The sequence below is a fragment of the Terrabacter sp. 2TAF16 genome, assembly GCF_052115065.1.
Lineage (GTDB): Bacteria > Actinomycetota > Actinomycetes > Actinomycetales > Dermatophilaceae > Terrabacter.
Genome location: NZ_JBFRFZ010000003.1, coordinates 168,316 through 280,567, shown reverse-complemented (window position 1 = coordinate 280,567; position 112,252 = coordinate 168,316). Strand labels below are relative to the sequence as shown.

Sequence of the window (112,252 nt, the reverse complement as noted above, 5' to 3'; positions counted from 1 at the left end):
GGTGGCCTCGGTCGTTACGACGTTCCTGCTCGTCGGCCGCTTCCTCGAGGCGCGCGCCAAGGACTCCGGCAAGGACGCCCTCCGCTGGCTGCTCGACCTCGGCGCCAAGGACGTCTCCGTCCTGCGCATCGACCCGCAGTCGCGGATCACGAGCGAGCTGCGCATCCCCGTCGACCAGCTCGTCGTCGGCGACCAGTTCGTCGTCCGGCCCGGTGAGAAGGTCGCGACCGACGGCACCGTGCGCGACGGGTCGAGCGCCGTCGACGCGAGCCTCGTCACGGGCGAGTCGACCCCTGTCGACGTCTCCCCCGGCGACGACGTCACCGGCGGCTCGATCAACACGACCGGACGCATCGTCGTCGAGGCGCGCAAGGTCGGCGCCGACACGATGCTCGCCGGCATCCAGCGTCTCGTCGAGACCGCCCAGACCGGCAAGGCCGACGTCCAGCGCCTCGCCGACCGCGTCTCCGCGATCTTCGTGCCCGTCGTCCTCGTCATCGCGGTCGTGACGTTCGTCGCCTGGCTCCTGACGGGCCACGACCTCGGCACGTCGCTCGCCGTCGCCGTGACGGTGCTCATCATCGCCTGCCCCTGCGCCCTCGGTCTGGCCACGCCGACCGCCCTGCTCGTCGGCACCGGTCGCGGCGCCCAGCTCGGCACCCTCATCAAGGGCCCACAGGTGCTCGAGGACACGCGCCGCGTCGACACCGTCGTGCTCGACAAGACCGGCACCGTGACGACCGGCGAGCTGCGCCTGCGGAGCATCGCCGTACGCGGCAAGCTGTCCAAGAAGGCGGCGCTCACCGCGGCCGCCGCCGTCGAGCAGGGCAGCGAGCACCCCATCGCGCAGGCCGTCGTCGACGGCGCCCGACTGGCCAGGCTCGACCTGCCGCGCATCCGCGACTTCCAGTCGAACCCCGGCGAGGGAGCCACCGCGCGGATCAAGGACACCGAGGTCACCGTCGGCAAGGCCGTCCTCTTCGAGAGCGTCGACCCCGAGCTCGTCGCGCACGCCCGCAGCCACGCCGGCACGACGGTCTACGTCGGCTGGGACGGCGTCGCCCAGGCGGCTCTCACCGTCGAGGACACGGTGCGCGACTCGTCCAAGGCCGCCATCGCCCGGCTCCGGGCGCTCGGCCTGACGCCCTACCTGCTGACCGGCGACAGCGCCTCCAACGCGCGCAGCGTCGCCGAGCAGGTCGGCATCGATGCCTCCAACGTGCGCGCCGACGTGCTGCCGGCGCAGAAGCACGCCGTCGTCACCGAGCTGCAGAAGTCAGGACGGGTCGTCGCCATGGTCGGCGACGGCGTGAACGACGCCGCAGCCCTCGCCCAGGCCGACCTCGGTCTCGCGATGGGCTCGGGCACCGACGTCGCGATGGACTCGGCCGACATCGTCCTCGTGCGCACCGACCTCGACGCCGTCGGTGACGCGATCGGGCTCTCCCGCGAGACCCTGCGCATCATCAAGCAGAACCTCGCCTGGGCCTTCGGCTACAACACCGCCGCGATCCCGCTCGCCGCGTTCGGCCTGCTCAACCCGATGATCGCCGGCGCCACGATGGCCCTCTCGTCCGTGCTCGTCGTCAGCAACTCCCTGCGCCTCAAGCGCTGGCACCGCTGACCGCCGCTGGTCCCCGCGCCCCGGTTTGAGGTGTCCCGACGGCGAGTCGGGTGGCGCGGATACCGCAAAGGGGTGGTGGCGACCGGGGGCGGCTAGGTTCGGTGCATGGTGGCCTTCGTGAAGTCGGTGACGTTCGACTGCGCCGAGCCGTTGCGGCTCGCGAGCTTCTGGGCCGCGGCCCTCGGCTCGAACGTCGACGAGGACAGCACGGACGAGCGGGCCTGGGTCGAGCCCGCGGGCTGGGGCGGCCCGACCCTGTGGTTCCAGCCCGTCCCGGAGGCCAAGACGGCGAAGAACCGGCAGCACTTCGACCTGCGCACCATGGACACGGTCGAGGCCGAGGTCGAGCGCCTCGTCGCCCTCGGCGCGACGGTGACCGGCAGCGACGGCGACGTCGTGGTCATGGCCGACCCTGAAGGCAACGAGTTCTGCGTCGAGTGCTGAGTGACCGCAGCCCGGAGTGACGCTCCGACCACCTCTGGCCTCATGCTTCGGTCGCCCTCGTGCTGACGGCGAACGGGCTTCACACCTCTGTAAGAGATGTCCCTTCACAGGACAGCATGGAAACCGGAGTCCGAGTACCTCAACCGGGTGGTGTGGTTTCCTCACCCGCCGACGGCAGGGCTGCGACCGGCGGCGTCCCCGAGTCACCGGCCGTGAGCTGCGGTGCACCGGAGCCGGTCAGGTAGGCGTGGACGTTGGCGGCCACCTCCCGGAGTGGCCGCGGCGGCAGGTAGGCCGACGCCCCGGCGTCGAGCAGCCGGCTCACGGGCCCCGGTGCGCTGACGCCGAGCTCGTCGTCCTCGATCTCGGTCACGATGATCCGGGCCTGCGGGAACATCCCGCGCAGCGACCCGAGCAGCTGCGGGCTCACCGGGTGGGTCAGCACGACGTCGGCGCTCGTCGGGGCCCTGAGCAGGTCGAGCACGATGTAGCCGTCGCCCAGCTCGTCGGAGAGTCGCTGGCGAGCGGCCTTCGACAGCTTCGTCGCCGTGGCCACGACCAGGACGCCCTCGGGCACGCGCTCCGGACCACGACCCTCGTCGTCCTCGCGACCGGCCCGCTCCGGCTCCGGTCCGCCCACGACGGTGCCCACCAGCACGCTCGGGCGGTGCACGAGCACGCCGATCTCGCGTCCGTCGCGGCGGAGCGACACCTCGTGCCCGGCGACCATCGCCTCCACCGCCGCGCGGACCTCGCGGGGCAGCGTCTCCAGGTCGAGGGAAGGCACGGCCCCTCGATGGTCGCGTCCCGGCACCGGCAGCTCCAGCGGCATTCAGGCACCGTAACCGAACCGCGCGCGACCGCCCGACCCGCGACACGGCATACGCCCTCGGGACGACGAAACGGCGGCCACCCCTCAGGGTGACCGCCGGTCGCGTGCGAGTTGGTGACTCGGTCAGATGGTGACCTTGCCGGCCGGGGTGTCGAAGGTGACCGACAGCAGACCCGGCGTGCCGTGCGGGGCGACGAAGGTGAAGTCGATGCCGCCCTTGTCGAAGGTGTCCTCCGGGCCGAGCCACTCGCGCACGCGCTTGGGGTCACCGGCGATCTGGAGGTTGTCGATGGAGACCGACGTGTCGGCGCCCGCGGAGGGGTGCACCGTCATGTCGTCCCACTCGATGAAGTAGGGGACCTGGGGGTCGGCCATGAGGCCCTTGATGCCGAGCTGGCGCCACTTGAGCTCGGTGCCGTCGGGGCGGTGCCGGTTGCCCGGGACCGACTCGCGGCCCAGGCGCTGCTCGACCACGGCGATGTCGTCGACGGCGACGACCCAGCCGAGCCAGCCACCGCCGGCCTCGGAGGCGGCACGGACGGCCTGCCCGAAGGGCGCCTTGTCGGAGGCCGGGTGGTCCAGCACCTCGACGACCTCGAGGTAGTGGTCCTTGGCCAGGGGGAAGATCACGTTGCGCGTGCCGAACCGGGGATGCACCCCTCCGTCGACCGGCGCGACGCCGATGAGCTCGGACAGTCGGGCGGCTGTGGCCTTGAGGCCACCGGCCTCCGCTGCATAGGAGACGTGGTCAACTCGCATACAGAACATCGTGACACACGCCAAGGGGTGCTCTTGACCACCCCTCCCTGTCTCTTGCGGGGCTCGTCACACGCGTCACATGAATGAAACCTGGGCGTCATCTCGTATGCCGTCCCGCGGGCTCCCACGGCCCGCGCGGTCAGCGGGCGTCGCGCTGACGAACCGCCTCGTAGAGCACGATCGCGGCAGACGCGGCGACGTTGAGGCTGTTCGCCTTGCCGTGCATGGGAATCCGGACGCGATGGGTCGCGGCGTCGAGCAGGGTGCGGTCGGCGCCGTGCTTCTCGCTGCCGACGGCGATGGCGATGCGGCCGGTGTAGTCGACGTCGGTGTGCAGCAGGTCGGTCTCGGGCGTCGTGACGACGAGACGGATCTCGTGCGCCGCGATCCAGTCGAGCGCCTCGGCCGTCGTCGCGCTCGCGGCCGGCACGGCGAAGACCGTGCCCTTGCTGGCGCGCACGACGTTGGGGTTGCCCCAGTCGGTGACGGGGTCGGCGGCCACGACGGCGTCGACCCCCGCGGCGTCGGCGGTGCGGAGCATGGCGCCGAGGTTGCCGGGCTTCTCGACGCCCTGGCTGAGCAGGGTCAGGTGGTCGGGCCCGTCGACGCGCAGGTCGCCGAGGGTGACGCCGATGCGGTCGACGACAGCCATGAGCCCGTCCGGTCCCTCGCGATAGCTGACCTTCTCGAAGGCACTGCGGCTGAGGTGCACGACCTCGACCCGGTCGTGACGCAGTCGCCCGAGCAGGTCGCTCTGGTGGCCGATGTCCTGGCTGCCGGCTCGGCCGGCCGGGCTGAAGAGCTCCTCGCAGACGTAGACGGTGCCGGGCCGCACGCCGGCCGACAGGGCGAGGCCGATCTCCTCGTAGCCCTCGACGAGCGTCTGGCCCGTCTCCTCGCGCGTGCGACGGCGGCGGAGCGCGAGCAGGCCCTTGAGGCGCGGGTTGGACGCGGACGTGATGGTGAGCTCGCGGGCGGCGTGGATCGGGTTCGTCATGGCGGGCCCAGCATCCCATCCCCGGCAACACACCGAGAAGGTCGGAACACCCCGTGATCCGATCCCGGTGCGCTGCGACCTTCTCGGTGTGTTGTCCGGTGGGTGCACTCGGGGGTTTGCTCGCGCCGCACTTCTAGGGTGGAGGTCGATCACGATCGAGGAGGGTCCGTGACCGAGTTCCCCCGCCTGATGCACACCGCGCTCGACACGACCGACGCCCGCGGCCTTGCCGACTTCTACTGCGCGCTGCTCGGCCTGCACTACCGGACCGGCGACGAGCCCCCGGCTGACGGGGCCGAGGACGACGCCGACTGGCTCGTCCTGCTCGACGCCGACGGCGTGCGGCGGCTCGCGGTCCAGCAGGTCGACGGTCCGCTGTCGCGCTCGACGTGGCCGAGCCACGAGGTGCCGATGCAGCTGCACGTCGACTACGCCGTGCCGAGCGTCGCCGAGCTCGAGCGTCATCGGGACCGGGCGCTCTCCCTGGGCGCGCAGGTGCTGCTCGACCGCACCGACGACGACGGCGAGCCGCTCGTCGTGCTCGCCGACCCGGCGGGCCACCCGTTCTGTCTCCTCGTCGCGCCCTGAGAGCCCACGCCGTCGGCGGGCAGGCGTAGCGTCGTCGGAGCGAAGACGCAGACCGAGACCCGGAGGTGCGAGCCACCATGACCACCCTGCAAGGACGCCCCAACACCGCACTGCTCGTCATCGACGTCCAGAACGACGTCGTCTCGGGCGCGCACGACCGCGACGGCGTCATCGCCCGCATCAACGCCCTCGTCGACAAGGCGCGCAACGAGCAGGTCCCCGTCATCTGGGTGCAGCACTCCGACGACAACATGCCGATCGACACCGAGGGCTGGCAGTACGTCCCCGAGCTGGCCCGTGCCGAGTCCGAGCCGCTCGTCCACAAGCGCTACGGCGACTCCTTCGAGGACACCGACCTCGAGTCGGTCCTCGCCGAGCACCAGGTCGGTCGGGTCGTCGTCACCGGCGCCCAGACCGACGCCTGCATCCGCTCGACACTGCACGGCGCTCTCGTCCGTGGCTACGACACGACCCTCGTCGGGGACGCCCACACGACCGAGGACCTTCGACAGTGGGGTGTCCCCGTCGCGCCCGAGCAGGTCATCGCCCACACCAACACCTACTGGTCCTGGTCGGACGCGCCCGGCCGCACGGGCGATGTCGTGCCCGCAGCCGAGGTCGACTTCGGCCCGCGCTGACGGGGCGTGGCCCTCGGCGGGCCGGGCCCGAGCGCCCGCCTAGGCTGAGGCCATGCTCGATACGTTGGCCGCGCTGCCCTTCTGGCAGGCGTTCCTCGCGCTCTTCGCGAGCGCCATGGTGCGGTCCAACGGCACCTACTGGGTCGGGCGCGGCGCCGTGGCCGGCTGGCGTCGCTACCGCGGCACGCACGGCGACCTGACGACCCGCGCCGAGGGTCTGCTGCGACGCTTCGGGCCCTTCGCCGTGACGCTGTCCTACCTCACCGTCGGCATCCAGACGGCGATCCACCTCACCGCGGGCGTGATGCGGATGCCGCTGCGCTGGTACCTGCCGGCCGCCGTCGTCGGGTCGACCCTCTGGGCGGTGCTCTACGCGACGGTCGGGCTCGCCGTGGTCCAAGCCTGGCTCGCCGCCGAGGCCGGGTCGTGGTGGGGCGTGGTGGTCGTCGTGCTCGTCGTGCTCGTCGTGGCCGGGGCCGCCGCGTGGGTCGGGGCCCGCCGCCGTCGCCTGCCCAGTCGAGTGAGCGCCCCGTCCCACCCGAGTGAGCGCCTCGTCCCCTGACACGACCCGAACACGAGCGTGACGTGCGCGCCGCCGGCGCTCACTACGCTGCGATCGTGTCCACCGAGCCCGGCCCCGACCGTCGCGCCGACCCCGACCCCGACCCCGGCCGCGGTCTCGTGCTCGTCGTCGAGGACGAGCCGGCCATCGCCGACGTGCTGCGGATCAACCTCCGGGCCGCCGGCTACGGCGTCGAGGTCGTGGCCGACGGGGCGAGCGCCCTCGACGCGGCGCGCGACCTGCGCCCGAGCGCCATCGTGCTCGACATCGGCCTGCCGGTCCTCGACGGCATCGAGGTGTGTCGCCGCCTCCGGGGGCGCGGCGACTGGACCCCCGTCCTCTTCGTGACGGCCCGCGACGACGAGGTCGACCGCATCGTCGGCCTCGAGCTCGGCGCCGACGACTACATCACGAAGCCCTTCTCCCCGCGGGAGCTCGTGGCACGGCTCGGGGGCGTGCTGCGACGCACCCGCGGGGACTCCCAGGCGCCCGCGGTGCTCAGCGCCGGCGACCTCAGCATCGACCTGACGAGCCACGAGGTGCGGGTCGCCGGGCGCGAGATCGCCCTGACCGCAACGGAGTTCGACCTCCTGACGCACCTCATGCGTCGTCCGGGGGTCGTCTTCACGCGCGAGCAGCTGCTCAGCGACGTCTGGGGGTATGCCGCCACCGCCGGCGGGCGCACCGTCGACGTCCACGTCGCCCAGGTGCGCGCCAAGCTCGGTGGCGCCAGCCCGATCCGCACCGTCCGCTCCGTCGGGTATGCCGCCGCGCGGGCTCCGCACGAGGGCGCCGCCCCTGCCGCGGACGAGGCACGAGAGCACGGGCCGCGACCGTGACGGGCTCGCGGGGGACGCTGTCGCGACGGATCGTCCTGCTCGCCGTGGGGATCGCCGTCCTGACGGCTCTCCTGGCCGGCCTGCTCGCCGTCGGGCTGACCCGCACGTCCGCCGACGACTCGGCCCGGCGCACGCTCTCGCGCATCGCCGACGCTGCCGCCGAGCGCGCCGACTCGGGCGTCGTCGCGCGGGCGGCCCAGAACAAGGCGGTCCGCACGCTGGGCGCCCTGGGTATCGAGTCCGCGAGCGTCGGACGCGGGGGTGCCGTGACCTCGACGAGCGCCCTCGCCCGGGACGCCCTGACCCCGGCCCGGCAGAACGCCCTGCTCGCCGGCCGCACCCTCTCGACCCGCGACGACCTCGGCGGCACGCTCGTCCTCGTCGAGGGCCGGCCGACCGACGCCGGGGGCATCATCCTCGTCCAGCGCAGGTCCGACGCGACGGCCGACTCCGACCGGCTCGTGCGCCGCGTCCTGCTCGCGCTCGCCATCGGCGCGGTCGTCGCCGTCGTCGTCAGCGTCGCCGTCGCGAGGCGCCTGTCCCGGCCGCTGCGACGGACGGCCGACGCGGCACACGCCCTCGCGGCCGGTCAGCGCGACGTCCGGGTGCCGGTCGAGGGTCCCGACGAGGTCGCCGAGGTGGCGAGCGCCCTCAACTCCCTGTCGAGCTCGCTGTCCCGGTCCGAGGGCCGCCAGCGCGACTTCCTCCTCTCGGTGTCGCACGACCTGCGCACGCCCCTCACCGGCATCAGCGGCTACGCCGAGTCGCTCGCGAGCGGCGTCGTCCCTCCCGAGGACACCGCCCGGGTCGGCGGCGTCGTCCTCACCGAGGCGAAGCGTCTCGAGCGGCTCGTCGGCGACCTGCTCGACCTCGCGCGGCTCGGCGCCGACAGCCCGAGCGTCCACCCCGAACGCACCGACCTCGTCGCCCTCGGCCACGAGGTCGAGTCGGTCTGGTCCCGGAGGTGCGCCGCCGTGGGCGTGCCCTTCGCCTTCGTCCCGGCCGTGGGAGACGTGTGGACGGTCACCGACCCGGCTCGGGTGCGCCAGCTCGTCGACGGCCTGCTCGAGAACGCTCTGCGGGTCACGCCCTCCGGCCGCCCGATCGTCGTCGAGGTGCGCCGCGAGCCCAGCTCCCCCACGGACGTGGCCGTCGTCGAGGTGCGCGACGGCGGTCCGGGACTGACCGACGACGACCTCGCCGTCGCCTTCGAGCCGTCGGTGCTGCACGAGCGCTACCGCGGCATCCGCCCTGTCGGCACCGGCCTCGGCCTGGCCATCGTCGGGCGGCTCGCCCAGCTGCTCGGCGGGACCGTCGAGGCCGGGCACGCCGCCGAGGGAGGCGCGCGCTTCACCCTGCGCCTCTCCCACGCCACGACGCACTGACGGTGCTGGCCCACCGCCAGGAGCGGACGGCATACGCCCTCGGTGCCGCGGCGCGGGACGCCCGTCGCATGGACCGGCGGATCGTCCTGCGTCCGGGGGGGTGATGACCCCACCGGACGCCGCACCATCGGCGGGACCACCTGGCCCTCGGAATGGGCCGGGCACTCCGGCGGTTGACGTGGCATGACCACCTGGGGCTTCATCGGCAGCGGCAACATCGGCGCCACCGTCGCCCGGCTCGCGATCGCGGCCGGACACGACGTCGTGCTGAGCAACAGCAGGGGTCCCGAGACCCTCGCGGACCTCGTGGCCGAGCTCGGTCCGCACGCCCGAGCCGCCACGACGCAGGAGGCGGCAGCGGCCGGTGACCTCGTCGTCGTGACGATCCCGCTCAAGGCGTACCGCGACGTGCCGGTCGACGAGCTCGCCGGCACGGTCGTCATCGACACCATGAACTACTACCCCCAGCGCGACGGCCAGATCGAGGCTCTCGACGACGGCTCCACGACGAGCTCCGAGCTGCTCCAGGCGCACCTGCCGCAGTCACACGTCGTCAAGGGCTTCAACAACATCTACTTCCAGCACCTGCGCGACCTCGCCCAGCCGCTGCTGCACGCCGGCGCGGACGGCCGCACCACCCTCGCCATCGCCGGCGACGACGCCGCCGCGAAGGACGCCGTGCGCCGAGCCTTCGACGCCATCGGCTACGACACCCTCGACCTCGGCCCGCTCGCCGAGGGCTGGCGCACCCAGCCCGGCCAACCGGCCTACGGGCTGCAGTACGCCAGGGACGAGGCCGACTGGACCGCCGGGGCTCGCCCGGTCAGCTCCGACGAGCTCGCCGGCCGCGCGGTGCGAGCCACCCGCGAGGCCTGACACCGCAACCCTCGACAGGCCGTTTGGGCGCCGGCCGCGCCGCCCGTAGAATCATCCGCGAGGGGAGTACTTCCTCGCGCGTTCCGGTCAGTACGGTGGTCCGACGACCACCCCGGTCCGTGGCCGACGGCAGTCGGTGAAGGAGACCTCAGACATCACGTTCTGAGGAGACCCATGCTCACTGCCCTGTCCGCCGCCACCCCGGCGCCGCCCGCTGGATCGACCGAGTCGATCGGCTCGCCGATCCTGTGGATCGCGACGATCGCCGGCATCGTCGCGCTCTTCGTCATCGACTTCCTCATCACCCGCCGCCCCCATGACCCGAGCATGCGCGAGGCGATCGGCTGGTCGGCCTTCTACATCGCGATCCCCGTCGTCTTCGGCGGCTGGCTGTGGTGGCAGTACGGCTCCCAGCAGGGCGTCGAGTACTACACCGGCTACATCGTCGAGAAGTCGCTGTCTGTCGACAACCTCTTCGTCTTCATCATCCTGCTCTCGGCGTTCGCCGTGCCGCGCGAGCTGCGCCAGCGGGTGCTGCTCATCGGCGTCGGCGGCGCCCTCGTGCTCCGCGGCATCTTCATCGCGCTCGGCGCGCAGATGATCGCGAGCTTCGCCTGGACCTTCCTGCTCTTCGGCGCGATCCTGCTCGCCACAGCGGTCAAGGTCGGGCGCGACGCCCTGTCGCACACCGACCACAGCATCGACGTCGACCAGCTGCGCAGCGTCAGGTTGATCCGCCGCTTCTACCCCGTCACCGACACCTACGCGGGCACCAGCCTCACGGTCCGCCAGGGTCGCACGCGGGCCCTCACGCCGCTGGCCCTCGTCGCCGTCGCGATCCTCGGCACCGACATCGTCTTCGCCATCGACTCCGTGCCGGCCGTCTACGGCATCACCGGCGACCCCTACCTCGTCTTCGCGACGAACGCCTTCGCCCTCCTCGGTCTCCGGGCGCTCTACTTCGTCCTCGAGGGCGCCCTGGCCAAGCTCGTGCACCTCGGCCACGGCCTGTCGCTCATCCTCGCCTTCATCGGCGTCAAGCTCGTCCTGCACTGGGGCCACGGCGTGTGGCCGGCCGTCCCGGAGATCCCGACGCTGCTCTCGCTCGGCGTCATCATCGGCATCCTCGCGGTCGTCACCGTGACGAGCCTGGCGGCCAACAAGCGGGCCGACGCCGCCCCGGACCCGGTCGCCGAGCCCGAGGACGAGGCGTCCTCGCTGCCGCACGCCTGACGGGACGTGGGCCGTCCGGCCGGCCACACGGCATACCCGGTCGTATGCCGTGCCGACCGTGAATGAGGGAGGCGTCCCGCTGGGTGCGGGGCGCCTCCCTCGACTGTGCACCCCGTCCGGCCCGTCCCCGGACGGGGTGCCGCGTCTCAGCTCGTCGCGCTCGGGGAGGGAGAGCCGCCGGACTGGGACGTCGTGACCTTGAAGACGACGAGACGGGCCGTCGGGTTCGTCGCACCGACGCCGGCGACGAGCGCCTTGGCGCCGACCGTGACGGCCCCGATGGTCGAGTCGGCGCCCTTGCCGTTGGAGCGGACGCGGACTTTGGTGTCGGCTGCGACGGCGAAGGTCTGCGAGAAGCCGTCCTTGGCCTTGACCGTGATCGAGCCCTTCGAGACGGCGGCGACGTCGCCGCGGATCGCCTGGTGGGTGACCGGACCGGACGTGCCTTCGGTGACCCACGTGCCGTGCAGCGCCCGGAGCATCCGGGCGCGCAGACCCTTGCGGTCGCCCTTCGCGGCGGCGGCCGCCACCTGGGTCGAGTCGTCGAGGGCCGGCGTCTCGACGGCCGCGGACACGAGGTCGATGGTGTCGCCGTCGCCGGCTGCCGAGTCCTGCATCGGCGCGGCACCGATGGCGCTGGCGGCGGTGCCGGTCGCGTCGGTCTTCGAGCAGGCGCCGAGCGCGAGGCTGCCGAGGACGAGGACCGCCGCCCCGAGGGCGGTGGAGCGCATGAGGCCGGTCGTCCGGCGGGTGTCGGTGTTCATGGCCCCTACGTTCGCGCACCCAGGTGAAGCCTCGGTCCGGGTCGTGTTCGGGTCATGTTCGGGCGGCGGCCGCTGGGCCCGAGCGCAGCCGCACCCGTCGGGGTCAGCGACACACAGGAGCCGCTGGGCGGCTGGCTCCACGCGGTGCCGCCGCGAGCGGAGGGCGCGCCGAGGCGGGCGTGTGCCGTCAGGCGAAGATCGGGCCCACGGCGGGGTACGCGGCGGTGAGGGCGGTGCGCACGGCGGTCAGTGACGGGACGTCCGTGCCGCCCTGGTAGCCGGTGTCGAGCCGCATCGGCTTGCCCCACGCGGTGAGGTCCTCGATCGTCGTGCCGGCCGCGGCACCGGACAGCTGCCCGAACCAGTCGGCGCGGCCGTACGTGACGTCGCCCCCGATGCAGACGAGGTCGACCCATGAGGGGTCGGCGAGGCACACGTTCTCGTAGGGGTCCGGGTGGTGCCGCTCGAGCACGACGAGGTCGGCCGGACGGCCCTCCGCGACGGCGCCGAGATGGTCGTCGAGCCCGGCGAGCCGCGCGGCGACGGACGTCACCATGGCGACGAGGTCGGCTGGGGCGATCGGGTGACCCTGGCGGGCGAGCTCACGGCGGGCGACCTTCATCTCTGCGAGCAGGCTCGTCGAGCCGGAGGGCAGCCAGTCGGCGCCGAGGGCGACAGGCATCCCGGCCGCGATGGCCTCGCCCGCGAGGGTCGTCTCGCCGTAGAGGCGCAGGTTGGACTGTGGCGACCACACGAGCCGGCAGCCGAGCTCTGCGACGGTGTGGAGGTCGTCGGCGGTCAGGGCGCTGCCGTGGATGATGTTCGTCGCCGACGTCGCCCCGCCGAGCGTCAGGAATCGCTGGAACTCCTTGGCGCTCACGGCATCCCCGCGCTTCCCCTCGCACAGGTGCAGGTAGAAGGCGTTGACGTCGCCGGCCGTGATCCGCGCCATGACGGCCTCGAAGCTCGGCAGCCCGAACGACCCCGAGGGCAGGTCGATCATCGAGCGCGCGCGGTGCGCGCCGAAGGCCCACTGGTCGAGGTTGCGCACGAGCGGCTCGGACGACGCGCTGCTCGCACCCGACGCGCCCTGGATGCCGGTGACGCCGCCCACGAGCGCGCGCACCTCGGCGTAGCGGGTCTGCGTCTTGGGCGGCACCTCTGTCAGCAGGAGGTTCTGCGGGTCGCGGACGAGAGCCTGGTAGGGCTTGGACCGACGCCACGCGTAGCGGTTGTCGTAGAGCTTCGGCGGCTCCCACGCGGCGAAGACGTTGAACTCCGGGTGTCCGTGGAGGTCGAGCAGGCCGGGCAGGATGACCCCGTCGGTCTCGAGCACGGCGACGTCGGTCGGCTTGCTCTTTGAGACTCGGTCGATGACCCCGCCCGAGACCGTGACGTAGCCGCTCGACCACGCCCCGTCGGGGGTGATGACGGCACCGTGCAGCGCGAAGGGGGCCGGGGGCAGCGCCCGGGAGCGGCGCGTCGGCTCGGGCAGCTCCTCGGTGATGCCGCGGGCGTACGCCTTGGCGAACGGGCCCGAGCCACCACCGGACCCGCCCGGATCCCAGTGCTCGCGGGCGGACGTCGTGCCGGCGCTGGGTCGTGCCGGCCGGGTCACAGAGCTGGCCATGTGCGGGCTCCCTTCGGGACGACGACGCTGATCGTCGCGCGCTTCGTCTGCTTGTCGTCACCGGTGCGGGTCGCCCACGCGTCGACGTCGCGCCACCACGCGGGCGCGCCAGGTGGGAGGTCGACCTCCGGGATGGGTGCGAGGTCCGTGGGACCCCACGTGGCGGCATACGGCGTCAGGTCGGTGGGCCCCTCGGGGGTCACGTGCGCGGCGAGGTCGCCGAGGTGGTCGTTCCAGTTCGCAAGCTGCGAAGCGGTCGTCTCGGCGAGCGGCTTGCCCGACGCACGCGCGAATCCCTCTGCGTAGGTGGGGTGCCGGATTGCTGCGAGGTGCAGCGACGCAGCGGTGGCGGGCTGGGTCCGTGCCCACGCGGCATACGCCGTCGCCGCGAGGTCGCCGAGCGCGACGACGGCCGTGACGTCGGTGCCGACGAGAAGGGCGTCGAGCCAGCGGTGCCGGTAGGCCGCGATGGCGGCGTCCTTGGCGTGGCGGCTGCCGGCCGCCTGCCCGAAGACGCTGTAGAGGTAGACGTTGACCATGGCGTATGCCGTGTGGACGCCGATCTTGGCCAGCAGCCCCTGGACGCGCTGGCCGGCCTCACCGACGAGGATGCGGCGCGAGATCGCCTCGTGCGTCGCCGGATCCTGGCCGAGGACGAGCACGCGCGCGCTGCCGTCGAGCCGGCCGCGGTGGAAGACAGGCCCCCACTCGGTGCGGAAGTCGGCCGACGGGTAGACGTCGTCACCGGGGTAGTCGGCGACGAGCGACGCGAAGGGCTCGGCGCCGTAGCCGACACAGCTCTGGTGCACCACGGCCATGGCAGACCTCCACCCGATCGAGAGCCGTTGTCAGTGCAGGGTCTCTCGACGGTAGTCCTGATACATCGACCCCGTCGGCGCTTTCGTGCCGGTGGAGGTCAGTCCTCGCCGGCCGCGCGGCGCAGCAGGAGCGCCCTCTCGGCGTCGTTCTGCGTCATCCCGGCCGCGCGGGCGAACTCGGCGCGGGCCTCCTCGTCGCGGCCGAGGCGGGCGAGCAGGTCGCCACGGACGCTCGGCAGCAGGTGGTAGTCGGCGAGCGCGCCTGACGCCACGAGTCCGTCGACGACCTCGAGTGCGGCGGCCGGCCCGTCGGCGTAGGACAGGGCCACCGCACGGTTGAGGTCGATGACGGGCGACGGGCGGTTGGCTCCGAGCTGGGAGTAGAGCGCGACGATGCGCGCCCAGTCGGTGGCGTCGGCCGTGCGGGCGCGGGCGTGGCAGGCGGCGATGGCGGCCTGCAGCACGTACGGGCCGGTCGCCCCGCGGCCGGGGTCGACGAGAGACACGGCGCGCTCGAGGGCGGCGAGCGCGTGGCGGATGAGGGCCCAGTCCCACTTCGTGCGGTCCTGGTCGAGGAGCAGGACGGGCTCGCCGTCGCGACCGATGCGGGCCCGCGTGCGCGAGGCCTGGATCTCCATGAGGGCGAGCAGGCCGTGCACCTCGGGCTCCCCGGGCGCGAGGGCCGAGAGCACGCGCCCGAGCCGGATGGCCTCCTCCATGAGGTCGCCACGCACCCAGTCGCGACCTGACGTGGCGGCATACCCCTCGTTGAAGATGAGGTAGACGACCTCGAGGACCGACGCGAGACGTGGTGCCAGCTCGGCACCCGACGGCACCTCGATGGTGACGCCGTCCTGGCTCAGGGTCTTCTTCGCCCGCGAGATGCGCTGGGCGATGGTCGGCTCGGTGGTGAGGAAGGCCCGGGCGATCTCGCGCGTCGTCAGGCCACCGATCATCCTCAGCGTCAACGAGATTCGCGCCTGGGCGGTCAGGGCGGGATGGCACGCGGCGAAGACGAGGCCGAGGACGTCGTCGTCGATGTCCTCGAGCGCGGCGTCGAAGTCGCCCTCGGCCAGGTCGGCCATGCGCAGCTCCTCCATGTGTCCCACCTGCTGCAGCTTGCTCGCGAGGTTGACGTCGCGCCGAATGCGGTCGATGGCCCGCCGCCTCGCGGTCGCCGTCAGCCAGGCACCCGGCTTCGTCGGGATGCCGTCGCGGGGCCACTGCTCGAGCGCCTGCACGAACGCGTCCTGCGCGAGGTCCTCGGCGAGGCCGACGTCGCCGACGACGCGGGCCACGACGGCCGTCACCTTGGCGGCCTCCATGCGCCACACCGCCTCGAGCGTGCGCTGGACGTCGTCGTGGGATGCCCGGGTGGCCTGTGACGTGGTCTCGTCGGTCTGGTCGGCGGTGGATGACACCCCGACACTGTGGCACGAACCGGTGTCGGTTCAGCCCTGGGCGGCGTTGCGAGCGGCCTCGGCGCGCATCTGCTCGTCGCGCTCCCGCAGCTCGGGTGAGAAGGCGTCGCCGAAGTCCTCGGCGGCGAACACCTGGCGCAGCTCGAGTGCCTGACCGGGGTCGGGTGCGCACGACACCGGCCACTTCCGGAGCCACTCGAGCGCCTCCTCGCGGGAGCTGACGTCGATGATCGAGAAGCCGGCGACGAGCTCCTTCGCCTCGGCGAACGGCCCGTCGGTGACGACCCAGTCGCCGTCCTCGTACGTGACGCGGGCACCCTTGGCGGTGGGGTGGAGCCCCTGCCCGTCGACGAAGACGCCGGCCTTGAGCATCTCCTCGTTGTAGGCCTGCATGTCGGCGAACTGCTGCTCGGTGCCGGTCGTGCCCTGCTCGGTCTCGGGGGTGCTGTGGACGATGATCATGAAACGCATGGCGGTCTCCTCCTGCGGTCGGTGCACGGTCGTCGGACCCTGCTCACCTCTACGTCGAAGGCGTCGGACGCTTCTCGACACGACACCCGAGAATCCTTCGGCGACGGCTCAGTGACGGTCCGGTCGTCCGATGCTGGCACGGACGCGGCCGGCGAGGGCGCGGTAGAAGTCGGCGTTCGCGAGATAGCGGTAGTGGTCGGTCGCGAGGCTGCCCGTCGCGAAGAACGCCGAGTCGTCGACGCCCTCGACGATGCCCTCCGCGCGGAAGCTCAGCAGGTCGGCGTGGTCCCACACGTTCCACCAGCCACCGAGGTGCTCGCGAGGAGGGTGTGCCGCCGGGCCGGGTCCGCGCTCGGGCGCGCTCTCGAGGAAGAGTCCGAGCTCCTCGAAGAGGCCGACCTGCGACGCGGCCGCGCACCAGTAGTCGATGCGGATCCCCCGGTGCTCCGGCATCTGGGGCAGGAAGTGGGTGACGAGGTCGTAGACGATCTGCCCGCCCATGCTGTGGGTGAGCACGACGAGCGGCTCGTCCCGGCTCTCGGCAGCGAAGGCCGCCGCGTCGAGGCCGGCGAGGACACGTTCGACGATCGGTCCCGGAGCCTCGGCACTGCCTCGCGTCGAGACGTAGGTCAGGACGTCGCCGAGGAAGACCGGTACGAAGTCCTCGAGCGGCCGGCGCAGCGACGTGGCCGCCCCGCGCAGACGACGGATGCGTCGCGGCTCGGGGATGACGTCGTCGACGAGCTCGTCGGCTGCCTCCGCCACGGCGCCTGCAGCGTCCTCCGCCGCCTCCGGCAGGTCGAGCGGGCGCGAGACCAGGGACCGGCCGCCGAACGCGAAGTGGGCGCCGAGGTCGCCCCAGTAGATCCGCATGATCGGCACCCCGGTGGGGTCGTCCGAGACGGCGGGCGCGACGTGCTCACGCAGGTGCGCCTCGATCGTGGGCCACGGGACCTCGCCGAAGGCCCGCGTCGCCCGCGCGAGAGTGGGGTCCTCGTCGCGGACCGCGACGCCGTGGACGAAGACGATCGGCACGCGGGGGCCCGTCGTCCGGGTCTAGAGCTCGAGCCGCGCGGTCGCGGCCGACTCGACGCCCTCGCGGAAGGCGACGCCTGCCCGCGCCGCCTGCGCGACGGCCTCGAGCACCGGGACGAGGCCGTCGTCGTCGACGTGGCCGGTGACCTCGTCGGCGACGGCCTTGACCTGGTCGGGGGCGTTGCCCATGGCGACGCCCCACGCGGCCCAGTGCAGCATCTCGAGGTCGTTGCGCTGGTCGCCGCACGCGACGGTGTGGATCGGCTCGACGCGCAGCTGGCGACGGACGAGCTCGAGCGCACTCGCCTTGGACACGCCCTCCGGGTTGATGTCGAGCCACGCGGACCAGCCGACGGCATACGACACCCCGTGCAGACCGGCTCGCTCGACCATCTCCATGAACTCCTCGGCCGTGGCCTCGGGCTGGCGAAGGGTGACGCGCGTGACGGGGTGCGCGATGAGCTCGTCCCAGTCGACCTCGCGCGACTCACCCATCAGCTCGCCGTCGGGGAAGTGCTTGCTCACCTTGAAGCCGACGCCGGGCTCCTCGACGGCGATGAGCGCGTCGGGGAGGGCGACGCGCATCTTCTCGAGCACCGCCTGGGGGTCGAAGGTCACCATGTCGATGATCGAGTAGCCCTCTGCCGCAGACGGGTCGAGGCGGAGCGTCAGCGCACCGTTGGAGCAGATCGCGTAGCCCTGGCGCAGACCGAGAGCCTCGAGGATCGGCGTCGTCGCGATGATCGACCGGCCCGTCGCGATGACGACGGCGACGTCGTCGGGCAGGGCCTGGACGGCGTCGCGGACGCGGTCGGAGAGCTCGCCCATGTGGTTGAGAGTCGTGCCGTCGAGGTCGAGGGCGAGCAGTCGCTGTGCCATGCGCTCACCGTATCGCCCGGCTCGAGTCGCCCATGCAGGCCCGGACACTCGTCGCCCGCGCGCCGCACAGCCGTCACCGCCCCGTCGCCCGAATGTCGCCAGGTCACTGCTCCACCACACGACGCACCGCCGCAGGCGCGGCCCGCTGCGGTCGGCTCGCCGCGACCTCAGGCGAGGCGACCGAGCGCGTCCTCGATGCCGCGGTGGAGCGTCGGGTAGGCGTAGATCATCGAGCGGAGCCGCTCGATGGGGACCTCGCCGTGCACGGCGACGGCGAGCGCGCCGAGCACCTCTCCCCCGGCCGGACCCATCGTCGTGGCGCCGACGAGGACGCCGCGGTCGGCGTCGGCGACGACCTTGATGAGACCGTCCGCCTTGGCGATCCAGCCGCGGGTCGTCTCGCCGAGCTGGGTCACGCCCACCTGGACGTTCGCGAGCTTCTCGCGAGCCTGGGCCTCCGTCAGCCCGACGGCACCGACCTCGGGATCGGTGAACGTCACGCGCGGGAGGGCGGCATACTCGGCCGGTGGGCCGTCGTCGCCGAGGACGTCACGGATGACGACACCCGCCTGGTACATCGAGACGTGCGTGAAGGCGCCCTTGCCGGTGATGTCGCCGACGGCCCAGACGCCGTGGGCGACGCGGCAGCGGTCGTCGACGGGCGCGGTGCGCGAGCCCTTGGCGACGCCGACCGTGTCGAGCCCGACGGCGGCGGGGTCGGCGCGGCGGCCGGTGGCGACGAGGAGCTTCTCAGCCGCCAGCGTCGAGCCGTCGGCGAGCGTGACCGTGAACGTCGAGCCGTCGTGGGTGACCTTCTCGGCGCCGACACCCACGCGGACGGAGATGCCGTCCGCCTCGAGCGCACTCTCGAGGTGGTCGGAGACCTCCGGCTCCTCGAGCGCGAGGATGCGGTCGGCAGCCTCGACGATCGTCACGTCGACGCCGAATCGGGCCATGACCTGGCTCAGCTCGCAGCCGATGGCGCCGCCGCCGAGCACGACGATCGACCCGGGCAGCTCGGTGGCCTCGACGATGTCGTGGTTGGTCCAGTAGGGCGTGTCCGCGAGGCCGTCGACGGGTGGGATCGCAGCAGTCGTGCCGGTGTTGACGACGATGCCCGTCGTCGCCGTGTAGGCGGTGCCGTCGACGTCGACGCGTCCCGGCCCCGCGATGCGGGCCGTGCCGCGGACGAAGGTCGCGCCCTTGCCGGTGAGTCGCTCGACGGCGACCCTGTCGTCCCAGTCGTCGGTGGCCTCCTCGCGGATGCGCGTGGCGACGACCGACCAGTCGGGCAGGACGTCGCCGACCGACCCGGCCAGCCCGTCGACACGACGGGCCTCGGCGAGCGCGTCAGCGGCGCGGATCATCATCTTCGACGGGATGCAGCCCCAGTAGGGGCACTCGCCCCCCACGAGTCTGCGGTCGACGCCGAGCACGCGCAGGCCGCGCTCGGCGAGGCTCCCGGCGACGTGCTCACCGCCCGGTCCGAGCCCGATGACGATGACGTCGAAGGTGTGGTCGGTGTCGGTGGCCATGCCACAGCCTTACCCGCCGGAGCCCCGCTGGGAAGAGCGGGCGTATGCCCTCGGGTCGACGCGCGCTCGCCGGTCGACGGGGCGCGCCGGGAGAAGCGGGCCCGGACCGGGTCCTGGGCGGCCAGCACGCTGCCGACCACGAGGACCATCGCGACGAGGTGCACCGGACCGAAGCGCTCACCGAGGAGTGCGACGCCGAGCAGGACGCCGACCACCGGGTTGACGAGGCCGATGATCGAGGCGGAGGTCGGGCCGAGGATCGCCAGGCCCCGGAACCACAGGACGTAGGCGACGCCGCTGCCGAGGAGACCGAGGTAGACGAGCGCCCCCACGGCGGGCAGGTCGAGGGGCGGTGGCGCGCCCTCGACGACGAGCCCGATCGGCAGGAGGACGAGGCCACCCGCGACGAGCTGCCACGACGTCATGGTGACGACGTCGTCGGTGGGCGCCCACTTCCTCGTGAGGACGAAGCCGCACGACGACAGCACGACGGCGAGGAGCCCGGCCCCGAGACCGACCGGGTCGAGCGGCTTGTCGAGGCCGTTCTGGAGCACGAGCAGCGCGACCCCGACGAGGCCGACCAGCCCGGCCGCCACCGAGACCCGGGCAGGTCGCTGGCCCAGGAGCAACCACGAGACACCCATCGTCACCATGGGGGCGGTCGCGACGAGCGTGGCGCCGAGGCCGCTCGGGAGGCGGTAGGCCGCGAAGAAGAGGAGCGCGTAGAAGAGCCCGATGTTGAGCGAGCCGACGACGAGCGAGCGCCACCACCAGTCGCCCCGGGGCAGGCGCCGGAGCCACAGGAGCATGAGCAGGCCGACGGGCAGGGCTCGCACGGTGGCGGCGAAGAGCGGACGGCCGGGTGGGAGCCACTGCTGCGTGACGGCATACGTGGATCCCCAGATGGCGGCGGGGAGCGCCGTCAGCGCGATGTTCGTCCAGCTCGCTCGATTGCCTTCCATGGAAGGTAAAATACCTTCCGGAGAAGATATATTCCACCCATGGAGCACCACGAGGACCACGCCCAGCACGTCGTCGACCAGTGGGCCGCCGTCCGCCCCGAGCTCGACGTCACCCCGGTGCTCGTCATCGGCCGCCTGCACCGCGTCGCCCTGGCCCTGACGACCGAGCTCGTCAAGGTCTACAACGCGCACGGTCTCGGCGAGGGCGACTTCGACGTGCTCGCCACCCTGCGCCGCACCGGGGAGCCGCACGAGCTGACCCCGACCGAGCTGATGGACCAGACGATGGTGACCTCGGGCGCGGTGACGAAGCGGCTCGACCGGCTCGAGGGCGCCGGGCTCGTCGAGCGCCGGGTCGCAGGCGGCGACCGCCGCAGCCGCATCGTCGTGCTCACCGAGAAGGGGCGCGAGCTCATCGATCGCGCGGCGCCCGAGCACTTCGCCAACGAGGCGCGCCTGCTCGAGCCACTCAGCACGTCGGAGCGCGCCACCCTCGCTCGCCTGCTCGGCAAGCTCGGCGCCTCGCTCGGGGTCTGACGCGGCGTCTGACCCGAGGCCGGATGCCGTGGACGGACGGACGCCCCCGGCCGCGGCGGCCTACGCTCCAACCCCATGACCGTCACGTCGCTGGTGCTGCTCGGCGTCGCCGCGCTGCTCATCGGCTTCGCCAAGACGGCCATCGGCGGGGTCGCGAGCATCTCCATCGCGATCTTCGCCTTCGTGCTGCCGACGAAGGAGTCGACGGCGGCGATCCTGCTGCTGCTCCTCATCGGTGACGTCGTCGCCGTCTGGCACTATCGCCGCGACGCCGACACCGGCCTGCTCAAGCGGCTCATCCCGGCCGTGCTGCCCGGACTCGCCCTCGGCGCCCTCTTCCTCTCGTGGGTCGACGACACGACGCTGCGTCGCGCGATCGGCGGCCTCCTCCTCGTCCTCGCGGCGCTCCAGCTCGTCCTCACGTGGCGCTCCCCCGACACGGCCCGGGTCGGCTCCTCGCGCGCCGCCGCGCTCGGCACGGGGGCGGCCGCGGGCTTCGCGACGATGACGGCGAACGCTGCCGGCCCGGTCATGACGCTCTACCTCGTCGCGCAGGGCGTCGAGAAGCGCCGCTTCCTCGGCACCGGAGCGCTCTTCTTCTTCGGCGTCAACCTCTGCAAGCTGCCCTTCAGCATCGGACTCGGCCTCTTCAGCGTGGAGACCCTTTGGCGCACGGTGCTGCTCGCTCCGCTCGTGCTCGTCGGCACCTGGCTGGGGCTCCACACCGCACGGCGCCTCAGCCAGACCCGCTTCGACCAGCTCGTGCTCGCCGCGACCATCGTCTCGGCACTCGCGCTCGTCGTCCGCTGAGGCTCATCGACGTTCGCCCCGGTTCGCCGCCTAGGGTGCTCGTCATGAGCCGCGCCGCCGACGACCTCGATCTCATCCGCGCCTCCCGACAGGCCTGGGGAGGTCTCGAGACGCTCCACGTGCTCGGTTACTTCGCCGACGACGTGCGCGACGCCTATGTCGCCCTCGGCCTGCACCCGCGCCTCAGCTACTTCGCCGCGCGGTCGGCCGCCTTCGGTGCGGTCGGGCCCGAGGTCCCGACCGCGACGTTCTACGTCTTCGCACCGTGGCTGCATGCCAAGGCCCTGCCCGCGTCGTGGGCGGCGGCGAGCCCCGAGCAGGTGCAGCAGGCCCGTCGCGACGGCATGGCCGTCGTGCTCGACCGCGTCGTCGGCGACACCGACGTCACCGAGCTGCTCGCCCTTTCCCGTACCGTCTGCGCGGGCCTCACGGCCCCCGGCCGCCCGTTGTATGCCGCTCACGCCGGACTCGCGTGGCCGGACGAGCCGCGCCTCGCGCTCTGGCACGCCGCGACCCTCATCCGTGAGCACCGCGGGGACGGCCACGTGGCAGCGCTGCTCCGCGCCGGGCTCGACCCGGTCGAGTCGATCGTCATCGGCGGCCTCTTCTCCGGCAACACCGGCTTCATGCGGTCGAGCCGCGGCTGGTCGGACGACGAGTGGGCGGCCGGCGTCGAGCGGCTCACCGAGCGGGGGCTCGTCGACGGCGATGCGCTCACGGAGGAGGGGCTCGCGTTCCGCAAGGACCTCGAGCGCGAGACGGACCGGATGGCCCTCGAGGGCTGGGCGCACCTGGGGCTCGAGGGCACGCGCCGGGTCGCCGAGCTGGCCGCGCCGCTGCGGGCGGCCGCACTCGGCAGCGGCATCCTCCCCGACTGGATCAGCTCCCGCGGCTGACCTGCCCCCACCGCGGTTCGAGGTGATCCTGCGACGCACGCTGGTGTCGGGATCACCTCGAACCAGCCGGACCCGGCGGTGCCGGGGGTGCCGCGCCGACCGTCAGGGGGTGAAGGCGTCGCGGAAGCGTTTCAGCGCCACCTCGTCGTCGCCTGACGCGAAGCCCTCGAGACCGACCGGACCGGAGTAGCCCATCTCGACGAGGGCGCGCGCGATGGCCGGATAGGCGATCTCGCCGGTGCCGGGCTCCCGACGGCCGGGCACGTCGGCCACCTGGATCTCGCCGATGTGCGGCAGAGCCCGGCGGCAGAGCTCGATGAGGTTCCCCTCGCCGATCTGGGCGTGGTAGAGGTCGAGCATCAGCTTGAGGTGCGGGCTGTCGACGGCCTCGACGAGGGCCAGGCAGTCGGCGGCGGTCGCGAAGGGCACGCCGGGGTGGTCGACGGCAGTGTTGAGGTTCTCGAGCACGAACGTCACGCCCTCGCGCTCCCCCAGCTCGGCGATGCGCCCGAGCGTGCGCTGGGCCGTCAACCACATCGGGCCGGTCGCGACCGGCTCAGGCCGCACGGGCAGGCCGCGGTCGTCGAGGCCGGTGCCGTGGAGGTTGAGCCGCGGGATGCCGAGCCGCTGCGCCACCGGCACCGACTCGGCGGCGGTCGTGAGCAGCTCGTCCGCCCCCTCCGCGTCGCTGAGCCGGCCGCGGACGTAGCCCGTCATCGACGAGTAGACGACCCCTTCGTCACGCAGGGCGACGAGCTCGTCGACGTCGTGGCGCGTCCAGTCCCAGATCTCGACCTGGAAGCCGAGCGCGTGGATGCAGCGCACCCGCTCCGCGAAAGGCAGGTCGAGGTAGACCATCTCGGCGCTCACCGCGAGCGTGAACGGGCTCGCCATCAGGCACCCGCTCCGGTCGCCACGCGGTCGGCGTCGCGGATCGTCACGGTGCCACCGGTCTCGACGGCCTCGACGCAGGCGAGCGCGATCCGCAGCGCGGCACGGGCGTCCTCACCACCGACCTGCGTGGGCCCACCGGTGCGAACCGCGGTGCAGAAGGCGGCGAGCTCGGCGGCATACGCGTCGGTGAAGAGGTCGGTGTCGGCGCGGGCCGTCGGGCTCGCGACCCCGGCCGCGCTCCAGTGCGCCGCGCTGAGGTGGGCCGGGCTGCCGGCGGTGATCATGCCGGCCGAGCCGAAGACCTCAGCGCGCACGTCGTAGCCGTAGGCGGCCGAGAAGCTCGCCTCGGCGACGGCGATCGCGCCGTTGTCGTAGCGGATGGTCACGACGGCGGTGTCGAGCAGGCCCGCGTCCTTGAAGTCGGGTGCGACGAGGGCGTCCGCCATGACGGAGACCTCGACGGCCGTCGCGCCGACGTTGAACCAGTTGAGCGCGTCGAAGTCGTGGATCAGCGTCTGGGTGAAGATCGTCCACGGCGGCACGCCGTCCGGGTCGGCGAGGCCGGGGTCGCGGGTGAGCGAGCGGAGCAGCTGGGGCGTCCCGATGCCCCCGGCGGCGACCGTCTCGTGGGCGGCGGCGAAGTCGCGGGCGAAGCGACGGTTGAAGCCCACCTGCAGGGGTATGCCGGCAGCTCGGGCCGCGGCGACGGCGCGGTCGGCGTCGGCGAGGGTCATCGCCATCGGCTTCTCGACGAAGACGGCCTTGCCGGCCTCCGCAGCCGCGATGACGAGGGCGGCGTGCGCGGTGCTGGCGCACGTGATGGCGACGGCCTCGACCCGCGGGTCGTCGATGAGGGCCTGCGCGTCGGTGAGCCAGTCGACGCCGAGCTCCTCGCCGAGCCGCTCGGCCGCGGCCGCCCGGGGGTCGGCGACGGCGACGAGCTCGGCCTCCCCGAGCCTCCGAGCCAGCGTCGTGGCGTGGTGGGTGCCGATGCGGCCGGCTCCGATGAGACCGATCCGGACCGGGTCGATGCGCGTCATGGGCTGCTCCTTCGCAGATGGTGACTAGAGCGCTCTAGTTCGTGACTCATTGAAGCGCCCCACCGCCACGCCGGTCAAGGGCTAGCCGACATTCATGGAGCGCTCTAGAGTCGCGACGTGGGCAGCGAGAGAGTGACGATGGAGCACGTCGCCGCACGTGCGGGCGTCTCGCGCGCCCTCGTGTCGATCGTCTTCCGCGGTGTCGCCGGCGCGTCCGAGGCGACCCGCGAGCGCGTCCTCGCCGCCGCACGCGAGCTCGACTACCGCCCGGACACCCGCGCCAGCCGCCTGGGCAGCAGCCGCACCCGCACGCTCGGCGTGACGTTCGCCGTCGGGCACGCCTTCCACGGCGACCTGCTGGAGAGCCTCTACACGCACGCCGACGCGGCGGCCTACGAGCTCGTCCTGAGTGGCGTCACGCCGTCACGCTCGGAGGTGGCCGCGGTCGAGACCCTGCTCGCCGAGCGGTGCGAGGGCATCATCCTGCTCGGCAGCAGCCAGGAGACGGCCCAGCTCGAGCGACTCGCCGCACGCCTTCCCGTCGTCAGCGTCCTGCGGCCCGTCCCCGGTGGCGGGGTCGGCGTCGTGCGCACCGACGACGCCGCGGGGCTGCGCCTGTCCGTCGAGCATCTCCGTGGCCTCGGCCACCGACGGGTCGCCTTGCTCGACGGCGGTCGCATCGCGGGCGCGGCCGGGCGGCGACGCGGCTACCGCACGGCGATGCGCCGCTCACCGGCCCTGACCGAGATGGTCCTGCCCGGCGGCGTCAGCGAGCTCGAGGGAGCCCAGGCGGCCCGCGCCTTCCTCGGGCTCGGCGCGCGCGAACGACCCACGGCCGTCGCGGCCTTCAACGACCGCTGCGCGATCGGCTTCGTCGACGTGGTGCGGCAGGCCGGGCTCCACGTGCCCGGTGACGTGTCCGTCGTCGGCTTCGACGACATCACCGAGGCGGGCTACCCGCACGTGGCCCTGACGACGGTGCGCCAGGACGCCGAGCGGCTCGGTGCCGAGACCGTGCGCACCCTCGCCGAACGGCTCGACGGCAGGGCCTCGGCCGGAGGTTCCGGCACGACACGGCCCGCCCCGGTGGTCATCGAGCCCGAGCTGGTCGTGCGTGCCAGCACGGCTCCGGCCACGCGCCGCGGCGTGCGCTCGTGAAGCCGCATGATGTCCTCGGTCGTGACGTCGGGTCGGACGTGCGCGTGCAGTTCACGAGCCTCCGGGGCCGGGTCGTGCGGTCGTTGTCCCTCGGGGGCGACGCGCCCCGCACGACGCCGCTCGTCGTCGTCCTCCCCGGGCTCGGTCTGACGTTCTACACGATCCCGACCGCGCGAGCCCTCGTCGCCCGCGGCCTTGCCTGCACGGTGCTCGACCTGCCCGGCTTCGGTTCCGACCTGCCACGTCCGGCGAGCCCCTCGATCCACGCCGCGGGCCTCACCGCGGCGCGCTGGATCGAGGCCCAGGCCACCGGGCACCCCGTCGTCGTGCTCGGCCACTCGACGGGCGGGCAAGCAGCTCTGACCGCCGCCCTCGCCCTCAGTGCCCGCCGTCGGGACTTCTCGCTCGTGCTCGCCGGGACGACCTTCGCCCCCGAGCAACGCCGCCTGCACCGTCTGGCCCGGGCCACCCCCTTCGCCTACCGCGACGACCGCCTCGACCAGGTCGACGCGATGGAGGTCTACCGGGGTCGCACCGGCATCATCGCGATGCTCCAGTCGGGGATCCACGACGCCCCCGAGGAGCGGATCGCGCACCTGCCCGTACCCGTGACGGTGACCGCGGGGGTGCACGACGCCTTCGTGCCGGTCACGTGGCTCGACCAGCTCGCCTCGTCCGCCGACAGCGCGCCGAGCGTGCGCACGTCACTGCTCGGCGGCTCGCACAACAACCTCTTCACGCACCCGGAGGAGATCGCCGGGCTCGTCGTGCGGGCAGCGGCCGACGCCACGGCCGCGGCCGCCGTCTGAGCCGTCCGGAATGGCAGGGTGGACCCATGCCGACCTACCCGTCCGACGACGGCACCGAGCTCGCCTACCGCACCGAGGGCACCGGCGACCCGCTCGTCGTCTGGCCCGGCGGCCCCGCCCGGGACGCGGCGTACCTCGGGGACCTCGGCGGACTCGCGCGAGTGGCCGGGCGCACGCTCGTCGTCCCGGACCCACGCGGCACCGGCGACTCCCCGGACCCGGCCGACCCGACGGCATACGGCCCGTCGCGGCTCGCCGACGACCTCGACGCGCTCCGCGCCCACCTCGGGCTCGAGCGCATCGACCTCCTCGGCCATTCCGCCGGGGCATCCGTGTGCCTGCTGTATGCCGCACGCCACCCTGCACGCGTCGGTCGCCTCGTGCTCGTCGCCCCCGGCACCTCGGCGGTGGGCCTCGACATCAGCGAGGACGACTGGGAGGAGCGCGTCGCGCTGCGCTCCGGCGAGCCGTGGTTCGCGGCGGCCAGGGTCGCCCTCGACTCCGACGACGACTCCCCGGCGACGCGGCAGGCGATGTCGCCCTTCCTCTACGGGCCGTGGACCGAGGCCGCACGGCGGCACGCCGCGACGGACGAGGCCCAGCGCAACCGCGGGGGCACCCGGGCCTTCCGCGCCGAAGCCGTCGACACGGCCACGACGCGGGCGGCACTCAGGTCACTGACCGCCCCGGTGCGCGTCATCGTCGGCGAGCTCGACCTCATGCCGGGCCCGGAGGTCGGCGCGGAGCTCGCCGCGCTCTTCGTCGACGGCCGCTCCGTCGTGCAGCCCGGCGCCGGCCACTTCCCCTGGGTGGACGACCCGGGCCGCTTCGCGCGCCTGGTGTCGGCCGCGCTGGAGGACTGAGGAGCGTCAGCCCGGGACGGGGTCGCGGCCCTGCCACGTGCAGACGCACGCCTCGTTGCCCTCGGGGTCGGCGAGGATCCAGAAGGCCGGGGCCCTCGAGTCGGACACGAGGTGTCCGCCGGCGGCCAGTGCCCGCCCGATGCGTCCGGGCGCCTCGTCGTGGGCGACGGTGACGTCGAGATGGATCCGGTTGCGTTGCGGCCGAGGCTCGTCCATCTGCTGGAACCACACGGCCGGGCCCAGGCGGAGCGGGTCCTGCACGTCGTCGCGGGCGATGACGTCCCACCCGAGCACGGCGTCCCAGAAGGGCCGGACGGCGTCGATGTCCATGGCGTCGATGGCGATCTCGACGACCGTGAGGGTCCCTGGTTGCGAGGTCAGCCCCATCTCGGCGACCACGGCGTCGACGGCCCGGCCGACCGCGATGTCGGCGTCGCTGACGCCACCGGCCGGCTCGGTCGACACGGCGAGGTGCACGAGGGCGCCGCGGACGTCGAGGTCGGGCTGCCGGCCCAGGGGCGCCGCCACGGCGCCGACCCGCGCGACGAAGTCGAAGGCTGTCGCGACGTCGGGCGCCTGCACCGTGAGGTGCATCCGCTGGAGCAGGAACCGCCACGTGGGGAGGGCGTCGGACGCCGCCTGTCGGGTCAGCTTGTCGGCCATGACCCGACCGTAGTCCGCCGCACCGACGCCCCGGCCCTCACGGCTCGCGTATGCCGCCGCGCCGGGTCGACCTGTCACCGCGCGGCGCCGTCGTGCCGCGGACCACGAGCTGCGGCTCGAGGACGAGCTCGACGGGCTCGGTGCGCCCCTCGTCGAGGCGCTGTGTCGCTGCCTCGACCGCAGCTGTCGCCATCGCCTCGGGGATCTGGCTGACGCTCGTGAGGTCGACGGTCGCGAGCCGCGCGATGAGGCTGTCGTCGTAGCCGACGACCGAGACGTCCCCCGGCACGTCGACACCGTCGCGCCGCAGGCGGTCGAGGAGGCCGAGCGCGGCCCGGTCGTTGAACGCGACGACGGCGGACGGCATACGCACGCGTCCACGGGCCGCCCGACCGTCGGCGGGCCCCGGTTCACGGCCCTTCGACGGTTCAGAGGGGAGGTGGAGGGCTGCGGCCGCGCGGGCGCCGGACTCCTCGTCTCCCCCGCCGTCGACGACGACGGCCGCGTCCGCGAGACCGAGGCGCTTCATGGCGCTGCGGTAGCCCTGTCGGCGCAGCGTGGCGATCGGCCCGCGCGGCCCGTCGACGAAGGCGATGTCGCGGTGACCCAGCCCGACGAGGTGCTCGACGGCGAGGCCGACGCCGACGTCGTCGGCCGCGCGCACGACGTCGATGCCGGCCGCCTGCGCCCGGCGGCCGATGGCCACGACGTGGTGCTCCTCGGCCAGCGCCGCGAGCTCGGCGTCGGGCAGCCGGGGACCGAGCAGCAGCAAGGCCTCGCAGCGGAAGTCGAGGAGCGACTCGACGGCGCGGCGCTCGTCGCGGGTGCGCGTCAGCGGGCTGACGACGATGTCGTAGCCGCGCTCGTCGGCGGCGGCCTGGAGGTCTTCGAGCAGCTCGGCGTGGAAGGTGCTGCTGACGTCCATCGTCACGCCGAGCAGCTGCGTGCGCCGCCGGGCTAGGAGGCTCGCGGTGCGGTCGGCGCGGTAGCCGAGCTCGCGGGCGGCGTCGAGGACGGCCTCGCGCGTCGCGGCACCCGGACCCGGGCGTCCACGCAGGACGAGGGACGCCGAGGCGGTGCTGACACCGGCCCGGGAGGCGACGTCCTCGAGGCGGGGGCGCGCGGGGCGGGACGGCATACGGCTCCTTCGGGTGGCGGCTCGGTGGCGGCGTCGGGAGGGACTCAGGACAGATTGTCAGAACAAAGTGTTGACAGGCGCGGGCGGCGCTCCGCACACTGGAGCCATCGTAACTTAAAGCGCTTTAAACCGCTCGTTGCGCCACCCTGACCGAGATGTCCAGAGAGGTACATCCCATGACGCAGTCACCCATCGGCGTCGCCGTCATCGGCGCCGGCATGGCGGGACGGGCGCACTGCGCCGGCTACCGCACCGCCCCCACGCTCTTCGACCCGCCGCTGCCGCCCATCCGGCATGCCGCCGTCATCGACGCGGACGAAGCCGTCGCCAAGGACGCTGCTGCCCGCTACGGGTACGAACGCCACGGCACCGACTGGCGCGAGCTGCTGACGGCCGACGACGTCCAGGCCGTCAGCGTCGTCGTCGCCAACCACCTGCACGGCGAGATCGTCGAGGCCCTCCTCGACGCCGGCAAGCACCTGCTCTGCGAGAAGCCGATCGCGGCGAGCATCGACGACGCCCGGGCCATGATCGCCGCCGCCGAGAAGCACCCGGACCTCGCGACCGGCACGGCCTTCGTCTACCGCCGCCAGCCCGCCGTCGCCGCGATCCGCGACCTGCTGCGCGACGAGCTCGGCGAGGTGAGTCACTTCAACGGCCGCTACTGGTGCGACTACGCCCGCAGCACCGAGACCCCGATGGCGTGGCGCTACAAGGGCGGCCCCGGCACCGGAGCCCTCGCCGACATCGGCAGCCACCTCATCGACCTCGCCGAGTTCCTCTGCGGGCCCATGGACTCCGTGAGCGGCGCGACGTTCACGACGAAGGTCACGGAGCGCGCCGTGCCGCTCGGCACGACCTACGGCCACGCCAGGGCCGAGCTGTCCGACGTGCGCGAGCCGGTCGAGAACGACGACGTCGCGACCTTCACCGCGCACTTCGAGTCCGGCGCCGTCGGCACCTTCTCGATCTCGCGCATCGCGCCGGGCCACGCGAACTCGCTCGCCTTCGACCTCATGGCCGAGCACGGCGCCGCGAAGTGGGACATGGACCGACCCGCCGAGTTCTCGGTCATCCGCAAGCTGCGCGACGACGGCCTCGACGGCTACAACCAGGTGCTCGCCGGCCCGGCCCACCCCTACGTCAAGGGCGGCCTGCCGATGGACTTCCCCGGCGTCTCCTTCGGTGTCGGCGACCTCTTCGGCTACCAGTGCCGCGCCTTCCTCGAGCAGGTCGCCGGCATCGAGGGTCTGCCGCCCGTCGCGACCTTCGAGGACGGCCTGCGCGACCTCACCATCATCGACGCGGTCACCCGCTCGGCCGCGGCCGACGGAGCGTCCGTCTCGCTCGCCTGACACGCGCTCGAACCCCTCACCACCCCCGAAACTTTCGAAAGGTTCGACCATGCAGCTCGGCGCCTACAACGCCTGCCTCGGCGACAAGCCCCTCGGCGAGGCCCTCGACATGATCGCGAGCCTCGGGCTCACGAGCGTCGAGATCAACTCCGGCGGCTTCCTGCCGCCCATCCACCTGCCCGTCGACGACCTCCGGGCGAGCGAGCAGGCCAGGCAGGACTACCTCGGCGAGTTCAGCTCGCGCGGCCTGACCCTGACCGCCCTCAACTGCAACGGCAACCCGCTGCACCCGGCCGCCGGCTTCCCGCACTCTCAGGACCTCATCGACTCGATCGAGCTCGCCGCGCTCCTCGGCGTCCCGCGCGTCATCACGATGTCCGGAGCTCCGGGCGGCGAGCCAGGCACCTCTGTCCCCGTGTGGAACCCGCTCCCGTGGTGGAGCCCCTTCCTCGACGTGCAGGACCACCAGTGGAGCGTCGCCGTGCCCTACTGGAAGGACATCCAGGCCCGGGCCGCCGCGGCGGACGTCCGCGTCGCCATCGAGATGCACCCGGGCAACATCGTCTTCAACCCGCGCACCCTGCACCGCCTCGTCGAGGAGACCGGAGCGACCCACGTCGGCGCCGAGATGGACCCGAGCCACCTCTTCTGGCAGGGCATCGACCCCGTCCTCGCCGTGGCCGACCTCGGCGAGCTCGTCTTCGTCGCCGCGGCCAAGGACACGCGCATCAACGACGCCGCGAAGGTCAACGGCGTCATCGACGACTCCTTCTACCGCGTCGCCCAGGGCGAGCCCGGCTACCTTCCGCTGGGTGGCGGCACGACCCTGAGCGGCTGGCCCAAGAGCCCCTCGTGGGACTTCGTCGCCGTCGGCCGCGGGCACGACACGGCCTACTGGACCGAGTTCCTCCGCGCCCTGCACAAGGTCGACCCCGACATGCCCGTCAACATCGAGCACGAGGACCAGGAGCTCGACCAGCTCGAGGGGCTGCGCTTCGCCGCCAACACCCTCATCGAGGCCGCGAAGGGCATCTGACGCCGCGCCGCCGCCCGGTTGAGGTAGGCGCGCCGCAGATTCTGCGGCGGCGATACCTCAACCGGGCGATCGGTGAGCGGCCCGTCAGTTCTGGCGGTCGCCGTTCCAGCTGATCTCCCACGTCGTGTTGTCGCCGTGCTGCTGGGTCCAGAACGTCCGCCAGGAGGTCGACGTCGTGGGCTGGGGCAGCTTGGCGCCGAGGAGACCGCCGACCGTCGGGTCGCCGTCGGAGACGTGGATGCCGGTGATCTCGTTGTCGCCGTCGTTGTACGACGGGCCGCTCATCGAGTCGAACGTCGCGGACGCGTCGCGGCCTTCCGCCAGGAAGCGGACCGGCCTCGGAGCGCGACCCCGCCCGGCGGCATACGCCCCCTCCTGCTCGCGGCCTTCGGCGAGGTTGAAGACGTAGCCGGAGTCGAGCGCGTTGCGCTGGGTGTGCAGGCCGTCGCCGGCGTCCTCGACGACGAGCAGGTCGTCCTTCGTCGCGAAGGTGATGTTGTCGAAGCCGGTGTGCTCGACGTCGCCGAGCGCGGCGATCGAGATGCGACCGGTGTCGGAGGTCGAGCTCGCCTGCGAGATGCGGAAGACGCCGCCGTACGCGCCGGGGAGGGTGCTCGAGGTGCTCGTGTCACCCGTCTCGGTGAAGTAGAACTCCTTGAATCCCGTGCCGGGCCGGAAGACGCCGTTCTCGGGGCGCTTGAGCGGCGTCGCGTTCGCTGCCTTGGCGGCGGCGGTGGCGTCGAACGCCTCGGTCGTGCCGGTGTGGATGGTGACCCACGCCGTCGCGAAGGACGAGCCGTACGTGTGCAGCGCACCGATGAACGGGTCCGACGGGTTGGACTGGAGCTGCGACGTCGTGGCCGGCGTGCCGTCGGCGCGCCTGATCTGCAACGCCTGGAGGGTGCCGCCCCGGGTGAGGTCGCTCTTGTCGTTCGGCACGAAGCGGTAGACGAAGCTGTTGGGCACCTTGCCGCCGCTCGCCCCGGCACCGCCGATGTCCTCGAGCATCCAGACGTTGCCGGCAGCGTCGTTCTGGATGCCCTCGAAGCCACCGGAGCCCAGCGCCGCGAGCCGCGTCGCCCTGCCTCCGTCGACCGGGTCGCCGCTCGCGTCGAGACTGACGGCGAACACGCCGCCCTTGGGTGCGCTCGACTCGGCCGTGAGGAGGAGCTGGCGGGTGAACGGGTCCCAGGTGATGCCGTCGATCGTCGGGTAGGCGTTGCCCGCGACGTCGGTGTCGGAGATCAACGTGACCCGCTTGAGGGGATCGGTCTCGTCGAGGTTGATGCGCGTGACGTAGCCGCGCGGACCGATCTCGTGGCCCTGGTAGAGGTAGTGCCTGCCGCCGAGGACGAGGTAGACGTTCTTGTCGGGCTCGGTCTTGTGGGCCTCGTTCTTCGTCTGCGTCAGAGGCGCACCGTCGAGGGTGTTGAAGCCGTAGTGGGTCACGCCGTTGGCGGTGTCGGGGTTCGTCAGCGGCAGGTTGCCCCAGGCGACGGACGTCTGCCTGGCCGACGGGGTGAGGACGTTGTTCTGCACGCCGAACTTCGGGTTGGCGTGCGGCACGCCCACGACGGGCAGGCCGCCGTGGGCGTCGGCGGAGGAGCCGCCGAGGGCGAAGGCGGCGGCTGCGGCGAGGGTGCCGACGAGCCCCGCCTTGACGATGGTGGGAGTGTGCACGGAGAAGCCTCTCGTGGGCCCCGGGGTGAGTGCCCGGGGTGGGTGAGCTGAGACCGCTCCACACTTTCGGCGGAGTCTGGGAGAACCCTTCGGATCCCGTGAACGGCGTGGAAGATCGCGCCGACGAGCCGGTGAAGTCTCGACGACCGGCCGGACGCGGCCACTGGCGGACGGGGTACGTGTCTGGGGATGGCCTGCTCGGGGAGCGCGACACAGGCCGACGCCATGTCCCCGCACGCATCGCCGCGTGCCGCCGAAAGCCGAGACCCCGATGGCCCTCGAGACCCAGCTGCGCCAGCGACGCCCCTACCGCGGCGCGCACCTCGTCACCCGCCTCGTCGGGCCGGCGACGATCGGCGCCCTCGTCGTCGCCTTCGCGCTGCTCTGGCTGCTGGCCCGACCAGTCGGCGACGCGGGCCAGTTCATCGGTCAGCTCATCGGCGCGGAGGGGGTCCTGCTCCTGTCGGTCGGCCTCGTCCTCATCAGCACACTGCGCTGGGTCGAGCAGTTCTTCGACGGCGTCGACAAGGCCGCGGTGTGGCACCGCCGGGTCGCGATGGCGGGCACGGCCCTCATCGGCGTGCACATCGCGTCGACGGGCAACCCCAACCCCACCCAGCTCGGTCCGACCATGGGCACGATCGGCATCGTCGGGCTCGCGACCCTCACCGTGTGGGCCATCGCCCCGCGTTGGCGCTCCATCACACCGCGACCGGCGCGCCCGCTCGTGGAGCGTTTCATGGCGGCGCCACCGATCCGGTTCGTCGGCAGGTGGATCGGCCGCTACGGGCTCTGGCGCGGCTTCCATCGCCTGACCGGGATCTTTCTGGGACTCGGGTTCGTCCACGGCCTCATGGACGCGACCGTCTTCGGCTCGCAGCTGCTGCGGTGGTCCTATGTCGCGGTCGGTGGCGTCGGTCTCGCCTTCTACCTCTACCGCGAGCTGCTGGCCCGACGTGTCGCCCGGACCCATGACTACGAGGTGTCGTCGGTGGCGCCCATCGACGACGCGTCGTACGAGATCTGGCTGCGTCCGCTCGGTGACCGCTTCGCCTTCCGCCCCGGCCAGTTCGCCCTCGTCAACCTCGAGGCCCGCGACCGCTGGCACCGCCACCCCTTCACGATCGCCAGCGGCCCGCAGGAGAAGGAGGTCCGGATCACGGTCCGCGCCCTCGGCGACTTCACGTCGAGCATCGGCGATCTCGTCGCGCCGGGCATGCCGGCCGTCATCAGCAGCCCACAGGGGCATTTCGACTTCACGCGGGGCACCGAGCACCAGGTGTGGGTCGCGGGCGGGATCGGGGTCTCGCCGATGCTCAGCTGGCTCCGCTCCGTCAGGCCCGGGGAGCTGCCGCACCGCGTCGACTTCTTCTACACGGCGCGAGGTCCGGCGCCTCTCGCCGACGAGGTCGCGCACCTGGTCGGCCACCACGAGGAGCTGCACCTCCACCTCGTCGACACCGAGACCGACCCGCGGCTCACGGTCGAGCAGGTGCTCGCGACGGTGGGCGCCGAGCCTCGCCTCCTCTCGGCCTTCCTCTGTGGACCGGAGCAGATGGTGAGCACGCTCCAGCGCGGGCTCGTGCGCGCTGGTGTCGGCCCGGCCAACGTCCACCGCGAGTTCTACAACCTGCGCTGAGCGCGCCCGAGCCTCCCTCGGTCGAGGTGCTCGGCTCGCAGATCCTGCGCGCCGAGCGCCTCGCCCGGGGTCTACGGCTACTTCGTGGCGCCGCCCTCCGAGGTCACGGGCTGGCCGCCGGCCGACGTCGCCGGCTTGGTCGCCGCCTGGGTCGGGCCCGACGCGGAAGCCGTGTCGGCAGCCGAGGTCGTCGCCGTCGTCGTGGCGGCCGACGTCGTCGAAGTAGGCGAACGTGTGCTTGTCCGGTTGCGAGGCAGGCGAACAGGCCGTTGCAGCCGATCTGGGTGACGGACCGCAGCCGGGTCTTGCCGAAGAGCGGGTCCGCGTCGTGCCGAGCGCGTAGCGGGTGACTCACGTTGTGAGTGCGCCGCACGGCGCGTGAGGCAAAGGACGAGGTTCGCCCACTTTCTGTTTGAATTCGACGAAATCCGTTGTCGGAGAGCGTGATTTCGCAGGTTGTGATGGCAATGGCGACCGTGGTCCGGAGCCGCGTGTCGAAGGTTGGCGCATCGGACGGGGCCGGCGGCCTTGCGTTGGAGCGCACTCCAACACCTAGCGTCGATGGGATGACCGACACCTTCCCCCTGGCAGACCGCACCGTTCGACGCGTGGGCTTCGGCGCCATGCAGCTCCCCGGCCCCGGGGTCATGGGCCCACCGCGCGATCGCGACGAGGCGCTCCGCGTGCTGCGCCGAGCCGTCGAGCTCGGCGTCGACCACATCGACACCGCCCAGTTCTACGGGCCCGACGTCAGCAACGAGCTGATCCGCGAGGCCCTCCACCCGTATGCCGCCGACCTGGCTCTCGTCTCCAAGGTGGGGGCGCGTCGTGACTCGGCCGGCGCGTGGTTGCCGGCCCAGAAGCCTGCAGAGCTGCGCGCCGACGTGGAGGCGAATCTGCGCGCTCTCGGGGTCGACCGCCTGACGGCGGTGAACCTGCGTCGGATGGACGCCGACGCGCCCGGTGCCGGTGAGGTGCCGCTCGAGGACCAGGTGGCCGAGCTCGCCGCCCTGCGCGACGAGGGCAAGATCGCCGGGGTCGGCCTCTCGACGGTGTCGGCTGCGGCTCTCGCTGCGGCGCAGGCGATCACGGAGATCGTGTGCGTGCAGAACCCCTTCAGCCTGGTCGACCAGACGGACGCAGACGTCCTCGACGCGTGCACGTCGGCCGGGATCGCGTACGTGCCGTACTTCCCGCTCGGCTCGGCCTTCCCGCACCTGCCGAAGGTCGTGGACCAGCCGGCCGTCCAAGCCGTGGCCGAGCGCCGCGGCGTGCCCGCGGCCCGGGTCGGCCTGGCGTGGCTGCTCGCCCGCGCCGACAACGTGCTGCTCATCCCGGGCACGTCGTCGGTCGCGCACCTCGAGGAGAACATGGCGGTCGCCGACCTCGAGCTGACCGACGACGACCTGGCCGAGCTGGCGGCGGTCGCCGCCTGACCGGGGCTGGGCGTCAGGCTGGGCGTTCAGCGGCGCCGCCGCGTCAGGGCGCGTCAGCGGCGCGCCAGGAGGACGACCGGGATGACGCGGTCGGTCTTCTGCTCGTACTGGGCGAAGCCCGGGTAGCGGCGCTTCTGCTCCTCCCAGACCGGCTCGCGCTCGTCGGGGGTTAGGACCTTCGCGTGCACGTCGATCGTCTCGACCTCACCCCCGGCGCCCACCTCGATCGCCACGTCGGGGTGGGCCTTGAGGTTGTGGAACCACGCCGGGTTCACGTCGAGGCCGGCGTAGGACGCGAAGACGGCCCAGCCTCCGTCGACGGCCTGGTACATCATCGGGTTGACGCGCGTCTCCCCCGACTTGGCGCCGGTGGTGTGGAGCAGGAGGAGGGGCGCGCCCGCGAAGTTGCCGCCGACCTTCCCGCCGTGGTCCCGGAACTCGGCAATGACCTTGTCATTCCAGTCGCTCATGCCCGTCAGGCTACGCGGGGTGGCCCGACCACAGCTGTGGGGCCGCCACCCATTCGTCGTCGGTCGACGAGGCGTTCCTCCGCGAGAGGGACCAGCGGCCGGTCGCTCATGACGTCCCTCCGTCGCCCGTCTCGTGGCTGGTCCCGCTCCCGGCCTCGGCCTCGTCCGCAGCGGCGATCTGGGCCAGCCGCCGTGCCAGGCTCGCCAGGTCGAGCCCTGCCTTCCCCGCGACGAAGGCGATCCGGCCCTCGAGTCGTCGCAGGTCCTCTGACGTCAGCGACTTCGCCGTGAGGACGACGATGGGTGGGCCGCTGTCTGTGCCGTCGCCCCCCAGCTCGTCGATGACGGCGAACCCGTCCGCCTCCGGCATGAGCAGGTCCATGATGACGACCGACGGGTTCACCGTGCGGACCAGATCCGCGGCATCGAGGCCGCCCGAGCACGTGTGGACCGTCCAGCGGAGCGGCTCCAGCGTGCTTCGCACGAGCTTGACTGCGAGCGGGTCGTCGTCGACGACGACGACGCTACGACCTTCGGGAAGGCTCCCCACCGGAACGGGATTCCGAGTCTGTTGCAGCGCTCGGCTGACGGCTGCGAGCAAGTGCTCCCCGGCGACCGGCTTGACGAGGTACTCCGTTGCGCCCAGAGCGAATCCGCGGCCGCGCTCGGGTTCGACACTGACGATCACGACGGGCACGGACGCCGTGGAGGGGTCCGCCTTCAGGGTCTCCAGCACGTCCCATCCCGTCATTCCCGGCAGGTGGATGTCGAGGACGACCGCAGCCGGCGACAGGTGGCGGACGGCCTCGAGTCCCGCCTCACCGGTGCCGACGGTCACAGGGTTGAGTCCGGCGGCGCGAAGGTGAAGCGCGACGAGCTCGGCCGATCTCTGGTCGTCCTCGATGACCACCACGGTCGGTCCGGAGTGCGAGAGGTCGTCGGCTGGCCACTGCTCGTCTCGCACCTTCGGAGGCACCACCGCCTGCGGGATCCTGAGGCCGAACGTGCTGCCTTCACCGAGAGCGCTCCGCACCCACATCGCGCCCCCGTGCAGCTCGACGATCTGCTTGCTCAGCGTGAGCCCGAGGCCTGTGCCCTCCGTCGTCGACGCAGACCTGCTGCCCTGCTGGAACGAGTCGAAGATGCGGGCCTGGTCCTCTCGCGAGATGCCGATGCCCGTGTCGGTGACCGTCACGACGAGGTCGCCTGCGTCGCGACGTGCGTGAACCCCGACGGAGCCCCCGTCCGGCGTGAACTTGACGGCATTGCTGAGCAGGTTGAGCAGCACCTGCTTGAGGCGCAGCTCGTCGGCGGTGACGAGCCCGAGGCCCTGCTGGGCTTCGAGCGTCAGCTCGATGCCGTGCAGTGCCGCCCGCTCGCGCACCAGCGAGAGGGCCTGGCCGATGACGTCGTCCACGAGGAACGTGGTGAGGTCGAGCTCCATCCGCCCCGCCTCGATCTTCGACAGGTCGAGGATGTCGCCGAGCAGCGCGAGCAGGTGGCGGCCGGCATCATGGATGTCCTTGAGGTAGTCCTCCTGCCGCTCGTTGAGGTCACCGAACATCCGCTCGAGGAGCACCTCGGAGAACCCGATCACGGCGTTGAGCGGGGTGCGCAGCTCGTGCGACATGCTCGCGAGGAACTCGGACTTGTGCCTGCTCGCCTCGGCCAGGTCGGCGCTCTGCAGCTCGAGCTGCTGGTAGAGGCGGGCGTTCGTCAGTGCCACCGCGGACTGGCTGGCGAACGTGTCGAGCAGGTCGCACGTCTCACCGCTGAACGAGCCAGTCCTCTTTCGCCGGACGACCAGGACGCCGACGACCCGGTCAGGGCTGGCGAGCGGGACGGCGACGAGCGACTTCCAGCCGGCCGCGTGCAGGACGGCCAGGTGCTCGTCGAGCCGCGCCTCGTCCAGGTCGGGGATCTGCAGGACCCGGCGGGTCCGAGCCGCCTTGCCGACCCACGTCCGGTCGATGTGGATCTCGGCGGCCCGAAGGGCAGAGATCGTGTCGTCGCTCGTGCCGTACACGGTTCGCACCCGGAAGAGCCCGGTCGCCTCGTCGTACTCCATCAGCGAACCGCCGTCGGTTCCGGACAGCTCGACTGCATGCGACACGATCGTGGCGAGCATCTCGTCCGGGACGAGCGTCGAGCTGATCGCGGCGCCGACGTCGGCGAGACCCTCCAGCTGCTCGACCTTTCGTGCCAGCTCGGCGGACCTGCTCTCGAGGGCGGCCGACCTGCTCTCGAGCGCAGCGAACAGGTCGACGTGGCGTAGCGCGAGCGCCGCCTGCTCGGCGAACGTCGCGAGCACGCGCTCGTCGACGTCGTCGAAGGGGGCGACGCGGTTCCGCATCACGTTGAGTGCCCCCACCACCTCGTCTCCCACGATGAGCGGCGCGCCGATCATCGACCGGAAGCCGGCCATCCGTTGGAGGTCGGACCGGCTGTAGTCCGGGTCGGCGACGGCGTCGGTGATGTGGTGGATCCTGCGGTCGATGGTCACGCGGCCGACGAGGGTGCCGCGGTCGCGCTTGATGGGATGTTGCTCGAGGAGTCGGCGGTGTTCCTCCGTCATGCCGCTCTGGCGCGCGATGACGTACGTGGCACCCCTGACGAGGTAGATCTGCGCGACGGCCGCGTTGAGCAGCGTCCGGGCGTTCTCGACGACGGCGTCGAAGACCTTGTCGGGGTCTCCCGACGAGCTCGTCAACACCTTGAGGATGTCGCTCGTGGCCCGGAACTGCTCCTTGACCTGCGCAAGACGCCCCACGAGCGCCTGCCGCGACATCACGGCAATGCTGTCCTCCGGCGCCTCTCCGGACCTGACCATGCGCGGCTCCCCATCCTTGGTGCCTCGATGCGCTCCACCCTGCAGTTTCCTCCCCTCGGACGGCGCGCGGTCGGGAAAGTCGCAACCTCAGCCTTCCGAGCGCGGGCGTCACCGGAGCTGCCGACAGGACCTCCGGATGGACCGACAACCAAGAACGCTGCCCAGCGTCGCGTGTGTACGGTGTGAACACGCCTCGGACCTTCCCGCTCCGAGGTTGACCACGCTTGTCCTGTGGGACGGCACGACCTACGGAGCCAAGGCAATGCGTCTTCTCCTCACCTCTGGCGGAGTCACGAACTCGAGCATCTGCGATGCCTTGGTCGATCTGCTGGGCAAGCCGATCGAAGACTCGAGCGCTTTGTGCATCCCGACCGCCCAGTACGGTCATCCGTGGGTCGGTCCTGGCGTCAAGGCGTGGCAGTTCATCAGTGGAAACTCCCAGAATCCCATGGTCGGCCTGGGCTGGAAGTCAGTCGGCGTGCTGGAGCTGACCGCGCTCCCCAGCATCGATGAGGAGCGCTGGGTGCCGCTGGTCCGGGAAACCGACGTGCTCTTGGTGGCCGGGGGCGACGTTCTCTATCTCTGCTACTGGATGCGGGAGTCTGGGCTGGCGGACCTGCTTCCATCCCTGACCGAGACGGTCTGGGTGGGGCTGAGCGCCGGGAGCATGGTGATGACCCCCGAGGTCGGGGAAGACTTCATCCAGTGGAGACCGCCGACCGGGGACGACAGCACGCTTGGCATCGTCGACTTCTCGATCTGTCCCCATCTGGCTCCGGACGGCATGCCGGGCAACTCCATGGCCGAGGCGGAGCAGTGGGTGGCCGGCATCTCCCATCCTGCGTATGCCATGGACGACCAGACGGCGATCAAGGTGGCCGATGGCACCGTCGAGGTGGTGTCAGAAGGGAACTGGAAGCACTTCCCTCGTGACCGCTGACGCCACCTCGAGCCAGAGATGGCCCTGACGGAGCCGACCGTCAGGCCGATGCGCCGAGTCGGTGTCGCACCACCCGCCGACGCAGGGTGGGCGACGCCTCCACCTCGTAGCCGGCGTCGAGGAAGACCTGCAGCAGCCCGACTGACGCCTCGTCCCAGATCACGGTCTTCCCGGGCGGCGGCTCGGTGGGGTAGCCCTCGAGGACGCGAGCGCCGACCTTCCTGCCGTACTCGACGGTGGCGGCGGCGAGCTCGTACATCAGTCCCTGTCGCCGGAAGCCCTTGCGCACGACGAAGCAGGTGACCGACCAGACGCCCTCGAGCTCGGGGTCCATGCGCATCCACGCCTTCTGCCGGGCCCAGATCCTCGGGTAGTTCTCCCGAGGCTCGACCGCGACCCAGCCGGCCGGCTCGCCGTCGACGTAGCCCACGAGACCGGATGTCGGGCCGCTCGTGCCGCAGCCGGCCTGCTCCAGGAGCGCAGCGTCTCGCTCGTCCTGAGTCGTGTCGCGCCAGATCCAGCCCGGGACCTTGAGCGCCTGGCAGCGGCACTTGGCGGCGCCACCGGCATCGAACACGGCCTCGACGTCCGCGGTCGTCGCGTCGTTGGCCGGTCGCCAGCTGAACTCGGGCACACCTCGAGACTAGTGGTGGCGCTGGGGACGCGCCGGGACGAGCGACCACCTGTCGGCGTGCGCTGGCAGACTCGGCGCGTGTCCAGGCCGCCGCGCATCGAGCCCTCCGGTGACGTCGTCGCGCGCCTCGGGTCCACTGCGCTGGCCCTGCCCGACGCCTACGAGGAGGACGCCTGGACGGGCATACGGTGGCGGGTGCGGAGCAAGACCTTCGCCCACGTCCTCGTGGCCCAGGAGGGGTACACCTCGGCATACCGCGACGTGACGGGCGTGACCGAGCCGACCACGGTGCTGACCTTCCGCTCATCCGGGGAGGAGCTGTCGGCGCTGGTCAACGCAGGTCCGCCGTTCTACCGGCCGCCGTGGTCGCCGACCGTCGTCGGCATGGTGCTCGACGACGACACCGACTGGGACGAGGTCGCCGAGCTGGTGACCGAGAGCTACCGGTTCTGCGCGCCCCACACGCTGAGGCGCCGACTGGACCAGTGACGGCGTGAGGCGAGCTAGAGGAAGTCGGCCGGGTCGAAGTCCTCGATCGCGATGACTCGGATCCGCGGCAGCGACTCCCGGAAGGCCTGCACGTCGTACTCGAGGTCGAAGGTGGCCAGACCCTGGGCCGTCAGCTCGAGGAACGCGTTGCTGCGGAACTCCTGGAATCCGACGACCCCCACCCGCCGGCCGTCCAGCAGGTCACCCACCTGGTCGACGAAGTCCCCGTCGTTGCTGACGAGGAGCACGTCGGCCCGGCGTTGACGGATCTCGACGAGCGTCCGCTGGATGGCGATGTCGACGACCTTCTCGCCCGGCGCGCCGGAGAGCGGGACGGGCCGGTAGCCGATGGCCATCAGCGCCTGGACGAACGGCATGGGCAGCTCGTTGTTGGCCGCGAGGAAGAAGAGCCCGGCGGCCGGCTGGTTCCACAGCTCCTGCGCGAACTGGAGCAGCCGTTCCCACCTCGGGCGCTCCTCGGGGCGCGGGCGCCGTCCCAGGATCGAGGTCCCGAGGGTGGCGTCGATGTTCTCCCCGTCGATGAGGACGTACGTGATGCGGGGAGTCTCAGCCATGGGATGGAGCCTACGTCCCCCGCCGCTCTCGCAACTCCGCCCAGCGAGGCGGGCAGCGGCCTAGGGCCAGGCGGCCGTGAGATAGGCGACCACGAGGACGCCGAGCGAGACCGCCACCAGGAGGGCACCGATCTGCGTCTGCCTGCTCCGCCGGGCCGAGACGTCACGCCCGGACCGGTCCGGCCCCGACTGGGAGGCCCACACGATCATGCCGAGGCCGGCCACGAGCAGCACGCCGACGCCGACCCAGAAGTACGTCATCGCTCACCGGACGCCCTCGGCAGGGCCGGACAGCCCACGGCAGACCAACTCAACACTCGTCCCCGTTCGTCAGCCGCTGCGTGCCTTCCAGTCGGACCGCGTCGAGCGTGTCTTCCCTGAGCCCGAGGGCGCGGAGCACGGTCGGCGCGATCTGCCGCAGCGAGACGGGACAGACGAGGGTGCGACCGCCCTTGCGACCGGGTTCGATGATGACCAAGGGGACGTGAGTGTCTTCGGCGCTACCGCTTCCGTGGTCGACCAGCTTCGCATTCGGCGCCGCATAGACGACCCCGGTCGCCGGCTGCACGACGACGTCGGGGATCCGGCTCGCGTTGCCGCCGAGCTGTCCGGCGAAGAGCTCCGCGACTGCGGCACCGCTGGTGACGGTGCTGGCCCCGACCGTCGTGGCGTTCGCCTCGAGCACGGCCGCCACGTCGGCTGCACGGGTGCGATCCGTGAGCCAGATGAGCGCCATCGTGTCCGCCGTCACCTGCGCGGTCAGCCCGGGCTGGACGCTGTTGATGAGCGGAGCGAAGCCGGCTGGGTCTATCCACCGCAGGGTGGAGCGATCCACCGGGCTGTTGGCGTGCTTGGCGGTCAGGATGATCATCGTGTCGCCGTTCAGCCCGTTGGCCTCGACCCGGCTCAGCATCCGGCCGACCGCGCCGTCCACGTAGTCGAGCGCCTGCGCGAGCCCGGGGGCGCTCCCGGCGAGGGGGCCGATGGTGGTGACGCTCTGGGGGATCGTGCCGGCACCGTCGACGTAGCCGGAGAACTTCTGCCCGATGTTCAGTGCCTGGAAGTTCATGCCGAAGATGGCGGGGACGCCGACGACCGCGGTGCCGTCGTGGTCGAGCCCGTCGATCTCGTTCAGCACTGCCCGGACCTTGAGCTCGTCGTTGGCCATGATCTTCGTGATGTCCGCCTTGGCCGCGTTGAACTCGGGGCCGTAGAAGTCGTCGATACCCGTGCCGGAGGGACCGGACAGGATCTCGTAGCTCGGGTGCTTGTCAGCGACGGCCGTGCGCAGCCCTGCCGCGTGCGCCACCTCGTAGATCGTGTTCACCTTGAGGAACTGATGCGGGTAGACGACGCTGCACCCGTGGTCCGGGTCACGAGGCAGCTTGGCCGGGTTGATGTCGGCCACGCTGTCGCCCGTGTTGGCGTTGACGTTGATCGTCTGGTTGAACGGAACGAGCGCGCCCCGCGTACTGCAGTCCGAGCCTGCCGGCGAGAGGCTGTTGTCCCAGGACACGTCGTAGTAGACCCCGGTCGACCGCGGTGACCCGCCTGTCGCCATGGCGAGCGTGCCGGGAAACGAGTCCGACGGTGTCTGGGCTGACGCGTTCGAGTAGCGACGTCCTCGTGCCACGACCTCCGCCAGCGCGGATGTGGGATGCGCCGCGACGTAGTTCGTCAGATCGACGTCGTGAAACCCGTCGAGGCTGAGCAGCAGCACGTGCTCCACCTTCGGATTCACCTGCGTCGACGCCGAACCGATTGGGGCAAAGGACAACGCTCCGACGATCGGCGCCGTCACCAATGCAACAGCTCGCCACCCGGTAGCACGCACGGCTCCCCCTCAGGGCCGAAGACTTTCCGACCTATTGACGTTAGCGTCGGAATGGCCCGGTCTGACACCGTTTCGCACACATCCGTCAGCGATGAACGGGGTCGCCCCGGTCGCTCACCCCCATCCCCCGTCGATCTGGGAGCGGACACGTCACTCGTCACGGGCTGTCAGCCTGACCATGGGTGAGCCGCTCACCCATTCGTCCATGGAGTACGGCTGCGCTGCGTACCACGGTTGGAGGCGCCAGGCCTCTTCGGTGACGTGTCGCCGCATGGCCGGATCCGTCACCTCGTCTGCCACGACTGCACGATCGTCGGCCGGCTCACGCAGGTGCAGCACCGCCTCGCGATGTGCGCGCAGGTTGGCCAGCCAGTGCCTCGAGCCGGGCGTGCCGGTCAGGACGATCTGTCCGTCGACCACGACGTACCAGATCTCGATCCTGGTGACGCGGCCGCTCCTGCGCCCGACGGTGCTGATCTCGCAGGTGCCGGTCGGCGGCAGCTCCACCACGTCCATCCATGAAGGCTATGGAACATCGCGGTGACGTGCCGCGAACCAGTGGGCACTGCCGGGGCAGAGCGGGGCAGAGCGCCGATCAGCCGGCGCGGCGGCCGTGGTCGACGAGGTCGGCGCGCACGGCCAGCGGGTCGGCGCCGATGGTCTTCATCAGCAGGGTGACCGCCTCGTCGTCGGCGCGCAGGAGACCGAGGGCGATGTGTTCGGTGCGGATCTCGCGGTCGCCGGCGCGGACCGCCTCACGCAGTGACAGCTCGAGCACCTTCTTCGAGCCACGCGCAAACCGAATGTGACCACCCCACCCGAACCGCCCCCGAGCGGCCCGTGCGTCGTCGTCATCGGCTTCATCCGACGGTGCGGTGCGGCCCGCGTCTCGGGTCGCTCCTGAGGCCGGCTCGTCGAGTGCCCCTTGGCCGAAGCGACGCTCGGCGGCCTCACGAATGGAGTCGAGATCGATGCCGAGGGACCGAAGCGCCGCGGCGTCCTCCTCGCCGAGCGGGACCCACTGCGGGGATGGCGCCACACCCAGGCACTCGGCGACGGCAGTCGTCGTCACACCGTAGGCGGCGAGGACGTCGGTGACCCCGCTGCCCTCCTCGGTCAGCGCGAGGAGGAGGTGTACCGGGCACCTCCTCGGCCCCGAGGTCGCGACAGCGGGCCCGAGCCGAAACCACGACGGTGCGCGCATCCTGGGCGAAGCGTTCGAACACGGGTCTACCTCCGGGCGTGCTTGCGGTGGACGGTCTGCTTCGAGACACCGAGCGCGTCGGCGATCTCTTGCCAGGACCAGCCCTTGCCCCGGGCGTTGCGCACGTGCAGGGCCTCGAGCTGGTCGAGCAGCCGACCCAGCGCGGCAACGGCCCGCAGTCCGACTGTCGGGTCGGAGCTGTCGAGGTCGCCTGCAAGGTCTGTGGCGGTCCTGGTCATGCCTGTCAGCATATGCTGACGATTTCAGGTCGTCAACACATGCTGACGGAGAGCCCAACCGCCAGTGCAGGGGCTCCCCGAGTTGACCCGCCGACACGTGCCCGGGAGGCGGCAGGACACCCCGTGGTCGCCTGACGATGCGCACTGCGCCGTCGGGCTGCTAGCGTCCGAGTGATCGTGATCCGTCCGCAGGAGGTGAGACCCGTGAACACCGCAACCGCACTGGGTGCTCCCCCGCAGTCCACGATCGCGCGACCGACGTAGTCGCCACAGGGAGGCCCTCCACGCAACCCGCGAAAGGCACTCCCATGAACACCACTCCTCCCTCGACGCCACGAGACCCACAACACGGGAACTGGCCGATCGCCCAGCAAGCCCATGCCACAAGCCAATCGGCCTCCACCGACCAACGCGCCCTGGTGCTGGCCGGCGCGGGAGCCGCAGGCAACGCGTGGGAGCTCGGCCTCATCGCCGGGCTCTCGGATGCCGGCGTCGACCTCACGGAGGCCGACCTCGTCGTCGGGACCTCGGCCGGGTCGACCGTCGCAGCCCAGATCACCGGCAGCACACGCCCCACGGAGCTGTATGCCGCCATCCTCGCTGAGGTGCCCCCGCCTCCGTCCCGGGGTGGCGGGGCCCACCGACGAGGCGGATCGAACGTCTCGGGCTCGAACTACCTGGAGTGGTCGGACACGATCATCGCGACGTCGGAGAACGCCTACGACATGCGTCGTCGGATGGGCGCGGCCGCGCTGGAGCGAGAGGCGGCCAACCCGTCCGACCCGACGCGGTGGCGCAGCATCGTCGCGTCCCGTCTCCCCCACCACGACTGGCCGCGACAGCGCATCCTCATCGCCGCCGTCGATGCGGACACCGGGGAGCCCGTCGTCTTCGACCGGGACAGCGGTGTCGACCTCGTGGACGCCGTTGCCGCCAGCACCTCGGCGATGACGCCCTATCGGATCGGCGAGCACCACTACCTCAACGGCGGCTACCGGCGCAGCGAGAACGCCGATCTGGCAGCGGGCTACGGGCGGGTCCTCGTGCTGTCACCCTTCAGCGGCCGGACGCGCATGCCGCTCGAGTGGGGCATGGACCTCGCCAGCCAGGTCGCGGAGCTGCGGGCGGGTGGCAGCAGGGTCGAGACCGTCTTCCCGGACGACCGAGCGGGTGACGTCTTCGGCGCCAACGCGCTCGACCCGTCTGCCGGCCGCGCGAGGGGGCTACGACCAGGGCCTCGACCTCGCGGAGCAGCTCGTCGAGCTCTGGGCCTGACCGGGCTCCCACCCGGGCCCCGCGAGAACGTTCGGTGCTCGCTGTCCGACCGAGGCGGTGCTGTTCGTTGCCAGAGTAGAGCAGTTCACACGCACCCACTGTGGAGAGGAACCACCACCATGTCTGACGTCGTCGCCATCATGTCCATGTCGCTCGACGGCTTCGTCGCCGGTCCCGACGACGACGTGATGCAGGTCTTCGACTGGTACTTCGCCTCCGGTGACGTCGAGTTCACCACCGGAGGCTCGGACCCCATGACGTTCCGGGTGTCCGAGCCGAGCGCCCGGTACCTCCGCGAGCTCACGCCCCAGCTCGGGGCCGTCCTCACCGGACGCCGCACCTTCGAGGTCGCCCAGGGCTGGGGCGGCAACCACGCGTGGGGCCCGGCCTTCGTCGTCACTCACGACGTCCCGGACGGGTGGCCCCGGCCCGGGTCGACCGTCCACTTCGTGACGGACGGCATCGAGCGCGCGGTGCGCCAGGCCAAGGACGCCGCCGGTGAGAGGTCCGTGGGCGTCCACGGCGCCGACACGATCCAGCGGCTGCTCAACGCGGGACTGGTCGACTACCTCCAGATCGACCTCGCCGCAGTGCTGCTCGGCTCCGGGGTGCGACTCTTCGACCACATCGCGACGACGCCGGCCGTCCTCGGCGACCCGACCGTCATCGCCGGCGTCGGTGTGACGCACCTGCGCTATCCGGTGCGCCCGGCCCACTCCTCCTGACCGAGCTCGCCCCTGACCGGCCGCGCCGCCGATCCGACCGTCGTTCGCGAATCCTCGCCACGGGCGGCAGGGCGGGCCGCATAATGTCCGGTCAGGACGACCCGCTCCCCCTCGAGCCAGGCTGTCCCGCCTGACGATCCCGAGCCGAGGAGCCGAAGAGATGCCTGCAGACAACCGCGTCGGACACCGGCGTGGACGCCGCCGAGCGCGCGGCAGCCTGCTGGCGGTCGCCGTCGCGATCCTCTTCTTCGGCCTCCTGGGGGTCCTCCTGGTGCGGGACATCCTCCCGGTCTGGCTAGCGGTCGCCTACCTCCTGCTCAGCGGCGTCGCCTTCGCGATGTACCGCGCGGACAAGTCGGCGGCATCGGTCAGTGGCAAACGGCGTACGCCGGAGTCCACGCTCCACACGATCGACCTCCTGGGTGGCTGGCCGGGGGCGCTCGTCGCGCGACACGTCTTCCGGCACAAGACGGTCAAGCAGCCCTTCCGCACGGTCTTCTGGCTCACCGTCCTCGCCAACGGCGCGTTCCTCGCCTGGCTCGTGCACGTGCTGTCGCCCGTCTAGATCCAGCCCGGGCCACGTCCCCGCCGACATCTCTGAAACCGGGACACGACCCCCAATGGGTCGGACACTTCCCAAGCAGTTCCAGGGAACCCACCGGCCGTCGGCCTCTGAGCGATTCGCTGGCGCCGCCCTTCTCGGCGTGGAGTCGGCCAGCCGGCACGGACTGACGGCCCCGCGCACGCCGGGACCCTCCGTCTCAGGCGACGGGCTCGGTCTTGAGCCGTTCCTCTCCCGCACGGGCCGGGCAGGGAGGATCCTGAAACCATGGCTGACAGCAGGCCTGCGAAGAGCCTGGCGATCCCCCTGGCGGCGTTCGCCGTGGGCGCGGTCGTCGCTCTGCTCGTCGGGGTCTTCGGCAAGGTCCACGACCCGACGCTCGCCGGCACGACGACGTTCGGCTTCCGCACGGTGATCGACATGAAGGTCGTGCTGTCCGTGGTGATCGGGGTGCTCGCGCTGCTCCAGCTCGTCGGTGCCCTCTGGCTCTACGGCAGGCTCGGCATCGGAGCGCCGTCCTGGCTCGGCACCGCCCACCGCATCTGCGGCGCGGCCGCCGTCGTGCTCATCGTCCTCGTCGCCTACCACTGCCTCTGGGCGCTCGGCCTCGAGTCCGGGACGCTCCGTGACGGCGAGCCCGTCTCCACGCGCACCGTCGTGCACGGGATCCTCGGGTGCGCCGTCATCGGTGCCGTCGTCGTCAAGATCGTCGCGGTCCGGTCCAGGCGCGCACCCGGCTGGTTCCTGCCCGTGGCAGGCGGTCTCCTCTTCGCGCTGCTCATCGGCGCCGTGCTGACGTCGGCGATCTGGTACATCGCGGCCCGGGGCTGGCCGGGCTCGGGTGGCTACGGCTGACCCCTCAGCACCCGTGATCGTCACCCGATGTATGCCAGGTGCTCAGGCCCCGCCCGCATCGCCGGCTCGCGCAGGCGGGCGGGTCGCACCCGAGTCCGCCCGCAGGGCGTCGCTGCTGTCGAACTCGCCCGTCTGCGCCACCGTGACAGCCACCGACCGGAGCTTCTCGTTGAGCCGCTGGGACGCCCGTCGCAGCGCGTCGAACGCATCCTCCGGGGTGAGCTTCAGCCGCTCCATGAGGATCCCCTTGGCCTGGCCGATGACGTCCCTGGACACGAGTGCCTGGTTCAGCCCCTCGGCCAGGTCCGTGAGGTCGCGACGTTCGTGGGCTGCTCCCGCGGCCATCCCGGCGTGCGCAGCCAGGATGAGACCGATGTCCCGCGCGTCGTCGCTGAACGCATCCGGCTCGGCCCCGTACGTGTTGAGCGAGCCCCCGCCGCCGTCGGTCCACAGTCTCGGCGCGGCCAGGCGGTAGGAGGCGGCGGACTCGGCGCCGTGGTCGACCGGGCGTGACGCCAGCGTCGGCCAGCGGGTGTCGGGGAAGGCCCGCGCATACACGACGGCCTCGTCCACCGCGTCCAGGCAGGGTCCCTCGTGTGCCTCGTACTGCGCGTCGTCGACGGCCGTGGCGGCCGAGGCCGTGGTCGCTGCGGTCTGGAAGGCCCCGCCCTCCCGGAGCGTGACGCTGGCCATCCGGCACCCCGCGATGGTGCCCACCGCGGCCTGGGCGATCCGCGACATGACCTCGTCGAAGGAGTCGGCGGCGTAGAGGTGCTCGGCGACCTCGGCGAACGCCGCGGCCAGCTTGGTCGTCGGAGTGGCCGCGACCCGTCGCTCGGCAGCCTCGTCCCGGTCGACCTCGGCGGCATCGCGTGAGGCGGCCATCTCCTCACGGTCCTCGAGCGCCCGTGCCCGGCCGGCGCGGTCGGCAGCTCGGGAAGCAGCCGATTCGACACTGTCGCCTGTGGATCCGAGCTCGGCCGCGCGGGCGTCCAGCTGCCGTTCCAGCTCGTCCAGCCGAGCCTGTCGCGCGTCCGCGATCGCGTCCCTCGCGTCCGCGACGGCGTCGCGCTCAGCCGCCAGCTCGTCACGTCGGTCGGCGACGAAGTCGCGCTTCTCGGCCGCCCACTGGCGCTCGTCCTCGACCGATTCCGATGCCATCGCCGTGGCCTCCTCCCAGACGCCCGGATGCTGCCTCGACTCTATCGCCGAGCGGTGCTCGTCAGATCGCTACGCGTGAAGCGCCGACCGCGAGCACCGGCTCGTGGCAGACCCGGCGCGGGGGATCCGGGCCGCCCGCGGTTGGGTCGTGACGCCGTCGGGTAGGACCCGAGGGACCAGCAACCTGATCGAAGGAGTGCACATGTCGGATGACGAGAAGGTCGCCAAGGACCTCGTGGAGACGCTGAAGGACGGCGAGCGCGGATTCGCCTCAGCCGCGGAGAAGCTGCGTGACAGCGACCGCGCCGAGTGGGCCACCACCCTGCAGCGGCTGTCCGAGCAGCGCGCCGGCTTCCATCGCGAGATCGTCGAGATGGGCCATGAGTACGGCGACGACGTCGACGAGAGCGGCTCGGTCGCAGCGAACCTGCACCGCGGCTGGATCTCGCTCAAGGACGCCCTGACCGGCGACGACGCGGGCAGCGTCCTCGGCGCGGCCGTGACCGGCGAGGACCACGCGGTCTCCGAGTACGAGAAGGCCGAGAAGGCCGACCTCAGCGCCGGCTTCCGCGCCGTCGTGACCCGCCAGCACGCCGCGATCGTGGCTGCCCGCGACGAGGTCAAGGCCCTCCAGGTCGCCGACTGACGGCGCCCGGGCTCGGCCTGGCCCCTCCACCGGCCCCGGTCCGGTGGAGGGGTCATCGCGTGGGCGCGGCGCTACTGTGGCGACGAAGCCCCGAGACCAGGAGGTATGCCGTGTCGTTCGTCGTCGACTTCGTGGACGTGTCCACCGAGGGGCTCGAGAGCTCCCCCGTCGCGGAGGCGCTGGCTGGCCTCCGGGCCAACGAGGCGCGCTACTACAAGAACAAGTACGACCACGTCCTCACCGTCGAGCCCGCGGCAGACGCGAGCGAGATCGTCGAGTACGTCCACCGCATCCTCGCGGAGGAGCGTGACCTCACGATCGAGTCGCGGCCCATCGAGGCCACGGCGTTCGAGGTCGACGGGCTCAGGATGGCCTACGTCTTCTACGAGTCCGGCCTGTCGATCAACGTCATGTACGCGATCGACCCGGCCGGCAAGCGCGCCGTCGGCTTCAAGCTCTCCGACGGCATGGAGGTCCCCGAGGAGCTCGCGTCCCGGTTCAAGTTCGCCCGCCAGAAGTCGAAGCTGGCCGGCACGATCCGGGGCTCCTACTTCGTCATCAAGGGCGAGTACTGACCCGACCGGCCACGACCGATGGTGCCCGCCCGGGCCCGAGCGACTAGACAGGTCACGTGCACCTCGACCCGACCGACCACTTCGTCCACGTCCGCGGAGCCAGCGAGCACAACCTCAAGACCGTCGACGTCGACCTCCCGCGTGACGCGATGGTGGCCTTCACCGGTGTCTCCGGCTCGGGCAAGTCTTCTCTCGCCTTCGGCACCCTCTATGCCGAGGCGCAGCGGCGCTACTTCGAGTCGGTGGCGCCCTACGCCCGCCGGCTGCTCCAGCAGGTCGGCGCCCCGCACGTGCAGGAGATCACCGGCCTGCCGCCGGCCGTCGCGCTCCAGCAGCGCCGCGGCGCCCCGAGCTCGCGCTCGACCGTCGGCACGCTGACGACCCTCTCCAACCTCGTGCGGATGCTCTACTCCCGCGCCGGCACCTACCCCGTCGGCGCGACCCGCCTCGAGGCAGAGGCCTTCTCCCCCAACACCGCCGCCGGGGCATGCCCCGAGTGCCACGGGCTGGGCGAGGCCCATGACGTCGCCGAGGACCTGCTCGTCCCCGACCCGTCCCTGAGCATCCGCGACGGCGCGATCGCGGCGTGGCCGGGCGCCTGGCAGGGCAAGAACCTCGTGCGCGTCACGAGGACCCTCGGGATCGACGTCGACGCACCGTGGCGTGACCTCTCCCGCACGGACCGCGACTGGTTGCTCTACACCGACGAGCAACCGCGGGTGCTCATCGACCGGCGCGGTGAGGCTGACGACACGACCGGCCGCGACTACCACGGCACCTTCTGGAGCGCCCGCAAGCACATCCGCCACACCCTGGCCGACACGAAGAGCCAGATGATGCGCGACAAGGCCCTGCGCTTCGTCCGCAGCGTCCGGTGCCCGGCGTGCCACGGCACGGGACTGCGGGAGGACGCCCTCGCCGTCACCTTCCGCGGGCTGAGCATCGCGCATACCAACGCGTTGTCCTTCACCGACCTCGCGGCCCTGGTGCGCCCCGTCGCCGAGCTGACCGAGGCCGGCGCGGCGACGTCGTCCGCCGCGTCGGGCGAGGCCACCGAGGTCGCCGTGCGCCTCTGCACCGACCTCCTCGCGCGCGTCCAGGTGCTGCTCGACCTCGGCCTCGGCTACCTCTCGCTGGGACGCAGCTCGACGACGCTCTCCCCCGGGGAGGCCCAGCGCCTGCGCATCGCGTCCCAGCTGCGGTCCGGCCTCTTCGGGGTCGTCTACGTCCTCGACGAGCCGTCCGCGGGGCTGCACCCGGCCGACGCCGCGCCGCTGCTCGAGGTGCTCGACGCGCTCAAGCGCTCCGGCAACTCGCTCTTCGTCGTCGAGCACGACCTCGACATCGTCCGCCGCGCCGACTGGGTCGTCGACATCGGCCCGGGCGCGGGCGAGCAGGGCGGCCACGTGCTCTACTCGGGTCCGGTCGACGGACTCGAGCACGTCGAGGCCTCGGTCACCGGGCACCACCTCTTCGGCCGCGCCGAGCGTCCCCCGCGACCGCAGCGCGAGCCCCAGGGCTGGCTGCACCTGCGCGGGATCAGCCGGCACAACCTCGACGACGTCTCCGTCGACGTCCCGCTCTGCGTCCTGACGGCCGTCACCGGCGTCTCGGGGTCGGGCAAGTCGACGCTCGTCACCCAGGTGCTCTCCGAGCTCGTCCGCCGCCACCTCGGCCAGAGCCCCGACGACCCCCAGGAGACCGAGCTCGAGATCGACGTCGACGACGCCACCGGCCTCGAGTCGTTCGATCGGCTCGTCCGTGTCGACCAGCGGCCCATCGGGCGCACCCCGCGCTCCAACCTCGCCACGTACACCGGCCTCTTCGACGCCGTGCGCAAGCTGTATGCCGCCACCCCCGAGGCGCGCGAGCGCGGCTACGGCGCGGGCCGCTTCTCCTTCAACGTCGCCGAGGGACGCTGCGAGACGTGTCAGGGCGAGGGCTTCGTCTCCGTCGAGCTGCTCTTCCTGCCCGGCACGTATGCGCCGTGCCCGACCTGCCACGGCGCGCGCTACAACGCCGCGACGCTCGAGATCACCTACCGCGGCAAGAACGTCGCCGACGTGCTGGCCCTCTCCGTCGAGGAGGCCGCCGACTTCCTCGCCGACGTGCCGGCCGCCGCGCGCAGCCTCACGACGCTGCGCGAGGTGGGGCTCGGCTACCTGCGTCTCGGTCAGCCCGCCACCGAGCTGAGCGGTGGGGAGGCCCAGCGGATCAAGCTGGCGACCGAGCTCCAGCGGGCCCGGCGCGGGCACGCCCTCTACCTCCTCGACGAGCCCACGGCCGGGCTGCACCCGGCTGACATCGCCCTGCTGCTGCGCCAGCTCCACACGCTGGTCGACGCCGGGAACACCGTCGTGCTCGTCGAGCACGACCTCGGCACCATCGTCAGCGCGGACTGGGTCATCGACCTCGGCCCGGGCGGTGGGGACGCGGGAGGCCGTGTCGTGGCGACGGGCACCCCGGAGCAGGTCGCGGGAGTCGAGGGGAGTGCGACAGCGCCCTACCTCGCCGCCCAGCTCTCCTCCAACACGGACCGGTAGCGGCCGGATCTGCCTGGTGCAGAAGGAGGCTCAGCCTGCTCGAGGGGCCGGCACGAGGTAGACGGGCACCGGCGTCGAGCGGATGATCTTCGAGGCGCGCGAGCCGAGGAAGAGCCGGGCCGCCGGGGCCGACGAGCTGGGACCGACGACGAGCAGGTCGCCGTCGCTCCACTCGACGTCCCAGATCGCCGTGCTCCACGAGACCCCCTCGCCGACGACGAGCGACCGGGCGAGACGCTCGGCCAGTGCGGCGTCGTGGGCTCCCACCTGGGCGCGGAGAGCGCTCGTCGTGCGCGCCACCCACCGGTCGACGACGAGGTCGTCGGCCGACTCCTCGACGCTGCCGTAGATCCGCTTGGGCGGCCGGACGGCGAACGACACGGCCCGCAGGCTCGCACCGAGGGCTTCGGCGACCCCGGCCCCCGCGGCCGCCACGTGCGACGCGCCCGCAGACCCGCCGAAGCCGATGCTGACCCGGCGGATGCGAGAGCCCGGCGTGGGTCGGTATCCGAGGGGGGCCAGGAGCACCGGCAGGGGCGCCGAGTGCACGAGCCGGTCGGTCACGCTGCCGAAGGAGATGCGACCCAGCGCGCCCTTGCTCGACGAGCCGAGCACGAGGGCGGACGCGTCGACCTCGGCCGCCAGCTCGAGCAGGCCGGCGGGGATCGACGATGCCGCACGCACCACGAAGCTCGCCTCGACGTCAGGAGGCAGCGCCGCCCGGGCCTGCTCGAGGACCGACTCGCCCCAGTCGCGGAGCGGCCCGAGGTAGTCCCCGTCGACGAACTCCGCGGCCCCGGCTGCGTGCGGGGTCGTCACGACGACGGCAACGGTGAGGGGCTCACCCGTCGACCGAGACAGCACGGCGGCCAGCTCGAGCGCCGACGCGCCGCTGTCCTGCGCCGTGTAGGCGACGACGATGGCCACGGCTCAGGCCTGCATGACGAGCGAGGCGGCCTCGACGTGGGTCACCGGCAAACCGAGCTCGCCGGCCCGGTCGACGACCTCGAAGCGCTGCCAGATCGAGTCCGAGGCAGGCAGCGTCACGATGACGATCTGGTCGGGGTCGAAGTGGCTCACCGCCGCCCGGAGGGCACGCAGGGGCCGGTAGTCGCCGAGCCCGCCGGTCGCGTCGAGGTGGTGCGCCGTGAGGGCGTCGAGGGTCCGGTCCAGCCGGGCCTGCGCCGCCTCGGTCGTCGCCTCGGCGACGGACACGGCGCCGTGCGTCGAGGCGGTGCCCGTCTCGACGGCGCTGGCCGGGACGCAGACGTAGTAGGTCGCCTTGCCCATGGCGTCGATGCGCTGGAGCTCGCGCATCAGCTCGTCGGCCTCGAGGGTCTGGTTGGCGAGCACGAGCACGCGCCGTGCCTCACCGGTGTGGTCGGGCGCGACCCGCTCGGGTAGGCGGGCGATGCGGGCCCGGTTGATGAAGAAGAGGACGAGCACGATGCCGAACGACACGAGGCTCAGCACGAGCTGGATGCGCACGTCCTCCGTGAGTCCCATCTGGACGAGCACCAGGACGATGCCGAGCGCCGTGATGACCGACAGGGCGGGGAACCACCACATCTTCACCTTGAGCGTCGACGCGTCAGCCCGGTAGCGCAGGATGATCTGCGAGACGGCGATGAGCAGGTAGACGAAGAGGATGACGGCGCCGGACGAGTTGAGCAGGAACGAGAAGACGGTGTCGGGCGACACGGCAGCCATGATGACGGCGAGGAAGCCGACGACCGACGAGGCCAGGATGGCAACCATCGGCACGCCACGGGAGTTCACCGAGACCATCGAGGCGGGTGCCTCCCGGCGGGCGGCCAGCACGAAGAGCATCCGGGACGCCGTGTAGAGGCCGGAGTTGAGGCAGCTGAGCACGGCGGTCAGCACGACCGCGTTCATCACGTGGTCGGCGTACGGGATGCCCATCTCCTGGAAGGCCGCGACGTAGGGCGACGCCTCCAGGGTGGCCGAGTTCCACGGCAGGATCACCGCGAGCAGGAAGATCGAGCCGACGAAGAAGATGGCGATGCGGGTGATGACGGAGTTCGCGGCCTTGGACACGGCCCGCTCCGGGTTGTCGGACTCGGCTGCGGCGATGGTCGCGATCTCGGCGCCCACCATCGAGAAGATCACCGTCACGACACCCGCCGTGACCGCCAGTCCGCCGTTGGGGAAGAAGCCGCCGTGCGCGGTGAGGTTGCTGAAGTCGAAGTCGGCGTTCGGCCAGATGCCGAAGACGAAGAGGGCACCGCAGGCGAGGAAGACGATGATCGCCGCGACCTTGATCCCGGCGAACCAGAACTCGAACTCCCCGAACGACGAGACCGAGATGAGGTTGGTGCCCGTCATGAGGAGCATGAGCAGGAGGCTCAGCACCCACGTCGGCACCCCCGGCAGCCAGAAGTTGATGACCTTGGCGCCGGCGACGGCCTCGAAGCCCACGACGATGACCCAGAAGTACCAGTAGAGCCAGCCGACGGAGAAGCCCGCCCAGTCACCGAGCGCCTTGCGGGAGTAGTCGGCGAACGAGCCGGTCGACGGGTTGGCCACGGCCATCTCGGCCAGCATCCGCATCACCATGATGATGAGGACGCCGCACAGGGCGTAGGTGATGAACGCCCCGGGGCCGGTGTCGTGGATGACGGTGCCCGAGCCGACGAACAGGCCCGCCCCGATGACGCCGCCCATGGCGATCATCGTCAGCTGCCGCTGGTTGAGCGACCGCTTGAGCTCCGGCCCCGCGCCGGCCACGTCAGGCCGTCCGATCCATGGTGGTGGAGCACTGACAGGGGTTCACGTGACGAGACATGGGACAGCCCTCTCGATCGGACCGAGGAGGCTGACCGCCCCCGCGACGATCTGCCCAAAGTAGCCACGACCGGACCATCTGTCCACGCGAGTCCAACGTTGCCGATCAGGGCGATCCGAGCGTTCACCGCGGTGGATCGCCGGCACCTGGTGCSGGCGATCCACCGCGTTCCGTCGGTGTGGCCGTGAGCCGGCCGGCGCCCGACGTCAGGCGTAGAAGTCCGGCTTCGCGATCATCTCGACCTTGACGACGCCCTCGTCGGTGAGCGCTCGGACACCGGCGTCACAGACGCACGCGGCGGCATACCCGTCCCACGACGTCGACCCCGTGTGCTCGCTCCGCGCCACTGCGGAGATCCACTCCTGCACCTCCGTGACGAAGGCGCCCCAGAAGCGGTCGTTGTGGTCGCGGGCGATGGCGTTGCGCACCCCGACGCCGTCGCGCACGACGATGGCGTTCTGGTCGCCCAACGACACCGTGCCCTTCTCGGCAACCGCCTCGCAGCGGATGTCGTAGCCGAACTGGCAGTTGACGAAGATCTCGTCGTCGACGCGCACCCCCGACTCCGTCTCGAGGATGAGCACGAGTGGGTCCTGGAGGTGCTCGAAGCGCAGCGACGTCTTCTTCGGCTTGTCGACGCGCGCCGAGACGAACTCCTCGCCGAGCAGCCAGCGCATCGTGTCGACCTCGTGGATCGCGGTGTCGTTGATCGCCATGTCCCACGTGTAGTGCTCGGGCACGGTCGGGTTGCGGTGTGCACAGTGGACCATGAGCGTCTCGCCGAGCTCGCCCGAGTCGAGCAGCGTCTTCATCTCGCGGTAGCTGCGATCGAAGCGCCGCATGAATCCCACTGTCACCAGACGCCGCCCAGCCGCCTGCTCAGCCTCCATGATCCGCAGCGCGGCCTCCGCCGTCGGCGTCAGCGGCTTCTCGCAGAAGACGGGCTTGCCCGCCGCGATGGCGGCGAGCACGTCCACCTCGTGCGCCGGCCCGTAGCTGCAGATCATGACGGCGTCGACCTCGTCGGCGGCGATGAGCTCGGCCGAGGACGCGTATGCCGCCCCGTCGATCCGCGACGCCACCTCGGCCGCTCGGGCGGGGTCGACGTCGGAGACGGCGACGACCCGCCCGCCCGCGATGACGGTGTGGATCCGGTCGATGTGCGCCCGGCCCATGCCGCCCGGGCCGATCATGCCGATGCGTACGGTCATTGGTGTGACTCCTTCGTCAGCGAGAGCAGGGGCTCAGCGGAGGCCGAGGCCGATGGACGCGAGGTACTCGCGGGTCTGGATGGCGTTGGGCAGCGGGTAGGACGGCTCGCACGGGTACATGTCCTGCTCGCACACGACGTAGAGCTCCTTGTCGAGGTCGGCCAGAGCCTCGATGAGCGACGGCATGTCCGGCGCGCCGGCCGGCGGCGCGACGGAGCAGCCCTTGGCGACAGCGAGACCGAAGGGCCAGTCCTCGTCGTGGGCCTGCTTGACGAGGCCCTCGTCCATCGCCTTGATGTGGACGTAGGAGATGCGCTCGGGGTACGTGCGGCACAGCTCCATCGGGTCCCCACCGCCGTAGACGATGTGGCCGGTGTCGAGGCAGAAGCCGACGTAGTCGGGGTCGGTCGCCTGGAAGACGCGGTCGATGTCCTCGGGCGTCTCGATGTGGCTGTCGCCGTGCGGGTGGAGGACCATCTTGAGGCCGTAGTCCTCCTTCATGATGCGACCGAGCTTGTCGGCATTGGAGATGTAGGCGTTCCACGCCTCCGTCGACAGCACGCGGTCGTCGGTGAACTCCCACGTCTTGTCGTCGCGGAAGAGGGGCGGCAGGTGCACGATGTACTCCGCCCCGACGGCGGCGTGCGTCTCGGCGATCTCGCGGAAGGTCTTCTCCGTGTCGGCCCAGGCCTCCGGCTTGTGCAGGATGCCCCAGCCGGTGCCGGCGACGACCTGGAAGCCGCGCTTGTCCATCTCCTCCTGCAGGCGCTTCGGGTCCTTGGGGAAGTAGCCGAACGGCCCCGTCTCCATGACCGAGAAGCCGGCCTCGGCCATCTCGTCGAGCGCGGTCTCCCAGTGGATCTGCTTCTCGTCCTCGGGGAACCAGACGCCCCACTGGTCAGGACAGACACCGATCGTCAGCTTGCTGTAGCGGTCGTCGGTGTTGCGGGCCTTGGACTCGGCCATGGTCGTTCGTTCCTCTCGAAAAGTGTTGCGGGTCAGTCGTTCTGGGGGAAGCCAAGGTTGAGGCCGCCGTGGCTCGGGTCGAGCCAGCGCGACGTGACGACCTTGCCGCGGGTGAAGAAGTGGACGCCCTCCATGCCGTGGGCGTGGGTGTCGCCGAAGAGCGAGTTCTTCCACCCGCCGAAGGAGTAGTACGACACCGGCACGGGGATCGGCACGTTGACGCCGACCATGCCGACCTCGACGTTGCGCTGGAACTTGCGGGCCGCGCCACCGTCGTTGGTGAAGATCGCCGTGCCGTTGCCGTAGGGGTTGCTGTTGATGAGCGTGAGGCCCTCGTCGTAGGAGCCGACGCGAACGACCGACAGCACCGGACCGAAGATCTCGTCGTCGTAGAGCGACATGCCGGGCTTGACGTGGTCGAAGAGGGTCGGCGCGAGGAAGTAGCCCTCCCCGTCGGACTCGTAGGAGTCCTGTCGACCATCGACGACGAGCGTCGCACCTTCGGACACCCCGGCGTCGAGATAGGACGTCACCTTGTCGCGGTGCTGCGAGGTGACGAGCGGTCCCATGTCGCAGCCGCGCGTGCCGTCACCGGTGACGAGCTTGCCCATGCGGTCCTTGATCTTCGAGATCAGCTCGTCCGCGATGGGTTCGACGGCGACGAGTGCCGAGATCGCCATGCACCGCTCCCCCGCCGAGCCGAAGCCGGCGTTGACCGCCGCGTCCGCGGCGAGGTCGAGGTCGGCGTCCGGCAGGACGAGCATGTGGTTCTTGGCGCCGCCGAGCGCCTGGACCCGCTTGCCGTGCGCGGTGCCCGTCTCGTAGACGTACTTCGCGATCGGCGTCGAGCCGACGAACGACACCGACTTCACGTCGGGGTGCGTCAGCAGCGCGTCGACGGCCTCCTTGTCGCCGTTGACGACCTGCATGACACCGTCGGGCAGGCCGGCCTCCTTCCAGAGCGCCGCGACCGCGATCGCGGCCGAGGGGTCCTTCTCGGACGGCTTGAGGATCACCGCGTTGCCGCACGCGATGGCGATCGGGATGAACCACATCGGCACCATCGCCGGGAAGTTGAACGGCGAGATGACGGCGACGACCCCGAGCGGCTGGCGGATCGAGTAGACGTCGACGTTCGTCGAGGCGTTCTCCGAGAAGCCGCCGCGCATGAGGTGCGGGATGCCACAGGCGAACTCGGCGACCTCGAGGCCGCGCGTCACCTCGCCGAGCGCGTCGGAGAGCACCTTGCCGTGCTCGGCCGTGATGAGCGCCGCGACGTCCTCCTTGCGCTCGTTGAGCAGCTCGCGGAAGGCGAAGAGCACGCCCGAGCGCTTGGCGAGCGAGGCGTCGGCCCACTCCTCCCACGCGGAGGCGGCGGACGTGACTACCTCGTCGACGAGCGAGGCCGAGGCGAGGTCGAGCACGCCGGACTGCTCCCCCGTCGCGGGGTTGAAGACGGGTGACGTGCGCTCGGCGGTGCCGGTCCACGGCTGGCCGTCGATGAGGTGGGTGATGCGGGTGGGCGTGCTCATGGCGGTGTCCTTCGAATTCAGATCAAGGCGGAGGGGGCGTGTGCCGGATGGCCGGCTCGAGGAGGAACGACTGGGATCGGCTCGGATCCTCGGTGGCTCAGGGCGAGACGAGCGTCGGCGGCGTCGACCACTTGTCGAGGTAGGAGCGGATGGTGTCGCGCATGTAGGTGCTCGACTCACGCGCGCGGTCCTCCCAAGCGAAGACGCACGACGTGACGATGCCGTCGAAGCCGATGCGCTCGAGGCCGGCGAAGAACTGGCCGAAGTCGACCTCGCCCTGCCCGATGTCGAGGTGCTGGTGCACCGTGACCTGCGACCCAGGCGGGTTGACGATGTAGCGCAGCCCGGACGACGCGGAGTGGTCGTAGGCGTCGGCGACGTGGACCATCGTCAGCAGGTCGCCGGCCTTGTCCATGATCCCGTCGGGATCGTTGCCCTGGTGGAAGGTGTGCGGCGCGCAGTAGAGGAACGACACGTTGGGGCTGTTGATCCCCCTGATGACGTCGACGGCGCGCTTGCCGTCCTCCTCCCAGTCGTCGGGGTGCGGCTCGAGCACGAGCCGGATCCCCTCCTTCTCGAAGACGGGCAGCAGCTCCTCCATCGACTGCCAGAACATCCGCTCGCAGACGGCCGCCTCGCGGGGGTTGCCGTTGAGCTCGGAGTTCATCGTGTCGACACCGAGGTCGCTGGCGATCTGGATGGCGCGCGTCCAGTAGCGCACGGCCGCCTTCCGGTCGTCCTCGTCGGGACCCGACCACCGGAAGAGTGGCAGGAGCGACGACACCCCGACCCCCGCCGACGCCAGCGCCGACCGGAACGCGGCCACGCCCGCGTCGTCGACGCGCGGGTGGTTGAAGAAGGGGATGAAGTCGTCGCGCGGCGACAGCTCGATCCACTCGTAGCCGAGGTCGGCCACGAGAGAGGGCAGCTCGAGCAGCGGCGTCTCACGGAACATGTACGGGTCGAGGGCGAGCTTCATGACGAGGACTCCGGGTGAGAGGTGGTGCCGACGGGAGTGATGAACGGACGCTGGGTGGTCTTGTGGTCGACGTACACGGCGTATGCCGTGCGCGTCGTGTCGAGGTCGCTGACCTCCGAGACCGGCACGTCCCACCATGACGCGCTGTCGGGCGCGTGGACGAGCGGGTCGGTCTCGACGTGGATGACCACGGGCCCGCCGTCGGCCGGAGCGGCCTTGGCCTCCTTGATCGCCTGGTGCAGCTCGTCGAGCGAGTGCACCTCGATGACGTGCGCGCCGAGCGAGCGCGCGTTGGCGGCGAGGTCGACGGGCAGGACGTCACCGTCGAGGCGCCCGGACGACTCACCACGGAAGCGGTAGCTCGTGCCGAAGCGCTGCGAGCCGAGCGACTCCGACAGCGAGCCGATCGAGTGGAAGCCGTGGTTCTGCACGAGGACGACGATGACCTTGATGCGCTCCTGCACCGCCGTGACGAGCTCGGTCGGCATCATGAGGTAGCCGCCGTCGCCGACCATGGCGAAGACGTCGCGCGACTCGTCGGCGAGACGGATGCCGAGCGAGGCCGGCACCTCGTAACCCATGCAGGAGTAGCCGTACTCGACGTGGTACGCCTTGCGGTCGCGCACCCGCCACAGCTTGTGGATGTCGCCGGGCATCGAGCCCGCCGCACAGAGCACGACGTCGCGGGGGTCGGTCAGCTCGTTGACCGCGCCGAGCACCTGGCCCTGGGTGAGCAGGCCATCGGCCAGCCGGTCGGTGACCTCCGGAGCCGGGTGGAAGGCCGCCTCGACCGAGGCGTCCCACTCGGCCCACAGCGCGGCCTGGCGTGACCGGTGGGCGTCGTCGACGGCATACCCGTCCAGCGCAGCGGTCAGCGCGACGAGCGCCTCCCGGGCGTCGGCGACGACCGAGAGCCCCGAGTGCTTGCCGGCGTCGAAGCGCGCGACGTTGACGTTGACGAAGCGGACCCCGTTGTCCTGGAAGGCTGTCCGCGAGGCGGTGGTGAAGTCGCTCCAGCGTGTGCCGATGCCGATGACGACGTCGGCCTCTGCGGCGAGCGCGTTGGCGGCCGTCGTGCCGGTCGAGCCGACCGCGCCCATCTCCTGCGGGTGCCCGTGCGGCAGGGACCCCTTGCCGGCCTGCGACTCACCGACGGGGATGCCCGTGGCCTCGCAGAACGCGCGCAGCGCCTCCTCGGCGCCGCTGTAGTGCACGCCGCCACCGGCGACGACGAGGGGCCGCTTCGCCGAGCGGATGACCGCTGCGGCGTCGGCGACGTCGACGGCCTCGGGCAGCGGACGCGCCACCCGCCACGTGCGCGGCGCGAAGAGCTCGAGCGGCCAGTCGTGCGCCTCGGCCTGGACGTCCTGCGGCAGCGAGATCGTCACGGCGCCCGTCTCGACGGGGTCGGTGAGCATCCGCATCGCACCGAGCAGCGCCGACGGCAGCTGCTCGGGACGGCTGACCCGGTCGAAGAACTTCGACAGCGGGCGGAAGGCGTCGTTGACCGTCACGTCGGCGGCATACGGCAGCTCGAGCTCCTGGAGCACCGGGGACGACACTCGCGTCGCGAAGGTGCCAGACGGGAGCAGCAGCACGGGCAGACGGTTGATCGTCGCCAGGGCGGCGCCGGTCAGCATGTTCGTCGAGCCGGGACCGACGGACGCGGTGCACGCCCACGTCTGCAGGCGGTCCTTCTGGCGGGCGTAGGCGACGGACGTGTGGACCATCGCCTGCTCGTTGCGGGCGAGCACGTACGGAAGGTGCTCCTCCCCGTCGGCGAGCTCGTTCTGCAGCAGCGCCTGGCCGATCCCGGCGACGTTGCCGTGGCCGAAGATCCCGAAGCAGCCGGCGAAGAGCTTCTGCCGCTCGCCGTCGCGCTCGCTCCACTGGTTGGCGAGGAAGCGCACCACGGCCTGGGCCACGGTCAGACGCACCGTCCCGGCCGCGTGGGTGTCGCTCGTCATCGAGCACCTCCAAGGGGAAGTCGGGGGTCGACCGGCTGGTCGGACCACGTGTCGCGGACCCAGCCGTGTGCGGGGTCGTCGCAGATGAGCCAGGCCCGCTCGGCACCCGGGCCGGCCATGACGTTGAGGTAGTAGAGGTCGTAGCCGGGGGCGGCCATCGCCGGGCCGTGCCAGCCGTGCGGCACGAGGACGACGTCGCCCGAGCGCACCTCGGCGAGCACGTCGATCGGCCGGTCGTCCGTGCCGTAGACCCGCTGGTAGCCGACCGGACTCGTACCCGCGGCCTCCGGAGCACTGGCCGACGGGGCGACCTCGAAGTAGTAGATCTCCTCGAGCTCCGTCTCGACCCCCGGCCGCTCCTCGTCGTGCTTGTGCGGCGGGTAGGAGCTCCAGTTGCCGCCGGGGGTGATGACCTCGCAGGCGATGATCGAGTCGGCGTCGAGGACGCCGGGGATGCCGAAGTTGCGGACCTCGCGGGACGCGACGCCGGCGCCGCGCAGCTCGACGGGCACGTCAGCGACGCCCACGTGACGGAACGGCGGCGTGTGCCGTCGCGTCGCGCGGGCGCCGCAGACGGCGATCCTGGCGGGACCGCCCTCGGCGGTCACCGTGACGTCGCAGTCGCGCGCGGCGTAGGCGACGTCGGTGGGCCCGGCGAAGACCGAGGCCCGACCCGCGAGGACGGCCTCGTGCTCGAGACCCTCGGGGTCGACGGCCGTGACGGCGACGGATCCCGAGAGCGGCACGACGACGTGCTCCCACTCCCCGGCCGCGACGGTGCGGCTCTCCCCGGCAGCCAGCGCGGCGGCATACAACCGGGTGTGCGACCACCCGTCGAGGGCGTCGTCGATGGCGACCGACCACTCCGCCGTGCCGGCGCTCCCCAGGGGGCGCACCCAGCGCTCGTTGTCGCTCACGCGCGGACCCCGCTCCCGTGCACCAGCCCGGCGGCGATGTCGACGGCCGCGGCGACGTCCCCGTCGGGCGGGAAGAGCAGGGCGCGGCCGACGACGAGACCGCGCACGGCGGGCAGGTCGAGCGCGCGGCCCCACGAGGCGTACGTGTCCTGCGGGTCGCCCTGGGGGTCCCCGCCGAGGAGGAGCGTCGGCAGGGTCGTCGCGTCCATGACGCGGTCGAGCTCGTCGACGACGGGAAGCTTGAGCCACGTGTAGGCGCTCGAGGCGCCGAGGCCCGCGGCGATGTGGACCGACTTGATCGTCGAGTCGGGGTCGAGCTGGTTGACGACCCGACCGCCCTCGCGCGTCGAGAGGAACGGCTCGACCATCGCCATGACCTGGTGCTCGGCGAGCTCGGTGACGGCGTGGGCGCTCGCCTCGAGGGTGGCCACCGCGCCCGGGTCGTCGAGGCAGATGCGGGTCAGCATCTTCCCGCCGTCGATGCCGCGCGCCGCGATCTCGGCCGCGGTGTAGGCGGTGAAGCGGTCGTCGAGCTCGAAGCTGGCTCCCTGGAGGCCGCCGCGGTTCATCGAGCCGATGGCGATCTTGTCGTCGAGGGCGCCGAGCAGGAGCAGGTCGTCGAGGACGTCGGGCGTGCCGAGCACGCCGTCGACGCCGGGCCGCCGGAGGGCCGTGACGAGACGCTCGAGCAGGTCGCTGCGGCTCGCCATGGCGGCGCCGGCGCCGCGGACGCCGAGGGCACCGCGCGCGGGGTGGTCGGCGGCGACGAGGAGCATCCGGCCGTCCGCCTGGACGAGTGGACGGCGGCGGCGCGCGGCCCACGCGGCGGCGATGCGCCCGGGTTCGCGCACGCGGATCTCGGTCAGGTCGGCGACCCGGACGCTCGGGCTGACGGTGGGCTCGTGCTGCGTGGTGGTCATCGCGCCTCCTCGGCGGTGGTGGCGAACGGTGAGGCCTGCCGGCCGGCGGCGGCCAGGCGCTCGTCGACCTCGGCGGAGGTCGGCATCGCGGTGGAGCACTCGAGCTTGCTGGCGACGATCGCACCTGCGACGTTCGCGAACTCGAGGACGCGCCGCAGGTCCCAGCCCTCGAGCAGGCCGTGGCAGAGGGCGCCCCCGAACGCGTCGCCGGCACCGAGGCCGTTGACGACGTCGACGGGGAAGGGCGGGACCTCGAGCCGCTCGTCGCGGGTCGCGGCGAGCACCCCCTTGGGGCCCTGCTTGACGACGGCGAGCTCGACGCCGCGCTCGAGCAGCGCGTCGGCTGCTCGCTGGGGGTCGGTCTCGCCGACGGCGACCTCGCACTCCTCGCGGTTGCCGACGGCGACGGTCACGTGGTCGAGCGCACGCCCGACCTGCACGCTCGCCTCGGCCGGGTCGGACCAGAACATCGGCCGGTAGTCGAGGTCGAGCACCGTGTGGGTGCGGCGGGCCCGGACGTCCCAGGCGCGGAAGTGCGCGGCCCGGCTCGGCTCCTGCGAAAGCCCCGTGACGGTCGCCCAGAAGACGCCGGCGTCACGGATCGCGTCCAGCGGCAGCTCGTCGGCCTCGATCATGAGGTCCGGAGCGGTCGGGTAGCGGTAGAAGTACAGCGGGAAGTCGTCGGGCGGGAAGACCTCGCAGAAGGTGACGGGGGTCGGCGGGCCGGCGACGGCGGAGACGAAGGAGTCGTCGACCCCGAAGTCGCGCAGCGCCTCGTGGACGTAGCGGCCGAACGCGTCCTGCCCGGTCCGCGTGACGAGCGCGGTCCGGTGCCCGTGGCGGGCCGCCGCCACCGCGACGTTCGTCGCACTGCCGCCGAGGAACTTCTCGAACGTGCGCACCTTCTCGAGCCCCACGCCGTGCTGGAGCGGGTAGATGTCGACGCCCGTGCGGCCGATCGCGACGACGTCGTATGCCGTGTCGCCGGCCGCGGGGGTCGTGGTGTCCATGGCGTCCACGTCGCTCACAGGCTCGGGATCTCGTCGAGCGAGACGACGCGACCCTCGCGCCGGGAGAGCTCGCAGGCCTCGGCGACGCGGAACGCCTGGAGCGCGTCGTCGACGGTGCACGGCGAGGCCAGCGCCCCGCGGACGACGGCCGCGAAGGCCGTCAGCTCGGCGCGGTAGGCCGGCAGGAAGCGCTCCATGAACGACCAGTGGCGGGGGCCGACCGGGTAGGTGGCACCGGGCTCGGCGGAGGTGACGGCGAGCGAGTCGTCGTAGCCGACGCCGATCGTGCCGTCGCTGCCGAGGACCTCCATGCGCACGTCATGGCCAGCGCCGTTGTAGCGCGTCGCGGAGAGGTTGACGAGCGTGCCGTCGTCGAGCGTCAGGACGGCCGCGGCGGTGTCGACGTCGCCGGCCTCGGAGAAGAACGCGGCGCCCTTGTTGGCGCCGGTCGCGTACACCGAGGCGACCTCGCGGCCGGTGACGAAGCGGAGGATGTCGAAGTCGTGGATCGAGCAGTCGCGGAAGAGGCCGCCGCTCGTCGGGATGTAGGCGGCATGGGGCGGCGCCTGGTCGTGCGTCTGCGCGCGGATGCTGTGGACGAAGCCGAGCTCGCCGCCGGCCACGGCCTGCTGGGCGCGCTGGTAGCCGCGGTCGAAGCGGCGCTGGAAGCCGACGTGGACGGGCGTGCTCGTCGTGCGGACGAGCCGCGCGAGGTCCAGCGTCTCGTCGAGCGTGGCGGCCACCGGCTTCTCGCAGAAGGTGGGGACGCCGGCCTCGAGACCGAGACGGATGAGCGGCGCGTGTCCCGGCGTCGCCGTGGCGATGACGAAGCCGTCGACGCCCTGTGCGAGCAGCTCGGCCGGCGAGGCGGCGAAGCCGACCTCGAGCTTGTCCGCGACGGCGCGGGCGGCGTCGGCGTCCAGGTCGGAGACGACGACCTCGTCGACGTCGGACAGGTCGCGGAGGGTCTCGGCGTGGAACGCCCCGATGCGGCCGACTCCGGCCAGTCCGATGCGCATGTGCACACTCCCTTGGGTGATCGCGGTGGGCGGCGACCCGGTGGGGGTGGTCGCCGTGAGGTCCGGACGGCGAACGCCTCGACGTCGTCGTCCCTTCGAGAACGATGGTCCTGCCGTGGCCGTCGCCATGTCAAGCAAATGTTAGGACATTCTGATGTTTGATCAATCTCTTGACATGCATGCAGGAAGAGGAGCATCCTCCAATCGCTGGCACCGACGCCGGGACCGGCAGACATCGACACCGATGTCCGCCCGCGACGGAGGAGCCAGTGCGAGCACGGAGACCCACCACGTCGCCGGAGCTCGCCGAGATCCCCGCACACCTTCCGGGCGACGACCTCGCCCCACACCGTCCTCACCGGACGCGACGCAGCCAGACCGCTCAGCCCACGCGCACCACAGGCGCACCGGCCGGGTCGACACGACCCGACACCCCTCCAGCCCGCACCTCACGTGCCAGGCACACGGCATACGGGCTCCACCCTGATCGACGGATCGACCGTCACAGAACGTCGCGCCACTCCGGCGACCGGGCCACCGCGACGCAACGAAAGGAATCAACGATGACTCCGACTCGGACTCGCAAGAGCCTGACCGTCGCAGCCGGGATGGCCACGGCCGCCGCCCTCGCCCTCGCGGCGTGCAGCAGCGGCGGAGCCCCCGCCAGCACCGCCAACGCCGGCAGCGGCAGCGGCGCCGGCGACAACTCCGGCTACACGTTCGCCATGGTCACCCACGAGACCCCCGGCGACACCTTCTGGGACAAGATCAAGGCCGGCGCCACCCAGGCAGCGAAGAACAGCGGCATCACGCTCAAGTACTCCAACGACCCCGACCCGGCCAAGCAGGCGACGCTGATCCAGAACGCGATCGACTCGAAGGTCGACGGCATCGCCACGACGCTCGCCACGCCCGACGCCCTCGCCGGTGCGGTCAAGTCTGCCAACGACGCCGGCATCCCCGTCGTCGCCTTCAACTCCGGCATCGACCAGTACCAGCAGGTCGGCGCCAAGATGTACTTCGGCTCCGACGAGAACCTCGCCGGTGAGGCGACCGGCAAGCGCATCGCCGCCGCCGGTGGCAAGAAGGTCCTCTGCGTCATCCAGGCCGCCGGTTCGGTGGCCCTCGAGGCCCGGTGCGCCGGCGTCAAGAAGGGCATCCCCGCCACGGAGAACATCCAGGTCAACGGCGCCGACGACCCGTCGGTCGTCTCGGCCCTGCAGGCCAAGCTCGCGCAGGACAGCTCGATCGACTGGATCGTCACGCTCGGCGCCCCGATCGCCCTCGACGCCCTCAAGGCGATGGACGCAGCCAGCAGCAAGGCCAAGCTCGCCACCTTCGACCTCAACGTCGACGCCGCGCAGGCGATCCAGGACGGCAAGATCCAGTTCTCGGTCGACCAGCAGCCCTACGTGCAGGGCTACCTCGCCATCCAGTCGCTCTACCTCAACAAGAAGAACGGCAACGACATCGGTGGCGGCCTCGCCGTCCTGACCGGACCGTCGTTCGTGGACTCGAAGAACATCGCCGTGATCCTCCCGTTCGCCAAGAACAACACGCGCTGACCCACCGGGGCGGCCGGCCAGGGCAACCAGGGCCGGCCGCCCTTCCCGCACTCCACTGCTCGCTCGTCAAACCGGATCGGAGAGGTCCATGAGTCAAACCACCAAGACTCCACCCTCGGCACCAGCCGAGGCGTCGAACAGGGTCACGCTCGGCTGGTCGAACCGCCTGCTCGCCCGCCCCGAGGTCGGGGCCCTCGTCGCGGCGATCGTCATCTTCGTCTTCTTCCTCATCGTCGCCCCGGCCTTCCGGTCGCCCGCGTCGTTCTTCACCGTGCTCTACCAGTCCTCCACCATCGGCATCGTCGCGGTCGCCGTGGGAATGCTCATGATCGGCGGCGAGTTCGACCTCTCCGCCGGCGTCATCGTCACCACGGCGGGGCTCGTCAACGCGATGTTCTGCTACCAGCTCGGCATCAACCTCATCGTCGGCGCCGTGCTCTCGCTCGTCTTCTGCCTCGCCATCGGCTTCCTCAACGGCTACCTGGTGGTGAGGACCGGCATACCGAGCTTCCTCATCACCCTGGGCACGTTCTTCGTGCTGCAGGGCGCGAACCTCGGGGTCACGAAGCTCGTCACCGGCTCGGTCTCGACGCCCAACATCAACCAGATGGACGGCTACAAGACCCTCGACGCGATCTTCGCCTCGAGCTTCAAGATCGGCAGTGTCACCGTCGAGATCACCGTCCTCTGGTGGTTCCTCTTCGTCGCCCTGTCGGCGTTCATCCTCCAGCGCACCAAGATCGGCAACTGGATCTACGCCGTCGGCGGCAACGCCGACTCCGCCCGTGCCGTCGGCGTCCCGGTCAAGGCCGTCAAGATCGGCCTGTTCATGAGCGTGTCGTTCCTCGGCTGGTTCGTCGGCATGCACACGCTCTACAAGTTCGACACCCTCCAGGCCGGCAACGGCATCGGCAACGAGTTCCTCTACATCATCGCCGCGGTCGTGGGTGGCACGCTGCTCACCGGCGGCTACGGCAACGCCATCGGCGTCGCCATCGGCGCGTTCATCTTCGGCATGACGAGCCTCTGCATCGTCTACGCCGGCTGGGACCCCAACTGGTTCCGGGCCTTCCTCGGCGTCATGCTCCTGCTCGCCGTCATGGTCAACCTCTACGTCAAGAAGCTCTCGACCGCCCGAAAGGTGGGCTGACATGACTGACACCCTGTCCGAGCACGCGGACCCGGAGCTCCACTCGGGCGAGCCGCTCATCGAGATGAAGGACGTCGGCAAGACGTACGGCGCCATCCGCGCCCTCAAGGGCATCAACCTCACGGTGCGCGCCGGCGAGGTGACCTGCGTCCTCGGCGACAACGGCGCCGGCAAGTCGACCCTGATCAAGATCATGGCCGGCCTCCACCCGCACAACGAGGGCACGATGAAGGTCGACGGCAAGGAGGTCAGCTTCTCCTCGCCGCGCGAGTCCCTCGACCACGGCATCGCGACCGTCTACCAGGACCTCGCCGTCGTCTCGCTCATGGAGGTGTGGCGCAACTTCTTCCTCGGCTCCGAGCTGACGAGCGGCCGGGGCCCGTTCGCCACCCTCCGGATCGCCGACATGAAGCGCATCGCCGACGAGGAGCTGCGCAAGATGGGCGTCGTCGTCAAGGACATCAACCAGCCGATCGGCACCCTCTCAGGTGGCCAGCGCCAGTGCGTCGCGATCGCCCGGGCCGTCTACTTCGGCGCCCGCGTGCTGATCCTCGACGAGCCGACCGCGGCCCTCGGCGTCAAGCAGTCCGGCGTCGTGCTCAAGTACACGGCTGCGGCCCGCGACGCCGGCCTCGGTGTCGTCTTCATCACCCACAACCCGCACCACGCCTACCTCGTCGGCAACCACTTCGTCATCCTCAAGCTCGGCCAGGCCGTGCTCGACAAGAAGCGCGCCGACGTCGGTCTCGACGAGCTCACCCGCCAGATGGCCGGCGGCGACGAGCTCACCGAGCTCTCGCACGAGCTGCAGAAGTGAGCGGGGTGGCGTCATGAGCGTCGCCGTCGCCCACCACACCCGCAGCTCGAGCGGGCTCGCGCTCCAGGAGGGAGCCCGCCAGGCGGCATACCGCGGGACCCACCTCCTCGTCGTCCACGTCGTCGAGTCGCTCGACAACGACATCGCGGAGGCCAACAAGGCCGGTATCTCCGATGCCGTCGAGAGCGCGCTCGAGGCCGCCTGCCTGCCCGACCTCCAGTGGGACGTGCGCCTCGTCCCCGGGGGCCGGGACATCGCGGACGTCTCCGAGGCGATCCTCGCGACCGTGCACGAGCTCGGTCCGGACCTGCTCGTCATCGGGGCCCGGCGCCGCTCGCCGATGGGCAAGGCCTTCCTCGGCAGCGTCGCGCAGAACATCATCCTCGACGCGGACGTGCCCGTTCTCGTCGTCAAGAGCCCGAGGTGATGACACGAGGGTGTGCTGACATGAACACGTGCGTGCATGACCGAATCGTCTCGTTAGTCTGCGGCCATGCCCAAGCCCGTTGACGTCCGCATCGACCGCGAGACGCCGGTCCCGCTCTACCACCAGCTGGCCGAGCAGCTGAGCGCGGCCATCGCGGACGGCGTGCTCCAGCCGGGGGACCCGTTCGAGAACGAGGTCGCGATGGCCGACCGGCTCGGCCTGTCGCGACCGACGGTGCGGCGGGCCATCCAGGAGCTCGTCGGGCAGGGCCTCCTGCTCCGGCGGCGAGGTCTCGGCACGACGGTCGCGGGCCGCCAGATCCACCGGCGGGCCGAGCTGACGAGCCTCTACGACGACCTGCGGCGCGAGGGCTCGGGGGACCCTCGCACCCAGGTGCTGACGCACGAGGTGACGACCGACGAGGTCGCGGCGACGGCGATGGGCCTCCCGGCCGACACGCCGTTGCTGCGCCTCGTCCGGCTCCGTCTCGACGGCGACCGGCCGCTCGCGATCCTGCGCAACTGGCTGCCGCCGGCCTACTCCGACATCAGCTGCGAGGACCTCGAGCACGACGGCCTCTACGCCCTGCTCCGTGCTCGCGGCGGCAAGCCCGTCGTGGCCCACCAGCGCATCGGTGCGCGGCAGCCGTCGGCCTCCGAACGCAAGCACCTGAACCTCACGCCGTCCCAGCCGGTCCTGACGATGTCGCGCACCGCGTTCGACGCCGTCGGCGGCCCCGTCGAGTACGGCGACCACTGCTACCGCGCCCAGGACTACTCCATCGAGGTCATGCTCGACGAGCGCTGACCGCGCCGGCGTCGGTCGCGCACCCGACCACCGAGAAGGTATGCCGTGTCGACCCTTTCGCTGCCCACCGCCCTCCCTGCCCCACGTCGTCCGACGCCCGACAGCGTGCCCAGCCTTCGCTGGGGCATCCTCGGCACGGGGTGGATCGCGTCACGCTTCGTCGCATCGCTCCGGGCCTCGACGACGCAGCAGGTCGTGGCCGTGGGGTCGCGGTCGCAGGCCTCGGCCGACGCCTTCGCCCGGGGTGCGGGTGAACTGCGGACGCACGCGAGCCACGAGGCACTCATGAGCGACCCGGACGTCGACGTCGTGTACGTCGCGACGCCGCACCACGCGCACCTGGCCGGCGCACTCCTGGCCGTCGGGGCCGGCAAGCACGTCCTCGTCGAGAAGCCACTGGGTCTCGATGCGTCTGAGGCACAGTCGATCTCGGCTGCTGCCGCGGCCGCCGGCGTCTTCTGCATGGAGGCCATGTGGTCGCTCTTCCTGCCGCGCTTCGACGTCGTGCGGCAGGTGCTCGACGCGGGCCTCCTCGGCGAGGTGCGCACCGTCATCGCCGACCACGGCGAGCACTTCGACCCGCCGCACCGCATCCTCGACCCGGCCATGGCCGGCGGCTCGCTCCTCGACCTCGGCACCTACGTCACGACGCTGGCGACATGGGCGCTCGGCCCGGCCACGCGCGTCCTGGCGTCCGGCGAGTCGACCGCGTCCGGGGTCAACGGCCAGGCCGCGATGCTCCTGACCCACGCCGGCGACGCGACGAGCGTGCTCCATTCGACGCTGCTCACGCGTACGCCCACGGCGGCCACCATCGCCGGGACGGAGGCCACGCTGACCCTGCCCGGACCGTTCTTCATGCCCGGCGACGTCGTCGTCACCTCCGCCGACGGGTCAGGCTCGGTGACGTGGACCGACCCCGAGCCGATCGGCCACGGCGCGCTCTACCACTCGGCCCTCGAGGCGGCCCGCTGCATCGGCGACGGCCTGCTCGAGTCTCCCCTGCACGACGCAGCGTCGGTCCACGCCAACATGCGTGCCCTCGACGAGGTCACGAGACAGGTCGGCGTCACCTACTCCCCCGCGGTTTGAGGTGATCGGGCGCACGTTGCAGCGGCGCGCCCACCTCAACCGGGTGGTCAGGACAGCGGGGTCAGGACGTCCCTGCCGAGGAAGGGGCGCAGGGCCTCGGGCACGCGGACCGAGCCGTCGGCCTGCTGGTGGTTCTCGAGGATCGCGACGAGCCAGCGCGTCGTGCCCAGCGTGCCGTTGAGCGTCGCGACGGCGCGGGTGCCCGAGCCGTTCGGGTCGCGCTCGCGGGTGTTGAGCCGGCGCGCCTGGTAGGTCGTGCAGTTCGACGTCGATGACAGCTCGCGGAACTTGCCCTGCGTCGGCACCCAGGCCTCGCAGTCGAACTTGCGGGCGGCCGGACCACCGAGGTCGCCGGCCGCCGTGTCGATGATCCGGTAGGGCACCTCGATCTTGGCGAGCATCTCCTGCTCCCACGCGAGCAGGCGCTGGTGCTCGGCCTCGGCGTCCTCGGGACGGCAGTAGCTGAACATCTCGACCTTGTGGAACTGGTGCACGCGGATGATGCCGCGGGTGTCCTTGCCGTGCGACCCCGCCTCGCGGCGGTAGCACGCCGACCACCCGGCATACCTCTTCGGGCCGTTCGTCAGGTCGATGATCTCGTCGGAGTGGTAGCCGGCGAGGGCGACCTCCGAGGTGCCGGTGAGGTAGAGGTCGTCGGCCTCGAGGTGGTAGACCTCGTCGGCGTGCGCGTCCATGAAGCCGGCGCCGACCATGACCTCCGGGCGCGCGAGCGTCGGCGTGATCATCGGCGTGAAGCCGGACGCGGTCGCCTGGGCCATCGCCATGTTGAGCAGCGCCAGCTCGAGGAGGGCGCCGACGCCGGTGAGGTAGTAGAAGCGCGCACCACCGACCTTGGCGCCGCGCTCCATGTCGATGGCGCCGAGCTTCTCGCCGAGCGCGAGGTGGTCGAGCGGCTCGAAGCCCTCGGCCTCGAAATCCCTTGGCGTTCCAACGGTCTCGAGCACGACGTAGTCGTCCTCACCGCCGACGGGCACACCGTCGATGATGACGTTGCCGACCCGGCGGAGCAGGCGCTCGAGCTCGGCCCCGGCCTCGTCGGCGTCGCTCTCGAGCGACTTGACCTGCTCGCTCAGCGTGCCGGCGTGCGCCCGCGCCTCGTGCGCCACCTTCTCCAGGTGGTCGGCGTCGTCGGCGCCCGACTTCTTCGCCTTCTGGAAGGCACCCATGGCCGCGCCGACCGACTTGCTGACGGTCTTCTGCTCGGCGCGCAGCCTCTCGAAGTCGCCGAGGGACGATCGACGGCGCTCGTCGGCAGCGAGGATCGCGTCCACGATCCCCGGGTCCTCACCACGGGCCTGTTGCGAGGCGCGGACCCGGTCGGGTTCGTCGCGCACGAGCTTGATGTCGATCACGCGGGCCAGCCTATCCGCGCGCCCCGCGGACCCACGACCGAGATCCCGCCGGTCCCCCACCCTCCCCACCTCGAGTGAGCGCTTGACCACACACGACTGAGCACTCCGTCCCATCCGTCGCGTGACGCGTGGGGCGGCGCGCTCGCTCGACTGTTACCGCGCGCTCGGCGGTTTCAGGGCGTGTGCGCAACGGTGAGTAGTGCTTTGAGTTTATGGGCGGGGGTGTGGAAGCCGAGGGTGGCTCGGGGGCGGGTGTTGAGCAGTTGTTCGACGTGGGTGATCTGCTCGTCGGTGACGGTGGTGAAGCTGGTGCCTTTGGGGAAGAACTCGCGGATCAGGCCGTTGGTGTTCTCGTTGGTGCCGCGCTGCCAGGGCGAGTGCGGGTCGCAGAAGTAGACCTTGCAGTCGGTGGCGATGGTGAACCGGGCGTGGTCGGCCAGTTCGGCGCCTTGGTCCCAGGTCAGGGTCTTGGCCAGGTGGGCGGGCAGCGTGGTGATCATCGCGGTGAGCCGGTCGGTGACGGTGGCGGCGTCGCGCCGGCCCGGTAGTCGCGCGAGCATCACGTACCGGGTGGCCCGCTCGACCAGGGTGATCAGGGCGCTGGAGCCGCGGGCTCCGATGACCAGGTCGCCTTCCCAGTGCCCGGGGACGGCGCGGTCGGTGGCCTCGGCCGGGCGGGCGGTGATCGTGGCGTCCCCGACCCAGGACTTTCCGCGGGGCCGGGTGGCCAGCTTCGAGGCCGGTACGCGCGAGGTGCGCCCGCTGCGCAGGGCTTTCTCCCGGGCCAGCTCGGCGCGCAGGCTGCCGCGGCCTTGCACGTAGAGGGCCTGGTAGAGAGTTTCGTGGGAGATCCGCATGGACTCATCGTGGGGGAACCGCGCGAGCAGCTCGCCCTGGATCTGCTGCGGGGACCAGTGCGAGGTCAATCCCTCGAGGACGACCGTGCGCAGGCCGGCGTGCTCGGGCCGGTCCAGCTTCCGCGGCTGCGGGCGGGCCCGGTTGGTGACGGTGCGTGCCTGGGCGACCCGCACCGAGTACACCTCGGCGACGCGGTTGCGGCGCAGCTCGCGGGTCACGCTCGAGCGGTGCACGCCCAGCTCGGCCGCGATCCGGGCCGGGCAGCGGCCCTCACGTAGCCGCAGCGCGATCAGGCCCCGACCGGCCTCGGTCAACCGGCCCCGAGCGTCGGTGAAGTCGCCGTGTACCGACGGCGCCGCCAACGTCGGGTTGACCAGCCCACCAACCGGTCCCATCCGCATCCTCATGCCGGCCACCTTGGCCCAGCGGGCGACCGCGAACCGGTCCACCCCGACCTGCCGGGCCACCTCCAGTCCCGACATGCCCGCCTCGAGCAGCCCCAACGCCTGCTCCCGCTGACCTACCGAATACCGCCTCAGCCCTGCAGTCATCGTCCCGCCTCACACGACATCCGTGTTGCGCAGACGATCTGAGACCGCCCTCACTCGAGTGGGGCGGGGCGCTCACTCGACTACTCGGGGCGGATGAGGGCGTATGCCGTCACGGCGTCGGCCGGGAGGCCGCGGACGTCGATCTGGACCCGCCCGGACGGCAGCCCGAGGTGCACGGTCCGCTGCACGGCGCCGTCGCACGCAAACGGGCGCGAGTAGAGCGGCTCGCCGTGGCCCCACGTGCCGGGCGCGGCGTCGTAGACGGCGTAGCTCGAGCCCTCCGTGGCCCGACCGGCGGCGCAGGCGACCTCGACCGTGTAGGTGTGCCCCTCGGCGACCGGCACGCCGGGGACGTTGCGGAACGCCTTGCCCGAGCCCTGCTTGGTCACGACCACCCGCGCCACCTCACCGGCCACCGGCGGAGGCACCGTAACGGCGGGGGGTGGCCCGGGGTCGATGGGCGTCAGGGAGACCTCGGGCGTCGCGGTCCCCGCGGACACGCCAACCGTGGGCGACACGCGCACGCCTCCGTCGGTCGTGCACCCGGCAGCCAGCAGGGCCGTGGCCACCGCGGCCACCACCGGCACGGCCTCGACGACACGGCGCAGCCTCATGACCCGACTCTAGGACCGGCCGGGCCGACTGGGTATGGCCCCTGTACAGACGTCGAAGGAGCAGACATGAGTGAGAGCACGAAGTCCCGCGAGTCCATCGAGACGGCCCCGAGCGAGGAGGCGCGACTCGGGTCGCACACCGAGACCGGAGCACCGGCGCCGAGTGACCGCAACTCGCTCACGGTCGGCCCGGACGGCCCGATCCTGCTGCACGACCACCACTTCCTCAACCAGATGGCGCACTTCAACCGCGAGCGCATCCCGGAGCGCAACGTCCACGCCAAGGGCTCCGGCGCGTTCGGCACCTTCGAGACGACCGAGGACGTGTCGGCCTACACCAAGGCCGCGCTCTTCCAGAAGGGCGCCAGCACCGAGATGCTCGCGCGCTTCTCGACGGTCGCCGGCGAGCAGGGCAGCCCGGACACGTGGCGCGACCCGCGCGGCTTCGCGCTGAAGTTCTACACGACCGAGGGCAACTACGACCTCGTCGGCAACAACACCCCGGTCTTCTTCATCCGCGACACGATGAAGTTCCCGCACTTCATCCGCAGCCAGAAGCGCCGCGGCGGCTCGGGGCTGCGCGACAACCACATGCAGTGGGACTTCTGGAGCCTCAACCCGGAGTCGGCGCACCAGGTCACCTACCTCATGGGCGACCGCGGCATCCCGAAGACGTTCCGCCACATGAACGGCTACGGCAGCCACACCTTCCTCTGGGTCAACGAGGCCGGAGACAAGCACTGGGTCAAGTACCACTTCCACAGCAACCAGGGGGTCGAGGGCCTGACCGGCGCCGAGGCCGAGCGGATCGCCGGTCAGGACGCCGACCACCACCGCCGCGACCTCCACGACGCGATCGAGGCGGGCGACTTCCCGAGCTGGACGCTGTCGATCCAGGCCATGCCCTACGAGGACGCGAAGACCTACCACCTCAACCCGTTCGACCTGACGAAGGTGTGGCCGCACCGCGACTACCCGCTCATCACGGTCGGCACGATGACGCTGAACCGCAACCCCGACAACTTCTTCGCGCAGATCGAGCAGGCGGCCTTCGAGCCGTCGGCGGTCGTACCGGGCATCGGCTTCTCGCCCGACAAGATGCTGCTCGGCCGCGTCTTCGCCTACAGCGACACGCACCGCTACCGCATCGGCCCGAACTACCTCCAGCTGCCGGTCAACCGGCCGCGCGTCGAGGGCCTCAACACCTACACCCAGGACGGCCCGATGGCCTACGACCACCACGGCGACCTGCCCGTCTACGCCCCCAACAGCGAGGGCCGCGGCTACGCCGACGAGGTCGGTGAGGTCGAGGAGGGCTGGGAGACCGACGGCGCCATGGTGCGCCAGGCCTACACGCTGCGCGAGGACGACGACGACTTCAGCCAGGCGGGGTTGCTCGTCCGCGAGGTCTGGGACGACGCCCAGCGAGAGACGTTCACCGAGACGGTGGCCGGCCACCTGCTCGGCGGCGTGAAGTCCCCAGTGCTCGAGCGCGCCTTCGACTACTGGAAGAGCGTCGACGCCGAGACGGGCAAGCAGATCGAGGAGCTCGTCCGCGCCGGCCTCGGCGGCGCCAACCCGGGCGGAGACGCCGACGACGCCAAGGTCGTCAACGACCCGATCGTCGAGACGAAGACGAACGCGGCCCACTGACGAGGCGTTTCGCCCCAGCAACACGCCGAGGTATGCCGTGTGCCCCCGTCAGGCACACGGCACCCTTGGTCGCGTGGTGACCGTCGAAAGTCCGCTTCGGGGTCAGAGGTGGATCCTCACCACCTGTCCGCCGCCTGCGTCGGTCGCGTGCGTGGTCACGTATGCGTGGTCACCGCGCAGCGCGAGGCCGTACGGCATGAAGAGGCCGCCGGCGACGACCGTCGGGGACGTCGAGTGCGGCCTGACACGCACCAGCGCGCCGATCGGCGGCGGGGATGCGAGCCCGTTCGACGCGATCTCCACGGCGTACAGGTGGCCCTTCTTGTCGAACGCGAGCGACGTGACGTTGGTCAGGCCGGTGGCCCACTTCGTGGGCGCGTGGCCCGGCTTGATGCGCCAGATGGCTGCCGACCCCTTCTCGAACGGGAAGCCGACGAGCTGCGAGACGTACCAGGCCCCGTCCGGTCCCTTGACGATATCCGTCGGCACCGCGTCGGCGGGGAAACCCGCCGGCGGGCCGGCAGGGGACGCCACGGTGGTCAGCACGGGCGGGAGCACGGCCACGTTCCAGACGTGCCTGCGGACCGCGTTCACGGAGTTGCCACCGGAGTCGGTGTAGACGAAGCCCCTTCCGGCCCGCGCCAGACCTGTCGGGTCGCTGTCGATGTCGGTGCCATCGGGGTTCTTGCGCTGCTCGAAGCCCGCGAGGTCGGCGATCGTCGTCACGCGCGCCTTGCCGTAGCCCTTGAGCTCGACCTTCAGCAACTTGCCGAGGTCACGGCCCTGGGGTCCGAAGCTGGTCCGATACTCCGGAGAGCCACCCAGGCCCGTGGTGAGCGCGAAGGTGTCCTTCCCGGTGAAGACGAGGTCGGCCGGGCCGAGCGCATCAGCCGGCGACCCGACGGACGGGAGCCCGGTCACGACCCTCTTGACGTATCCCTCAGCACCTATGCGGGCGACCGATCCGGTCAGGCCGACGCAGGCCTGGGCGCCCCCGTCCGGGTCCAGGGGGCTGGGACGGCAGGCGGTGTTGCCGGTGGTGCCGGCCTCCGCGACGTAGAGAGAGCCACTCGGGCTGAAGGCGAGCTGGCGAGGACTGTTGAGGCCGGAGGCGATGACCTTCGGTTGGTGAGACGGTGCTGAACTTGCTTGCGCAGCAAGGGAAGTGACCCCAGCAGTGCTGGCGGTCACAGCCACTACACCGACTCCGACAAGGCGACGAATGAGCGATTTCTTGATCATGTACATCCCTGTTCGGTCATCCCCTGACCCAGCCACGGTAGGACCTGCGCCATGACCCGGCCAAGGGTTCCCCGCAAGTGGGCGGACATGTCCCGTTTGGGAATCCGACCGACCACATGCGGGGGTTGATGCCGTTATCTGACCCCGGCCACTTGACCTCGGCCACTTGACCTCGGCTACTTCACCTCGGCGCGGGTCAGGCGCCAGATGCCGACAGCGAGGGGCGCGACGACCCAGACGGCGACCGAGGTGGCGAGGTGGGCCCACTGGGCACCGGTCAGCGATCCCTCGAAGAGCGGCTGCATCGTCTGGTTCATGTCGAGCCAGGTCGCGGCATCGCCCAGCCACGAGACCATCGAGCCGAGGATCGACCACGCGGTCGGCAGGACGAAGAAGACGACGACCGCAGCGGGCGTGTTCTTGAAGAGCATGCCGAAACCGACACCCTGGGCGATGCCGAGCAGCACGTAGCCGCCGGCGCCGAGGAGCACGAGCGCGTCCGTGGACCAGTCGCCGGTGATGCCGCGGAAGGTGATCGCGGCCTGGTGGGCCAGGGCGGCCAGCACGAGCGACAGGGCGAAGGCGCAGACACCGACGAAGAGGGCCGAGAGGAGCTTGGCCCACGCGATGCGCATGCGGCGCGGTTCGAGACCGAAGGTGACGAGGCCGGTGCGCTGGCTCCACTCGGACGTCACGGCGAGGATGCCGACGACCGGGAGGATGAGCGCCATCGGCATCGTCGTGGCCTGGAGGTACTCGCCGAAGGCGTGCTGGCCGCCCTCGTTGAAGAACATGATCGTCAGCGCGATCGCGATGATGGCGCCGATGCCGATGAGGAGCCAGCGGCCCGCGCGGGTGTCGAGCATCTTGCGCAGCTCGACGTGGACGAGACGGCCGAAGGGCACCCCGGTCGTGGGACGCGGGCCGGCGATGCGGCTCGGCACCTTGGCGTGGGTCGGCAGGGCCGACTCGGCGTTCTTGGAGACGGGAGCCGCGGTGGGCGTCGTCGTGGTCGTGGCGGTCATGCCGCCACCTCCTCTCGGGCGGCGTCGGCCGTGAGGTCGAGGAACATCTCCTCGAGGCCCCGGCTGTCGGCGCCGCGCAGCTCGGTCAGGACGATCTGGTGGGCAACGGCGACGCGGCCGACGGCGATCGGCTCGGCCTCGACCTGCAGGCCGCCCGTCGGGGTGCGCTGGGCGACGATCGAGGCCTCGGCGAGCGCGGCCAGGAGGGCGTCGTCGTCGGTGGAGCGGGTGTAGGTACCGGCCCCGGCGAGCAGCTCGTCCTTGGTGCCCTGAGCGACGATCGTGCCGTGGCCGATGACGATGATCTCGTCGGCGACGCGCTCGATCTCGTTGAGCAGGTGCGAGCTGAGCAGCACCGTGCCGCCCTCGTTGGCGTAACCGCGCAGGAGGTCACGCATCCAGCGGATCCCGGCGGGGTCGAGCCCGTTGGCCGGCTCGTCGAGGATGAGCACCTCGGGGTCACCGAGCAGAGCGTGGGCGATGCCGAGCCGCTGGCGCATGCCGAGGGAGTAGTTGCGCACCCGGCGGTTCGCCTCCTTCTCGGTGAGGCCGACCAGCTCGACCATCTCGTCGACGCGGTGCTTGCCGACACCCATGAGGATGGCGCCGAGCGTCAGGACCTCGCGGCCGGTGCGGCCGGCGTGCTGCGCGGAGGCGTCGAGCAGGAGGCCGACGTGGCGGCCGGGGTTCGGCAGGGCGGCATACGGCTTGCCGAGCACCGTGGTCCGTCCTGACGTGGCGGGCGTCAAGCCGGCCATGACGCGCATCGCGGTCGTCTTGCCGGCGCCGTTGGGGCCGAGGAAGCCGGTGACGAGGCCCGGCTTGACGTCGAAGGAGACGTCGTCGACGGCCGTGAACGGGCCGTAGCGCTTGGTGAGTCGTTCCACTGTGATCATGGGCTCCACCCTCCCGGGAGAAGCGGTGGTCGCACATCCGTCACAAGCCTGATTCCGACCCCTACCTAGGTCGCACCCGACCCTGACCGGAGTCAGGGTCCGTGCTCAGGGTCGGACCCGGTCGGCGGTCGCGGACGAGACCTTGGTCGGATGCCGTCGCGCCCGGTCGGCGCCTACGCTGGCCGGGTGCCGCTGCCCCGGATCGCCCGCACCCGACGGGGCCACGTGTGGGGTGAGACGTGGCGGCTCGGGGTCGCCTTCCTCTTCGGGCTCGCTCTCTGGGGCGCCGTGCAGGCGCAGCTCGACCAACGCCACGTGGAGCCGACGTTCGGCAAGGACTGGCTCCTCGTCGACCTCGCGATCGGGCTCGGCTCGACGACGCTGCTGCTCTGGCGCCGCCGCTGGCCGCTCGCCGTCGCCGTCGTCACGGCGGCCCTCTCCGGGATCTCCTCCGTGGCGATCGGCGCGTCCGTCGTGGCGCTCGTGTCCCTGTCGACGCGCCGCCACTGGCGCGAGATCGCGGTCGTCCTCGTGCCGTGGATGGTGGCGGGCTGGTCGCACTCGATGGTCTACCCGACCGAGGACCAGGTCGTCACCCTGCCGAACGTCATCATCGGCCTGCTCAGCTATGCCGTCAGCGTCGCGATCGGCTGGGCCATCGGCGAGCGCCGCGCCTTCGTCGCCTCGCTCCACGAACGGGCCCTGACCGCCGAGCGCGAGCAGGCGATGCGCGTCGTCCAGGCGCAGGTGGCCGAGCGCGCCCGGATCGCGCGCGAGATGCACGACGTCCTCGCACACCGGATCTCCCTGGTGGCCATGCACTCCGGCGCCCTCGCCTACCGCACCGACCTCACGCCCGAGCAGGTCTCCGAGACGGCCGAGGTGGTCCGCGAGAGCGCCAACCAGGCCCTGACCGAGCTGCGGGCCGTGCTCGGCGTGCTCCGCGACGTGCCCGGCTCGGGGGCTTCCCTCGACGGCACGCCCCAGCCGCCGCAGCCGACGCTCGCCGACCTCGAGGCGCTCGTCGCCGAGGCACGCTCCGGCGGCACGACGGTCCGGCTCGACCGGTCGGGTGACCTCGAGCGCGTGCCCGAGCAGGTGTCGCGCGGCGCGTACCGAATCGTGCAGGAGGGCCTGACGAACGCCCGCAAGCACGCCCCGGGCGCGGCCGTCCGGGTCACCGTGGCCACCGCCCCGGAGGGCGGCCTCGACGACGAGGCGGTGCGGGTGACGGTGCGCAACCCAGTCCCGCGCGGAGGCGGGGAGGCAGCGGACGGCATACGCCAGGACGTCACGGTGGGAGCCGGGCTGGGGCTGCTCGGGCTCACGGAGCGGGCCGTCCTCGCCGGGGGCGAGCTGACCTACGGTCCCGACCGCGCGGGCGACTTCGTCCTCACGGCCCGGCTACCGTGGTCGCGATGACCGGGGACCCAAGGCGTACGCGCGTCGTGATCGTCGACGACGACGCGCTCGTGCGTGCCGGGCTGAGGATGATCCTCGGTGGGGCACCCGACCTCGACGTCGTCGCGGAGGCGGGTGACGGCATCGAGGGTGAACGCGTCGTCGACGAGCACCGGCCCGACGTCGTCCTCATGGACATCCGGATGCCGCGCCGGGACGGCCTCGAGACGACGAGAGCGCTGCTGTCCGAAGGCGCCCGTGCCGTCCGCGGTGCGCGCGGCGACGACCTCAAGGTCATCGTCCTGACGACCTTCGACGCCGACGACATGGTCGTGCAGGCGCTGCGGGCCGGCGCGCACGGCTTCCTGCTCAAGGACACCGAGCCGCGACGGCTCGTCGAGGCGGTGCGCCTCGTCTCCGCCGGCGAGCCGATCCTGTCGCCGAGCGTCACCGCGACCCTCATGGCCCATGTCGCGACCGGCGGAGGAGCCGTGGCGGACGCGGGCGACCGGCGACGGGCCGACGCCGAGGCCCGCCTGGCGACCCTCACCGACCGCGAGCGCGAGGTGGCCCTCGCCATCGGCCGCGGACTGTCCAACGCCGACATCTCGCGCGAGCTCTACCTCTCCGTGCCGACCGTCAAGGCCCACGTGTCGCGCGTCCTCGACAAGCTCGGCGCCGACAACCGCGTCCAGATCGCCATCGTCGTCCACGACGCCGCCCTCCCCTGAGCCCGGCGCGACAACTCTGCCCGGGCGGACCTCGCCCGCCCCGGAAGCCCGCCAGACCGCCACAACTCCGCCTGGGCGGGGTCGAGGTTGCCCGAGCGCGGCGGAAAAGGGCTGGACGCGAGCCCTGGGCGCCGCATACCTTCTCTCCCGTGTGGATCTCCTGATGCCTCGAGCCCGCCCGCCGCTGACCTGACGACGACCGTCTGACGTCACCCGCGGGGCCCTGCCGACCATCAAGGACCCCCATGTCTTCCTCCGTCACCATCTCCGGACTCGACGTCGCCTTCGGGGCACGCACCCTCTTCTCCGGTCTCGACCTGACCCTCGCCGACGGTGACGTGCTCGCCGTCGTCGGCCCCAACGGGTCGGGCAAGTCGACGCTCATGCGCACCATCGTCGGCGAGCTGCCGATCGAGGCCGGCTCGATCCGTCTCGCCCCGTGCGACGCGACGGTCGGCTGGCTCCCGCAGGTCGTGCCCGACCCGTCGGAGACCCTCCTGACGTATGCCCGTCGACGCACCGGCGTCACGGCCGCCGACACCGAGCTCGAGGCCGCGTCCGCCGCGATCGCTGCCGGCGACGAGGGCAGCGAGGACCGCTACGCCGCCGCCCTCGAACGCTGGCTCGCGCTCGGGGCCGCCGACCTCGACGAGCGGCTGCCCGAGGTGGCCGCCCGCGTGGGGCTCGACGTCGCGTCCGACCGTCCCCTCGGCACCCTGTCCGGCGGGCAGGCCGCGCGGGCCTGCCTCGTCGCCGTGCTGCTCAGCCAGTACGACGTGCTGCTCCTCGACGAGCCGACGAACGACCTCGACGCCCGCGGGCTCACCCTCATGGCCGACTTCGTCGCCGCGCACGAGGGCCCGATCCTCGTCGCCAGCCACGACCGCACCTTCCTCGACGCGGTCGCCACCGGCGTCGTCGAGCTCGACGTCAAGCAGCAGCGCATCGGCCACTACACCGGCGGCTGGAGCAGCTTCGTCGCGCAGCGCGAGCTCGCCCGCGCCCACGCGTGGGAGGCGTACGAGGGGTATGCCGCCGAGCGGGACTCGCTGCTCGCGCAGTCCCGGCAGCGGCACGACTGGGCCGACCGGGGGCGGCGCAACGTCGCGCTCGGCAAGGAGCCCGACAAGCACATCCGCGAGAAGCACAAGGCCCGGGCCGACCGTCAGGCGGCGAAGGGCGGCCGCCTCGAGCGGGCCGCCGATCGACTCGACGCGGTGGAGCAACCACGCAAGGAGTGGCAGCTGCGCTACGCGATCACCGAAGGCCGGCCCTCCGCCGACGTCGTGGCCACCTTGTCCGACGCGGTCGTCGAGCGGCACGGCTTCCGGCTCGGCCCGGTCAGCCTCGTCGTCGGCCGCGGCGACCGTATCGCGCTCGTCGGCGACAACGGCTCGGGCAAGACGACGCTGCTCGGCGCCCTGCTGGGTGACCTGCCCCTCACGTCCGGCCGCCAGAGCCTGGGCACGCGTGTGGCCGTCGGCGTCATCGACCAGCGCCGGCACCTGCTCGACGACGACGCCTCGGTGCTCGAGGTCGTGCGGCGCGAGCTCGGGACCCACCCGAGGTCGGGGAGCGAGTGGCCGGTCGCGGAGGTGCGCACCCTCCTCGCGAAGTTCGGGCTCGGGTCCGAGCACGTCTCACGTCCGGCCCGGAGCCTGTCGATGGGTGAGCGGACGCGCGCCCTCATGGCCCTCTTCCAGGGTCGCGAGGTCAACCTCCTCGTGCTCGACGAGCCGACGAACCACCTCGACGTCGACGCCATCGAGCAGCTCGAGGCCGCCGTGGCGTCCTTCGGAGGGACCGTGCTCGTCGTGAGCCACGACGAGAGCCTGCTCGACGGCATACGCCTGACCCACCGGTGGGTCGTCACGCGCGGACGCGTCCGCGTCGAGACCCTCTGACCGGCCCTGCGGCCAGAGGCTCGGTCAGCGGGTGACGCTGCGAGTGCGGCTCCAGCGCCAGACGGCCGTCACGACGACGGCACCGACGATCGAGCCGATGATGCCGCTCGGTCGCAGCGCGAGGCCGTCGCCCGCGATGAGGCTCGCGAGGAGACCACCGACGAACGAGCCGACGAGGCCCGCGACGATGGCCATCGTCCAGTCGATGCTCTTGCCCTCGCGACCCAGGATGAGCTGGGCGGCGGCGCCGACGAGCATGCCGAAGAGGATCATGCCGATGATGAGCATGGGCCGAGCATAGAGGCACGAGACGCCTCAGACCGTGGTGTCGCCCGAATCCTCTGGCTTCTCGGTGGTCCGTTCGCTGGTCCGTTCGGTTGCCCGTTCGGCGGCCCTCTCGATGGCCGGCTCGATCGAGAAGTCCAACGAGGCGTCGAAGTCCAGGTCGAACGTCGGGTCCTGGTGGCGCAGCCACACCCGGTTGAGGATGGCGCAGCCCACGATGAGCTGACCGGCGACGAGGAGCCAGACGAGCACGGCACCGGCGACGCCCAGCGAGCCGTAGAGCGCCGACGAGTGCTCGATCCGGGCCGGGAGGTAGACGCGGCTGATGACGTGGAGGGTCGCGAGCCCCACCCCGAAGAGCAGACCGCCGGGCACGAGGTCCAGCCAGGACCGGCGCCGGTCGGGCAGGTGGAGGGTGATGAGCACCCACCCGGCACCGGAGATCCCCGCCTGGCAGACGAAGGACAGCAGGATGCCGCCGGGCAGGAGGTTGTCGAGACTCGTGACGAGCGCGGCACCGAGGAAGATACCCAGCCAGGCCGCCCCGAAGACGAGCGTCGCCCCCAGCACCTCGCGCTGCGAGCGTCGCGGCACCCGGGCGTCCCACACGTGCGCGTTGACGATGACGAGGTTGCGCATCAGGGTTCGCGTCGTCCACAGCGAGAGGAAGAGACCGACGAGCACGGCCACCCACCAGGAGCGCGTGGACTCCTCGAGGGCGACGGTGATCTGTTGCCGCAGGGTGCTCGTCACCCCCGTGACGGCGACGGCGTCCTCGGCCGCACCGGGGATCGCGCGGCTGAGTCCCGCCACCAGCCCGGACACGAGCAGGGCGAGCGGGAGCAGCCACAGGAAGGTGCGGAAGGCGACGGCGCTGGCGAGCAGCATGCCCTGGCGGGCGACGTAGAGGGCCGCCATCTCCAGCGGCACCTTCGCCGCAGGAATGCGGCGCGAGAGCTCCATGTACTTCCGGGCATACCGGGACGCGGTGTCCTCGCCTCGCGACCGCAGACGCGCCAGACGACCTGACGCGGGCTCCACCGCGCCCCCGTCGGCCGGCAGGTCTGCGTCGTGCCCGGCGCCGTGTGCCATGGCTGAGGTTCCCACGGCGAGCGCCCCTGTGGTGGGTCTTCGCCCGACCGGTCCGGACCGCACCTCCCGCTGGCGCCCGATCTGCGCCACGCTGGACCCATGCCAGCCACCACGGTCGTCCTCTTCGGCGCCACCGGAGACCTCGCCAGGCGCAAGCTGCTCCCGGGCATGCTGCACCTGCACGAGTCCCAGCTCCTCGAGGGCCTGCGCATCGTCGCGACCTCGCTCGACGAGCTGAGCCGCGAGGAGTTCCTCGACCTCGTCCTCGCGTCGGTGCGAGAGCACAGCAGCCACAACGTGAGCGACGACGACCTCCGCGAGTTCGCCGACCGGATCCACTGGGTGCCGGGCAGCGCCGGGCCGCAGGGGATCCGCGCCGCCGTCGACGAGTCGGAGGCGATCCTCGGACCCGACGCACGACGGCTGCACTACCTCTCGGTGCCACCCAAGGCCGCCCTCGCCGTCGTGCACCAGCTCGCCGAGGCCGGTCTCGTCGAACGCAGCCGGATCATCATGGAGAAGCCCTTCGGCACCGACCTCGAGAGCGCCCGCAAGCTCAACGCCGAGCTCCACGAGGTCTTCGACGAGGAGCAGATCTTCCGCATCGACCACTTCCTCGGCAAGGAGGCGGCCCAGAACATCCTCGCCTTCCGCTTCGCCAACGGCCTCTTCGAGCCGATCTGGCACCGCAACCACATCGACCACATCCAGATCGACGTCCCGGAGACGCTCGGCCTCGCGCAGCGCGCGGACTTCTACGAGAGCACCGGCGCCTACCGCGACATGGTCGTCACGCACCTCTTCCAGGTGCTCGCCTTCACCGCGATGGAGCCGCCGACGGCGCTCGAGCCGCACGCCATCAGCGAGGAGAAGAACAAGGTCTTCCGGTCGATGTCGCCGATCGAGCCGCACGACGTCGTGCGCGGGCAGTACGTCGGCTATCGCGACGTCCCCGGCGTCAGGCACGACAGCCAGACCGAGACCTTCGTCGCGCTCAAGTGCTTCGTCGACAACTGGCGCTGGGCGGGGGTGCCCTTCTACCTGCGCACCGGCAAGCGGCTCGCTGAGGGCGCGCGCATCATCTCGATCGCCTTCAAGGAGCCGCCGCGCTCGATGTTCCCGGCCGGATCGGGCGTCGGCGACAACGGCCCGGACCACCTGACCTTCGACCTCGCCGACCGGTCGCGCATGTCGCTCTCCTTCTACGGCAAGCGTCCCGGGCCCGGGATGAAGCTCGACAAGCTCTCGATGCAGTTCTCCATGGGCGAGACCGACTGGGCCGGAGCGGTGCTCGAGGCCTACGAGCGGCTCATCTACGACGCCGCCCGCGGCGACCGCACCCTCTTCACGTCGGCCGACGGCATCGAACGCCTCTGGGAGATCAGCCAGCCGCTCCTCGACAACCCGCCGATCGTGCGCCCCTATGACCCGGGCACGTGGGGCCCCAACCAGATCCACCAGCTCGTCGCACCCTTCACGTGGCGCCTGCCCTTCGAGCGGCGCTGGCGCGACCCCAACACGACCGGCGCCTGAGCCCACCAGGAGGTCGTAATTCGGCTGCGCGGGCCGGGAGCCCGCGAGCACACTGGGGTGGCCCGCTAACGATGGAGCCACCATGGTGCGCACACGTCTGGTCAGGGCCGCGACCACCGCGACCACCGCTGCTGTCGCGACCGCTGCCGCAGGCCTCCTCGCGGCCTGCGCGAGCTCGGTCGGCACGCCGACCCCGGGCCCGGCGCCGGGACCGGGCACGGCTGCCGTCGGCTCGGCGACGTCGGCCGCCGCTGACGGGCTGACCTCCTCTGCTCCGTCGACGGCCTCCGGGTCAGGCTCCCCGACCGAGGTGGCCTTCCTGCCGGGCACTCCCGTGTGGTGGTCCGGCTTCGAGATCGAGCTCGTCTCCGCGCGCCTGGACGAGACGACCCGGCTGCTCGAGGTGCAGGCGAAGCTGACGAACACGTCGTCCGTCGACACCAACCTCGGCGCCACGAGAGCCGAGATCTCGGTCGGCTCCCCCGACCACGTGACGGCGTGGGACACCGCCTCCGACACCATCCCGCACGGCACGACGCTGCCCAGCACCCTGCGCTTCCCCTCGGTGCCGGACGACTTCGACCTGACCGCGGCGCAGCTCGTCCTCGGCGGCGAGGGCGACCACCAGGCCGTCTTCGCCCTCGGCGACCCGAAGGCCAACGCGACGGCCGTCGCGACCCGACCGCGCGACGTCCCGGCGACCGTCGTCATCAGCAACGCCCACACGGGCGCCAGGTTCGAGTCGCGCGACGTCAGCCTCCTGACGGCGGCGTGCTCGGGTCCGAACCCGATCGACGTGACCTATGTGCCCCTGGCCTCCGACCAGCTCGTCCTCGAGCTCGTCGGGACGATCCAGTCGCCGTCGCGATCGGTGGGCGGCGTTGCGGCACAGCGCGCGATGGCCAGCCCGGCCGGCAACACCGCGGCGGTCGCCGAGCCCGGGATGAGCCTCGTCCTGGGCGCCGACGCCCCGCCCGTGCGCGGACTGCACCTGTGCTTTCCCCTCTCGGCCGACACGCACGGGCGGGTGGACCTGACCTTCGACACCCGGCTCGTCGGCGAGGACTTCGTCACCGCGACGGGCTCCGTGCAGCTGCCCTGAGCGCCCGGCCGGTGATGCCTCAGCGTGGACCGTCGACGACCGTCTGTCGGGTGAATCCCTTGTAGCGGGTGCCCTGGTGCACGAGATGGCCGCGGTCGCCCTCGGCCAGCTGGCCGAAGTCCCGACCGGACACCATCAGCTCACGGCGCTCGCCGGACGGCTCCTCGAACGTCACGAAGTACGTCGTGCTCGCGGTCGAGGGAGTGCCGGCGCTCATCGGCGCGCCGGCCTCGGCGCCGGGGAGGCCCGGCGACCCGGAACGCCGGCGCACGTCGGCTCGACGCGACACCACGAGGGCCTCGACGCTGCGCAGCGGGCTGGCCTCGTTGGCCCGCCACTGCGAGACGCCCTTGATGATCACGAACGCGAACCCCGCGACGACCATCATGGCGACGAGGCCGAAGAACGCCATGAACAGCGGCGGCGGACCGGACATCGCCTGGTCGAACGGGATGAACTCTTCGGTGAGCATGGCAACCCTGTCGTCGGTCGGGTGAGTCATCCTCTATGACTGCGTCCCCGGCCCGAATGGTTGCACGCCGTCGGGCTCGGTCTAGCGAGCGTCCTTCTTGGCCTGTCGGCGGGCGCCCTGAGACTGCGACGACGCGTCCCGCTTCAGGCCGCCCGTCGTCTTCGTCGCGCGCCGCTTGCCCGACGGCACCGAGGCGGCACCGGCGGTCGAGGCCACCGATCCCGGACCCGTCCCGGCCCTGACCTCACGCGCCGCCGCGAGGCGCTCGGCCTTGAGGTCGGCGGCCGCGGCTCGGGCGACGACGCCGAGCCTCGCGCTGACCCGTGCCAGAGCCAGCTCGAAGACCTCGGCGCGGTCGGCGTTGAGCCGGTTGGCCGGTCGGGCCGCGCCGCGAGACCCCTTGGCCGCGACCCGCGCGCTGGCCTGACGCCGGTAGAGACCGACGTGCTTGGTGCGGGCCCGACGCACCCTCTGGTGCAGCTCGATGAGCTCGTCCTCGGAAAGCTCGGCGAGGCGGGCCGGCTCGGTTTCGCGGACGAGGTCCGCCTGGTCCGCCGTGAGCGATGTCGTCGTCGTCATGGCACTCGATCCTCGTCCCGACGACGTCGGCGGGCATCACCTGTTGCGGGTGATGCCCGCGCCCACCTCACTCGCCGGGGTAGACGACCCCGACCTGACGGCGTACGGCATCCATCGTCTCCATGACGCGCAGCGTCGTGGCGTGCGGCATGAGCGGTGACTCGGTCTGGCCGGCGACGAGGCAGCGGGCGAACTCGGCCGCCTCGTAGGAGAAGCCGCGCACGTCCTCGGTGAGGCCGCCGGGCCGCTCGTCGATGACCTCGTTGTCGGGGCCGACGAGCCGGATCGTCGAGCCCGGACCGTAGAAGGCGCCGGACAGCTCGAGGCGAGCCAGGGTGCCGGCGACGACCGCGGTGACCGGCGTGACCGCGGCCATCGTGCACGAGAGCACGCCATGGCCTCCCCCGGCACCGGTGACGGTGATCGTCGTCGTCGCGTCGACGCCGAGGTCGGTGAGCGTGCCCGTGGCCGTGACGGCCGACGGTGCGCCGAGCACGAGGTCGGCGAACGACACGGGGTAGACGCCGAGGTCGAGCAGGGCGCCACCCGCGAGCTCGGGCTGCGAGAGGCGGGCCGGGCCGCCGGGGTAGAGACGCTGCCCGTGGTCGGCGAACACGGCGACGAGCTCGCCGATGAGGCCGGTCTCGACGACGTGCCGCACGACGTCGTAGTGCGGCAGGAAGCGGCTCCACATCGCCTCGACGACGAGCAGGTTCTGGGCGTCGGCGGCGGCGAGCACCTCGCGGGCCTCGGCGGCGCTGCGGGTGAAGGCCTTCTCGACGAGCACCGGCTTGCCGGCCTCGAGCGCGAGCAGGGCGTGGTCGCGGTGCTCGGAGTGCGGCGACGCGACGTAGATCGCGTCCACCTCCGGGTCGGCGACGAGCTCCTCGTAGGAGCCGTGGGCCCGCGGGACCGCGAACTCGTCGGCGAAGTCCTGCGCCCGCTCGCGGCTGCGCGAGCCGACGGCGACGACCGACGACGACGTTCCGACCGCCACGGCGTCGGCGAAGGCGTGCGCGATGCCACCGGGCGCGAGGACGCCCCACCGGATGGCGGGGGCGTCGTGCGGGTCGGGCGTGCGTGGCTCGGGCAGCTGGAGGGGCACGTCGATGGGCAGGGTCATGCGTTCACATCCCAGAGGTGGTGGCGTATGTCATGGGTGAAGTAGAGCGCGAGGGTGCGGGCCGTGAACTCCGAGCCGTTGCTGCGCAGGGCCGGCCACTCCCACTGCGTACCCGCCGGGAGGGCGTATGCCGTCGCCGCCGCCTCGAACGCCGCCGGGACCTCGCGTGCCACGACGTCGGGGTCGGAGCGCCAGTACTGCTGCTCGACGGCGGTCTCGTCCTGGTCCCAGTCGGCGAAGCGGACGACCTCGCCGCCTCCGGCGAGGATCTGCTCGAGCCGGCCCCGCATGACGTCGCAGACGTCGCGGACGTGGCAGGTGTACTCGAGCGGCGACCAGACGCCCTCGGCCGGGCGGGCCCGCACGTCGTCGCGACCCAGCGCGGCGGCATACCGCTGCCCCGCGTCGCGGAGCAGCGCCGGAACGTCGGCGGGCTCGACGGCCGCGACGTCGAAGCCGCAGTCGGGGCACGGTCGCGTCAGGACCCACGTCCAGTCCGCGTCGTCCGGCATCGACGGCCCGGGGTCGGTGGGGGGCTCGCTCATGGCGCCCAGCCTAGGGCCGGGGCGCCCACCGGCGAGCGGCAGTTCGGGAGTCCACCCTGCGGGGGATACCGTATGTCTTCGTGCTCAAGGACTACCTGCCGTGGATCGTCGCCGGCCTCGTCGTGCTGGCGCTGGTCATCGGAGGAGTCGTCCTGACCCGCGTCGCTCCTGAGGCGACCGCGACCTTGCGCCGCCGTCCCCGCCCGCCGCGCGACCACTTCCGCAGCGGTGACGAGGGCCCGGCCCCGCTCAAGCGGGCCGGGATCGTCATCAACCCGACGAAGTTCACCGACCTGCCCGCGGTGCGCGAGCGCATCGCCGCCTCGTGCCGCGCGAACGGCTGGGGCGAGCCGCACTTCTACGAGACGACCGTCGAGGACCCCGGTCAGGGGCAGGCCGCGCAGGCCGTCCGCGACGGCGTCGACATCGTGTGCACGCTCGGTGGCGACGGCACCGTGCGCAACGTCGCGACCGCCCTCGTCGGCACCGAGACGGCGCTCGGCATCCTCCCCGCCGGCACCGGCAACCTGCTCGCGCGCAACCTCGACCTGCCTGTCGCCCTCGAGGCGGCCGTTGCGGTCGCGCTGACGGGGCGCAACCGGCGCATCGACGTCGGCGAGCTCGCCCTGGGCGTGACCGCGAGCGGCGAGGCGGGCGAGGACGCCGACGAGCCCGTCGACCCCGAGACGCACTACTTCCTCGTCATGAGCGGTGTCGGCATGGACGCGCAGATCATGGCCGGCACCAACGAGAACCTCAAGGCCAAGGTCGGCTGGCCCGCCTACATGGTCTCGGGGCTCAAGCACCTCGTGTCGCCGGAGTTCCGGATCGCCGTCAAGGTCGACGACGAGCTCGAGTTCCGCCGTCGCGCAAGGATGGTCGTCATCGGCAACTGCGGACGCCTCCTCGGCGGCCTCGTGCTCATGCCGAACGCCCGCGTCGACGACGGCCAGCTCGATGCCGTCATCGCGTCCCCGCGCGGGGTCGTCGGCTGGGTGCCCGTGGCGACGCGGGTCGCCACCCGGCAGCGCAAGGGTCACCCGACCCTGGACCACAAGGCGTGCAAGGAGATCCGTGTGCGCACCGACCGGCCCGTGCCGGTCCAGATCGACGGTGACGTCATCGGCGAGGCCACCGAGGTCAGTGCGACCGTGCGCCCCGGCTGCCTCACGGTGCGCGTCAGCCAGTAGGCCGCCCCCTCACCCCCCGCATCGAACGCAGCGCTCGGTGGCGAACGCGCTGTTAGAACACTGAGTTCGCGACCGAACGCAGCGTTCGGGCGGGAGGAGGGGATGGGTCCGGGCAGGGCCGCTCAGGCGAAGAGCCCCTGACCCCAGTGCTGCCCGTCCTTCAGCCCGGGTGGGCACGCGAAGACCGCCGAGCCGTTGTGCTCGATGTACTCGTTGAGCACGTCCGCCTTGGCGAGCGCCCGCTGCATCGGGACGAACTGCCTGCCCGGGTCGCGCATGTATGCGAGGAAGAAGAGCCCCGCGTCGAGGTGGCCGACGCCGTCGGAGCCGTCGGTGAAGTTGTAGCCGCGCCGCAGGATGCGTATGCCGCCGAGCTGGCTCTCGTGGGCGAGGCGCACGTGCGCGTGGACGGGGATCGCCGGCTGGCCGTCGGGGCCCTTCTTCGCGAAGTCGAGCGCGTCGAACTCCTTCGCCCGGCCGAGCGGGGCCCCTTCCTTCTTGTCACGACCGATGATGTCCTCCTGCTCCTGCAGGCTCGTCCGGTCCCAGACCTCGATGTGCATCCGGATGCGGCGCGCGACGAGGTAGGAGCCGCCGGCCATCCACGCACCGCCGCCGGTCTCGTCGTCAGGTGCGACCCACACGTGCTGCGCGAGGCCCTCCGGCTCCTCCGCCTTGACGTTGTTGGTGCCGTCCTTGAAGCCGAACATGTTGCGCGGCGTGACCTGCGCGGTCGACGTCGAGGACGTGCGGCCGAAGCCGAGCTGGGACCAGCGGACCGCGACGACCCCGAAGCCGAGCCGCACGAGGTTGCGCACGGCGTGGACCGCGACCTGCGGGTCGTTGGCGCACGCCTGGATGCAGAGGTCCCCGCCCGTGCGGCGCGGATCGAGCTGGTCGCCGGTGAAGGCCGGGAGGTCCTGCAGCGCGGCCGGGCGCTTCGACGCGAGGCCGAACCGGTCGTCGAAGAGGGAGGGGCCGTAGCCGATCGTGATCGTCAGCCCGGACGCCGGCAGGCCGTAGGCCTCGCCCGTGTCCTCGGGTGCGCGGTTGGGACCGCCACCGACGAGCCCGCCGGGCGCTGCCTCGGCGCCGGCCGTCATCCGCTCGGCCGCACGGGTCCAGTCCTCGAGGAGCTGGCGCAGCTGCGCGCGGTCCTTCGTCACGACGTCGAGCGCCACGAAGTGGAGGCGGTCCTGCGCGGGAGTGACGATGCCGGCCTGGTGCTCACCGCGGAACGGGATGGCCGCGTCGAGCGCGAGCGCGGGCGCTGCGGTGGACGGCGGGGCACCTGCCGCGCCGGCGTCGTCACCGCGCGACACGGCGTACGCGGTCCCGGCGCCGGCCACGACGCCGGCGACGGCAGCCGTGCCCGAGGCACCGAGGAGCCGGCGGCGGCTGAGGCCTTCGTCGCTCACTTGGCCTCCACGACTCCGGGGACCTTGGACACCTGCTCGGAGAGCGCGTCGAGCGAGACGGTCAGCTCCTTGATGTCGGCCTCGGTCAGCGCGGTGTAGCTCGTGTAGTCGGCACCGGTCTTGTGCTTGGCGAGCAGGGTCGAGAGCTCGGTGAAGTCGGCGTCGAGGGCCTTCTGCAGGGCCGGGTCGCGCTCGGCGATGACGGGGCGCAGCACGGCGAGCGCCTGGCGCGAGCCCTCGAGGTTGCCGTCGAAGTCCCAGAGGTCGGTGTGCGAGTAGCGCTCCTCCTCGCCCGTGATCTTGCCCGTCGCGACCTCGTCGAGCAGGGCCTTGGCGCCACCCGCGATCGACAGGGCGGTCGGCTCGACGGTCTTGCTCTTCGCGGCGATCTCGGTGACGTCCGCGAGCAGCTGGTCGGCGACGGCGCCCGAGTCCTTCTGGAGGCCGTCCTTCCAGAGGTCCTTCTCGAGGCGGTGGTAGCCGGTGAAGGCCATCCCGTCGGCGATGACGTCCTCACGGCCGTCGATCTTCGGGTCGAGATCGCCGAAGCTCTCGGCGACCGGCTCGATGGCCTCCCACGGGTGGCGCGCCTGGGCGTAGAGCGACTTGGCCTTCGCGACGTCACCGGCCTTGACCGCGGCGACGAACTCCTTGGTGCCGTCGACGAACTCGTCGGCCTCGGAGGCGACGAAGGCCTTGTAGTCGGTGATCGCCTTGGCGACCTTCGAGTCGGCGCTGCCCTTCGCCGCGGTGCCCGTCACGGTGAACGCGCCGCGGATGCCGTCGCCGACCATGCCTGGCTTGCACGACGTCGTGAACGTGCCGGGCTCGGTGATCTCGACCTTGAGCTCGCGGCTCAGGCCGGGCGTGATGTTCTCGACCTCGGAGACGATGCGGTCACCCTCGGCGTAGAGGTAGAACTCGTTGACCTTGCTGCCCGAGTTCGTGACCTGGAAGGTCACGGTGCCGGCCTTGGCCGTCGTGGCGCTCAGCTCGCACGCGGTGTCGGTGGCGTTGACCGTGATCGGTCCGCCGCCGCCACCGGCCGCGGTCGAGCCAGCGGTCGCGGTCGGCTTGTCGGCGCAGCCGGTCAGGGCGAGGGCCGCTGCGAGTGACAGGGCGACGGGCACGGCGGTGCGCACGGCGCGGGCAGCGGGGCGCAGGGCAGGGCGGGGCATGGTGGTTCTCCTGGAGGGCGTCGGTGTGAGTGCGAAGCGGACCGGCCGGGCCGGTCGGCGCGAGACGGTCAGGCGGCGACGGTGGGACGCGCGCCGCTCGTCGGGGTCGCGCTGGGGGCCCGCTGCGCCGGGGCGGCCGGGGCGGCCGGCCGAGCCGGGCGCAGGAAGAGGGTCAGGACGATGCCGACGTAGAGCACCCACGCGATGGCCTGGAGCACGGTGGTCGCGGGCGTGAAGTTGAAGATGCCCTTGAGCAGCGTGGCGTACCAGCTGCCCGGATCCACGGTCGCGCTGACGTCGAAGGCGAGCGTCGTCAGGCCGGGCAGGAAACCGGCCTCCTGGAGGTCGTGGATGCCGTAGGCAAGGATGCCGGCCGCGACGAGGACGAGGAGGATGCCGGTGTAGCGGAAGAAGGTGGCGAGGTTGATCTTGACCGCGCCGCGGTAGATGAGCCAGCCGAGGACGACGGCGCCGCCGAGACCGATGACCCAGCCGATGAGCGGCTGGTTGTTGCCCTGGCCGGCGGCCTCGGTCGTGGCGTAGAAGAAGATCGCCGTCTCGAGTCCCTCACGCCCGACGCCGAGGAAGGCGACGAGGGCGATCGCGAGCGGTCCCATGTCGAGCGCCTTGTCGAGCCGGCCCTTGAGCTCGCCCGAGATGGTCCGCGAGGCGGACTTCATCCAGAAGACCATGAAGGTGACGAAGACGACCGCGATGATCGAGGCGCTGCCACCGATGAGCTCCTGGGCCTCGAACGTCAGCTGCTTCGTGCCGTAGGTGAGCAGGGCTCCGAGGGCGACCGACAGGGCGACGGCGACACCGACCCCGGTCCAGACGTGGCGCAGGGCCCAGCGGCGATCGGTCTTGACGAGGAAAGCCACGAGGATGACGACCACGAGGGCCGCCTCGAGTCCTTCTCGGAGTCCGATGAGCGCGTTGCTCGCGAGCACGGGTGCCTTCTCTCAGGTTGTTCTCAGCAATTACGCCACGGCGACGTGACGGAATTCAGGAAAGCACAGGTAAGCCTTGCCTAACAACCCGGCCCAGGTGTCAGAGTCGCCACATGAGCACGCCTGAGTCCGCCTCCCCGACTTTTTCCGGCTTTCCTCCCGGTGCCCTGTCCTTCTACGCCGAGCTCGAGGACGTGAACTCACGGGACTGGTGGCTCGCCCACAAGGACGTCTACGAGCGCGACGTGCGCGAGCCGATGCTCGCCCTGCTCGACGGTCTCGAGGACGAGTTCGGCCCGGCGAAGCTCTTCCGACCCAACCGCGACGTGCGCTTCAGCGCCGACAAGTCGCCCTACAAGACCCACCAGGGCGCGCTCGTGGGCTCCGGCACGGTGCTCGGCTACTACGTGCAGGTGAGCGCCGACGGCCTGCGCGCGGGCGGCGGCTTCCGGGCGGTGAGCCCGGCGCAGACCGCCCGCTTCCGGGCAGCCGTCGACGCGCCGTCCAGTGGACTCGGACTCGAGACCATCCTCGAGGCGTTGCGCGGCAAGGACTTCGAGCTGATGGGCGAGCAGGTCAAGACGACCCCGAGGGGGTATGCCGCCGACCACCCCCGTATCGCGACGCTTCGTCACAAGGAGCTGATGGTCTCCCGCGACTTCGGCGCGCCCGCCTGGCTGTCGACGACGCGGACGCTGACGGAGGTCCGGGACACGTGGCGGGCCGTGCGACCGCTGACGGCGTGGCTCGAGGAGCACGTCGGCGCCGAGGAGCCCGCGGCCCGGCGGTGACGTGCCCGGTCTCCCTGCTGCAACCGGCTAGCCGGCCTTGCGACCGATGACGCCGAACATCGTCACGGAGAAGAAGGCCGTGCCGGCCCGCGCCGCGGCCATGACGTCCGCCAGGAGCCGGTCGGCCTCCTCGCGGGTCAGCGCGCCCTCCTGCACCGCGGCATCGGCGTTCCGGTGGACCACACCGCTGCCGAGCAGCGCGCGCGGCGGCATGATCAGCGCGGCCGAGCCGATGTCGTGGTCGACGAGCAGCCCGGCGGCCCGGAGCTGGTTCGGCAGGTGTCGCGCCGCGAACGGGTTGGGCATCCGTCGCCAGTTGGCCTCGGCGTAGCGACGCACGAGGTCGGGGTCGCCGGGGTGGCTGATGACGGTGCCCCAGTCGCTGTCGAGGACGGCGGCGCGTCCACCGGGCGCGAGCACCCGCGCGAGCTCGTGGGCCGCAGCCTGCGGGTCGGCGAGGTGCTGGAAGACGCGCTCGCAGCGCAGCACGTGCACGGCACCGTCGGCGAAGGGCAGGTCGGCGGCGTCGCCGTCGATGAACGTCGCGGCGGACCCGAGCAGGGCCGCACGCCGCGACGCCTCCTCGCGCAGGCCGGGGTTGGGCTCGACACCGACCGCACGTCCGTTCGGTGCGACGGCCTCGGCGAGGCGACGCAGCTCCGTGCCGAGCCCCGCCCCGACGTCGACGACCGACTCCCCCGGCTCCGGCGCCAGGGCCTCGAACGCCCAGGCCCGCAGGCGCCGGACCGCCGGCTGCTGCTCCTGCGCGTCGAGGAGCGCGACGAGGGTGGCGACGCGGGCAGCGCCGCCCTCGCCGATCCGCTCCCGCGTGAACATGTTCGGGGCGGCGCCCGGCTCCTCGGGAGGAGTCGGACCCGACTGAGGGGTCACCGCTCCAGCATGCTGCCCACCGTTCGGATCGGGGCGGGGTTTGCCGAGAACTGTCGAGGGTGGGCGGCTACGTTGGGCCGGTGACCCAGCGCAGCGTCCCGGTCGACGCGTACATCATCGGAGCCGGCCCCGGTGGCCTGGCCGTCGCCGCCGCCCTCGAAGCCCGTGGCCTGCACGGCGTGGTCCTCGAGCGGAGCCACGGCGTCGGCACGTCGTGGCGCAGCCACTACGACCGGCTGCACCTGCACACACCGCGTGAGCTCTCCGGCCTTCCGGGCTTCCCGATCCCGAAGGAGATGGGCCGCTGGGTCGCACGCGACGACGTCGTGCGCTACCTCGAGCTGTATGCCGCCCACCACCGGCTCGACGTGCGCCTCGGCACCGAGGTGAGCCGGGTCGACCGATCCGCTGAGGGCGAGTCGTGGACGCTCACGCTCGCGGACGGGACGACGCTCACGGCGCCGTACGCCGTCGTGGCCACGGGCTTCAACCACACGGCCCGCGAGCCGGACGTGCCTGGCCTGCAAGGCTATTCCGGTGAGGTCGTGCTGGCGCGGGACTACCGCAACGGGTCGGCCCACGCCGGCAAGGACGCCCTCGTCGTGGGCACGGGCAACACCGGCACCGAGCTGGCCGTCGACCTGGTCGAGCACGGCGCCGCGCGCGTGCGCCTGGCCGTGCGCACGGTGCCGCACATCCTGCGACGCAACACGGGGCCGTATGCCGCGCAGTACACCGGCATCGCCGTGCGGCGGCTGCCCACGGCCTTCGTCGACAAGGTGGCACCGATCGTCGGCCGACTGCAGACCCCTGACCTGTCGGCGCAGGGACTGCCGCGTCCCGACACCGGCCTGCTGACCAGGGTCGAGCGCGACAACGCGATCCCGGTGCAGGACGTCGGCATCATCGACGCGATCCGGACCGGCGCCGTCGAGCCGGTGGCCGCGCTGCGGGAGTTCGACGGGGATGCCGTCGTGCTCGCGGACGGCACACGCCTGACGCCCGACCTCGTCGTGCTCGCGACCGGCTACAGCCAGGGGCTCGAGCCCCTCATCGGGCACCTCGGGGTGCTCGACGAGAAGGGCCGCCCGGTCGAACGCGGCGGGCGCACAGCGCGCGGCGCCAGGGGCCTGTGGTTCACCGGCTACACGAACCCGATCTCCGGCATGCTCCGCGAGCTCTCGATCGACTCGCGCAAGATCGCGCTCGCCATGGCCTTGACCAAGCGCCGCGAGATGAAGGCCCTCCGCTCCGCCTGACCGTCGGGAACGGGGCCACGGCGCAGTTCCAGCGCGACTCCGGCCCAACCCGGCCCAACCCGGCCCACGACTGCGCCGCGACGCGGTCGTGGCGTTCCGGCATCTGCCATCCTTTTGTCATACAAGTTGTGCACTTGTATGATCAGTGCAACCACCGTCGTCCGAACGAGGAAACGCCATGACCGCCGACCGCATCCGCCACGTCGCCCTGTCGTCCGTCGTCCTGCCCCTGCCCACCCCGATCAGCGACGCCAAGGTGCTGACCGGTCGGCAGAAGCCGATGACCGAGATCGTGCTCCTCTTCGCCGAGATCACGACGGAGCAGGACCAGCGCGGCACCGGGTTCAGCTACAGCAAGCGCGCGGGCGGTCCGGCCCAGTTCGCCCACGCCAAGGAGGTTGCCGAGGGCCTGCTCGGCGAGGACCCCAGCGACATCGCCAAGGTCTACGACAAGCTGCTCTGGGCGGGCGCCTCCGTCGGCCGCTCCGGCGTCGCCACCCAGGCCCTCGCTGCGATCGACATCGCACTCTGGGACCTCAAGGCCCGCCGCGCCGACCTCCCGCTCTCCAAGCTCATCGGCTCGCACCGCGACTCCGTGCGCACCTACAACACCTCGGGCGGATTCCTCCACGCCCCGATCGAGGAGGTCAAGGAGCGTGCCTCCGAGTCGGTCGCGGCGGGCATCGGCGGCATCAAGATCAAGGTCGGTCAGCCCGACATGAAGATCGACCTCCAGCGCCTGTCCGCCGTGCGAGAGCACCTGGGCGACGACGTGCCGCTCATGGTCGACGCCAACCAGCAGTGGGACCGCGCGAGCGCGCTGCGCTTCGGTCGCGCGGTCGAGGACCTCAACCTCGTCTGGATCGAGGAGCCGCTCGACGCCCACGACGCCGAGGGCCACGCCCAGCTCGCCGCCGCCCTCGACACCCCGATCGCGACGGGCGAGATGCTCTCCAGCGTGGCCGAGCACGTGCGCCTCATCGAGGCCCGCGCCGCCGACATCATCCAGCCCGACGCACCCCGCGTCGGCGGCATCACGCCGTTCCTGCGCCTCGCCACCCTCGCCGACCACGCCGGCCTCCAGCTCGCCCCGCACTTCGCGATGGAGATCCACCTGCACCTCGCCGCCTGCTACCCGCGCGAGCCCTGGGTCGAGCACTTCGAGTGGCTGGACCCGCTCTTCAACGAGCGCCTCGAGACCCGGGACGGGCGCATGGTCGTGCCCGACCGTCCCGGTCTTGGCTTCACGCTGAGCGAGCAGGCCAAGGCCTGGACCGTGGACACCTTCGAGGTCGGACGCGCCTGAGGTGGGCGACAGCATCGCCCGGCTCGAGCTCGGCCCTCGTGCCGACTAGGTTGTCGCCGTGACCTCCAGCGCCGACGACCAGCGGCTCGACCGCGACACCGGCCGCGGTCTGGCCCACGAGCTCGTCGAGCGGCTCAAGGAGCAGATCCTCGCCGGAGCGATGGAGCCCGGCCAGAAGCTTCCCACCGAGGCGTCCCTCGTCGCCGAGTACGGCGTGAGCCGCACCGTCGTGCGCGAGGCCATCTCACGGCTCCAGGCCGCGGGGCTCGTGGAGACCTACCAGGGTCGCGGGTCGTTCGTGCTCGCCCTGCCGGCGACGGAGGGCTTCGCCGTCGGGGCCGAGCGGGTGCGCACGCACCGCGACGTCCTCGACATGATCGACTTCCGCATCGGCGTCGAGAGCGAGGCGGCCGGGCTCGCGGCGGAACGACGGACCGACGTGCAGCTCAAGGCGATCGAACGCGCCCTGCGCGAGCTCACGCGCGCCGGTGAGAGGTCGAGCGGCGCCGTCGAGGCCGACTTCGAGTTCCACCGGCGCATCGCGCTCGCGTCCGGAAACCGTTTCTATGCAGACCTGCTCGCATCCCTGGGGCCGATGATGATCATGCTCCCGCGGACCCGGCTCGAGGCCGCCTACACGGTCTCCGACGCGACGCACCTGACACGCGTCTCGCTCGAGCACGAGAACATCCACCTCGCCATCGCCCGGAGCGACGGCCCTGCCGCGCGCGCCGCCATGCGGTTGCACCTCGCCAACTCGCGGGCCCGCCTCCAGCAGGCCTGACCGCCGAGAGGACGGCGTGGACGAGCGCGAGCGGCACGGTTCGCGCAGCGCCCGTCCGTCCGTGTCGCAGGCGTCACCAGCGGGCGGTGTTCGGCTCGAAGCCCGGCTGCACGGAACGCATGTAGACGGTGTCCTCACGCCGGCGGATGCCGCTCGAGAGGTACTGCTCGTGCAGCCTCCCGAGCGCATCCTCGTCGAGTTCGACTCCGAGGCCAGGCGTCGTCGGCACCGCGACCGCCCCGTCGACGAAGTCGAGCACGCCCGGTGCCACGACATCCTCGGTCTTCCACGGGTAGTGGGTGTCGCACGCGTACGTGAGGTTCGGCGTCGCGGCAGCCAGGTGAGTCATCGCCGCGAGGCTGATCCCGAGGTGGCTGTTGGAGTGCATCGACAGCCCCAGGCCGAACGTGTCGGAGATCCCGGCGAGCAGCCGGGAGCGCTGGAGCCCGCCCCAGAGGTGGTGGTCCGACAGCACGACGCCGACGGCCCCGGCTCGCACGGCCGGCTCGAGGTGCTCGAACGCGATGACGCACATGTTCGTCGCGAGCGGCAGGTCGGTCTCGCGCGCGACGGCCGCCATGCCCTCGATCCCCGGCGTCGGGTCCTCGAGGTACTCGATGACGTCGGCCAGCTCGGCCGCAACCCTCACCGACGTGTCCACGGTCCAGGCGCCGTTGGGGTCGATGCGCAGCTTGTGGTCGGGGAATGCGTCGCGCAGCGCGTGCATGGCCTCGACCTCGTCGGCGGGCGGCAGCACGCCCCCCTTGAGCTTGATCGCCTCGAAGCCGTATGCCGTCACCATCCGCTTGGCCTGCACGACGAGCTGGTCGGGGGTGAGGGCCTCACCCCAGTCGTCGTCCGGCCGGCCGGGGTGCCCGGCCCACTTGTAGAAGAGGTAGGCGCTGAACGGCACGGCGTCACGCACCGCACCACCGAGCAGGTCGCTCACGGGCCGGCCGGTCTCACGCCCCTGAATGTCGAGGCAGGCGACCTCGAACGGCGAGTAGACCGTCGCGACCGCGGAGCCCAGCTCGAGCATGCCGCCGAAGCTCGCTCCCCCGCCGCCGGTGCTCCCGCCGAGCGCGTCGACCGTCGCGCGCCACAGCCCGTTGAGGTCGAAGACGTCGGTACCGACGATCCCCTTCGCCACGGCCGCGAGGCGCACGAGGTGCGTCTCGTCGGCGTACGTCTCGCCCAGGCCGACCGACCCGGAGTCGGTGCGCACGCGCACGATCGCGCGCAACGCATACGGCTGGTGGACGCCGACGACGTTGAGCAGGGGCGGGTCCTCGAACGCGACAGGGGTGATCTCGACCGACGCGATGCGCGAGCGTGTCGCCACCATCAGCGGTCCGCCTTGACGGCCAGGACGGGGACGGACGCGTCCAGCAGGATGCGCTGCGCGGTGCTGCCGAGGATGAGCTTGCCGACCGGGCTGCGGTGGCGCAGCCCGATGACGACGAGCGACGCGTCGACCTCGCGGGCCACGGACTCGAGCGTCTCCGCGAGCGAGTCGCCGTGCAACGGCTGGCGCACCTCGACGCGGACGCCGTGGTCCGTCGCGCGGTCGACGATCGCGCTGACCTGCTCCGGCGCCAGCATGTCGTCGTCGACGGGCGCCCCGCGCCGGGGTGAGTTGACGACGACGAGCGGCAGGTCGCGCAAGGCGGCCTCGGCGATGCCCGTCTCGAGGGCGGCGCGACCCTCAGGCGTGTCGAGGTAGCCGACGATGATGGTCATTTCGCCTCCGTGGTCTCGCGGTCAGGGGTCTCGGCCGGGGCCTGGCTGACGGCCGCCTCCTCGGGGGTGCGCACGTCGGCCGGCTCACCACGACGCGCCCGGATCACCTTGCGCACCAACGGGAAGAGAACGACCGCCAGGATCGCGGCAAGGATCGTGCCGGAGATCGGGCGTGAGACGAAGCCGGTCGGGTCGCCGCCGAAGATGAGCAGGGACTGGCGGGCCGACGACTCGATGAGCGTGCCGAGGACGAAGGCGAGGACCATCGGACCGGGGTCGAAACCGAACTTCTTCATGAGGTAGCCGACGACGCCGAAGACGATGACGAGGTAGATGTCGAAGACCGAGTTGTTGACGGTGTAGACGCCGAGCATCGTGATGAGCGCGGTGATCGGCGCGAGGATCGCCGGGCGCACCCTGAGGATGCGCACGAAGATGCCGACCATCGGGATGCTCATGATGAGCAGGAGGATGTTGCCGATGTACATCGAGTTGATGACACCCCAGAAGATGTCGGGGTGGCTGTCGACGAGCTGCGGTCCGGGCTGCACGCCCTGGATGAGCAGTGCCCCGAACATCAGCGCCATCGTCGCGTTGGCCGGGATGCCCAGCGTCAGCAGCGGGATGAACGAGGAGGTCGCAGCAGCGTTGTTGGCCGTCTCGGGGGCGGCCACGCCCTCGATCGCACCGCGGCCGAAGCGCTCCGGCTGCTTGGCTCGGCGCTTCTCGACGGCGTACGCGACGAGTGACGAGAGCACGGCACCGCCGCCCGGGAGCACGCCCAGGCCGAAGCCGATGCCCGAGCCGCGCGCGATGGCACCCTTGGAGTCCGAGAGGTCCTTGCGGCTCGGCCACACCTTGGTGACCTTCGCGGGCGCGTGGACCTTCTTGTGGTTCTCCTCGAGGTTGTAGAGGATCTCGCCGAGACCGAAGAGGCCCATCGCGATCGGCACGAAGTCGATGCCGTCGGCCAGGTTGAGGTTGGCGAACGTGAAACGCTCTGCACCGGTGAAGGTGTCACGCCCGACGGTCGCGATGAGCAGGCCGATCGAGGCGGCGATGATGGCCTTGAGCTTGCCGCCGTTGCCGACCGTCGAGACGAGCAGGACCCCGAGCAGACCGAGGGCGGCGTACTCGGGCGGCCCGAAGTCGAGGGCGTAGCCGGCGACGACCGGCGCGAGCACCGACAAACCGATGATCGAGACCGTGCCACCGATGAACGACCCGATGGCCGCGATGCCGAGGGCTGCCCCGGCGCGACCCTGCTTGGCCATGGCGAAGCCGTCGAAGACGGTCACGACCGAGCTGGCCTCGCCCGGCAGGCGGAGCAGCACCGAGGTGATGGTGCCGCCGTACTGCGCGCCGTAGAAGATGCCGGCGAGCATGATGATCGCCGAGACGGGCTCGATGCCGTAGGTGATGGGCAGCAGGATCGCGATGGTGGCTGCCGGGCCGAGGCCCGGGAGCACGCCGATGAGCATGCCGATGAGGACGCCGACGAGGCAGTAGAGCAGGTTGGTCGGCTGCAGGACGATGCCGAAGCCGTCGATGATCGGGGTGAAGTCCATGGCGAGCCTCCCTTCAGATCAATCGCGGGAGGGGGATGGACAGCGCGAGCACGAACAGCGCGTAGAACGCCGCGACCGTGACGACGCTGATGACCGCAGTCAGGCGCCAGGACTCGCCGCCGAGGAAGCGCAGCCAGATCACCATGAGCACCAGCGAGGGCACCTCGAAGCCGATGACCGGCAGGAGGGCCGCGAGCCCGATGAGGCTCAGGACGCCGAGGCCGGTCAGGGCGCTCGACCGGGTGAACTGCTCCGTGTCCTGCGCCTCGCGGCCGAAGACGATCTGCGCGATCGACAGGGCCGTCACGGCCACGGCGACCGCGAAGGGCCACAGTCCCGGCCCTGGCTCGGTCAGGCTTCCGAGGCCGTAGCCGAGCGCGAGGACCATGCCGGCCACGCCGAGGGCCAGGGTCACGAGGCCGGCGGCCACCTGGGCCAGGGGGCCCGCGTGCGGCGGCCGCTCCTCCTCCAGGTCGTGGGCGAGCTCGGCCTTGAGCTCCTCGAGGATGTCGACCTCGGCGGCCTGCTGCCGCGCCGGTTCGCTCGTCGTGCTCATCCCTGGCTCCTCTTCGAGTGGGTGGTTGGTCCCGGGGCCGGCGTGGAGCGGGTGGACCACCCCACGCCGGGCCGGGTCTGGGTCCGCGTCAGCTGTTGGACGCGAGGGAGATGCCGAACGCCTTGAGCTTGGCGGTGTTCGACGCGAGGTCGGCCTTGAGCTTGGCCGCGACCTCGGCTCCCGGGATCTCGAGCGGCGTGAGGTTGTTCTCCTCGTTGAACTTCTTGTACTCGTCGGCGGCGAAGGCCTTCTTCGCGGCCTCGACGAGCTTGTCCTTGACGGCCTGGGGCGTGCCCTTCGGCGTCGTGATGAAGCGGTACTGCGACACCTGGACGTCGAAGCCCTGCTCCTGTGCCGTCGGCACGTCGGGCAGGAACTTCACGCGCTCCGCGGAGAAGACTGCGAGCGGCACGAGCTTGCCGGCCTTGATGTTCTCGATGGCCTCGCCGACCTGCATCGTCGAGACGTCGACCTGGGCACCGAGCAGGGCCGTGAGGTTCGGGGCACCGCCGTCGAACGGGACGGCCGTCGCCTTGATGCCGGCCGTCGCGAAGGTGAGGGCCGAGTTGAGCTGGGCTCCCGTGCCGACACCGGTCGTGCCATAGCGGATCGTCTTGCCGGCGGCCTTCATGTCGGCGATGCTCTTCCACCCGGTCTTGGGGTTGGTCGCGAGGACGTAGTCGTCGCGCGAGACGCCGTAGACGATGTCGAAGTCGTCGACCTTCACGGCCTCCGACTCCGAGACGGCGAGGGGCGTGATGGCGAAGAGCGACGCGTTCTGGATCGCGATGGAGTAGCCGTCGGCCCCCGCGGTCTGCAGCTCCTTGGCGACGAGCGCGCCGTTGGCGCCGGGCTTGTTGACGACAGGCATCGCGACGCCGAGCGCCTGGCCCATCCCCTTGGACATCGCGCGGCTGATGAGGTCGCTGCTGCCACCTGCCGATGCGCCGACGGTCATCTGGATGCTCTTCGTGGGGTAGTCGCTGCCACCGGACGCGTCACCCCCGCCTCCGCTGCCGTTCTTGACCCCGCCACAGGCGGAGAGAGCGAGAGCGAGGGCGGCGGCGCCCACCACGGAGGCGATGCGGGTCCTCGTTCGAACGTTCGTCATTGAAGGTCTCCTACGAGCTGGGGCACCGTCGTCGGTGCTCTTGGGGTGTGAGGTCTGTCCCCGTGCCGCCCGAGACTACGAAGCGAGTCGATGCCTGTCCAAACCCGATACGGCATCAGTTGATACCTTTGCCGCATCGTCCGGTATCGTCGGCGGCCATGATGACCCTCGACCAGGTCCGCGCCTTCGTCGCCGTCGCCGAGGAGCTGCACTTCGGCCGGGCGGCCGAGCGGCTCACCATGACGCAGCCACCGCTCAGTCGCCAGATCCAGAAGCTGGAGCGCACCGTGGGGGTGACCCTGCTCGAGCGAGACAACCGCAAGGTCGAGCTGACCGAGGCGGGGCGCGCCTTCCTCGACGAGTCCTATCGGCTGCTGGCCCTCGTCGACAGCGCCGGCGACGTGGCTCGACGGATCGACGGCGGCGCCGCCGGAACCCTCCGACTCGGTTTCACGGCTGTGTCGGCCATCGGCGTGCTCGGCCCCCTGCTCAAGGAGCTCGACCGGGGCCTGCCGGGCGTCGACGTCATCCTGCACGAACGGGTCACCGCCGCTCAGGCCGACGGCATCCGCCGCGGCGAGCTCGACCTCGGCCTCGCACGCCCGCCGTTCGACACCTCGGAGTTCGAGTCGTGCGTCGTCTTCCGCGAGCCGCTCTGCGCCGCCGTCCCGGCCGGCCACCCCCTCGCCCAGGTGTCGCGGCCACTCACGGCGGGAGACTTCGACGGGGTGCCTGTCATCAGCTACAACCCCGTCCAGTCGCGCTACTTCCACGAGCTCACGGTCCGGTTCCTCACCAACGCGCACCCCAGGGTCGAGCAACAGGTGCACCAGATCCTCACCGCCGTCCTGCTCGTCGCCGCGGGTCGCGGGTGCGCCCTCGTGCCCACCTCCGCTCGATCGCTCGGGGTGCAGGGCGTGGTCTACATGGACCTCGTCGACGGGGGCGGCGACCCCGACGGTAGCGAGGTGCCGGGCCGCCCGGTCGAGCTGCACGCCATCTGGGCACGCGGCCGCCGGAGTCCGATGCTCCGCCGGGTCCTCGCCCAGATCGGCCGCATGCGGCTCGGCGAGGAGGATTGAGCACCGCCGTCAGTCGCGATGCTCGCCGAGCATCACGGCATACGAAATACGTCTTGGACAGGTATCCACTGCCCTTCCTAGCCTGAGGGCACTCACTGGCCCAGCGGCGGGCCCACCGATCTGCGGGACGGGCAGCCGCTCTGTCTCAAAGGACGCTCCCGTGCCTCTGGCTCCCGACGACCTCGCCCACACCCTGGGCACCGGACTGCTCTCGTTCCCGGTCACCCACTTCACGCCGGACCTCGCATTCGACGAGGCGGGCTACCGCGACCACCTCTCGTGGCTCAGCGGCTACGACGTCGCGGGCCTCTTCGCTGCCGGCGGCACCGGCGAGGGCTTCTCGCTGCGGAGCGAGGAGATCGACACCGTCGTACGCGTCGCCGTCGACGAGATCGGCGGCAAGGTCCCGGTGCTCGCCCCCGCAACCGGCGGCACCGCCGTCGCCATCGCGCAGGCGAAGGCCGCCGAAGCCGCCGGCGCCGACGGGATCCTGCTCTTCCCGCCCTACCTCACCGAGGCCGGCCAGCGTGGGCTCGTCGAGCACGTCTCGGCCGTCTGCCGCGCCACCTCGCTCGGCGTCATCGCGTACTCCCGCGCCAACGCGATCCTCGGCGACGTCGCCGTGGCCGAGGCCGCCGAGCGCAACCCGAACCTCATCGGCCTCAAGGACGGTGTCGGCAACGTCGAGGCGATGACCCGCACGTACGCCCGGGTCGGTGACCGGCTGCTCTACGTCGGCGGTCTCCCCACGGCCGAGACGTTCGCCCTGCCCCTGCTCCAGCTCGGCGTGACGACGTACTCGTCGGCGATCTTCAACTTCGTCCCGGAGTTCGCGGTCGGCTTCTACGAGGACGTGCGACGCAAGGACCTCGAGGCCGTCTACCGCAAGCTCAACGACTTCGTCCTGCCCTACCTCGACATCCGCGACCGCGAGCGCGGGTACGCGGTGTCCATCATCAAGGGCGGCCTCGCCGCGATCGGCCGTCCGGCCGGCCCGGTGCGCCCGCCGCTCACCGACCTCACCGAGCAGGACGTGTCGGACCTCAAGATCCTCATCGACAAGATCAGCTGAACGGAGCCGCTCCGCATGACCACCCTGACCGGACACTCGATCATCGCCGGCTCACCCGTCGCCGGCCGCCTCCCCGGGTCGGCCGGGGTCGAGGCGGCCACGGGCGAGCCGCTCGAGCCCGTCTACACCTACGTCGACGAGGAGCAGCTCCAGGCAGCCACGCAGGCCGCGGCCGACGCCTTCGACACCTACCGCGCCACCTCGCCCGCGCAGCGAGCAGCCTTCCTGGTGAAGGTCGCCGACGAGATCGAGGCCGACGGCGAGGCGATCGTGGCCCGCGGTGTCGTGGAGTCCGGCCTGCCGCTGGCCCGTCTGAGGGGCGAGCTGGGTCGCACGACGGGTCAGCTGCGGATGTTCGCCGAGGTCGTGCGCCTCGGCGACCACCTGGAGGCGCGCATCGACCCGGCCCTCCCCGAGCGCACCCCGCTCCCCCGCGCCGACATCCGGCAGCGCCACGTCCCGGTCGGCCCGGTGGCCGTCTTCGGGGCGAGCAACTTCCCGCTCGCTTTCTCCGTCGCCGGTGGTGACACGGCCTCGGCGCTCGCCGCCGGGTGCCCCGTCGTCGTCAAGGCCCACAACGCGCACCCCGGCACGAGCGAGCTCGTCGGGGCAGCGGTGGCGCGCGCGGTCGCGGCCAGCGGCCTGCCCGCCGGTGTCTTCTCCCTCGTCTTCGGCAGCGGCACCTCGGTCGGTCAGGCGCTCGTCCGCGACCCGCGGATCAAGGCGGTCGGCTTCACCGGCTCGCGCGCCGGCGGACTGGCGCTCGTCGCCACGGCTGCGGCCCGGCGCGAACCGATCCCCGTCTATGCGGAGATGAGCTCGGTCAACCCCGTCGTCGTGCTGCCCGGCAGCATCGGTGGCGGCCGTGCGGAAGGCCTCGCGGCGGCATACGTCGGCTCGCTGACCCTCGGATCCGGGCAGTTCTGCACGAACCCCGGGCTCACCTTCGTGCCCACCGGCCCGGACGGAGACTCCTTCCTCGCGGCCGCCGCGCGCGCTGTCTCGGCCGCGACCGGCCAGACGATGCTCACCTCGGGGATCGCCCAGGCCTTCGACAAGGGCACCGGCACCCTCCGTGGCGCTGCGGGTGTCACGGTCGAGGCGGAGGGGCATGCCGGCGACGGCGTCAACGCGCCCGCACCGCTGCTCGCGTCCACGACGTCTGCAGCGCTGCGCGACGACCCCGCGGTCAGCGAAGAGGTCTTCGGCGCCGCGGGTCTCGTCGTGCGCTGGGACGGCTTGAGCGAGCTCACCGACGCGCTCCGTGATCTCGAGGGCCAGCTCACCGTCACGGTCCAGGCCGCGGACAGCGATCACGACGCGGCCCGAAACCTGCTCCCGCTGCTCGAGACGAAGGCCGGCCGCATCCTCTTCAACGGGTGGCCGACCGGGGTCGAGGTGGGCCACGCGATGGTCCACGGTGGACCCTTCCCGGCGACGAGCGACCCACGGTCCACCTCGGTCGGCTCGCTCGCCGTCTACCGTTTCCAGCGACCGGTCGCCTATCAGGACGTGCCGGCCGACCTCCTGCCCGAGGCGACCCGCGACGACAACCCGTGGGGCGTCACCCAGCGCATCGACGGCCGGTTGCGACCGGCCCAGAACTGACGGGAGCACCCATGTCGCCGAAGATCTCGTCCGTCGAGGTCGTTCCCGTCGCCGGGCACGACAGCATGCTGCTCAACCTCAGCGGCGCGCACGGCCCCTTCTTCACCCGCAACGTCGTCATCGTCAGCGGCAGCGACGGCAGCTCCGGCCTCGGGGAGGTCCCGGGCGGGGAGAGGATCGCGAGCACGATCCGCGAGGCCGCGGAGCTGTTGGTGGGCCAGGAGATCGCCCGGTTCCGCCAGCTGCTCCGCCGGGTCGCGGAGGCGTATGCCGGGCGCGACGCGGGCGGTCGGGGCGCCCAGACCTTCGACCTCCGCACGACCGTGCACGCCGTGACCGGGCTCGAGTCGGCCCTGCTCGACCTGATGGGCCAGCATCTCGGCGTGCCGGTCGCGGAGCTGCTCGGTGACGGGCAGCAGCGCAGTCACGTCCCGATGCTCGGCTACCTCTTCTACGTCGGCGACCCGGCTCGCTCCGACCTGCCCTACGTCGTCGGGGACGGCGGCGACGACCGCTGGTCGCAGCTGCGTCGTCGGGAGGCCCTGACCCCGGATGCCGTGGTCACCTTGGCAGAGGCAGCCCAGGAGCGCTACGGGTTCAGCGACTTCAAGCTCAAGGGTGGGGTGCTGGCCGGCGAGGAGGAGGTCGCCGCGGTGACCGCCCTCGCCCGACGATTCCCCGACGCCCGCGTCACCCTCGACCCCAACGGCGGCTGGCTTCTCGACGACGCCGTACGCCTGTGCACCGGCCTCGACGACGTGCTCGCCTACGCGGAGGACCCGGTCGGCCCGGAGGGACGCTTCTCCGGTCGGGAGACGATGGCGGAGTTCAAGCGGGCGACCGGCCTGCGGACGGCGACGAACATGATCGCGACCGACTGGCGCGAGATGGCCCACGCGATCCGCAGCGACGCCGTGGACATCCCCCTCGCCGACCCGCACTTCTGGACGATGGCGGGCTCCGTGCGGGTCGCGCAGCTGTGCAACGACTTCGGCCTGACGTGGGGGTCGCACTCCAACAACCACTTCGACATCTCCCTGGCGATGTTCACGCACGTCGGCGCGGCAGCACCGGGAGAGATCACAGCCCTCGACACGCACTGGATCTGGCAGGACGACCAGGCCCTGACGACCGCACCGCTGCAGATCGTCGACGGCGCCATCGAGGTGCCCAGCTCACCCGGGCTCGGGGTGACGCTGGACCGTGAGGCGCTCGCCGCTGCACACGAGCTCTACCTCGAGCACGGGCTCGGCGCCCGCGACGACGCCGTGGCCATGCAGTACCTCGTCGACGACTGGACCTTCGACCCGAAGCGCCCCTGCCTCGTCCGCTGACCGAGCCCCCGCCTGAGCACGGCCGGACGTCCCAACCCCGGACCGACCTCCGTGCGAGAGTGCGCCACGGCGCAGCCGTGGTCAGGGGCGGTGCTGGCCGCCGAGGTTGAGGAAGGCTGCGGCGACGTCGTCGGTCTCCGCGACCGAACGGGCCAGGGCCTCGTCGCTCGGGAGGCCGGAGGCGAGCAGCTCGTGGTGGCGCGTCATCGTCGTCGCGGCGACGTCGTCGGGCACGGGCGAGACGGCCGCGACGACCGAGCGCGCGCCGAGCGAGAGCAGTGAGAGCGCGAGGCCGAGGGACTCGTGCCCGGGGCGGGGCGAGGCGAGCCCGACCTCGCACGCCGAGAGCACGATGTGGTCGGCGCGCACGCCGGTGGGCTGAAGCTCGTGAGCGAAGACGGGCCCGTCGTGGAGCACGAGCGAGGAGAAGAGCGGCGACTCCACCTG

Annotated in this window: 107 protein-coding genes and 1 pseudogene (2 of these 108 running past the window's edge); 48 read left to right on the top strand and 60 right to left on the bottom strand. The window is 71.6% G+C overall.

Features of this window, described 5'->3' with window-relative positions; translation table 11 throughout:
* Both AB4Z14_RS05175 and AB4Z14_RS05170 read left to right on the top strand, forming a co-directional pair.
* Positions 1-1,624 carry the 3' portion of a heavy metal translocating P-type ATPase gene (locus AB4Z14_RS05175; protein ID WP_442274266.1) on the top strand. The gene continues 863 nt to the left of window position 1, outside the view, so only the last 1,624 of its 2,487 coding nucleotides appear in the window; its start codon lies off the left edge, out of view; its stop codon occupies positions 1,622-1,624.
* A 105-nt stretch (positions 1,625-1,729) separates the two neighbouring features.
* Positions 1,730-2,068 carry a VOC family protein gene (locus tag AB4Z14_RS05170; protein ID WP_442274265.1) on the top strand — a complete coding sequence of 113 codons (339 nt, stop codon included), beginning with the start codon at positions 1,730-1,732 and terminating at the stop codon, positions 2,066-2,068.
* 139 nt (positions 2,069-2,207) lie between these two features.
* Here AB4Z14_RS05170 and AB4Z14_RS05165 read toward each other — a convergent pair whose 3' ends face one another.
* From AB4Z14_RS05165 to AB4Z14_RS05155, 3 genes are all read right to left on the bottom strand, one after another.
* Entirely contained in the window at positions 2,208-2,900 is a 693-nt protein-coding gene (locus AB4Z14_RS05165) for a hypothetical protein (protein ID WP_442274264.1), read from the bottom strand.
* A gap of 123 nt (positions 2,901-3,023) precedes the next feature.
* A complete protein-coding gene (locus tag AB4Z14_RS05160) occupies positions 3,024-3,659 on the bottom strand; it encodes a VOC family protein (RefSeq protein ID WP_020143723.1) in 636 nt (211 codons plus the stop codon).
* 139 nt (positions 3,660-3,798) lie between these two features.
* On the bottom strand, positions 3,799-4,656 hold the full coding sequence (locus tag AB4Z14_RS05155) for a TrmH family RNA methyltransferase (RefSeq protein WP_442274263.1): 858 nt from the start codon (positions 4,654-4,656) through the stop codon (positions 3,799-3,801).
* Between the two features lie 168 nt (positions 4,657-4,824).
* Here AB4Z14_RS05155 and AB4Z14_RS05150 point away from each other — a divergent pair, with 168 nt between their 5' ends.
* From AB4Z14_RS05150 to AB4Z14_RS05120, 7 genes are all read left to right on the top strand, one after another.
* Positions 4,825-5,244: a VOC family protein gene (locus AB4Z14_RS05150; RefSeq protein WP_442274262.1), complete on the top strand. Its 420-nt coding sequence runs from the start codon at positions 4,825-4,827 to the stop codon at positions 5,242-5,244.
* Between the two features lie 77 nt (positions 5,245-5,321).
* Positions 5,322-5,882, top strand: coding sequence for a cysteine hydrolase family protein (locus tag AB4Z14_RS05145; RefSeq protein ID WP_442274261.1), 561 nt, complete (start codon positions 5,322-5,324; stop codon positions 5,880-5,882).
* 52 nt (positions 5,883-5,934) lie between these two features.
* Positions 5,935-6,444: a DedA family protein gene (locus AB4Z14_RS05140; RefSeq protein WP_442274260.1), complete on the top strand. Its 510-nt coding sequence runs from the start codon at positions 5,935-5,937 to the stop codon at positions 6,442-6,444.
* A gap of 56 nt (positions 6,445-6,500) precedes the next feature.
* A complete protein-coding gene (locus AB4Z14_RS05135) occupies positions 6,501-7,283 on the top strand; it encodes a response regulator transcription factor (RefSeq protein WP_442274259.1) in 783 nt (260 codons plus the stop codon).
* Positions 7,280-8,668, top strand: coding sequence for a sensor histidine kinase (locus AB4Z14_RS05130; RefSeq protein WP_442274258.1), 1,389 nt, complete (start codon positions 7,280-7,282; stop codon positions 8,666-8,668). Before AB4Z14_RS05135 ends, AB4Z14_RS05130 begins: the two co-directional genes overlap by 4 nt.
* 183 nt (positions 8,669-8,851) lie before the next feature.
* Entirely contained in the window at positions 8,852-9,544 is a 693-nt protein-coding gene (locus AB4Z14_RS05125) for an NADPH-dependent F420 reductase (RefSeq protein ID WP_442274257.1), read from the top strand.
* Between the two features lie 174 nt (positions 9,545-9,718).
* On the top strand, positions 9,719-10,777 hold the full coding sequence (locus AB4Z14_RS05120) for a TerC family protein (protein ID WP_442274256.1): 1,059 nt from the start codon (positions 9,719-9,721) through the stop codon (positions 10,775-10,777).
* 146 nt (positions 10,778-10,923) lie between these two features.
* Here AB4Z14_RS05120 and AB4Z14_RS05115 read toward each other — a convergent pair whose 3' ends face one another.
* The 9 genes and pseudogenes from AB4Z14_RS05115 to AB4Z14_RS05075 all read right to left on the bottom strand — a co-directional run.
* Positions 10,924-11,541 (bottom strand): hypothetical protein, encoded by a 618-nt coding sequence (locus tag AB4Z14_RS05115; protein ID WP_442274255.1) that lies wholly within the window; start codon positions 11,539-11,541, stop codon positions 10,924-10,926.
* 187 nt (positions 11,542-11,728) lie between these two features.
* Positions 11,729-13,171, bottom strand: a complete 1,443-nt coding sequence (locus AB4Z14_RS05110; RefSeq protein ID WP_442274254.1) for an amidohydrolase family protein — start codon at positions 13,169-13,171, stop codon at positions 11,729-11,731.
* The gene (locus tag AB4Z14_RS05105) at positions 13,156-13,989 is read right to left on the bottom strand and encodes a uracil-DNA glycosylase family protein (RefSeq protein ID WP_442274253.1); all 834 of its coding nucleotides are present in this window, start codon (positions 13,987-13,989) and stop codon (positions 13,156-13,158) included. The genes AB4Z14_RS05110 and AB4Z14_RS05105 overlap by 16 nt, the downstream gene beginning before the upstream one ends.
* A 98-nt stretch (positions 13,990-14,087) precedes the next feature.
* Positions 14,088-15,410 carry an RNA polymerase sigma factor gene (locus AB4Z14_RS05100; RefSeq protein ID WP_442274252.1) on the bottom strand — a complete coding sequence of 441 codons (1,323 nt, stop codon included), beginning with the start codon at positions 15,408-15,410 and terminating at the stop codon, positions 14,088-14,090.
* 30 nt (positions 15,411-15,440) lie between these two features.
* Positions 15,441-15,881: a YciI family protein gene (locus tag AB4Z14_RS05095; protein WP_056775307.1), complete on the bottom strand. Its 441-nt coding sequence runs from the start codon at positions 15,879-15,881 to the stop codon at positions 15,441-15,443.
* A gap of 108 nt (positions 15,882-15,989) precedes the next feature.
* The gene (locus tag AB4Z14_RS05090; protein ID WP_442274251.1) at positions 15,990-16,916 is read right to left on the bottom strand and encodes a hypothetical protein; all 927 of its coding nucleotides are present in this window, start codon (positions 16,914-16,916) and stop codon (positions 15,990-15,992) included.
* Between the two features lie 21 nt (positions 16,917-16,937).
* On the bottom strand, positions 16,938-17,795 hold the full coding sequence (locus AB4Z14_RS05085; protein ID WP_442274250.1) for an HAD family hydrolase: 858 nt from the start codon (positions 17,793-17,795) through the stop codon (positions 16,938-16,940).
* 167 nt (positions 17,796-17,962) lie between these two features.
* The gene (locus AB4Z14_RS05080) at positions 17,963-19,330 is read right to left on the bottom strand and encodes a dihydrolipoyl dehydrogenase family protein (RefSeq protein WP_442274249.1); all 1,368 of its coding nucleotides are present in this window, start codon (positions 19,328-19,330) and stop codon (positions 17,963-17,965) included.
* Positions 19,331-19,464: 134 nt separating this feature from the next.
* A pseudogene (locus AB4Z14_RS05075) lies at positions 19,465-20,292 on the bottom strand (DMT family transporter); the annotation flags it as partial.
* Positions 20,293-20,331: 39 nt separating this feature from the next.
* Here AB4Z14_RS05075 and AB4Z14_RS05070 point away from each other — a divergent pair.
* From AB4Z14_RS05070 to AB4Z14_RS05060, 3 genes are all read left to right on the top strand, one after another.
* Positions 20,332-20,829: a MarR family winged helix-turn-helix transcriptional regulator gene (locus AB4Z14_RS05070; protein WP_056774616.1), complete on the top strand. Its 498-nt coding sequence runs from the start codon at positions 20,332-20,334 to the stop codon at positions 20,827-20,829.
* Positions 20,830-20,904: 75 nt separating this feature from the next.
* Positions 20,905-21,639 (top strand): sulfite exporter TauE/SafE family protein, encoded by a 735-nt coding sequence (locus AB4Z14_RS05065; protein WP_056774618.1) that lies wholly within the window; start codon positions 20,905-20,907, stop codon positions 21,637-21,639.
* A gap of 44 nt (positions 21,640-21,683) precedes the next feature.
* Positions 21,684-22,535: an SCO6745 family protein gene (locus AB4Z14_RS05060; protein ID WP_442274248.1), complete on the top strand. Its 852-nt coding sequence runs from the start codon at positions 21,684-21,686 to the stop codon at positions 22,533-22,535.
* A gap of 102 nt (positions 22,536-22,637) precedes the next feature.
* On the opposite strand, the gene AB4Z14_RS05055 is transcribed toward AB4Z14_RS05060, so the two are convergent.
* Entirely contained in the window at positions 22,638-23,429 is a 792-nt protein-coding gene (locus tag AB4Z14_RS05055) for a TIM barrel protein (protein ID WP_442274247.1), read from the bottom strand.
* Positions 23,429-24,469 (bottom strand): Gfo/Idh/MocA family oxidoreductase, encoded by a 1,041-nt coding sequence (locus AB4Z14_RS05050; protein ID WP_442274246.1) that lies wholly within the window; start codon positions 24,467-24,469, stop codon positions 23,429-23,431. The genes AB4Z14_RS05055 and AB4Z14_RS05050 overlap by 1 nt, the downstream gene beginning before the upstream one ends.
* Positions 24,470-24,586: 117 nt before the next feature.
* Here AB4Z14_RS05050 and AB4Z14_RS05045 point away from each other — a divergent pair, with 117 nt between their 5' ends.
* From AB4Z14_RS05045 to AB4Z14_RS05035, 3 genes are read left to right on the top strand one after another with little or no spacing between them, the layout of a single operon-like run.
* Positions 24,587-25,627, top strand: coding sequence for a LacI family DNA-binding transcriptional regulator (locus tag AB4Z14_RS05045; protein WP_442274245.1), 1,041 nt, complete (start codon positions 24,587-24,589; stop codon positions 25,625-25,627).
* Positions 25,624-26,436: an alpha/beta fold hydrolase gene (locus AB4Z14_RS05040; RefSeq protein ID WP_442274244.1), complete on the top strand. Its 813-nt coding sequence runs from the start codon at positions 25,624-25,626 to the stop codon at positions 26,434-26,436. Before AB4Z14_RS05045 ends, AB4Z14_RS05040 begins: the two co-directional genes overlap by 4 nt.
* A gap of 26 nt (positions 26,437-26,462) precedes the next feature.
* Positions 26,463-27,299 (top strand): alpha/beta fold hydrolase, encoded by an 837-nt coding sequence (locus AB4Z14_RS05035; RefSeq protein ID WP_442274243.1) that lies wholly within the window; start codon positions 26,463-26,465, stop codon positions 27,297-27,299.
* 6 nt (positions 27,300-27,305) lie between these two features.
* On the opposite strand, the gene AB4Z14_RS05030 is transcribed toward AB4Z14_RS05035, so the two are convergent.
* On the bottom strand, positions 27,306-27,962 hold the full coding sequence (locus AB4Z14_RS05030) for a VOC family protein (protein WP_442274242.1): 657 nt from the start codon (positions 27,960-27,962) through the stop codon (positions 27,306-27,308).
* Positions 27,963-27,999: 37 nt separating this feature from the next.
* Positions 28,000-29,100, bottom strand: a complete 1,101-nt coding sequence (locus tag AB4Z14_RS05025) for a LacI family DNA-binding transcriptional regulator (protein WP_442274241.1) — start codon at positions 29,098-29,100, stop codon at positions 28,000-28,002.
* A gap of 176 nt (positions 29,101-29,276) precedes the next feature.
* Here AB4Z14_RS05025 and AB4Z14_RS05020 point away from each other — a divergent pair, with 176 nt between their 5' ends.
* Positions 29,277-30,455, top strand: a complete 1,179-nt coding sequence (locus tag AB4Z14_RS05020) for a Gfo/Idh/MocA family protein (RefSeq protein ID WP_442274240.1) — start codon at positions 29,277-29,279, stop codon at positions 30,453-30,455.
* Positions 30,456-30,504: 49 nt separating this feature from the next.
* On the top strand, positions 30,505-31,491 hold the full coding sequence (locus AB4Z14_RS05015; protein WP_442274239.1) for a sugar phosphate isomerase/epimerase family protein: 987 nt from the start codon (positions 30,505-30,507) through the stop codon (positions 31,489-31,491).
* An 84-nt stretch (positions 31,492-31,575) separates the two neighbouring features.
* On the opposite strand, the gene AB4Z14_RS05010 is transcribed toward AB4Z14_RS05015, so the two are convergent.
* The gene (locus AB4Z14_RS05010) at positions 31,576-33,171 is read right to left on the bottom strand and encodes an alkaline phosphatase PhoX (protein ID WP_442274238.1); all 1,596 of its coding nucleotides are present in this window, start codon (positions 33,169-33,171) and stop codon (positions 31,576-31,578) included.
* A 247-nt stretch (positions 33,172-33,418) separates the two neighbouring features.
* Here AB4Z14_RS05010 and AB4Z14_RS05005 point away from each other — a divergent pair, with 247 nt between their 5' ends.
* Positions 33,419-34,810, top strand: coding sequence for a ferredoxin reductase family protein (locus tag AB4Z14_RS05005; RefSeq protein WP_442274237.1), 1,392 nt, complete (start codon positions 33,419-33,421; stop codon positions 34,808-34,810).
* A gap of 566 nt (positions 34,811-35,376) precedes the next feature.
* Complete coding sequence (locus tag AB4Z14_RS05000; protein WP_442274236.1) at positions 35,377-36,246, top strand: oxidoreductase; 870 nt, start codon at positions 35,377-35,379, stop codon at positions 36,244-36,246.
* Positions 36,247-36,299: 53 nt separating this feature from the next.
* Here AB4Z14_RS05000 and AB4Z14_RS04995 read toward each other — a convergent pair whose 3' ends face one another.
* Complete coding sequence (locus AB4Z14_RS04995) at positions 36,300-36,716, bottom strand: nitroreductase family deazaflavin-dependent oxidoreductase (RefSeq protein WP_442274235.1); 417 nt, start codon at positions 36,714-36,716, stop codon at positions 36,300-36,302.
* Positions 36,717-36,822: 106 nt separating this feature from the next.
* Positions 36,823-39,546 (bottom strand): GAF domain-containing protein, encoded by a 2,724-nt coding sequence (locus AB4Z14_RS04990; protein ID WP_442274234.1) that lies wholly within the window; start codon positions 39,544-39,546, stop codon positions 36,823-36,825.
* A gap of 262 nt (positions 39,547-39,808) precedes the next feature.
* Between AB4Z14_RS04990 and AB4Z14_RS04985 the strand changes: the two genes are divergently transcribed.
* On the top strand, positions 39,809-40,486 hold the full coding sequence (locus AB4Z14_RS04985) for a Type 1 glutamine amidotransferase-like domain-containing protein (protein WP_442274334.1): 678 nt from the start codon (positions 39,809-39,811) through the stop codon (positions 40,484-40,486).
* Between the two features lie 40 nt (positions 40,487-40,526).
* Here AB4Z14_RS04985 and AB4Z14_RS04980 read toward each other — a convergent pair whose 3' ends face one another.
* Complete coding sequence (locus AB4Z14_RS04980; protein WP_442274233.1) at positions 40,527-41,120, bottom strand: GNAT family N-acetyltransferase; 594 nt, start codon at positions 41,118-41,120, stop codon at positions 40,527-40,529.
* Between the two features lie 78 nt (positions 41,121-41,198).
* Here AB4Z14_RS04980 and AB4Z14_RS04975 point away from each other — a divergent pair, with 78 nt between their 5' ends.
* The gene (locus AB4Z14_RS04975) at positions 41,199-41,609 is read left to right on the top strand and encodes an MmcQ/YjbR family DNA-binding protein (protein WP_442274232.1); all 411 of its coding nucleotides are present in this window, start codon (positions 41,199-41,201) and stop codon (positions 41,607-41,609) included.
* Positions 41,610-41,623: 14 nt separating this feature from the next.
* Here the strand turns inward: AB4Z14_RS04975 and AB4Z14_RS04970 are convergent, their stop codons facing one another.
* The 6 genes from AB4Z14_RS04970 to AB4Z14_RS04945 all read right to left on the bottom strand — a co-directional run bounded on the left by AB4Z14_RS04970 (position 41,624) and on the right by AB4Z14_RS04945 (position 45,461).
* Positions 41,624-42,184, bottom strand: a complete 561-nt coding sequence (locus tag AB4Z14_RS04970) for an NYN domain-containing protein (protein WP_442274231.1) — start codon at positions 42,182-42,184, stop codon at positions 41,624-41,626.
* A gap of 60 nt (positions 42,185-42,244) precedes the next feature.
* Positions 42,245-42,445 carry a hypothetical protein gene (locus AB4Z14_RS04965; RefSeq protein WP_442274230.1) on the bottom strand — a complete coding sequence of 67 codons (201 nt, stop codon included), beginning with the start codon at positions 42,443-42,445 and terminating at the stop codon, positions 42,245-42,247.
* Positions 42,446-42,494: 49 nt separating this feature from the next.
* Positions 42,495-43,904 (bottom strand): alkaline phosphatase family protein, encoded by a 1,410-nt coding sequence (locus AB4Z14_RS04960; protein ID WP_442274229.1) that lies wholly within the window; start codon positions 43,902-43,904, stop codon positions 42,495-42,497.
* A 264-nt stretch (positions 43,905-44,168) separates the two neighbouring features.
* Complete coding sequence (locus tag AB4Z14_RS04955) at positions 44,169-44,528, bottom strand: nitroreductase/quinone reductase family protein (protein ID WP_442274228.1); 360 nt, start codon at positions 44,526-44,528, stop codon at positions 44,169-44,171.
* Positions 44,529-44,613: 85 nt separating this feature from the next.
* Positions 44,614-45,222, bottom strand: a complete 609-nt coding sequence (locus tag AB4Z14_RS04950) for a Clp protease N-terminal domain-containing protein (protein WP_442274227.1) — start codon at positions 45,220-45,222, stop codon at positions 44,614-44,616.
* A 26-nt stretch (positions 45,223-45,248) separates the two neighbouring features.
* The gene (locus AB4Z14_RS04945; RefSeq protein WP_442274226.1) at positions 45,249-45,461 is read right to left on the bottom strand and encodes a helix-turn-helix domain-containing protein; all 213 of its coding nucleotides are present in this window, start codon (positions 45,459-45,461) and stop codon (positions 45,249-45,251) included.
* Positions 45,462-45,880: 419 nt separating this feature from the next.
* Between AB4Z14_RS04945 and AB4Z14_RS04940 the strand changes: the two genes are divergently transcribed.
* The 3 genes from AB4Z14_RS04940 (at position 45,881) to AB4Z14_RS04930 (ending at position 48,878) form a co-directional block, all read left to right on the top strand.
* Positions 45,881-47,461: a dihydrofolate reductase family protein gene (locus AB4Z14_RS04940; RefSeq protein WP_442274225.1), complete on the top strand. Its 1,581-nt coding sequence runs from the start codon at positions 45,881-45,883 to the stop codon at positions 47,459-47,461.
* Between the two features lie 160 nt (positions 47,462-47,621).
* The gene (locus AB4Z14_RS04935) at positions 47,622-48,026 is read left to right on the top strand and encodes a DUF1294 domain-containing protein (RefSeq protein ID WP_442274224.1); all 405 of its coding nucleotides are present in this window, start codon (positions 47,622-47,624) and stop codon (positions 48,024-48,026) included.
* Between the two features lie 264 nt (positions 48,027-48,290).
* Positions 48,291-48,878 carry a DUF6529 family protein gene (locus AB4Z14_RS04930; RefSeq protein WP_442274223.1) on the top strand — a complete coding sequence of 196 codons (588 nt, stop codon included), beginning with the start codon at positions 48,291-48,293 and terminating at the stop codon, positions 48,876-48,878.
* A gap of 42 nt (positions 48,879-48,920) precedes the next feature.
* Here AB4Z14_RS04930 and AB4Z14_RS04925 read toward each other — a convergent pair whose 3' ends face one another.
* Positions 48,921-50,039: an ANTAR domain-containing protein gene (locus AB4Z14_RS04925; protein WP_442274222.1), complete on the bottom strand. Its 1,119-nt coding sequence runs from the start codon at positions 50,037-50,039 to the stop codon at positions 48,921-48,923.
* Positions 50,040-50,241: 202 nt separating this feature from the next.
* On the opposite strand from AB4Z14_RS04925, the gene AB4Z14_RS04920 reads away from it, so the two are divergent.
* The 3 genes from AB4Z14_RS04920 (at position 50,242) to uvrA (ending at position 53,803) form a co-directional block, all read left to right on the top strand.
* Positions 50,242-50,685, top strand: coding sequence for a ferritin-like domain-containing protein (locus tag AB4Z14_RS04920; protein WP_442274221.1), 444 nt, complete (start codon positions 50,242-50,244; stop codon positions 50,683-50,685).
* A 110-nt stretch (positions 50,686-50,795) separates the two neighbouring features.
* Entirely contained in the window at positions 50,796-51,260 is a 465-nt protein-coding gene (locus AB4Z14_RS04915) for a phage tail protein (RefSeq protein ID WP_442274333.1), read from the top strand.
* 56 nt (positions 51,261-51,316) lie between these two features.
* The gene (gene uvrA / locus AB4Z14_RS04910) at positions 51,317-53,803 is read left to right on the top strand and encodes an excinuclease ABC subunit UvrA (RefSeq protein WP_442274220.1); all 2,487 of its coding nucleotides are present in this window, start codon (positions 51,317-51,319) and stop codon (positions 53,801-53,803) included.
* Positions 53,804-53,833: 30 nt separating this feature from the next.
* Here uvrA and AB4Z14_RS04905 read toward each other — a convergent pair whose 3' ends face one another.
* From AB4Z14_RS04905 to AB4Z14_RS04855, 11 genes are all read right to left on the bottom strand, one after another.
* Entirely contained in the window at positions 53,834-54,730 is an 897-nt protein-coding gene (locus AB4Z14_RS04905) for a universal stress protein (protein ID WP_442274219.1), read from the bottom strand.
* A 3-nt stretch (positions 54,731-54,733) separates the two neighbouring features.
* On the bottom strand, positions 54,734-56,551 hold the full coding sequence (locus AB4Z14_RS04900) for an amino acid permease (protein ID WP_442274218.1): 1,818 nt from the start codon (positions 56,549-56,551) through the stop codon (positions 54,734-54,736).
* Positions 56,552-56,815: 264 nt separating this feature from the next.
* On the bottom strand, positions 56,816-57,820 hold the full coding sequence (locus tag AB4Z14_RS04895) for a Gfo/Idh/MocA family protein (protein WP_442274217.1): 1,005 nt from the start codon (positions 57,818-57,820) through the stop codon (positions 56,816-56,818).
* Positions 57,821-57,853: 33 nt separating this feature from the next.
* Positions 57,854-58,786 carry a TIM barrel protein gene (locus AB4Z14_RS04890; protein ID WP_442274216.1) on the bottom strand — a complete coding sequence of 311 codons (933 nt, stop codon included), beginning with the start codon at positions 58,784-58,786 and terminating at the stop codon, positions 57,854-57,856.
* Between the two features lie 32 nt (positions 58,787-58,818).
* Entirely contained in the window at positions 58,819-60,318 is a 1,500-nt protein-coding gene (locus AB4Z14_RS04885; protein ID WP_442274215.1) for a CoA-acylating methylmalonate-semialdehyde dehydrogenase, read from the bottom strand.
* Between the two features lie 97 nt (positions 60,319-60,415).
* The gene (locus AB4Z14_RS04880) at positions 60,416-61,297 is read right to left on the bottom strand and encodes a sugar phosphate isomerase/epimerase family protein (protein WP_442274214.1); all 882 of its coding nucleotides are present in this window, start codon (positions 61,295-61,297) and stop codon (positions 60,416-60,418) included.
* A complete protein-coding gene (iolD, locus tag AB4Z14_RS04875) occupies positions 61,294-63,264 on the bottom strand; it encodes a 3D-(3,5/4)-trihydroxycyclohexane-1,2-dione acylhydrolase (decyclizing) (protein ID WP_442274213.1) in 1,971 nt (656 codons plus the stop codon). The genes AB4Z14_RS04880 and iolD overlap by 4 nt, the downstream gene beginning before the upstream one ends.
* Positions 63,261-64,181 (bottom strand): 5-deoxy-glucuronate isomerase, encoded by a 921-nt coding sequence (iolB, locus tag AB4Z14_RS04870; protein ID WP_442274212.1) that lies wholly within the window; start codon positions 64,179-64,181, stop codon positions 63,261-63,263. Before iolB ends, iolD begins: the two co-directional genes overlap by 4 nt.
* A complete protein-coding gene (locus tag AB4Z14_RS04865) occupies positions 64,178-65,101 on the bottom strand; it encodes a Cgl0159 family (beta/alpha)8-fold protein (RefSeq protein ID WP_442274211.1) in 924 nt (307 codons plus the stop codon). Before AB4Z14_RS04865 ends, iolB begins: the two co-directional genes overlap by 4 nt.
* Positions 65,098-66,111, bottom strand: coding sequence for a 5-dehydro-2-deoxygluconokinase (gene iolC / locus AB4Z14_RS04860; protein WP_442274210.1), 1,014 nt, complete (start codon positions 66,109-66,111; stop codon positions 65,098-65,100). The genes AB4Z14_RS04865 and iolC overlap by 4 nt, the downstream gene beginning before the upstream one ends.
* A gap of 14 nt (positions 66,112-66,125) precedes the next feature.
* Positions 66,126-67,130: a Gfo/Idh/MocA family protein gene (locus AB4Z14_RS04855; RefSeq protein ID WP_442274209.1), complete on the bottom strand. Its 1,005-nt coding sequence runs from the start codon at positions 67,128-67,130 to the stop codon at positions 66,126-66,128.
* Positions 67,131-67,693: 563 nt separating this feature from the next.
* On the opposite strand from AB4Z14_RS04855, the gene AB4Z14_RS04850 reads away from it, so the two are divergent.
* The 6 genes from AB4Z14_RS04850 to AB4Z14_RS04825 all read left to right on the top strand — a co-directional run bounded on the left by AB4Z14_RS04850 (position 67,694) and on the right by AB4Z14_RS04825 (position 72,988).
* Positions 67,694-68,695 carry a substrate-binding domain-containing protein gene (locus tag AB4Z14_RS04850; RefSeq protein ID WP_442274208.1) on the top strand — a complete coding sequence of 334 codons (1,002 nt, stop codon included), beginning with the start codon at positions 67,694-67,696 and terminating at the stop codon, positions 68,693-68,695.
* A gap of 88 nt (positions 68,696-68,783) precedes the next feature.
* Positions 68,784-69,845, top strand: coding sequence for an ABC transporter permease (locus AB4Z14_RS04845; RefSeq protein ID WP_020143648.1), 1,062 nt, complete (start codon positions 68,784-68,786; stop codon positions 69,843-69,845).
* A 1-nt stretch (position 69,846) separates the two neighbouring features.
* Positions 69,847-70,662: an ATP-binding cassette domain-containing protein gene (locus tag AB4Z14_RS04840; protein ID WP_020143647.1), complete on the top strand. Its 816-nt coding sequence runs from the start codon at positions 69,847-69,849 to the stop codon at positions 70,660-70,662.
* 13 nt (positions 70,663-70,675) lie between these two features.
* The gene (locus AB4Z14_RS04835; protein WP_442274207.1) at positions 70,676-71,089 is read left to right on the top strand and encodes a universal stress protein; all 414 of its coding nucleotides are present in this window, start codon (positions 70,676-70,678) and stop codon (positions 71,087-71,089) included.
* A 66-nt stretch (positions 71,090-71,155) separates the two neighbouring features.
* Complete coding sequence (locus AB4Z14_RS04830; RefSeq protein ID WP_442274206.1) at positions 71,156-71,896, top strand: GntR family transcriptional regulator; 741 nt, start codon at positions 71,156-71,158, stop codon at positions 71,894-71,896.
* A 45-nt stretch (positions 71,897-71,941) separates the two neighbouring features.
* A complete protein-coding gene (locus tag AB4Z14_RS04825) occupies positions 71,942-72,988 on the top strand; it encodes a Gfo/Idh/MocA family protein (RefSeq protein ID WP_442274205.1) in 1,047 nt (348 codons plus the stop codon).
* Between the two features lie 47 nt (positions 72,989-73,035).
* On the opposite strand, the gene serS is transcribed toward AB4Z14_RS04825, so the two are convergent.
* The 3 genes from serS to AB4Z14_RS04810 all read right to left on the bottom strand — a co-directional run bounded on the left by serS (position 73,036) and on the right by AB4Z14_RS04810 (position 76,384).
* On the bottom strand, positions 73,036-74,361 hold the full coding sequence (gene serS, locus AB4Z14_RS04820; protein ID WP_442274204.1) for a serine--tRNA ligase: 1,326 nt from the start codon (positions 74,359-74,361) through the stop codon (positions 73,036-73,038).
* A 173-nt stretch (positions 74,362-74,534) separates the two neighbouring features.
* Positions 74,535-75,701 carry an IS30 family transposase gene (locus tag AB4Z14_RS04815; protein WP_442274332.1) on the bottom strand — a complete coding sequence of 389 codons (1,167 nt, stop codon included), beginning with the start codon at positions 75,699-75,701 and terminating at the stop codon, positions 74,535-74,537.
* Positions 75,702-75,850: 149 nt separating this feature from the next.
* Complete coding sequence (locus tag AB4Z14_RS04810) at positions 75,851-76,384, bottom strand: hypothetical protein (protein WP_442274203.1); 534 nt, start codon at positions 76,382-76,384, stop codon at positions 75,851-75,853.
* Between the two features lie 66 nt (positions 76,385-76,450).
* Between AB4Z14_RS04810 and AB4Z14_RS04805 the strand changes: the two genes are divergently transcribed.
* Positions 76,451-78,037, top strand: a complete 1,587-nt coding sequence (locus tag AB4Z14_RS04805; RefSeq protein WP_442274202.1) for a catalase — start codon at positions 76,451-76,453, stop codon at positions 78,035-78,037.
* 102 nt (positions 78,038-78,139) lie between these two features.
* Here AB4Z14_RS04805 and AB4Z14_RS04800 read toward each other — a convergent pair whose 3' ends face one another.
* The 3 genes from AB4Z14_RS04800 to AB4Z14_RS04790 form a co-directional block, all read right to left on the bottom strand.
* Complete coding sequence (locus AB4Z14_RS04800) at positions 78,140-79,279, bottom strand: ScyD/ScyE family protein (protein ID WP_442274201.1); 1,140 nt, start codon at positions 79,277-79,279, stop codon at positions 78,140-78,142.
* Between the two features lie 176 nt (positions 79,280-79,455).
* Entirely contained in the window at positions 79,456-80,304 is an 849-nt protein-coding gene (locus AB4Z14_RS04795; RefSeq protein ID WP_442274200.1) for an ABC transporter permease, read from the bottom strand.
* Complete coding sequence (locus AB4Z14_RS04790; RefSeq protein ID WP_442274199.1) at positions 80,301-81,200, bottom strand: ABC transporter ATP-binding protein; 900 nt, start codon at positions 81,198-81,200, stop codon at positions 80,301-80,303. The genes AB4Z14_RS04795 and AB4Z14_RS04790 overlap by 4 nt, the downstream gene beginning before the upstream one ends.
* A 186-nt stretch (positions 81,201-81,386) precedes the next feature.
* On the opposite strand from AB4Z14_RS04790, the gene AB4Z14_RS04785 reads away from it, so the two are divergent.
* The 3 genes from AB4Z14_RS04785 (at position 81,387) to AB4Z14_RS04775 (ending at position 85,236) form a co-directional block, all read left to right on the top strand.
* On the top strand, positions 81,387-82,622 hold the full coding sequence (locus AB4Z14_RS04785) for a sensor histidine kinase (protein WP_442274198.1): 1,236 nt from the start codon (positions 81,387-81,389) through the stop codon (positions 82,620-82,622).
* Entirely contained in the window at positions 82,619-83,332 is a 714-nt protein-coding gene (locus tag AB4Z14_RS04780; protein ID WP_442274197.1) for a response regulator, read from the top strand. The genes AB4Z14_RS04785 and AB4Z14_RS04780 overlap by 4 nt, the downstream gene beginning before the upstream one ends.
* 245 nt (positions 83,333-83,577) lie before the next feature.
* Positions 83,578-85,236, top strand: coding sequence for an ABC-F family ATP-binding cassette domain-containing protein (locus AB4Z14_RS04775; protein ID WP_442274196.1), 1,659 nt, complete (start codon positions 83,578-83,580; stop codon positions 85,234-85,236).
* Between the two features lie 24 nt (positions 85,237-85,260).
* Here AB4Z14_RS04775 and AB4Z14_RS04770 read toward each other — a convergent pair whose 3' ends face one another.
* Both AB4Z14_RS04770 and AB4Z14_RS04765 read right to left on the bottom strand, forming a co-directional pair.
* On the bottom strand, positions 85,261-85,524 hold the full coding sequence (locus AB4Z14_RS04770) for a GlsB/YeaQ/YmgE family stress response membrane protein (protein ID WP_056774754.1): 264 nt from the start codon (positions 85,522-85,524) through the stop codon (positions 85,261-85,263).
* A 27-nt stretch (positions 85,525-85,551) separates the two neighbouring features.
* The gene (locus AB4Z14_RS04765) at positions 85,552-86,628 is read right to left on the bottom strand and encodes a YhjD/YihY/BrkB family envelope integrity protein (protein WP_442274195.1); all 1,077 of its coding nucleotides are present in this window, start codon (positions 86,626-86,628) and stop codon (positions 85,552-85,554) included.
* Between the two features lie 84 nt (positions 86,629-86,712).
* On the opposite strand from AB4Z14_RS04765, the gene zwf reads away from it, so the two are divergent.
* Both zwf and AB4Z14_RS04755 read left to right on the top strand, forming a co-directional pair.
* Entirely contained in the window at positions 86,713-88,146 is a 1,434-nt protein-coding gene (gene zwf / locus AB4Z14_RS04760; protein ID WP_442274194.1) for a glucose-6-phosphate dehydrogenase, read from the top strand.
* Between the two features lie 82 nt (positions 88,147-88,228).
* On the top strand, positions 88,229-89,248 hold the full coding sequence (locus AB4Z14_RS04755; RefSeq protein ID WP_442274193.1) for a hypothetical protein: 1,020 nt from the start codon (positions 88,229-88,231) through the stop codon (positions 89,246-89,248).
* Positions 89,249-89,267: 19 nt separating this feature from the next.
* Here the strand turns inward: AB4Z14_RS04755 and AB4Z14_RS04750 are convergent, their stop codons facing one another.
* The 4 genes from AB4Z14_RS04750 to AB4Z14_RS04735 form a co-directional block, all read right to left on the bottom strand.
* Positions 89,268-89,720, bottom strand: a complete 453-nt coding sequence (locus AB4Z14_RS04750; protein WP_442274192.1) for a DUF2500 domain-containing protein — start codon at positions 89,718-89,720, stop codon at positions 89,268-89,270.
* A gap of 81 nt (positions 89,721-89,801) precedes the next feature.
* Positions 89,802-90,299 (bottom strand): hypothetical protein, encoded by a 498-nt coding sequence (locus AB4Z14_RS04745; protein WP_442274191.1) that lies wholly within the window; start codon positions 90,297-90,299, stop codon positions 89,802-89,804.
* Positions 90,300-90,366: 67 nt separating this feature from the next.
* Positions 90,367-91,422: a Gfo/Idh/MocA family protein gene (locus AB4Z14_RS04740; RefSeq protein WP_442274190.1), complete on the bottom strand. Its 1,056-nt coding sequence runs from the start codon at positions 91,420-91,422 to the stop codon at positions 90,367-90,369.
* Positions 91,419-91,967 (bottom strand): DinB family protein, encoded by a 549-nt coding sequence (locus tag AB4Z14_RS04735; RefSeq protein WP_442274189.1) that lies wholly within the window; start codon positions 91,965-91,967, stop codon positions 91,419-91,421. The genes AB4Z14_RS04740 and AB4Z14_RS04735 overlap by 4 nt, the downstream gene beginning before the upstream one ends.
* Positions 91,968-92,047: 80 nt before the next feature.
* Here AB4Z14_RS04735 and AB4Z14_RS04730 point away from each other — a divergent pair, with 80 nt between their 5' ends.
* Positions 92,048-93,157 carry a diacylglycerol/lipid kinase family protein gene (locus AB4Z14_RS04730; protein ID WP_442274188.1) on the top strand — a complete coding sequence of 370 codons (1,110 nt, stop codon included), beginning with the start codon at positions 92,048-92,050 and terminating at the stop codon, positions 93,155-93,157.
* A gap of 122 nt (positions 93,158-93,279) precedes the next feature.
* Here the strand turns inward: AB4Z14_RS04730 and efeB are convergent, their stop codons facing one another.
* The 3 genes from efeB to efeU form a co-directional block, all read right to left on the bottom strand.
* Positions 93,280-94,575: an iron uptake transporter deferrochelatase/peroxidase subunit gene (efeB, locus tag AB4Z14_RS04725; RefSeq protein WP_442274187.1), complete on the bottom strand. Its 1,296-nt coding sequence runs from the start codon at positions 94,573-94,575 to the stop codon at positions 93,280-93,282.
* Positions 94,572-95,753 carry an iron uptake system protein EfeO gene (gene efeO, locus AB4Z14_RS04720; RefSeq protein ID WP_442274186.1) on the bottom strand — a complete coding sequence of 394 codons (1,182 nt, stop codon included), beginning with the start codon at positions 95,751-95,753 and terminating at the stop codon, positions 94,572-94,574. The genes efeB and efeO overlap by 4 nt, the downstream gene beginning before the upstream one ends.
* Before the next feature lie 68 nt (positions 95,754-95,821).
* Entirely contained in the window at positions 95,822-96,703 is an 882-nt protein-coding gene (efeU, locus tag AB4Z14_RS04715) for an iron uptake transporter permease EfeU (protein WP_442274185.1), read from the bottom strand.
* Between the two features lie 113 nt (positions 96,704-96,816).
* Here efeU and AB4Z14_RS04710 point away from each other — a divergent pair, with 113 nt between their 5' ends.
* The gene (locus AB4Z14_RS04710) at positions 96,817-97,494 is read left to right on the top strand and encodes a DUF2461 domain-containing protein (protein WP_442274184.1); all 678 of its coding nucleotides are present in this window, start codon (positions 96,817-96,819) and stop codon (positions 97,492-97,494) included.
* Positions 97,495-97,521: 27 nt separating this feature from the next.
* Here the strand turns inward: AB4Z14_RS04710 and AB4Z14_RS04705 are convergent, their stop codons facing one another.
* A complete protein-coding gene (locus AB4Z14_RS04705; RefSeq protein WP_442274183.1) occupies positions 97,522-98,385 on the bottom strand; it encodes a methyltransferase domain-containing protein in 864 nt (287 codons plus the stop codon).
* Positions 98,386-98,465: 80 nt separating this feature from the next.
* On the opposite strand from AB4Z14_RS04705, the gene AB4Z14_RS04700 reads away from it, so the two are divergent.
* The 3 genes from AB4Z14_RS04700 to AB4Z14_RS04690 all read left to right on the top strand — a co-directional run bounded on the left by AB4Z14_RS04700 (position 98,466) and on the right by AB4Z14_RS04690 (position 101,734).
* Entirely contained in the window at positions 98,466-99,644 is a 1,179-nt protein-coding gene (locus AB4Z14_RS04700) for a flavin-containing monooxygenase (RefSeq protein WP_442274182.1), read from the top strand.
* A gap of 178 nt (positions 99,645-99,822) precedes the next feature.
* Complete coding sequence (locus AB4Z14_RS04695) at positions 99,823-100,950, top strand: L-talarate/galactarate dehydratase (RefSeq protein WP_442274181.1); 1,128 nt, start codon at positions 99,823-99,825, stop codon at positions 100,948-100,950.
* Positions 100,951-101,008: 58 nt separating this feature from the next.
* A complete protein-coding gene (locus AB4Z14_RS04690) occupies positions 101,009-101,734 on the top strand; it encodes a FadR/GntR family transcriptional regulator (RefSeq protein WP_442274180.1) in 726 nt (241 codons plus the stop codon).
* A gap of 73 nt (positions 101,735-101,807) precedes the next feature.
* Here AB4Z14_RS04690 and AB4Z14_RS04685 read toward each other — a convergent pair whose 3' ends face one another.
* The 5 genes from AB4Z14_RS04685 to AB4Z14_RS04665 form a co-directional block, all read right to left on the bottom strand.
* On the bottom strand, positions 101,808-103,079 hold the full coding sequence (locus tag AB4Z14_RS04685; RefSeq protein ID WP_442274179.1) for a glucarate dehydratase family protein: 1,272 nt from the start codon (positions 103,077-103,079) through the stop codon (positions 101,808-101,810).
* Positions 103,079-103,474, bottom strand: coding sequence for a universal stress protein (locus tag AB4Z14_RS04680; RefSeq protein WP_442274178.1), 396 nt, complete (start codon positions 103,472-103,474; stop codon positions 103,079-103,081). Before AB4Z14_RS04680 ends, AB4Z14_RS04685 begins: the two co-directional genes overlap by 1 nt.
* On the bottom strand, positions 103,471-105,042 hold the full coding sequence (locus AB4Z14_RS04675) for a tripartite tricarboxylate transporter permease (RefSeq protein WP_442274177.1): 1,572 nt from the start codon (positions 105,040-105,042) through the stop codon (positions 103,471-103,473). The genes AB4Z14_RS04680 and AB4Z14_RS04675 overlap by 4 nt, the downstream gene beginning before the upstream one ends.
* 13 nt (positions 105,043-105,055) lie before the next feature.
* Complete coding sequence (locus AB4Z14_RS04670; RefSeq protein WP_442274176.1) at positions 105,056-105,598, bottom strand: tripartite tricarboxylate transporter TctB family protein; 543 nt, start codon at positions 105,596-105,598, stop codon at positions 105,056-105,058.
* 88 nt (positions 105,599-105,686) lie between these two features.
* Complete coding sequence (locus AB4Z14_RS04665) at positions 105,687-106,709, bottom strand: tripartite tricarboxylate transporter substrate binding protein (RefSeq protein ID WP_442274175.1); 1,023 nt, start codon at positions 106,707-106,709, stop codon at positions 105,687-105,689.
* A gap of 158 nt (positions 106,710-106,867) precedes the next feature.
* On the opposite strand from AB4Z14_RS04665, the gene AB4Z14_RS04660 reads away from it, so the two are divergent.
* The 4 genes from AB4Z14_RS04660 to AB4Z14_RS04645 all read left to right on the top strand — a co-directional run bounded on the left by AB4Z14_RS04660 (position 106,868) and on the right by AB4Z14_RS04645 (position 111,805).
* Positions 106,868-107,791 (top strand): LysR family transcriptional regulator, encoded by a 924-nt coding sequence (locus AB4Z14_RS04660; protein WP_442274174.1) that lies wholly within the window; start codon positions 106,868-106,870, stop codon positions 107,789-107,791.
* A 160-nt stretch (positions 107,792-107,951) separates the two neighbouring features.
* The gene (kdgD, locus tag AB4Z14_RS04655) at positions 107,952-108,863 is read left to right on the top strand and encodes a 5-dehydro-4-deoxyglucarate dehydratase (RefSeq protein ID WP_442274173.1); all 912 of its coding nucleotides are present in this window, start codon (positions 107,952-107,954) and stop codon (positions 108,861-108,863) included.
* A 15-nt stretch (positions 108,864-108,878) separates the two neighbouring features.
* On the top strand, positions 108,879-110,471 hold the full coding sequence (locus AB4Z14_RS04650) for an aldehyde dehydrogenase (NADP(+)) (protein ID WP_442274172.1): 1,593 nt from the start codon (positions 108,879-108,881) through the stop codon (positions 110,469-110,471).
* An 11-nt stretch (positions 110,472-110,482) separates the two neighbouring features.
* Positions 110,483-111,805: an enolase C-terminal domain-like protein gene (locus AB4Z14_RS04645; protein ID WP_442274171.1), complete on the top strand. Its 1,323-nt coding sequence runs from the start codon at positions 110,483-110,485 to the stop codon at positions 111,803-111,805.
* Positions 111,806-111,886: 81 nt separating this feature from the next.
* Here AB4Z14_RS04645 and AB4Z14_RS04640 read toward each other — a convergent pair whose 3' ends face one another.
* Positions 111,887-112,252, bottom strand: partial view of a CHAT domain-containing protein gene (locus tag AB4Z14_RS04640; RefSeq protein ID WP_442274170.1) — the final stretch only. Its footprint extends 2,208 nt past the window's final position; 366 of the gene's 2,574 nt are visible here — the last part of the coding sequence; its start codon lies off the right edge, out of view — the gene reads right to left on this strand; it ends in the stop codon at positions 111,887-111,889.

Bases quoted from the DNA above. Each gene is read 5' to 3' on its own strand.
- AB4Z14_RS05160 (WP_020143723.1), bottom strand. From the start codon at position 3,659: ATGCGAGTTGACCACGTCTCCTATGCAGCGGAGGCCGGTGGCCTCAAG.
- AB4Z14_RS05170 (WP_442274265.1), top strand. From the start codon at position 1,730: ATGGTGGCCTTCGTGAAGTCGGTGACGTTCGACTGCGCCGAGCCGTTG.
- AB4Z14_RS04890 (WP_442274216.1), bottom strand. From the start codon at position 58,786: ATGGCCGAGTCCAAGGCCCGCAACACCGACGACCGCTACAGCAAGCTG.
- AB4Z14_RS04950 (WP_442274227.1), bottom strand. From the start codon at position 45,222: ATGCGCGCACCGTCGTGGTTTCGGCTCGGGCCCGCTGTCGCGACCTCG.
- AB4Z14_RS04855 (WP_442274209.1), bottom strand. From the start codon at position 67,130: ATGCGCATCGGACTGGCCGGAGTCGGCCGCATCGGGGCGTTCCACGCC.
- AB4Z14_RS04645 (WP_442274171.1), top strand. From the start codon at position 110,483: ATGTCGCCGAAGATCTCGTCCGTCGAGGTCGTTCCCGTCGCCGGGCAC.
- efeO (WP_442274186.1), bottom strand. From the start codon at position 95,753: ATGCCCCGCCCTGCCCTGCGCCCCGCTGCCCGCGCCGTGCGCACCGCC.
- AB4Z14_RS05025 (WP_442274241.1), bottom strand. From the start codon at position 29,100: ATGCCGTCCCGCCCCGCGCGCCCCCGCCTCGAGGACGTCGCCTCCCGG.
- AB4Z14_RS05060 (WP_442274248.1), top strand. From the start codon at position 21,684: ATGAGCCGCGCCGCCGACGACCTCGATCTCATCCGCGCCTCCCGACAG.
- AB4Z14_RS04755 (WP_442274193.1), top strand. From the start codon at position 88,229: ATGGTGCGCACACGTCTGGTCAGGGCCGCGACCACCGCGACCACCGCT.
- AB4Z14_RS04780 (WP_442274197.1), top strand. From the start codon at position 82,619: ATGACCGGGGACCCAAGGCGTACGCGCGTCGTGATCGTCGACGACGAC.
- AB4Z14_RS04680 (WP_442274178.1), bottom strand. From the start codon at position 103,474: ATGACCATCATCGTCGGCTACCTCGACACGCCTGAGGGTCGCGCCGCC.
- AB4Z14_RS05020 (WP_442274240.1), top strand. From the start codon at position 29,277: ATGACGCAGTCACCCATCGGCGTCGCCGTCATCGGCGCCGGCATGGCG.
- AB4Z14_RS05155 (WP_442274263.1), bottom strand. From the start codon at position 4,656: ATGACGAACCCGATCCACGCCGCCCGCGAGCTCACCATCACGTCCGCG.
- AB4Z14_RS04800 (WP_442274201.1), bottom strand. From the start codon at position 79,279: ATGATCAAGAAATCGCTCATTCGTCGCCTTGTCGGAGTCGGTGTAGTG.
- AB4Z14_RS05065 (WP_056774618.1), top strand. From the start codon at position 20,905: ATGACCGTCACGTCGCTGGTGCTGCTCGGCGTCGCCGCGCTGCTCATC.
- AB4Z14_RS05145 (WP_442274261.1), top strand. From the start codon at position 5,322: ATGACCACCCTGCAAGGACGCCCCAACACCGCACTGCTCGTCATCGAC.
- AB4Z14_RS04865 (WP_442274211.1), bottom strand. From the start codon at position 65,101: ATGACCACCACGCAGCACGAGCCCACCGTCAGCCCGAGCGTCCGGGTC.
- AB4Z14_RS04675 (WP_442274177.1), bottom strand. From the start codon at position 105,042: ATGGACTTCACCCCGATCATCGACGGCTTCGGCATCGTCCTGCAGCCG.
- AB4Z14_RS04935 (WP_442274224.1), top strand. From the start codon at position 47,622: ATGCCTGCAGACAACCGCGTCGGACACCGGCGTGGACGCCGCCGAGCG.
- AB4Z14_RS04770 (WP_056774754.1), bottom strand. From the start codon at position 85,524: ATGCTCATCATCGGCATGATCCTCTTCGGCATGCTCGTCGGCGCCGCC.
- iolD (WP_442274213.1), bottom strand. From the start codon at position 63,264: ATGACGAGCGACACCCACGCGGCCGGGACGGTGCGTCTGACCGTGGCC.
- AB4Z14_RS04995 (WP_442274235.1), bottom strand. From the start codon at position 36,716: ATGAGCGACTGGAATGACAAGGTCATTGCCGAGTTCCGGGACCACGGC.
- AB4Z14_RS05070 (WP_056774616.1), top strand. From the start codon at position 20,332: ATGGAGCACCACGAGGACCACGCCCAGCACGTCGTCGACCAGTGGGCC.
- AB4Z14_RS05165 (WP_442274264.1), bottom strand. From the start codon at position 2,900: ATGCCGCTGGAGCTGCCGGTGCCGGGACGCGACCATCGAGGGGCCGTG.
- AB4Z14_RS04880 (WP_442274214.1), bottom strand. From the start codon at position 61,297: ATGAAGCTCGCCCTCGACCCGTACATGTTCCGTGAGACGCCGCTGCTC.
- AB4Z14_RS04745 (WP_442274191.1), bottom strand. From the start codon at position 90,299: ATGACGACGACGACATCGCTCACGGCGGACCAGGCGGACCTCGTCCGC.
- AB4Z14_RS04790 (WP_442274199.1), bottom strand. From the start codon at position 81,200: ATGATCACAGTGGAACGACTCACCAAGCGCTACGGCCCGTTCACGGCC.
- AB4Z14_RS04845 (WP_020143648.1), top strand. From the start codon at position 68,784: ATGAGTCAAACCACCAAGACTCCACCCTCGGCACCAGCCGAGGCGTCG.
- AB4Z14_RS05120 (WP_442274256.1), top strand. From the start codon at position 9,719: ATGCTCACTGCCCTGTCCGCCGCCACCCCGGCGCCGCCCGCTGGATCG.
- AB4Z14_RS04920 (WP_442274221.1), top strand. From the start codon at position 50,242: ATGTCGGATGACGAGAAGGTCGCCAAGGACCTCGTGGAGACGCTGAAG.
- AB4Z14_RS04965 (WP_442274230.1), bottom strand. From the start codon at position 42,445: ATGACGTACTTCTGGGTCGGCGTCGGCGTGCTGCTCGTGGCCGGCCTC.
- AB4Z14_RS04810 (WP_442274203.1), bottom strand. From the start codon at position 76,384: ATGAGGCTGCGCCGTGTCGTCGAGGCCGTGCCGGTGGTGGCCGCGGTG.
- AB4Z14_RS04685 (WP_442274179.1), bottom strand. From the start codon at position 103,079: ATGGTGGCGACACGCTCGCGCATCGCGTCGGTCGAGATCACCCCTGTC.
- AB4Z14_RS05055 (WP_442274247.1), bottom strand. From the start codon at position 23,429: ATGGCGAGCCCGTTCACGCTCGCGGTGAGCGCCGAGATGGTCTACCTC.
- AB4Z14_RS05140 (WP_442274260.1), top strand. From the start codon at position 5,935: ATGCTCGATACGTTGGCCGCGCTGCCCTTCTGGCAGGCGTTCCTCGCG.
- AB4Z14_RS04775 (WP_442274196.1), top strand. From the start codon at position 83,578: ATGTCTTCCTCCGTCACCATCTCCGGACTCGACGTCGCCTTCGGGGCA.
- AB4Z14_RS04660 (WP_442274174.1), top strand. From the start codon at position 106,868: ATGATGACCCTCGACCAGGTCCGCGCCTTCGTCGCCGTCGCCGAGGAG.
- AB4Z14_RS05095 (WP_056775307.1), bottom strand. From the start codon at position 15,881: ATGCGTTTCATGATCATCGTCCACAGCACCCCCGAGACCGAGCAGGGC.
- AB4Z14_RS04805 (WP_442274202.1), top strand. From the start codon at position 76,451: ATGAGTGAGAGCACGAAGTCCCGCGAGTCCATCGAGACGGCCCCGAGC.
- AB4Z14_RS05000 (WP_442274236.1), top strand. From the start codon at position 35,377: ATGACCGACACCTTCCCCCTGGCAGACCGCACCGTTCGACGCGTGGGC.
- AB4Z14_RS04650 (WP_442274172.1), top strand. From the start codon at position 108,879: ATGACCACCCTGACCGGACACTCGATCATCGCCGGCTCACCCGTCGCC.
- AB4Z14_RS05085 (WP_442274250.1), bottom strand. From the start codon at position 17,795: ATGGCACAGCGACTGCTCGCCCTCGACCTCGACGGCACGACTCTCAAC.
- AB4Z14_RS04885 (WP_442274215.1), bottom strand. From the start codon at position 60,318: ATGAGCACGCCCACCCGCATCACCCACCTCATCGACGGCCAGCCGTGG.
- AB4Z14_RS05035 (WP_442274243.1), top strand. From the start codon at position 26,463: ATGCCGACCTACCCGTCCGACGACGGCACCGAGCTCGCCTACCGCACC.
- AB4Z14_RS05110 (WP_442274254.1), bottom strand. From the start codon at position 13,171: ATGGCCAGCTCTGTGACCCGGCCGGCACGACCCAGCGCCGGCACGACG.
- AB4Z14_RS05050 (WP_442274246.1), bottom strand. From the start codon at position 24,469: ATGACGCGCATCGACCCGGTCCGGATCGGTCTCATCGGAGCCGGCCGC.
- AB4Z14_RS04665 (WP_442274175.1), bottom strand. From the start codon at position 106,709: ATGACGAACGTTCGAACGAGGACCCGCATCGCCTCCGTGGTGGGCGCC.
- AB4Z14_RS04735 (WP_442274189.1), bottom strand. From the start codon at position 91,967: ATGAGCGAGCCCCCCACCGACCCCGGGCCGTCGATGCCGGACGACGCG.
- AB4Z14_RS04850 (WP_442274208.1), top strand. From the start codon at position 67,694: ATGACTCCGACTCGGACTCGCAAGAGCCTGACCGTCGCAGCCGGGATG.
- AB4Z14_RS04830 (WP_442274206.1), top strand. From the start codon at position 71,156: ATGCCCAAGCCCGTTGACGTCCGCATCGACCGCGAGACGCCGGTCCCG.
- AB4Z14_RS04985 (WP_442274334.1), top strand. From the start codon at position 39,809: ATGCGTCTTCTCCTCACCTCTGGCGGAGTCACGAACTCGAGCATCTGC.
- AB4Z14_RS04795 (WP_442274200.1), bottom strand. From the start codon at position 80,304: ATGACCGCCACGACCACGACGACGCCCACCGCGGCTCCCGTCTCCAAG.
- AB4Z14_RS04970 (WP_442274231.1), bottom strand. From the start codon at position 42,184: ATGGCTGAGACTCCCCGCATCACGTACGTCCTCATCGACGGGGAGAAC.
- AB4Z14_RS04710 (WP_442274184.1), top strand. From the start codon at position 96,817: ATGAGCACGCCTGAGTCCGCCTCCCCGACTTTTTCCGGCTTTCCTCCC.
- AB4Z14_RS04670 (WP_442274176.1), bottom strand. From the start codon at position 105,598: ATGAGCACGACGAGCGAACCGGCGCGGCAGCAGGCCGCCGAGGTCGAC.
- AB4Z14_RS04835 (WP_442274207.1), top strand. From the start codon at position 70,676: ATGAGCGTCGCCGTCGCCCACCACACCCGCAGCTCGAGCGGGCTCGCG.
- iolC (WP_442274210.1), bottom strand. From the start codon at position 66,111: ATGGACACCACGACCCCCGCGGCCGGCGACACGGCATACGACGTCGTC.
- AB4Z14_RS04695 (WP_442274181.1), top strand. From the start codon at position 99,823: ATGACCGCCGACCGCATCCGCCACGTCGCCCTGTCGTCCGTCGTCCTG.
- AB4Z14_RS05080 (WP_442274249.1), bottom strand. From the start codon at position 19,330: ATGGCCACCGACACCGACCACACCTTCGACGTCATCGTCATCGGGCTC.
- AB4Z14_RS05115 (WP_442274255.1), bottom strand. From the start codon at position 11,541: ATGAACACCGACACCCGCCGGACGACCGGCCTCATGCGCTCCACCGCC.
- AB4Z14_RS05125 (WP_442274257.1), top strand. From the start codon at position 8,852: ATGACCACCTGGGGCTTCATCGGCAGCGGCAACATCGGCGCCACCGTC.
- AB4Z14_RS04750 (WP_442274192.1), bottom strand. From the start codon at position 89,720: ATGCTCACCGAAGAGTTCATCCCGTTCGACCAGGCGATGTCCGGTCCG.
- zwf (WP_442274194.1), top strand. From the start codon at position 86,713: ATGCCAGCCACCACGGTCGTCCTCTTCGGCGCCACCGGAGACCTCGCC.
- AB4Z14_RS04740 (WP_442274190.1), bottom strand. From the start codon at position 91,422: ATGACCCTGCCCATCGACGTGCCCCTCCAGCTGCCCGAGCCACGCACG.
- AB4Z14_RS04930 (WP_442274223.1), top strand. From the start codon at position 48,291: ATGGCTGACAGCAGGCCTGCGAAGAGCCTGGCGATCCCCCTGGCGGCG.
- AB4Z14_RS04990 (WP_442274234.1), bottom strand. From the start codon at position 39,546: ATGGTCAGGTCCGGAGAGGCGCCGGAGGACAGCATTGCCGTGATGTCG.
- AB4Z14_RS05105 (WP_442274253.1), bottom strand. From the start codon at position 13,989: ATGGCCGTGGTGCACCAGAGCTGTGTCGGCTACGGCGCCGAGCCCTTC.
- AB4Z14_RS04925 (WP_442274222.1), bottom strand. From the start codon at position 50,039: ATGGCATCGGAATCGGTCGAGGACGAGCGCCAGTGGGCGGCCGAGAAG.
- AB4Z14_RS04945 (WP_442274226.1), bottom strand. From the start codon at position 45,461: ATGACCAGGACCGCCACAGACCTTGCAGGCGACCTCGACAGCTCCGAC.
- AB4Z14_RS04895 (WP_442274217.1), bottom strand. From the start codon at position 57,820: ATGACCGTACGCATCGGCATGATCGGCCCGGGCGGCATGGGCCGGGCG.
- AB4Z14_RS05030 (WP_442274242.1), bottom strand. From the start codon at position 27,962: ATGGCCGACAAGCTGACCCGACAGGCGGCGTCCGACGCCCTCCCCACG.
- AB4Z14_RS05015 (WP_442274239.1), top strand. From the start codon at position 30,505: ATGCAGCTCGGCGCCTACAACGCCTGCCTCGGCGACAAGCCCCTCGGC.
- AB4Z14_RS04840 (WP_020143647.1), top strand. From the start codon at position 69,847: ATGACTGACACCCTGTCCGAGCACGCGGACCCGGAGCTCCACTCGGGC.
- AB4Z14_RS04815 (WP_442274332.1), bottom strand. From the start codon at position 75,701: ATGTCGGGACTGGAGGTGGCCCGGCAGGTCGGGGTGGACCGGTTCGCG.